This window comes from Gardnerella sp. c10Ua_31 (assembly GCF_055700915.1).
The window spans coordinates 346,030-461,372 of the sequence record NZ_JANUYG010000001.1 but is presented as its reverse complement, the minus strand read 5'-3'; the positions used below and the strand labels follow the sequence as shown (position 1 = coordinate 461,372).

Annotated in this window: 90 protein-coding genes, 6 tRNA genes, 2 pseudogenes and 1 riboswitch (2 of these 99 only partly in view); of the genes and pseudogenes, 74 read left to right on the top strand and 24 right to left on the bottom strand. The window is 41.3% G+C overall.

From position 1 onward, the window contains the following. From mraZ to tuf, 16 genes are all read left to right on the top strand, one after another. Positions 1–82: the final stretch of a division/cell wall cluster transcriptional repressor MraZ gene (mraZ, locus tag NYP55_RS01850; protein ID WP_102704948.1), read on the top strand. Its footprint begins 716 nt before the window's first position; 82 of the gene's 798 nt are visible here — the last part of the coding sequence; its start codon lies off the left edge, out of view; the stop codon is at positions 80–82. Further along, positions 79–1,149, top strand: coding sequence for a 16S rRNA (cytosine(1402)-N(4))-methyltransferase RsmH (gene rsmH, locus NYP55_RS01845; RefSeq protein WP_102704949.1), 1,071 nt, complete (start codon positions 79–81; stop codon positions 1,147–1,149). The genes mraZ and rsmH overlap by 4 nt, the downstream gene beginning before the upstream one ends. Next, on the top strand, positions 1,149–1,805 hold the full coding sequence (locus NYP55_RS01840) for a hypothetical protein (RefSeq protein ID WP_102704950.1): 657 nt from the start codon (positions 1,149–1,151) through the stop codon (positions 1,803–1,805). The genes rsmH and NYP55_RS01840 overlap by 1 nt, the downstream gene beginning before the upstream one ends. Further along, a complete protein-coding gene (locus tag NYP55_RS01835) occupies positions 1,805–3,859 on the top strand; it encodes a peptidoglycan D,D-transpeptidase FtsI family protein (protein WP_472781522.1) in 2,055 nt (684 codons plus the stop codon). The genes NYP55_RS01840 and NYP55_RS01835 overlap by 1 nt, the downstream gene beginning before the upstream one ends. Positions 3,860–3,887: 28 nt before the next feature. Beyond that, positions 3,888–5,069, top strand: coding sequence for a UDP-N-acetylmuramyl peptide synthase (locus NYP55_RS01830; RefSeq protein ID WP_102704952.1), 1,182 nt, complete (start codon positions 3,888–3,890; stop codon positions 5,067–5,069). Positions 5,070–5,131: 62 nt separating this feature from the next. Next, on the top strand, positions 5,132–6,907 hold the full coding sequence (locus NYP55_RS01825; RefSeq protein ID WP_415697582.1) for a UDP-N-acetylmuramoyl-tripeptide--D-alanyl-D-alanine ligase: 1,776 nt from the start codon (positions 5,132–5,134) through the stop codon (positions 6,905–6,907). Then, the gene (gene mraY / locus NYP55_RS01820; protein WP_004130121.1) at positions 6,904–8,007 is read left to right on the top strand and encodes a phospho-N-acetylmuramoyl-pentapeptide-transferase; all 1,104 of its coding nucleotides are present in this window, start codon (positions 6,904–6,906) and stop codon (positions 8,005–8,007) included. Before NYP55_RS01825 ends, mraY begins: the two co-directional genes overlap by 4 nt. 9 nt (positions 8,008–8,016) lie before the next feature. Next, positions 8,017–9,585, top strand: a complete 1,569-nt coding sequence (murD, locus tag NYP55_RS01815; protein WP_060785574.1) for a UDP-N-acetylmuramoyl-L-alanine--D-glutamate ligase — start codon at positions 8,017–8,019, stop codon at positions 9,583–9,585. Continuing rightward, entirely contained in the window at positions 9,578–10,975 is a 1,398-nt protein-coding gene (locus tag NYP55_RS01810) for an FtsW/RodA/SpoVE family cell cycle protein (protein ID WP_060785573.1), read from the top strand. The genes murD and NYP55_RS01810 overlap by 8 nt, the downstream gene beginning before the upstream one ends. A gap of 205 nt (positions 10,976–11,180) precedes the next feature. Then, complete coding sequence (locus NYP55_RS01805) at positions 11,181–12,389, top strand: UDP-N-acetylglucosamine--N-acetylmuramyl-(pentapeptide) pyrophosphoryl-undecaprenol N-acetylglucosamine transferase (RefSeq protein ID WP_415697583.1); 1,209 nt, start codon at positions 11,181–11,183, stop codon at positions 12,387–12,389. Positions 12,390–12,391: 2 nt separating this feature from the next. Further along, a complete protein-coding gene (gene murC / locus NYP55_RS01800; protein WP_415697522.1) occupies positions 12,392–13,900 on the top strand; it encodes a UDP-N-acetylmuramate--L-alanine ligase in 1,509 nt (502 codons plus the stop codon). A 128-nt stretch (positions 13,901–14,028) separates the two neighbouring features. After that, positions 14,029–15,213 (top strand): cell division protein FtsQ/DivIB, encoded by a 1,185-nt coding sequence (locus NYP55_RS01795; protein WP_415697584.1) that lies wholly within the window; start codon positions 14,029–14,031, stop codon positions 15,211–15,213. A 273-nt stretch (positions 15,214–15,486) separates the two neighbouring features. Next, positions 15,487–15,858 (top strand): 30S ribosomal protein S12, encoded by a 372-nt coding sequence (gene rpsL, locus NYP55_RS01790; protein WP_003813881.1) that lies wholly within the window; start codon positions 15,487–15,489, stop codon positions 15,856–15,858. 3 nt (positions 15,859–15,861) lie between these two features. Beyond that, a complete protein-coding gene (gene rpsG / locus NYP55_RS01785; RefSeq protein ID WP_004127577.1) occupies positions 15,862–16,332 on the top strand; it encodes a 30S ribosomal protein S7 in 471 nt (156 codons plus the stop codon). Positions 16,333–16,374: 42 nt separating this feature from the next. Continuing rightward, positions 16,375–18,504 (top strand): elongation factor G, encoded by a 2,130-nt coding sequence (gene fusA / locus NYP55_RS01780; RefSeq protein WP_004130136.1) that lies wholly within the window; start codon positions 16,375–16,377, stop codon positions 18,502–18,504. A 170-nt stretch (positions 18,505–18,674) separates the two neighbouring features. After that, positions 18,675–19,874, top strand: coding sequence for an elongation factor Tu (gene tuf / locus NYP55_RS01775; RefSeq protein ID WP_004130138.1), 1,200 nt, complete (start codon positions 18,675–18,677; stop codon positions 19,872–19,874). Between the two features lie 336 nt (positions 19,875–20,210). Here the strand turns inward: tuf and NYP55_RS01770 are convergent. Further along, positions 20,211–20,284: transfer RNA gene (locus NYP55_RS01770), tRNA-Lys, on the bottom strand. A 144-nt stretch (positions 20,285–20,428) separates the two neighbouring features. On the opposite strand from NYP55_RS01770, the gene xseA reads away from it, so the two are divergent. The 10 genes and pseudogenes from xseA (at position 20,429) to murI (ending at position 33,755) form a co-directional block, all read left to right on the top strand. Continuing rightward, positions 20,429–21,790 carry an exodeoxyribonuclease VII large subunit gene (gene xseA, locus NYP55_RS01765; protein WP_472781465.1) on the top strand — a complete coding sequence of 454 codons (1,362 nt, stop codon included), beginning with the start codon at positions 20,429–20,431 and terminating at the stop codon, positions 21,788–21,790. Between the two features lie 106 nt (positions 21,791–21,896). Continuing rightward, positions 21,897–22,205 (top strand): exodeoxyribonuclease VII small subunit, encoded by a 309-nt coding sequence (locus NYP55_RS01760; RefSeq protein WP_472781464.1) that lies wholly within the window; start codon positions 21,897–21,899, stop codon positions 22,203–22,205. Between the two features lie 49 nt (positions 22,206–22,254). Further along, a tRNA-Arg gene (locus NYP55_RS01755) sits at positions 22,255–22,327 on the top strand. 158 nt (positions 22,328–22,485) lie between these two features. Then, positions 22,486–23,592, top strand: a pseudogene (locus NYP55_RS01750) (Abi family protein). Between the two features lie 277 nt (positions 23,593–23,869). After that, on the top strand, positions 23,870–27,280 hold the full coding sequence (ileS, locus tag NYP55_RS01745) for a mupirocin-resistant isoleucine--tRNA ligase (RefSeq protein ID WP_415684906.1): 3,411 nt from the start codon (positions 23,870–23,872) through the stop codon (positions 27,278–27,280). Positions 27,281–27,498: 218 nt separating this feature from the next. Next, positions 27,499–28,386 carry an ABC transporter permease gene (locus tag NYP55_RS01740; RefSeq protein ID WP_004116869.1) on the top strand — a complete coding sequence of 296 codons (888 nt, stop codon included), beginning with the start codon at positions 27,499–27,501 and terminating at the stop codon, positions 28,384–28,386. Further along, positions 28,383–29,390 (top strand): ABC transporter permease, encoded by a 1,008-nt coding sequence (locus NYP55_RS01735; protein WP_472781463.1) that lies wholly within the window; start codon positions 28,383–28,385, stop codon positions 29,388–29,390. The genes NYP55_RS01740 and NYP55_RS01735 overlap by 4 nt, the downstream gene beginning before the upstream one ends. A 141-nt stretch (positions 29,391–29,531) precedes the next feature. Further along, positions 29,532–31,280, top strand: a complete 1,749-nt coding sequence (locus tag NYP55_RS01730; RefSeq protein ID WP_004132631.1) for an ABC transporter substrate-binding protein — start codon at positions 29,532–29,534, stop codon at positions 31,278–31,280. Positions 31,281–31,296: 16 nt separating this feature from the next. Next, positions 31,297–32,919 carry an ATP-binding cassette domain-containing protein gene (locus NYP55_RS01725; RefSeq protein WP_032819680.1) on the top strand — a complete coding sequence of 541 codons (1,623 nt, stop codon included), beginning with the start codon at positions 31,297–31,299 and terminating at the stop codon, positions 32,917–32,919. Between the two features lie 53 nt (positions 32,920–32,972). After that, the gene (gene murI, locus NYP55_RS01720; protein ID WP_020758203.1) at positions 32,973–33,755 is read left to right on the top strand and encodes a glutamate racemase; all 783 of its coding nucleotides are present in this window, start codon (positions 32,973–32,975) and stop codon (positions 33,753–33,755) included. Between the two features lie 44 nt (positions 33,756–33,799). Here murI and NYP55_RS01715 read toward each other — a convergent pair whose 3' ends face one another. Further along, entirely contained in the window at positions 33,800–34,426 is a 627-nt protein-coding gene (locus NYP55_RS01715; protein WP_346284091.1) for a vitamin K epoxide reductase family protein, read from the bottom strand. A 79-nt stretch (positions 34,427–34,505) separates the two neighbouring features. Between NYP55_RS01715 and NYP55_RS01710 the strand changes: the two genes are divergently transcribed. Beyond that, positions 34,506–35,393, top strand: coding sequence for a PHP domain-containing protein (locus NYP55_RS01710; protein WP_004130377.1), 888 nt, complete (start codon positions 34,506–34,508; stop codon positions 35,391–35,393). 67 nt (positions 35,394–35,460) lie between these two features. Here NYP55_RS01710 and NYP55_RS01705 read toward each other — a convergent pair whose 3' ends face one another. After that, positions 35,461–35,685: a DUF3107 domain-containing protein gene (locus tag NYP55_RS01705; protein ID WP_004130375.1), complete on the bottom strand. Its 225-nt coding sequence runs from the start codon at positions 35,683–35,685 to the stop codon at positions 35,461–35,463. A gap of 9 nt (positions 35,686–35,694) precedes the next feature. Beyond that, positions 35,695–37,323, bottom strand: coding sequence for a phosphotransferase (locus tag NYP55_RS01700; protein WP_472781462.1), 1,629 nt, complete (start codon positions 37,321–37,323; stop codon positions 35,695–35,697). 150 nt (positions 37,324–37,473) lie between these two features. Between NYP55_RS01700 and NYP55_RS01695 the strand changes: the two genes are divergently transcribed. Beyond that, a complete protein-coding gene (locus tag NYP55_RS01695; protein WP_115761782.1) occupies positions 37,474–39,114 on the top strand; it encodes an ATP-dependent helicase in 1,641 nt (546 codons plus the stop codon). 53 nt (positions 39,115–39,167) lie between these two features. On the opposite strand, the gene NYP55_RS01690 is transcribed toward NYP55_RS01695, so the two are convergent. Further along, positions 39,168–40,922 (bottom strand): zinc-dependent metalloprotease, encoded by a 1,755-nt coding sequence (locus NYP55_RS01690; RefSeq protein ID WP_115793812.1) that lies wholly within the window; start codon positions 40,920–40,922, stop codon positions 39,168–39,170. 248 nt (positions 40,923–41,170) lie between these two features. On the opposite strand from NYP55_RS01690, the gene NYP55_RS01685 reads away from it, so the two are divergent. Next, entirely contained in the window at positions 41,171–42,088 is a 918-nt protein-coding gene (locus tag NYP55_RS01685) for a YlbL family protein (protein ID WP_415697585.1), read from the top strand. On the opposite strand, the gene NYP55_RS01680 is transcribed toward NYP55_RS01685, so the two are convergent. Beyond that, a tRNA-Val gene (locus NYP55_RS01680) sits at positions 42,079–42,152 on the bottom strand. The genes NYP55_RS01685 and NYP55_RS01680 overlap by 10 nt on opposite strands. A 163-nt stretch (positions 42,153–42,315) precedes the next feature. Between NYP55_RS01680 and NYP55_RS01675 the strand changes: the two genes are divergently transcribed. The 6 genes from NYP55_RS01675 (at position 42,316) to NYP55_RS01650 (ending at position 48,656) form a co-directional block, all read left to right on the top strand. Then, a complete protein-coding gene (locus NYP55_RS01675; RefSeq protein WP_472781461.1) occupies positions 42,316–43,674 on the top strand; it encodes a DivIVA domain-containing protein in 1,359 nt (452 codons plus the stop codon). A 54-nt stretch (positions 43,675–43,728) separates the two neighbouring features. Beyond that, positions 43,729–44,481 carry a DNA repair protein RecO gene (recO, locus tag NYP55_RS01670; RefSeq protein ID WP_020973338.1) on the top strand — a complete coding sequence of 251 codons (753 nt, stop codon included), beginning with the start codon at positions 43,729–43,731 and terminating at the stop codon, positions 44,479–44,481. An 86-nt stretch (positions 44,482–44,567) separates the two neighbouring features. Beyond that, positions 44,568–44,669, top strand: a riboswitch (TPP riboswitch). Positions 44,670–44,705: 36 nt separating this feature from the next. Beyond that, complete coding sequence (locus NYP55_RS01665; RefSeq protein ID WP_004130359.1) at positions 44,706–45,326, top strand: ECF transporter S component; 621 nt, start codon at positions 44,706–44,708, stop codon at positions 45,324–45,326. Between the two features lie 176 nt (positions 45,327–45,502). Further along, positions 45,503–46,426 (top strand): ABC transporter substrate-binding protein, encoded by a 924-nt coding sequence (locus NYP55_RS01660; protein WP_020758210.1) that lies wholly within the window; start codon positions 45,503–45,505, stop codon positions 46,424–46,426. A gap of 108 nt (positions 46,427–46,534) precedes the next feature. Beyond that, the gene (locus tag NYP55_RS01655; protein ID WP_415697527.1) at positions 46,535–47,764 is read left to right on the top strand and encodes a phosphotransferase enzyme family protein; all 1,230 of its coding nucleotides are present in this window, start codon (positions 46,535–46,537) and stop codon (positions 47,762–47,764) included. A 97-nt stretch (positions 47,765–47,861) separates the two neighbouring features. After that, entirely contained in the window at positions 47,862–48,656 is a 795-nt protein-coding gene (locus tag NYP55_RS01650) for an isoprenyl transferase (RefSeq protein WP_016635710.1), read from the top strand. 26 nt (positions 48,657–48,682) lie between these two features. Here NYP55_RS01650 and NYP55_RS01645 read toward each other — a convergent pair whose 3' ends face one another. After that, positions 48,683–49,912, bottom strand: coding sequence for a M20 family metallopeptidase (locus NYP55_RS01645; protein WP_346284098.1), 1,230 nt, complete (start codon positions 49,910–49,912; stop codon positions 48,683–48,685). A 77-nt stretch (positions 49,913–49,989) separates the two neighbouring features. Further along, the gene (locus tag NYP55_RS01640; protein WP_346284099.1) at positions 49,990–50,385 is read right to left on the bottom strand and encodes an MTH1187 family thiamine-binding protein; all 396 of its coding nucleotides are present in this window, start codon (positions 50,383–50,385) and stop codon (positions 49,990–49,992) included. Positions 50,386–50,569: 184 nt separating this feature from the next. On the opposite strand from NYP55_RS01640, the gene NYP55_RS01635 reads away from it, so the two are divergent. The 13 genes from NYP55_RS01635 to NYP55_RS01575 all read left to right on the top strand — a co-directional run bounded on the left by NYP55_RS01635 (position 50,570) and on the right by NYP55_RS01575 (position 67,729). Beyond that, on the top strand, positions 50,570–52,090 hold the full coding sequence (locus tag NYP55_RS01635; protein WP_128813968.1) for a glycine--tRNA ligase: 1,521 nt from the start codon (positions 50,570–50,572) through the stop codon (positions 52,088–52,090). Positions 52,091–52,160: 70 nt separating this feature from the next. Beyond that, entirely contained in the window at positions 52,161–53,315 is a 1,155-nt protein-coding gene (gene dusB, locus NYP55_RS01630) for a tRNA dihydrouridine synthase DusB (RefSeq protein WP_346284100.1), read from the top strand. A 229-nt stretch (positions 53,316–53,544) separates the two neighbouring features. After that, positions 53,545–54,753, top strand: coding sequence for a cell division protein FtsZ (gene ftsZ, locus NYP55_RS01625; RefSeq protein ID WP_018616189.1), 1,209 nt, complete (start codon positions 53,545–53,547; stop codon positions 54,751–54,753). Between the two features lie 24 nt (positions 54,754–54,777). Next, positions 54,778–55,242, top strand: coding sequence for a cell division protein SepF (locus NYP55_RS01620; RefSeq protein ID WP_004130343.1), 465 nt, complete (start codon positions 54,778–54,780; stop codon positions 55,240–55,242). 212 nt (positions 55,243–55,454) lie between these two features. Next, positions 55,455–55,748, top strand: coding sequence for a YggT family protein (locus tag NYP55_RS01615; RefSeq protein ID WP_004130342.1), 294 nt, complete (start codon positions 55,455–55,457; stop codon positions 55,746–55,748). A gap of 264 nt (positions 55,749–56,012) precedes the next feature. Next, positions 56,013–57,326 (top strand): DivIVA domain-containing protein, encoded by a 1,314-nt coding sequence (locus NYP55_RS01610; RefSeq protein WP_004132601.1) that lies wholly within the window; start codon positions 56,013–56,015, stop codon positions 57,324–57,326. 71 nt (positions 57,327–57,397) lie between these two features. Continuing rightward, a complete protein-coding gene (locus tag NYP55_RS01605) occupies positions 57,398–57,892 on the top strand; it encodes a signal peptidase II (RefSeq protein ID WP_004132600.1) in 495 nt (164 codons plus the stop codon). After that, positions 57,885–58,841 carry an RluA family pseudouridine synthase gene (locus NYP55_RS01600; protein WP_004132599.1) on the top strand — a complete coding sequence of 319 codons (957 nt, stop codon included), beginning with the start codon at positions 57,885–57,887 and terminating at the stop codon, positions 58,839–58,841. The genes NYP55_RS01605 and NYP55_RS01600 overlap by 8 nt, the downstream gene beginning before the upstream one ends. Before the next feature lie 52 nt (positions 58,842–58,893). Further along, entirely contained in the window at positions 58,894–62,445 is a 3,552-nt protein-coding gene (gene dnaE / locus NYP55_RS01595) for a DNA polymerase III subunit alpha (protein ID WP_415696385.1), read from the top strand. A 154-nt stretch (positions 62,446–62,599) separates the two neighbouring features. Then, a complete protein-coding gene (locus tag NYP55_RS01590; protein WP_004130326.1) occupies positions 62,600–63,292 on the top strand; it encodes a hypothetical protein in 693 nt (230 codons plus the stop codon). 188 nt (positions 63,293–63,480) lie between these two features. Beyond that, positions 63,481–64,818, top strand: a complete 1,338-nt coding sequence (gene glnA / locus NYP55_RS01585; RefSeq protein WP_004130324.1) for a type I glutamate--ammonia ligase — start codon at positions 63,481–63,483, stop codon at positions 64,816–64,818. Between the two features lie 420 nt (positions 64,819–65,238). Next, positions 65,239–66,195, top strand: coding sequence for a nucleoside hydrolase (locus NYP55_RS01580; protein ID WP_472781521.1), 957 nt, complete (start codon positions 65,239–65,241; stop codon positions 66,193–66,195). Positions 66,196–66,325: 130 nt separating this feature from the next. Further along, positions 66,326–67,729: an MFS transporter gene (locus tag NYP55_RS01575; RefSeq protein WP_102704975.1), complete on the top strand. Its 1,404-nt coding sequence runs from the start codon at positions 66,326–66,328 to the stop codon at positions 67,727–67,729. A 188-nt stretch (positions 67,730–67,917) separates the two neighbouring features. Here the strand turns inward: NYP55_RS01575 and NYP55_RS01570 are convergent, their stop codons facing one another. Continuing rightward, positions 67,918–68,754, bottom strand: a complete 837-nt coding sequence (locus tag NYP55_RS01570) for a GIY-YIG nuclease family protein (protein ID WP_346284101.1) — start codon at positions 68,752–68,754, stop codon at positions 67,918–67,920. 44 nt (positions 68,755–68,798) lie between these two features. Then, positions 68,799–69,281, bottom strand: a complete 483-nt coding sequence (locus tag NYP55_RS01565; RefSeq protein ID WP_472781460.1) for a hypothetical protein — start codon at positions 69,279–69,281, stop codon at positions 68,799–68,801. 104 nt (positions 69,282–69,385) lie between these two features. Here NYP55_RS01565 and NYP55_RS01560 point away from each other — a divergent pair. After that, positions 69,386–69,541, top strand: a pseudogene (locus NYP55_RS01560) (nucleoside hydrolase); the annotation flags it as partial. Positions 69,542–69,568: 27 nt separating this feature from the next. Here NYP55_RS01560 and hrpA read toward each other — a convergent pair. Together hrpA and NYP55_RS01550 are read right to left on the bottom strand one after the other, a co-directional pair. Next, positions 69,569–73,648: an ATP-dependent RNA helicase HrpA gene (gene hrpA / locus NYP55_RS01555; protein WP_472781459.1), complete on the bottom strand. Its 4,080-nt coding sequence runs from the start codon at positions 73,646–73,648 to the stop codon at positions 69,569–69,571. 28 nt (positions 73,649–73,676) lie between these two features. Further along, positions 73,677–74,387, bottom strand: coding sequence for a class I SAM-dependent methyltransferase (locus tag NYP55_RS01550; RefSeq protein WP_115757252.1), 711 nt, complete (start codon positions 74,385–74,387; stop codon positions 73,677–73,679). Between the two features lie 168 nt (positions 74,388–74,555). Here NYP55_RS01550 and hflX point away from each other — a divergent pair, with 168 nt between their 5' ends. From hflX to NYP55_RS01520, 6 genes are all read left to right on the top strand, one after another. Beyond that, positions 74,556–76,025 carry a GTPase HflX gene (gene hflX, locus NYP55_RS01545; protein WP_472781520.1) on the top strand — a complete coding sequence of 490 codons (1,470 nt, stop codon included), beginning with the start codon at positions 74,556–74,558 and terminating at the stop codon, positions 76,023–76,025. A gap of 130 nt (positions 76,026–76,155) precedes the next feature. After that, positions 76,156–77,118 carry an L-lactate dehydrogenase gene (locus NYP55_RS01540; protein ID WP_004130300.1) on the top strand — a complete coding sequence of 321 codons (963 nt, stop codon included), beginning with the start codon at positions 76,156–76,158 and terminating at the stop codon, positions 77,116–77,118. Positions 77,119–77,275: 157 nt separating this feature from the next. Further along, the gene (locus NYP55_RS01535) at positions 77,276–78,622 is read left to right on the top strand and encodes a SufS family cysteine desulfurase (RefSeq protein ID WP_018616225.1); all 1,347 of its coding nucleotides are present in this window, start codon (positions 77,276–77,278) and stop codon (positions 78,620–78,622) included. Positions 78,623–78,650: 28 nt separating this feature from the next. Then, a complete protein-coding gene (gene sufU, locus NYP55_RS01530) occupies positions 78,651–79,328 on the top strand; it encodes a Fe-S cluster assembly sulfur transfer protein SufU (protein WP_018616228.1) in 678 nt (225 codons plus the stop codon). A 54-nt stretch (positions 79,329–79,382) separates the two neighbouring features. Beyond that, positions 79,383–79,835: a metal-sulfur cluster assembly factor gene (locus NYP55_RS01525; RefSeq protein WP_032839934.1), complete on the top strand. Its 453-nt coding sequence runs from the start codon at positions 79,383–79,385 to the stop codon at positions 79,833–79,835. A gap of 13 nt (positions 79,836–79,848) precedes the next feature. After that, on the top strand, positions 79,849–80,550 hold the full coding sequence (locus NYP55_RS01520) for an HAD family hydrolase (RefSeq protein WP_180963213.1): 702 nt from the start codon (positions 79,849–79,851) through the stop codon (positions 80,548–80,550). A gap of 5 nt (positions 80,551–80,555) precedes the next feature. On the opposite strand, the gene NYP55_RS01515 is transcribed toward NYP55_RS01520, so the two are convergent. The 3 genes from NYP55_RS01515 to NYP55_RS01505 all read right to left on the bottom strand — a co-directional run bounded on the left by NYP55_RS01515 (position 80,556) and on the right by NYP55_RS01505 (position 83,556). Further along, the gene (locus NYP55_RS01515) at positions 80,556–81,206 is read right to left on the bottom strand and encodes a DUF4125 family protein (RefSeq protein ID WP_018641192.1); all 651 of its coding nucleotides are present in this window, start codon (positions 81,204–81,206) and stop codon (positions 80,556–80,558) included. 109 nt (positions 81,207–81,315) lie between these two features. Further along, the gene (locus NYP55_RS01510) at positions 81,316–83,352 is read right to left on the bottom strand and encodes a DUF4037 domain-containing protein (protein ID WP_102704981.1); all 2,037 of its coding nucleotides are present in this window, start codon (positions 83,350–83,352) and stop codon (positions 81,316–81,318) included. 130 nt (positions 83,353–83,482) lie between these two features. Further along, a tRNA-Pro gene (locus NYP55_RS01505) sits at positions 83,483–83,556 on the bottom strand. A 445-nt stretch (positions 83,557–84,001) separates the two neighbouring features. Here NYP55_RS01505 and lysS point away from each other — a divergent pair. Together lysS and NYP55_RS01495 are read left to right on the top strand one after the other, a co-directional pair. Continuing rightward, positions 84,002–85,678: a lysine--tRNA ligase gene (gene lysS, locus NYP55_RS01500; RefSeq protein ID WP_018641198.1), complete on the top strand. Its 1,677-nt coding sequence runs from the start codon at positions 84,002–84,004 to the stop codon at positions 85,676–85,678. A 172-nt stretch (positions 85,679–85,850) separates the two neighbouring features. After that, positions 85,851–86,591: a phosphoglyceromutase gene (locus NYP55_RS01495; RefSeq protein ID WP_004132563.1), complete on the top strand. Its 741-nt coding sequence runs from the start codon at positions 85,851–85,853 to the stop codon at positions 86,589–86,591. A gap of 135 nt (positions 86,592–86,726) precedes the next feature. Here the strand turns inward: NYP55_RS01495 and phoU are convergent, their stop codons facing one another. Beyond that, the gene (gene phoU, locus NYP55_RS01490; RefSeq protein ID WP_032815742.1) at positions 86,727–87,407 is read right to left on the bottom strand and encodes a phosphate signaling complex protein PhoU; all 681 of its coding nucleotides are present in this window, start codon (positions 87,405–87,407) and stop codon (positions 86,727–86,729) included. A gap of 166 nt (positions 87,408–87,573) precedes the next feature. On the opposite strand from phoU, the gene NYP55_RS01485 reads away from it, so the two are divergent. Beyond that, a complete protein-coding gene (locus NYP55_RS01485) occupies positions 87,574–88,995 on the top strand; it encodes a sensor histidine kinase (protein WP_004130284.1) in 1,422 nt (473 codons plus the stop codon). Between the two features lie 71 nt (positions 88,996–89,066). On the opposite strand, the gene NYP55_RS01480 is transcribed toward NYP55_RS01485, so the two are convergent. After that, on the bottom strand, positions 89,067–89,321 hold the full coding sequence (locus NYP55_RS01480) for a hypothetical protein (protein WP_004132559.1): 255 nt from the start codon (positions 89,319–89,321) through the stop codon (positions 89,067–89,069). 145 nt (positions 89,322–89,466) lie between these two features. Between NYP55_RS01480 and NYP55_RS01475 the strand changes: the two genes are divergently transcribed. From NYP55_RS01475 to NYP55_RS01465, 3 genes are all read left to right on the top strand, one after another. Continuing rightward, positions 89,467–90,471, top strand: coding sequence for a CHAP domain-containing protein (locus NYP55_RS01475; RefSeq protein ID WP_472781458.1), 1,005 nt, complete (start codon positions 89,467–89,469; stop codon positions 90,469–90,471). Between the two features lie 99 nt (positions 90,472–90,570). Further along, the gene (locus tag NYP55_RS01470) at positions 90,571–91,338 is read left to right on the top strand and encodes a C40 family peptidase (RefSeq protein WP_115757237.1); all 768 of its coding nucleotides are present in this window, start codon (positions 90,571–90,573) and stop codon (positions 91,336–91,338) included. 198 nt (positions 91,339–91,536) lie between these two features. After that, positions 91,537–92,580: a universal stress protein gene (locus NYP55_RS01465; protein WP_004132552.1), complete on the top strand. Its 1,044-nt coding sequence runs from the start codon at positions 91,537–91,539 to the stop codon at positions 92,578–92,580. Between the two features lie 107 nt (positions 92,581–92,687). On the opposite strand, the gene NYP55_RS01460 is transcribed toward NYP55_RS01465, so the two are convergent. Together NYP55_RS01460 and NYP55_RS01455 are read right to left on the bottom strand one after the other, a co-directional pair. Further along, positions 92,688–93,926, bottom strand: coding sequence for a glycosyltransferase (locus NYP55_RS01460; protein WP_472781457.1), 1,239 nt, complete (start codon positions 93,924–93,926; stop codon positions 92,688–92,690). A gap of 151 nt (positions 93,927–94,077) precedes the next feature. Then, the gene (locus NYP55_RS01455; protein WP_472781456.1) at positions 94,078–94,497 is read right to left on the bottom strand and encodes an OsmC family protein; all 420 of its coding nucleotides are present in this window, start codon (positions 94,495–94,497) and stop codon (positions 94,078–94,080) included. A gap of 116 nt (positions 94,498–94,613) precedes the next feature. Between NYP55_RS01455 and NYP55_RS01450 the strand changes: the two genes are divergently transcribed. From NYP55_RS01450 to NYP55_RS01440, 3 genes are all read left to right on the top strand, one after another. Further along, the gene (locus tag NYP55_RS01450; protein WP_004132547.1) at positions 94,614–95,486 is read left to right on the top strand and encodes a thymidylate synthase; all 873 of its coding nucleotides are present in this window, start codon (positions 94,614–94,616) and stop codon (positions 95,484–95,486) included. 79 nt (positions 95,487–95,565) lie between these two features. After that, positions 95,566–96,189 carry a dihydrofolate reductase gene (locus NYP55_RS01445; RefSeq protein WP_472781519.1) on the top strand — a complete coding sequence of 208 codons (624 nt, stop codon included), beginning with the start codon at positions 95,566–95,568 and terminating at the stop codon, positions 96,187–96,189. A gap of 18 nt (positions 96,190–96,207) precedes the next feature. After that, the gene (locus tag NYP55_RS01440; protein ID WP_004130272.1) at positions 96,208–96,753 is read left to right on the top strand and encodes a low molecular weight protein-tyrosine-phosphatase; all 546 of its coding nucleotides are present in this window, start codon (positions 96,208–96,210) and stop codon (positions 96,751–96,753) included. A 101-nt stretch (positions 96,754–96,854) separates the two neighbouring features. Here the strand turns inward: NYP55_RS01440 and NYP55_RS01435 are convergent, their stop codons facing one another. Together NYP55_RS01435 and NYP55_RS01430 are read right to left on the bottom strand one after the other, a co-directional pair. After that, positions 96,855–97,640, bottom strand: a complete 786-nt coding sequence (locus tag NYP55_RS01435; RefSeq protein WP_004130271.1) for a DUF4191 domain-containing protein — start codon at positions 97,638–97,640, stop codon at positions 96,855–96,857. Positions 97,641–97,812: 172 nt separating this feature from the next. Continuing rightward, positions 97,813–98,469 carry a DUF3043 domain-containing protein gene (locus NYP55_RS01430; protein ID WP_472781455.1) on the bottom strand — a complete coding sequence of 219 codons (657 nt, stop codon included), beginning with the start codon at positions 98,467–98,469 and terminating at the stop codon, positions 97,813–97,815. Between the two features lie 116 nt (positions 98,470–98,585). Between NYP55_RS01430 and NYP55_RS01425 the strand changes: the two genes are divergently transcribed. After that, positions 98,586–99,953: a dipeptidase gene (locus NYP55_RS01425; RefSeq protein ID WP_353938609.1), complete on the top strand. Its 1,368-nt coding sequence runs from the start codon at positions 98,586–98,588 to the stop codon at positions 99,951–99,953. Positions 99,954–100,387: 434 nt separating this feature from the next. After that, positions 100,388–103,069 (top strand): ATP-binding cassette domain-containing protein, encoded by a 2,682-nt coding sequence (locus NYP55_RS01420; protein ID WP_472781454.1) that lies wholly within the window; start codon positions 100,388–100,390, stop codon positions 103,067–103,069. A 69-nt stretch (positions 103,070–103,138) separates the two neighbouring features. Here the strand turns inward: NYP55_RS01420 and NYP55_RS01415 are convergent. After that, positions 103,139–103,211 (bottom strand) — tRNA-Arg (locus NYP55_RS01415). Positions 103,212–103,806: 595 nt separating this feature from the next. Here NYP55_RS01415 and NYP55_RS01410 point away from each other — a divergent pair. The 8 genes from NYP55_RS01410 (at position 103,807) to NYP55_RS01375 (ending at position 114,142) form a co-directional block, all read left to right on the top strand. Continuing rightward, positions 103,807–104,436 carry a hypothetical protein gene (locus NYP55_RS01410; RefSeq protein WP_004130264.1) on the top strand — a complete coding sequence of 210 codons (630 nt, stop codon included), beginning with the start codon at positions 103,807–103,809 and terminating at the stop codon, positions 104,434–104,436. Between the two features lie 141 nt (positions 104,437–104,577). Beyond that, positions 104,578–105,159 (top strand): tryptophan transporter, encoded by a 582-nt coding sequence (locus NYP55_RS01405; protein ID WP_004132537.1) that lies wholly within the window; start codon positions 104,578–104,580, stop codon positions 105,157–105,159. A gap of 159 nt (positions 105,160–105,318) precedes the next feature. Continuing rightward, positions 105,319–107,175: an ABC transporter ATP-binding protein gene (locus NYP55_RS01400; RefSeq protein ID WP_004132535.1), complete on the top strand. Its 1,857-nt coding sequence runs from the start codon at positions 105,319–105,321 to the stop codon at positions 107,173–107,175. Between the two features lie 14 nt (positions 107,176–107,189). Beyond that, the gene (locus tag NYP55_RS01395) at positions 107,190–107,963 is read left to right on the top strand and encodes an energy-coupling factor transporter transmembrane component T family protein (RefSeq protein WP_004132533.1); all 774 of its coding nucleotides are present in this window, start codon (positions 107,190–107,192) and stop codon (positions 107,961–107,963) included. Positions 107,964–108,019: 56 nt separating this feature from the next. Continuing rightward, positions 108,020–109,120, top strand: coding sequence for a 1,4-dihydroxy-2-naphthoate octaprenyltransferase (menA, locus tag NYP55_RS01390; RefSeq protein ID WP_004130256.1), 1,101 nt, complete (start codon positions 108,020–108,022; stop codon positions 109,118–109,120). 214 nt (positions 109,121–109,334) lie between these two features. Beyond that, a complete protein-coding gene (locus NYP55_RS01385) occupies positions 109,335–110,123 on the top strand; it encodes an ANTAR domain-containing response regulator (RefSeq protein ID WP_472781453.1) in 789 nt (262 codons plus the stop codon). A gap of 95 nt (positions 110,124–110,218) precedes the next feature. Next, positions 110,219–113,230: a DNA polymerase I gene (polA, locus tag NYP55_RS01380; RefSeq protein ID WP_004132529.1), complete on the top strand. Its 3,012-nt coding sequence runs from the start codon at positions 110,219–110,221 to the stop codon at positions 113,228–113,230. Between the two features lie 57 nt (positions 113,231–113,287). Beyond that, positions 113,288–114,142: a Nif3-like dinuclear metal center hexameric protein gene (locus tag NYP55_RS01375; RefSeq protein WP_004132527.1), complete on the top strand. Its 855-nt coding sequence runs from the start codon at positions 113,288–113,290 to the stop codon at positions 114,140–114,142. Between the two features lie 116 nt (positions 114,143–114,258). Here NYP55_RS01375 and NYP55_RS01370 read toward each other — a convergent pair. Then, positions 114,259–114,345: transfer RNA gene (locus tag NYP55_RS01370), tRNA-Leu, on the bottom strand. Positions 114,346–114,411: 66 nt separating this feature from the next. Beyond that, positions 114,412–115,343, bottom strand: partial view of an FAD-binding protein gene (locus tag NYP55_RS01365; RefSeq protein WP_472781452.1) — the end only. The gene runs 1,030 nt beyond the window's last position; only the last 932 of its 1,962 coding nucleotides appear in the window; its start codon lies beyond the right edge, outside the window; the stop codon is at positions 114,412–114,414.

Sequence of the window (115,343 nt, the reverse complement as noted above, 5' to 3'; positions counted from 1 at the left end):
TGCTTGGAACAATTATCTTGCAGATAAAGAGCAAGATTATGCAGATATTGCAAATGATGTTCTTCCGGCGGTGGCACAATGAAAGATTTATCTACAATTCATGCGCCAGTGTTGTTGGAAGATTGCGTAGATCTTGTTTCTCCAGCACTAGACCATAAAGACTCTATTGTTGTTGATTGCACATTGGGTCTTGCGGGTCATGCAACGGCTTTTCTTAAAGCTGCTCCATTTGCAACGCTTGTAGGTATAGATAGAGATAGTGAAGCTCTTGAATTAGCTACACGAAGAATGCGCGAAGAAGGATTAGAAAATCGTTTTATTCCAGTTCATGCAGCTTTCGACGAAGTTGATAAAGTTCTTGAAGATTTAGAAATCGATAGGATTGACGCAGCTTTTATGGACTTAGGTCTTTCTAGTTTGCAAATAGACGAGGAAGATAGAGGATTTTCTTATTCTCATAACACAGTCTTAGATATGCGCATGGATACAACTCAAAGTGTTACTGCTGAAACCATTCTTGCTACCTACAGCGCATCCAGTCTTGCTCAAATATTCCGTGAGTATGGTCAAGAACGTTTTTCTGGTCCAATCGCAAGAAAAATAGTGCAAGTTAGACAAGAGAATCCAATAAAAACGTCTGGTCAACTTGTTGATTTAGTGGATCATGTTATTCCGCGTGCTCATCGTGCTCCAGGAAATCCTGCTAAACGAGTTTTTCAGGCTCTTAGAATCGAAGTTAATGGAGAACTAGATAAGCTTTATAGGACTTTGCCAAAGCTTGCTTTGCGCTTAAATAACGGTGGCAGAATTGTTGTTGAGTCTTATCATTCTTTGGAAGATATTACAGTTAAGCGTTTTATGAATAAAGGCTTAGAAGTAGATGTTCCAGCAAATATGCCAATTATTCCGCAAAGCGCACAGCCTTTCTTTAAGTCTTTAACGCGTGGAGCTATTAAAGCATCTGAAGAAGAAATTGCAAATAATACAAGGTCTTCTTCTGTTCGCTTACGCGCAGTGGAGCTTATTAGAGATATTCCAGATAGGTGGATTAAAGACTTTACAGCTATTGCTAAAGGAGAAGATTCATTTTCGCATCGTTCTTCTGCTAAATCGAATGGTGTAAATAACAGCAAAGGAGGCAGGTTCTAATGGATAAGCCAAGTAAAAACCGTGCTTCTAGGATTGCTACGTCTTATGCCAGTTCATCTGCTCCTGCTGGGCGAGTAGACGAGAAAGCGGCTGGTAATAATTCAAGGCAAAATCGCGTTTTAAAGTCGATTCCATTAGTGTTTAGCGCCTCTGACCGTAGGTCTTACACAGTAATGAATCACTTACATAGAGTTATAGAGTGGAGTAATACTCGTAAGGCTCCTCTTTTTAACTTGATTATTGTTGTTATTTTCCTTTTTGTTACGCCTACTACGTCTTTGTTGTTGCGCACAAAAATGGCGGAGATATCTTTTGAACAAGCTGCCACTCAATCAAGTATCTCTAGGCTTCGTCAAGATGTGGAAACAGCGCAAACAAAGTTAGACGCTTTAGAAGCGGATCTTCCAGCAAAAGCACAAGATATGGGAATGATTCCACAACAGGGAGCAATAACAGTTGATCTCAGTGCTTATGCCAATAAAAAGAAGGCAGAACAAGCTGCTATTGAAGCTCAAAAAGCTAAACAGGAGCAAGCTAAACAGCAGCAAGCTAAGCAAAAACTTAAACAACAGAAAACTGAACAACAAACTAAACAAGACCAAAATAAACAACAAACTAAACAACAGCCAGAACAAAAAAATAAGGAGAAACATTGATGAACCGCCTAATCAAGCAACGTTTCGCCAAATACTCAGGCAAAATGAAAACAGTATTGTATTATGCCAAACTAGCTGGTAAAAAGTTGCGCTCTATTAAAAACAGAGTAAGCAAAATTAGCCAAAGCAGATTCAATACGCGTAAGTTGTACAAATCATACAGCAGCAATGCCGTGCGTTCTGGTTCTGCTTTTGCTTCTTCTGGAGCTAATGCACGTTATGGCGCTCAAACTAGCGTTATACGAAATACGGTTTTTGCAAAAAAGTGTATTGCTGTTGCAATGATATTTGCATTTATTGCATCTATAGCAATAGTAAAACTTAGCTTTATACAGTTAATTAATGCACGTTCTACTGCTCAGGCGGCGCAGGCAGAACGTAGCAGAACTCGTTCAATACTCGCTCGTAGAGGTCGTATTTTAGATGCAAACGGTGCTGTTTTAGCTCAAAGCGTTGAAAGATACAACATAATCGCAGACCCTATGAACGCTCAGTCTTTTAAGCCAACTCCTTGTACAAAGCAAACTGCTGGGAATTGTCATGCAATTAACGGCAAAGATGTTGAAGGAACTGGAGCTGTTGCTGTAGCACGTCTTTTGGCTCCTATTTTGCATATGAGTTCTGTTGAAATAGGCGGCAAGATTGCATGCGTAGGACGTTACGCTGTTATTAAAAGAAATGTTAAGCCTTCTGTTAAGCGCGAAATAGACAAGCTTAATCTTTCTGGTTGTGTTTATGCAGAAAACAGTAGTGAACGCGTATACTCCAGTGGCCCTATTCTTGGTGCTTTAATCGGCTCTGTTAAAGACGCTGAAGAAAGCGCTCGCAAGGAAGCAAAGGGCAGAAGAGGAGAGATTGGCGAATCTGGACTAGAGCTTTCTCAAGATAAGGTTCTAACTGGTAAAGATGGTTATCAAAAATACCAGGGAAATAACGTTGGAAATGAGAAAATTCCTGGAACGGTAAGCGAATATAAAGATGCTGTAAACGGTAATGACATAAAGCTAACCATTGATAGTGATGTAGATTGGTACGTTAAGAAGGTTCTTCTAGACGGCATAAAAAAGTATAGAGCTGGATGGGGCGTTGCTGTTGTTCAAGATATTCGCACTGGAGAAATCGTTGCTCTAGAAGATAGCGATAGTATTAAAGCTGGTTCTGCCGAAGCCAGAGCGTCTGTTTCTAAAGCTGTTAGCCAAGTGTTTGAGCCAGGCTCCATTGGTAAAGTTTTCTCAGTTGCAGGCATGCTTCAGACGGGCGCGCGCTCGTTATCAGATAAGTTTGCTGTTCCAGGAAGCATTGAAAAGCAGGGTCAGCTTTTCCACGACGCTCATAATCATGGTGTTATGAGGCTCACTTTGGCAGGCATTTTGAAGGAATCTTCTAATGTTGGCATGATTATGGCTGGCGAAAAATATCCAAATAACAAGCGTTATGAGTTTTTGTCTAAGTTTGGAATTGGACAATATACTGGATTAGGCTTGCAAGGAGAATCCCAAGGTTTGCTTCCGAGTGTTCAATCGTGGGATGGTCGTAAGCAAAACACTGTTTTGTTCGGTCAGGGTTATGCAACAAACGCTTTGCAAATAACTAATGCTATATCAACAATCGCAAATAAAGGTGTAAGACTTAAGCAATCGATTATAAAGTCTGTAATTGACCCTCATGGTAGAGTTACGGAGCGCAAGAGGCCAGAAGGCACTAGGGTGTTGGATGAGCATGTTGCTGATCAAATGTTAAATGCTATGGAGTCCACTGCAGAATATTACGGTAGCTACATATCTGTTAATGGATATCGCATTGCTGCAAAGAGTGGTACTGCAGAAGTTGCTGGATTTGGCGGAGCTCTTAGCTCTATTGTTGCAGATTGCGCAGCAATATTGCCTGTAGATAATCCACGTTTTGCAATAACTGTAGCATTAAGCAATCCAGAAGGTACATTCGGTGTTTATACTGCGGCGCCTATTATAAAAACAATAGGCGAGTTCCTAATGCAAAAGTACAACGTTCCAGTATCGACTCCTCGCACCGATCCTATTGCTGTACAATGGTAATAGATAGCGAACGAGGGCGAGTGCGAGTATGAATGCTGTTGATGAATTTTCCAGAACAAGAGTAACTCTTGGTTTTGCTGCGCAACAATATGGTTTTGAAGTAATACCATCTTTTGCTTCTGGAATAACAATTACTTCTTTAGCGTGCGACGTTAGGAATGTTAAGCCTGGGTGTCTTTTTATTCCTGCAAATCGCGTAGATAAAAGACAATTGGAAGCTGCTAGAGATGCTGGAGCATACGCAGCAATGGTTACTCCAGAGTTTAGATCCGAAGCAATGAGCGTTGGTATTCCACTTTTAGTTTCTTCCAACAATCCAGTAACTTTGGGTAAACTTGCTTGCGATGTTAATAATGACCCATCTTCTTTTATAGCGACTTTTGCGGTTGCTGGCGATGATGATGACGAAGTCTACGCAAATGTTATACGTTTAGCAGATTTTCTTCATATGCTTGGCAACCCAATTGGTGTTATAAGCGCTGCAGGGTCTAATTCTCTTCAGCGAGAACTGGATTTAGAATATCCGCTTGGAATCGTGGATATTCAGCACAATTTGTCGGTATGCGTAGAAGATGGTGCTGCAGCTGTTGTTATAGCGTTAAATTCTGCAACTCTTAAAAAAGACGCTTTGCAATCTGTAAACATTGATGTTCTTGGAGTTGAAAGCAATAATGCGCTAGCAATGGCCGGAAGTCTTGATTTGTATAAGTCAGATTCCAGTTTGCAAGCTATTGAACACAGTAGTGGCGATTTGGCATATGGTTCAAGCTTGGCAAATTCAAAAGATAAGTCGCAAGCAAGCGGCGCATTAGAAGCCAAATCTAAAGTGAATGCTAATTCAGAAGATTCGCAAGATTCGTATGAGTCTAAGTCTAAAGAATCATCGGAATCACTTATATATAGTAATAGAAAAGATGATTCTAAGATTGATTCTAAGATTGATTCTAAGATTGACGAATCAAGCATAAAATCTGCGCGCCCCGTAATGAGTTTTTATAATTTGCAACAAAGGTATGGATTTATAAGTCACGAAAGATCTTATTGTGTAATGCGTTCTAGGGAATCCGATGAGTTAGCTGCATTAGCAGATCAAATCGGCGGCAAAAGTGTTAGTAAACATCTTTCTCTTTCAATCGCAATGGTTCTTGCTGCTGGTGTTAGAAGAGGTACAATTAAGAGCGCGTTGCGAGTATCTCACGAACTAAAATAGAAACCAATATATTTTAAGAGCAGAAAATGTTTTCAATAGAGCAAAATAGCAAGCAAAATAGCATGCAAAATAAAATTACAGACACTGTTTTTACGCAAGATAGTACTCATATGATGCCTATGAGCATTAAAGAGGTATCAGATGCTGTTAACGCAAGCGAGCTTTTATGTGGTTCGTCTGCATCTTGCGATTCTGTAAAAAGCATCGATATTGTTAATTTCGCTACAAGTGATTCGCGTAACGTTGCTTGCGGAGCGGTATTTATTGCTATAAAGGGCGAGCGAGTAGATGGACACGATTTTGTTCAAAAAGCGGCTCAGCTTGGAGCCAAAGCTGCGATTGTGGAACATGCTGTTTTGCTGGATGAAAGTGTGCAAAACAAGATTGCGCAAATAGTTGTTAAAAATTCGGTTGAAGCGCTTGGACTTTTAGCAAAACATAATTTAGTTCGCCGCCGCGCGTTAAATACGCCATTTAGCATTATTGGCATAACTGGTTCCGTTGGAAAAACTACCACAAAAGATATGCTTAATGCTTTGCTTTCAACGCTTGGCAATACAGTTGCGCCCGTTGGCTCTTTTAATAACGAGATTGGATTGCCGTTAACGTCTTTGCGTGTAAACGAGAATACGCGATTCCTTATTGCGGAGATGGGTGCAAATCATGTTGGAGAAATCGCAATGCTCACAACTATTGCGCCTCCAGACTTATCGGTTGTGCTAAAAGTTGGTGTTGCTCATTTGGGCGAATTTGGATCTGTAGAAAAAATTGCGCAAGCTAAGAGTGAGATTGTTAGGGGACTTTTGCCTCATGGTGTTGCGATTTTGAATGCAGATGATTTTCGCGTTGCGGCTATGAACAAGCTGGCTGACCAAGATAAAGTTCGCTGGTTTGGCTTAAATGTTGATAATAATGGCAATTTTGATGCGTCGAATAATGGCAATTATCAATTACGCGCGCAAAATATTTCTTTAGACGAAAGTGGTTGTGCAAAATTTACGATTATCGAGAGCGAAAAAATCGCGACTAGTGAAAATAGTGCGACTAGCGAAAATAGTGCAACACTACATCTTGCGCTTCCTGGCGTGCACAATGTTATGAATGCTCTTGCTGCATCAAATGTTGCACGATATTTTGGAATGAGTCTTAAAAACATTTCTCTAGTTTTGAATAAAGTTTCGCATATTAGCCCGCATCGTATGCAAATTTCTGTTATTTGCAAAGATGATAAAAAGTTTACACTTATTGACGATTCGTTTAATGCAAATCCAGACTCTATGAAAGCAGGAATTGACGGATTATGCTCTTATGAGTCCGATGATTCTTCTAATTCCGCTAACTCTTCTGACTCCGACGATTCTGCCAATTCTGCAGATTCTGCCAAGTCTTCATCCACTAAACTTTTTAGAATCGCTGTTTTAGGCTCAATGTTGGAACTTGGAAAAGACGAATATAACATGCATGAGTCTATAGGAAAATATGTTGCACAAAAGAATATTGACGCAATAATTTCCGTTGGATCTTCCACGAGTGAAAAATTAGATGAATTAGCTTCTTGCATAGCTAAAGGTGCTAGAGACAATTGGCAAAATAACAGAAATAACATTGTAAATAAGTATCAAAATAACAATGTTGATTCTAAAAACAACGTGTACTTTGTGCATGATTGTATTGAGGCGAATAATATTGTTTGGAGTCTTGTGGCTGATCATTCTAGTACTGTTGTGTTGTTAAAGGGGTCTCATGCTTCGGGGCTGAGCGTTTTGGCTGAAAGCTGGGCTAAACTTAGTAAGAGCCTTAACACTAGCCTTAACAAAAATACGGAGGTTAACCTGTGATTGCGCTTATTGTGGGAATAGTGGTTTCGCTAATAGTAACTATTGTTGGCACGCCGCTTTTAATCCGCTTAGTACACCGATTAAATTACGGACAATACATTCGCCAAGACGGCCCGCAATCCCATTTAGTTAAGCGTGGCACTCCTACAATGGGCGGTGTTGTTATTAATCTTGCTGTTGTAGTTGGCTGGGCTGCATCTGCTTTATACAGGTATTTTTCTGTTGGCAGAACGCCTTCTTGGTCTGCAGTTCTTGTTCTTTTTGCAATGCTTTCAATGGGCTTTTTAGGTTTTGTTGATGATTTTGCAAAGGTTAGAAAAAAGCAGAATCTTGGCCTTTCTGTGCGAGCAAAGTTATTCGGTCAGATTATTTTTGCAAGCATTTATGCGCTTTTGGCTCTTATGCTTCCAACTCAGTCGGGCATTGCAAGTGCGCAGCCTGGCATGAGTTTTATAGAAAAGCCATTCTTTGATTTTTCTATGTTTGGCAAAGCAATAGGAATTGTAATTTTTATTGTTTGGGTAAACTTTTTAATGGCTGCATGGTCTAATGCTGTAAATCTTACAGATGGGTTAGACGGTCTTGCTGCTGGATCTTCTATGATTGCTTTTGCAGGATATGCGCTTATAGCTTTTTGGGAAAGTTACCACGTTAAAGGCGGCGGTCATTTTGGATTCTCTTATGCTGTATCGGATCCGCTTGATTTAACAATTATTTCTGTTTGTGCTGCCGTTGCTTGCTTTGGATTCTTGTGGTACAACTCAAATCCTGCTCAAGTGTTTATGGGAGACACTGGTTCCTTGGCTTTAGGTGGTCTTTTTGCTGCGCTTTCCATTGCTACTCACACAGAGTTTTTGGCTGTTATTTTAGGCGGACTTTTTGTTGTAGAAACTTGCAGCGATGTGATTCAAGTTGGTTGCTTTAAGATGACGCATAAGCGTGTATTTAAAATGGCGCCAATCCACCATCATTTTGAGCTTGTTGGATGGGCAGAAGGCAAAGTTGTTGTTCGTTTTTGGATGATTGAGCTTATGTTTGTTCTGTCTGCATTGATGACGTTCTATGCGGATTGGGCAGGTCGTTCTGGACTGTTGATTTAAGGTGATTATATGAGCAATGTTGCAAATGATTTGTGCAAGGAGTTCTCTTTGCACAATGAATTCCCATTCCATAACGTTCTTGTAGCAGGATTAGGTGTTTCTGGCATAGGAGCCATGGAAGTGCTTAAAACTGTTGGCGCTAATGCGATTAGCGCAGACGAGCGTAAGGAAGAAGCGCAAATCCGCGATTTTTCTAAAATCGATTGGAACACGATTGATGCTGTTATAACATCGCCAGTTTTTAACCCTAGAACGCCTTTTATTCTAGAGGCTCAAAAGCGCAATATTCCAGTCATCAGCGAAGTGGAGCTTGCGTGGCTTGTGCGCGTAAAGTCGCTTAAAACTAATCTTCCAGCTGCATGGATTGGAATTACTGGAACAAATGGAAAAACATCTACAACAGAGATGACTTCCGATATGCTTACAGCTTGCGGTCTAGATGCTCCTGCAGTTGGAAACATTGGCAAGTCTGTTTCTTACGCTGCGCTAGAAAAAGAACACGACGCGTTATGTGTTGAATTAAGCTCTTTTCAACTTCATTTTACTAATTCCTTAGAGTTGGATTGCGCTGCGATTACTAATATTGCGGCTGACCATTTGGATTGGCACGGTGGCATTGAAGCTTACGCAAAAGATAAGTCGAAAGTTTTTAATGGCGTTAAAAAAGCGCTTGTGTATAATGCTCAAGATTCACGAGTTAGCGAATTAGCAAAAGTTGCACAAGTCAAAGATGGTTGTAAAAAAATCGGTTTTACGCTCAGCGCGCCAAAATGCGGAGAAATAGGCGTTGAAAATGGTTGGATTGTAGACAAAAGTGGCGTTGCTGGCGCAAAAATTAGCGAGCCAGTTAAAATAGTAGCGCTAAAAGAACTAAAACACTTATGCGAGCCAGATGGAAGCGTGTATCCTCATCTTCTTGCAGACGCACTAACTGCACTAGCTCTAACTCTTGGCTTAAAACAAGACGTTGAAAATGCAGTTAAAGCATTGTGCAACTTTGCTCCAGGAGGGCATAGGATTCAAACTGTTGCAACGTTAAATGCTAAAGATAATCTTCCAGAACACGCGATTCGTTTTGTTGATGATTCAAAAGCTACTAATGCTCATGCTGCTGCAGCCTCTATTTCTAGTTTCGGCAAAAAATCCGTAATTTTGATTGCTGGAGGTCTTGCAAAAGGTGGCCATTTTGAAGATTTAGTTAATCAAAATCGTAGTATTATTAAGGCTGTTGTTGTTATTGGGCTAGATCAAAAGCCGATTGTAGAAGCGCTTAATTCTAAAGGTCAAGGTATTCCTGTAACAATAGTTTCTGCGAATGGCGAAAGTTGCGAATCTTTTGATTCTGTAGATGATCGCGTTCTTAAAGAGGTTGAAAAGTCGCCAGTTCTTAGCGCGGATTCTACTTTGGGTCAAAAAGTTATTTCTACAGCTGTTCAAGCTGCTGGAGGGTACGCGCAGCCTGGAGATGTTGTTCTTCTGGCACCAGCATGCGCTTCTATGGATCAATTTGTTTCTTACGCAGATCGTGGCAATCGTTTTGCTAAAGAATCTGAGCGATGGGTTAAGAGCCATGAATGAGAACAATAAAAAAGCTAGCTCATCAAGTTCTAGAAATCCTAAAAAGCTTAAAAAGCGCGGTTTTGGCATTTTTGGCGGTTTTGGTGGCAGATCTTTTGGTAGTAGATCTTTTAGTAGTAAATCTTCTGGAACTAAGGCAGATTCATCTACTAATATTTCGGGTGTTCAAGAAACATTTAGTGATAATACAAAGGCTTTTAAGCAATACGTTGGTATTCGCAGTATTTTTAACCCATTGTGGTGTCTTTTTGGACTAAGAATATCTGTTGTAATATTAACCGTTTTTGGCTTATTCATGGTGTTTTCAAGCTCGTCGGTAACGAGGATTACTTACGGAGCTGGCCCTTGGGGTTCTGGAATGAGCCAGCTGTTTTATTGCATTATTGGTCTTGTTGGATATTTGATTTTTTCACATCTTCCTGTTGATTTTTATAAAAGCAGGATTATTACCATTTACGCAATATCGGTTTTTATGCAATTTTTGACTTTTGTTCCAGGTATTAGGCACGAGGTTAATGGTAATGCTAGCTGGATTAAAATAGGCCCGCTTACAATGCAACCAGCGGAAATCACCAAACTTGCTATATGTATTTGGCTACCAATGGCACTTATTCTTGCAAAAAAGGCTTATAAGCGTGTTGCTATGCGCGCATATATTCCAACAGTTGTAGCTTTGGGTGTTTCTGTTCTTTTAGTTGTTGCAGGCAAGGATCTTGGTACAGCTCTTATTATTTTGCTTATTGCTGTTGTGGCATTTTATGTGGGAGGATTCCCTACAAAATGGCTTGTTGTGGCCCTTCTAACGGCTTGTGCAGCGGTTTTATTGCTTGTTGTGACTAGCCAAAATCGTATGCGTCGTATTCTTGCTACGATTCATGGATGCGACGCAAAGTCGATTAGAGGCGTTTGTTTTCAGTCGATTCATGCGCAATACGCAATGGCGTCTGGTGGAATAATGGGAGTTGGTATAGGTAATTCTAGAGAAAAGTGGAATTATTTGCCGTATGCTCACAACGATTTTATTTTTGCAATCATTGGCGAAGAGATGGGCTTTATTGTTGCTTCTTGCGTAATCCTTCTTTACATTGTAATTGGATGGTGCTTGCTAACTTCTGCTTTGCAATCAACAAATAAGCTTGTTTCAATATCTCTTATTAGCATTGCTACTTGGATTGTTGGCCAAGGACTAATAAACATTTTGGTTGTTGTTCAGATTTTGCCAGTTATGGGCGTTCCTATGCCATTTGTTTCCGCAGGTGGATCTTCTCTTGTTATGTGTCTTCTTGCAATGGGTGTTGCGGATAGTTTTATTAAGAGCAATCCGAACATAAAATTTGGGAATAAATGGTCATTAAAGCGTGCAAAATCGCGGCAGCAAAGTGGTGATTAATCAGCTCAATAATAAACAAGTGTTAATCAAAAACAAGTGTCAATCAAAATTGGGAAAGTATTATAAAATTATAAAATCCGCTTTTCGTAAAAATTTTGTTTAATTTATATTTAATTGTTAAGTCATATATTAAAGTTTTAAGTAGATTAGTTCTGATTGGGATTTCTGATTGGGATTATTAAATAAGCAGATTGTAGGTGGCGAATTGGCGCAAGATCAATATAAAGATAGCAATTCTTTGCATGTTGTTCTAGCAGGCGGGGGCACTGCTGGTCACGTTAATCCTCTTCTTTCTGTAGCGCATGCATTAAAAGATTTAGATGAGTCGGTAGAAATCAGTGTTATTGGCACTAATGCTGGTTTAGAAAAAACGCTAGTTCCTAAAGCTGGGCTGCCATTAGACGTTATTGAAAAAGTTCCATTCCCTAGAAAACCTAATTTGTACATGCTTAAGTTTCCTTTTAAGTGGATTCGCGAAACGCGCAAGGTTGCTAAGATTCTTGAGCAAAGGCATGCGAATATTGTTGTTGGATTTGGCGGTTACGCGTCTGCTCCAGTTTATGCACAAGCGCATAGAATGCATTTGCCTATTGTGATTCATGAGCAAAATGCGCGCGCTGGAATGGCAAATAAGCTTGGCGCGCGTTGGGCAAGCATGATTGGGTGCGTTTACGATGGCACTGGTTTAGTCGCAAAGGCGGCGTCGAATAGCAAAGCTATAAGAGTTGGTCTTCCTCTTAGAAAATCCATATCGGATTTATGTGCAAAGATTACTCAAGACATTGATTTAGCTAGATTTGAAGGCGCTAAAAATCTTGGACTAGATCCTAGCAGGCCGATTATTCTTGTAACTGGCGGGTCTTTGGGTGCTAAAAGCATTAACGAAGCTGTATCTATTGCTGCTGGCGATTTACTCAAATGCGCGCAAATCATTCATCTTACGGGTAGCGGAAAATCTAAAGAAGTTAAAGATAATGTTGAGCGTTCGGCTGGTCTTAATCAAATAAACGACATTAAGCCAGAGCATGCAGGACTTGGTGATTACCATATTTGCGAATATTTAGAGCGAATTGATTGGGCTTTTGCTTGCGCTGACTTGGTGATTTGCAGATCGGGAGCAGGCACTGTTGCAGAAGTTTCGGCGATTGGCGTTCCTGCAATCTACGTGCCGCTTCCAATTGGAAACGGCGAACAGCGATTTAACGCGCAGCCTGTTGCAAACGCAGGAGGAGCGATTATTGTAAACGATTGCGATTTTAGCGATGATTGGATTCGCGCTAACGTGTTGAAATTGCTTAATAACCCAGACGAGCTTTGCCAAATGCGTGAAAAAGCTTGGAAATACGGCATTCGTAATGCTGCAAGAGTAATGGCAGAGCATATTCTTAAGATTGCAAAAGAAAGCAAAAAATAATCATGGAAATTAATATGAATCCTATTTGTGCTGCTTTTAGTAAAGATCAGACTGTAAATTCTTTAGGTTCTGTGCATTTTATTGGCATTGGTGGCGCTGGAATGAGCGTTTTAGCAGAGATGTTGCACGAAGAAGGCGTTAGCGTAAGCGGATGCGATAGTAAAGAAAGCGACCACACAAATCGCTTAGAAGAACTCGGAATAAGTGTACAGATTGGTCAAAGTGCAAGCCACGTAAAAAATGCGGATATTCTTGTGTACTCTAGTGCGATTAAGCCAAATAATCCAGAAGTAGTGGCGGCTGCGCAAAATGGCGTAAAACTTGTTCATAGAAGTGACATTTTATCTTTACTTTTAAGTTCTAAAAAAGGTGTGACTGTTGCGGGAGCGCATGGTAAGACTACAACAAGCTCTCTTTTGGCTCACATTTTGAAAGTTTGCGGTAAAGGCGATTTAGCAGACCCGAGTTATGCGATTGGCGGTTCGATTCAAGCGCAGGGCGGCGGAGAATTAGACGGAGGTCATGCTGGGCGCGGAAGCGTTATGGTTGCGGAGGCGGACGAATCCGACGGCAGCTTTGAAAAATACAATCCATATATTGCAATTGTTACAAACGTAGAAGCGGACCACCTAGACCATTATGGAAATGCGCAAAATTATCGCGCAGCGTTTGTTGAGCATTTAAGCCACGCTCTAGGATTTATTGTGATTTGTGCAGACGATGATGGCGCTCGCGCTGTTCTAGAGGATTTAAGCGATGATTCTCTTAAAAAAACAATCGCATACGCAAGTAGCAAGAATAGTGTTTCTTGCTTAAGTAATAGAGTAAAAAGCCTTGTAAAGTTTGCGTTTATTAATCACGAAAGCGAGCAGACTGGTAGTGGTAGTGAGTCGTTTGCTATTGACTTTGGCGGCGATTCTATAAGCGTTAATCTTATGATTCCAGGCTTGCACAATGCTAGAAACGCGTGTGCTGCGATTATTGCAGCAACACTTTTGGGCATGAATCCTAAAGATGCAGCAGATGGAGCTTCGAGCTTCCTTGGTGCTTCTAGAAGATTTGACATTCGCGGATGCGTTGGCGGAGTAACGGTTGTAGACGATTACGCGCATCATCCTACAGAAATCGACGCTCTTTTGCGCGCTGCAAGAAGAAGATACCCAGATTCTACGATTCGCGTGCTTTTCCAGCCACATCTGTTTTCTAGGACGCGCTCTTTTGCGCGCGAATTTGCTTCTGCTTTATCTCTTGCAGACGATGTAATCGTAACTGGCATTTTCCCAGCTCGAGAAAAGCAGGAAGATTTTCCAAATATTCACGCTTCGACTATTGTTAACGCAGCTAAAGAATGTGCGCTTAATTGCAATATTGAAGCTGTAGAAGATATGAGGGATGGCGCTTTAATGCTTGCTCGCCGAGCTAATAGTGGAGATGTACTTTTTACGGTTGGTGCTGGAAGCATTACCACTATGACGTCTGTTATGCTAGAAGAGTTGCGCTTAAAGCAATAAGCTAAATGGGCAATAATAGTCGGCAAACAAGCGATAATAAGCAATCTGTAAAGCCGCAAATAAAGTAGTAAATAAAGTAGTAAATAAAGTCGCGTGTAGATGCAAGTGGAAGTAGGTGAGTGATAGTTATGGGTCGAATGATTTTTGGCAAGTCTGCCAGCAATGATGAATCCAATGAGCCTAATAATCCTAATGAATCTGCTAGCTCTATTAAGCATACTAGGTCTATTACATCCACTTTTGCTACAAGCGATACCTTTGCTACGACTGATAATTTCCCTAAGTCTTCTAATTTTTCTAAGTCTTCTAATCTTGATGCGCATAAAAGGTCAATTCAATCCAATCTAAACTCACAAAATTCTACAAGATTAGCTAAAAATGATTTATCTAATAGCAAAAAAGCGACTACGAGTAGCTCGTTAGAAAATCAATCTTCTAAAAATGCTTTTGTAGATGCAAGAAGACTTTCCGTAGTTGATTTTGTAAAGCAAACGTTAAAGTCTAGTTCGGGTCCTCTTGGAATTACATCTAGACCTAAAGTAATAGATTTTAGCGCTCGCGAAAAAGAAAAGAATTTTGCTAAAATACGTACCATTTTGCTGCGATTTGCCTACGCTTTTCTTGCGTTTGCGTTAATCGCTTTGCTTTGTTGGATGCTGTTTTTATCTCCATTTTTCCGTCTTGATTCTAAAAATATACGCATTTTTGGCTCTAACGAATGGGTGAGTGAACAGAAAATCGCGTCAATTGCGTCTAATCAGGTAGATAAGTCACTGTTTTTAGTTTCTTCTCAACAAATAATTGAGCAATTAAATAACATACCTGGTGTAACAGAAACAAAGGTTGTAAAGCAATTTCCGCACGGTTTGCAAATAACTGTTCGTGCGCAAAAGCCTGCTGCAATGCTTAAAGCAAAAGATGGCGAAAAACTTACAGCTGTAGATGTTAAAGGTAGAGTCTTAAACGCTGTTCAAAACGTTTCTACAAGCGGAATACCAGTTATAGAAGTTAGCGACGTTAGTAAAAGTCTAAACAGTAGAGCTGTTAAGGAAGCGTTGAAAATTGTAAGCTCGCTTTCTCAAGATTTTAGGTCTCACGTTATTCGTGTTAGTGCAAAAACTCAGGATTCTGTTGAAACAGAGGTTTCTTACCCTGGCCCAAGCGGAGACGTTCATAGGATTGTTGTTTGGGGAGATTCTTCGGATTTGGAACTTAAAAAGGCGATTGTGGAAACGATTATTAGCGATCCAAGTAAAATCGGCAATCGTCAGCTTTTGGATGTTTCTGCTCCTGCAAGGCCGATTCTTAAGTAGTTTGCTTGAGTAGCTTGTTTAAGCGGTTTTTAATTGTCAAGCAAATGTGTATAATAATAGTTTGTGTGTGCCAACGGCGTGCCTTATGTTATAGGCGTGCTGGTTGGGATATCCCAAGTGCCAAAGATAGCGCGCAGTAATGCGTGGCTGGAGGCGCAAGGGCCATCGGGCCGGTGGACTGTGGCTTTTCTCTTTAACCGATTCAGGTTTAAGGTGTGCTGCAGTGCTGCGGTTTCACCAAATAGAAGACATTAATGAATCGGAGAACTTAAGTTGCCTACGATTGAACAACTCGTCCGTAAGGGACGTCAGGCCAAGCCTAAGAAGTCAAAGACTTTGGCCTTGAAAGGTAGCCCGTTGCGTCGTGGCGTGTGCACTCGTGTGTACACAACCACTCCTAAGAAGCCAAACTCTGCGCTTCGTAAGGTTGCTCGTGTGCGCCTCAGCTCGGGTATTGAAGTAACCGCCTATATTCCAGGCGAAGGTCACAACTTGCAGGAGCACTCCATTGTGCTTGTGCGCGGTGGCCGTGTGAAGGATCTCCCAGGTGTGCGTTACCACATCGTGCGTGGCGCTCTCGATACCCAGGGTGTTAAGGACCGCAAGCAGGGTCGTTCCCTGTATGGAGCAAAGAAGGCGAAGTAAAACATGTCACGTAAAGGACCTGCAAAAAAGCATCAGCTGCTTCCTGATCCAATCTACGGCTCGACCGTCGTGGCTCAGTTGATTAACAAAATTCTTCTCGATGGTAAGAAGTCCATCGCAGAAAACATCGTCTACACCGCTCTTGAGCAGGTGAAGGCAAAGACCGAGCAGGAGCCAGTTTCTGTTTTGAAGCGCGCTCTCGATAACATTCGTCCAAGCCTCGAGGTTCGTTCCCGCCGCGTTGGTGGCGCAACCTACCAGGTTCCAGTCGAAGTTAAGCCTGCTCGTGCAAACACCTTGTCGTTGCGCTGGCTTACCGACTTCTCTCGCGTTCGTCGTGAGAAGACTATGGCTGAGCGTTTAGCTAACGAAATTCTCGATGCCTCCAATGGCTTGGGTGCTTCTGTAAAGCGCCGCGAGGATACCCACAAGATGGCAGAAGCAAACAAGGCTTTTGCTCACTATCGCTGGTAATCCACAAGATAATCGGTATCTTAAAGAGCTAAGGATAATAATATGGCACAAGATGTGCTTAACGACCTTAATATGGTTCGTAACATCGGCATCATGGCGCACATCGATGCTGGTAAGACTACTACCACCGAGCGTATTCTTTACTACACTGGTAAGAATTACAAGATTGGTGAAACTCACGATGGCGCTTCTACCATGGACTTTATGGCGCAGGAGCAGGAACGCGGTATTACTATTCAGTCTGCTGCAACCACTTGCTTCTGGCAGCGTCAAACCCATGACACAGATGACCGCTATCAAATCAACATCATCGATACTCCAGGCCACGTTGACTTTACTGCAGAGGTAGAGCGTTCTTTGCGTGTTCTCGACGGTGCTGTTGCAGTGTTCGACGGTAAGGAAGGCGTGGAGCCTCAGTCCGAAACCGTTTGGCGTCAGGCAGATAAGTATAGCGTTCCACGTATTTGCTTCATCAACAAGATGGATAAGTTGGGCGCAGACTTCTACTATTCTGTTAAGACCATTAAGGAAAAGCTTGGCGCTAAGCCACTCGTTATTCAGCTTCCAATCGGCGCTGAAAACGACTTCCTTGGTGTTGTTGACTTGATTCGCATGAAGGCTTACGTTTGGAATGACGTTAAGGACGATATGGGTGCCCACTACGACACCGTTGACATTCCTGCCGACTTGCAAGAGCGTGCAGAAGAATATCGTGCCGAGCTTATGGATCAGGTTGCAGAAGCCGACGAAGAGTTGCTCGAGAAGTATCTTGAATCGGGAGAACTTTCCGAAGAAGAGATTCGCATGGGTATTCGCAAGCTTACTATTGCTCGCGAAGCCTTCCCAGTAACTTGCGGTTCTGCATTTAAGGATAAGGGTGTTCAGCCAATGCTGGATGCTGTTGTTGACTTCCTTCCAAGCCCAGAAGATGTTCCATCTATTAAGGGCTTTGATCCAAGCGACGAATCCGTTGAGATTGATCGTAAGCCAGTAAATACAGATCCATTTGCTGCATTGGTCTTTAAGATCTCCACTCATCCATTCTATGGAAAGCTTGTGTTCGTGCGCGTGTACTCTGGCGAAGTTAAGCCAGGCGATTCCGTGTACGATTCCACTAAGTCCAAGAAGGAACGCGTTGGTAAGATCTTCCAGATGCACGCAGATAAGGAAAATCCTGTAGATTCTGCAGAAGCTGGAAACATTTACACCTTCGTTGGTTTGAAGAACGTTAGCACGGGTGACACCTTGTGCGACGAGAAGAGCCCAATTTCCTTGGAATCCATGACATTCCCAGATCCTGTTATCGAGGTTGCTGTGGAGCCAAAGACGAAGGCAGATCAGGAAAAGATGAGCTTGGCCTTGGCTAAGCTTTCCGACGAAGATCCTACCTTCCAGGTTAAGACCGACGAAGAATCTGGTCAGACTTTGATTTCTGGTATGGGCGAGCTTCAGCTCGACATTATTGTGGATCGTATGCGCCGCGAGTTCAAGGTTGAAGCGAATGTTGGTAAGCCACAGGTTGCTTATCGCGAAACCATTCGCAAGGCTGTTATGAACCAGGAATACACCCACAAGAAGCAGACTGGTGGTTCTGGTCAGTTCGCAAAGGTTTTGATGAACTTCGAGCCAATCGATCCAGAATCTGGCGAAGTCTATCAGTTTGTTAACGAGGTCACTGGTGGCCACATTACTAAGGAATTCATTCCTTCCATCGACGCAGGTGTGCAGGAAGCTATGGAATCTGGCGTTTTGGCTGGCTTCCCAGTGGTTGGCGTTAAAGCAACCGTTACCGACGGTCAGACTCACGACGTTGATTCTTCGGAAATGGCCTTCAAGATTGCAGGTTCCATGTGCTTCAAGGAAGCTGCTCCTAAGGCTCACCCAGTAATCCTCGAGCCAATTATGGCCGTGGAAGTTCGTACTCCAGAAGAGTACATGGGCGACGTTATGGGCGATTTGAACTCCCGTCGTGGAAACATTCAGTCTATGACCGACGCTACTGGCGTTAAGGTTATTGACGCTAAGGTTCCACTGAGTGAGATGTTCGGCTACATTGGTGATCTTCGTTCCAAGACTCAGGGACGTGCAATGTTCACCATGCAAATGGACTCTTACGCGGAAGTTCCAAAGGCTGTTTCGGACGAGATTATTAAAGCCCAGCGCGGCGAGTAAAAGCGCACGCTACTTCGGTGTTTTGTGTCCCTAGTCAACGCTAAAATTTCGTACGTTGACTGGGTTCTGGCACCGAAGTGGCACCTAACCCAGAAACCCAGTAAATATGTAGCTAGAGGCTTCACATAAGAGTGTGAAGCGAACTACGAGACGTCCAGGAGGACAAACACATGGCAAAGGAAAAGTACGAGCGTACTAAGCCGCATGTTAACATTGGTACCATTGGTCACGTTGATCACGGTAAGACTACCTTGACCGCGGCTATTTCTAAGGTGCTTCATGGCGAATATCCAGATCTGAACCCTCAGTATGACTTCGATCAGATCGACGCCGCTCCAGAAGAGAAGGAGCGCGGCATTACCATTAACATCGCCCACATCGAGTATCAGACGGCTGCACGCCACTATGCTCACGTGGACGCTCCAGGCCACGCTGATTACGTTAAGAACATGATCACTGGTGCCGCTCAGATGGATGGTGCAATCCTCGTGGTTGCTGCTACCGACGGCCCAATGGCTCAGACCCGTGAACACGTCTTGCTTGCTAAGCAGGTCGGCGTTCCAAAAATTCTTGTTGCTTTGAACAAGTGCGATATGGTTGACGACGAAGAGCTTATCGACCTCGTTGAAGAAGAGGTTCGTGACCTCCTCGACGAAAACGGCTTCGATCGCGATTGCCCAGTCATCCGTACTTCCGCTTACGGCGCTTTGCATGATGACGCTCCAGATCACGACAAGTGGGTAGAGACCGTCAAGGAACTCATGAAGGCTGTTGACGAGTACATCCCAACCCCAACTCACGATCTTGACAAGCCATTCTTGATGCCAATCGAAGATGTGTTCACCATCTCCGGTCGTGGTACCGTTGTTACTGGCCGTGTTGAGCGTGGTAAGCTCCCAATCAACACCCCAGTTGAGATTGTTGGTTTGCGCGATACTCAGACCACCACCGTCACCTCTATCGAGACCTTCCACAAGCAGATGGATGAGGCCGAGGCTGGCGATAACACTGGTCTTCTTCTTCGTGGTATCAACCGTACCGACGTTGAGCGTGGTCAGGTTGTGGCTGCTCCAGGTTCTGTGACACCACACACCAAGTTCGAAGGCGAAGTTTACGTCTTGACCAAGGACGAAGGTGGCCGTCACTCGCCATTCTTCTCCAACTACCGCCCACAGTTCTACTTCCGTACCACCGATGTTACTGGCGTTATCACTTTGCCAGACGGCATCGAAATGGTTCAGCCAGGCGATCACGCAACCTTCACTGTTGAGTTGATCCAGGCTATTGCAATGGAAGAGGGCTTGACCTTCGCAGTTCGTGAAGGTGGCCGTACCGTTGGCTCTGGTCGTGTGACCAAGATTCTTGCCTAGTATTTTCTGATTTTCTAATCTGAAGATATTAGCTAAGGCTTAAAAAAGACCCCATGAGGAAACTCGTGGGGTCTTTTTGTATTCTGTTGAAGAATTGCACATATCTCGTTGTGTGTAGTTTTGTGTGTCGTTTTGTGTTCTTTGAATTTTTATCTTTTTATAATCATCGCAAAATGTTTACTTTTGTGTTTTAAGCGTTATTGTGCAAATGAAGAAAGCGCCTCTAATATTCAGATTTTTGTTGGAATACAGGAAGAAATCATATATGAATCATATTTGTGTAATTAAAAATATAAATACGAAAAAACCCAAGCCGCAAAGCTTGGGTTTTGTTTGTGCCCCCTCAGGGATTCGAACCCTGGACACGCTGATTAAGAGTCAGCTGCTCTAGCCAACTGAGCTAAAGGGGCGTTGGCGTTTTCTTGAGCCGAGTAATAACTATACTCAGAATCGCTTTATTTGCAAGTTACGGCGTGTCGTGTTTTGTGTGCTTTAGGTGCTTGTTGCGAATCTTTTAAACTCTTGTTGTCCATCTTCTAAAAGAAACTTGGTATATGCCTTTGCTAAATATGACGCTTTTTAACCACGATTCTGGCGATTCTAAAAATAACAACGTTAATCAAAATGAAGTTAGCCAGAATAATGCTAGTCAAAATGTTTACGACAGCCAAAGCAGTACTACACAGCGCACGCTACCTTTACGCGCAAGTGAAACAAGTGCTGAAAATCCTTGGCCAGTAAGTGTTATAAGCCAAAAGTTCCATGGTGCTGTAGAAAAGTGGCCTGCGGCTTGGGTAGAAGGTCAGATTGTTGAAATCAACATGCGAAGGTCTACATCTGGCTACATAACGCTTAGAGACAGCAATGAAGACGTTTCAATCTCCATAATGGGCTTTAGTAAGTTTGTTCAGCAAGCTAAAGATTTGCATCAAGGCGATAGGGTAGTTGTTCACGGCAAGGCAGATATTTGGGTAAAAGCAACACGATTGAGCTTTGTTGCCGACGAAATTAGGCGTGTTGGTGCTGGCGACTTAAAAGCGCAAATAGATGAGTTGCGCAAAAAGCTTAAAGGCGAAGGCTTGTTTGACGCGGAAAATAAAGTGCCGCTTCCTGAGTTTCCAAAGTGCATTGGACTGGTGTGTGCGCCTCAAGCTCGCGCAGAGGGCGATGTTATTACAAACGTGAATTTGCGCTGGCCTGTAACGCGTTTTAAGGTGGTTCACGCGCATGTTCAGGGTGTGCAATGCCCGTCAGACGTTATTGCGGCAATTAAGCAGCTAGACGCCGATCCAGAGGTTGATGTGATTATTGTTGCGCGCGGTGGCGGCAGCTTTGAGGATTTGATTGGATTTTCGGATGAAGGCGTGGTTCGCGCTACGGCTGCTTGCGTAACTCCGATTGTTTCTGCGATTGGTCACGAAGACGATTGGACGCTTATTGATTTGGCGGCAGATATGCGAGCTTCTACGCCTACAGATGCAGCAAAGCGCGTTGTTCCAGATGTTAACGAGCAATGGCAGTTGATTGATAACGCTTTGCAACATGCGCGCATGAGGATTTCTGCGCGAGTGAGCAACGAGATTCAGCTTATTGAGGGATATGCGAATAGGCCAAGTATTACTCAGCCAACCACTATGCTGGAGCCGCATGAGTTGTTTGTGCAGCAGTCGGTTGAGCGCATGAGGCATGGTTTGGTGCGGTTGCTGGACAATGCTAGTTTGACTGTTGAAAAGGCACATGCCAGTATTACGGCTCTTAGTCCGCAATCAACGCTTAATCGCGGTTACGCGGTTGTGCAGATTAGCGGTGGGAAAGTGCTTGACGATTCTAGTCGTGTAAAAACTGGCGATGATATAACAGTCACTCTTAAAAGTGGCTTGATTACGGCTAATGTTACTTCTGTAGAAAAGTCGTAAAATCGTAAAGTCGTAAAATCGTAAAGTCGTAAAACTGAAAGTCTTAAAACTAAAAACGCAAAATCTTAAATAAAAATCTTAAATAAAATATTAGAAAAGGATGATTATGAGTGACGAAATAAAAGACGCAAGTGCAAAAGCTGACGCGATTAGCACGCTTAGCAGCGAAGAGCGAGCTGCGATTAACGCAATGCCTTACGAAGAAGCGCGCGAAAAGCTTGTGCAAGCTGTTAAAGCTCTTGAGGCTGGCGGTTTGACTTTGGATCAGTCTATGCATCAATGGGAGCTTGGAGAAGCGCTAGCAAAGCGTGCGCAGGGCTTGCTTGCATCGGTTCACGCTAAGCTTGATGCGGCTCAGGCAGAGCAGTCGGCTACAGCTGCGACGGCTGGAACGCAATCAAATCTTGAATCTTGAACATGTTATAGCGTGTAAACCACGCTATAGTGTATAATTGCCATTTGTTGCCTCGGTAGCTCAGTGGATAGAGCACCACTCTCCTAAAGTGGGTGTCGTCAGTTCGATTCTGATTCGGGGCACTTTTTGTGTATAGCTATATTTGGTTGTGTGCTGTATATAGTTTGTTTATTTTTTGACAAATATTAGTTTCTTTTGTAGAATAGATACGTGGTGAAGCCAGGCTGTGTCTGGTTCGCGAAGAGCCAATCAAGTGATTGATTGGCTCTTCGTGCATCTAATGGCGGGGGATTTGGTGGGAATGATGGTGATTTATAAGCCTTTTACTACTATCAAGCAACAAATAAAATTGCTTAAGTCTAGAGGAGTAGTGTTTTCTGATGAGCTTAAAGCTATGGAAATACTTGAAAGAGAAGGTTACTATAGCGTTGTGAATGGGTATAAAAATCCATTTCTTGAATCAAAAAATTCGAATAAATATGTTCAAGGAACAAAGTTTGAACACATTTATTATCTTTTTAAATTTGATCGCGAACTTCGTGGTATTATTTTTGCGGCTACAACTAGAACAGAAGCATTGTTAAGGTCATCATGTTCATATTGTTTTAGCCAGATTCACGATAATGAAGTCAATGCTTACCTTAATTAAGCTAATTATGAAGATCCAAAGGAATCGCGCGGTTTAGTTAGAGCATTTAATCGAATTATAGAAAATAATACGTCAAATAATAAAAAATTAAATCTAGGGAAAGAATACATACGGCATTGTATCAATAATCACGATGGTCAGGTTCCATTATGGGTTTTATCTAATGACCTAACTTTCGGACAGATATTCTGGTTTTACAAAGTTCAAACTAGATGCACGAGAGGTTTGGTTGCTAGGGAATATACTGAACTTTATAATTCTTCACACTGTTCTCAAAAAGATATTACGTCAATAAAAATTGATTCTACTTATAGAAGAATTAAAGAGTTCAGAAATATTTGTGCGCATGATGAACGTTTGTATTGTGCTAGACCGCATAGTTTCAATGCAACAGTTTTTCAGCTTATTAAAGATTTCGACTTATTCTTAGATACTAACTATTATCTAGAGTTTTTAGAGAAGATTGAGAAATTACTAAGTGCGCTTTGCGTTGAAGTGCCAAGTTGTTCCAAAAATGTTATTGAATGCATTGGAATGTCTAGTATTAATGAATTTTATGATTGGAAAAATAAAATTAAAGAAAATATTACCTTGAATAGTAACTTGTCTGTTCCCAACGAAGCAACTCTTAAAGCTATGAATCACGCTAATCAAATTATAGATGGCAAAATTTCTGAAGACGGCATTGTTTTTAGCAATGCTAATGAAGCTAAAGCATTTTTGGATAATATGTCATGAAAATTATTCGCGAGTCGCGAAATTCTTCCCAATGTTAGGGGATAGTGTTAGATTGTTTCTAACTTAAGCGATGATCCGTTATCGGCGGGGAGTTTTCGGAAGAACGGCGAGGATTCGTAAGGTTCTCGCTTATTAGAACCGACGGGGTTGGCCCGTATAGCCAAACACGAGAGGCTGCAAACGTTGCATAAGCATTTTGCAGCAAGCGAGGTGGTACCGCGGCAATAACTGTCGTCCTCGCAGGGAAATATTCACCCTGTTGAGCGAGGAGAGCACAGTGAGCGAATCCACTAATCCAGCAGCAAACGCGTCCGAAAAGTCATGCGCAAATAACGTATACCCAAAGGTAAGTGTTTCAGCATCAACGCAAGAAAACGCCGCCGCGCAAGTTGCACCAAATCCTTCTTTCCCAAAGCTTGAAGAGTCCGTTCTTCAATACTGGGATGCAAATAACACTTTCCGCAAGTCAATCGAATACCGTCCGTCTGGCAAAGGTAGCCAAAACGAGTTCGTGTTCTTCGATGGCCCTCCATTTGCAAACGGTCTTCCTCACTACGGTCACTTGCTAACAGGCTACGCAAAAGACGTGGTTCCGCGCTATCAGACTATGCGCGGACGCAAAGTAAACCGCGTTTTTGGTTGGGATACTCACGGTCTTCCTGCAGAGTTGGAAGCGCAGAAGGAACTCGGCATCGAGTCTGTTGATCAAATCGAAAAAATGGGCATCGCAAAGTTCAACGATGCTTGCCGCGCCAGCGTTTTGAAGTACACAAACGAGTGGCAAAACTACGTGCATCGTCAGGCTCGCTGGGTTGATTTCGAGCGCGGCTACAAAACGCTGAATATTCCATACATGGAATCCGTAATGTGGGCGTTTAAGCAGCTTTACGATAAGGGCTTAGCTTATAAGGGTTACCGCGTGCTTCCGTACTGCCCAAAGGATCAGACTCCGCTTAGCGCTCACGAGCTTCGCATGGATGCGGATGTGTACCAAAATCGCCAGGATACAACTGTTTCCGTTGCTGTTAAGCTTCGCGACGAAGACGATGCTTACGCAGTATTCTGGACCACCACTCCTTGGACAGTTCCAACAAACTTTGCAATCGTAGTTGGCGCAGATATTGATTACGTGGAAGTTCGCCCAACTGAAGGCAAGTTCGCAGGTAAAAAGTTCTACATCGGTAAGCCTTTGCTCGGCTCCTACACTAAGGAACTTGGCGAAAATTACGAAGTTGTGCGCGAACTTAAGGGCGCGCAGATGGCTGGTTGGCGCTACTACCCAGTGTTCCCATACTTTGCAAGCGATTCTGCGCTCGCAGAGGGTGGCACTCCTGGTCCTAACGCTTTTACGATTTTCACAGCAGATTATGTTGATACCGCTGAAGGTACTGGTCTCGTTCACCAGGCTCCTTACGGCGAGGACGATATGAACACGCTTAACGCGCACGAAATTCGCAGCGTTGACGTGCTTGACGCAGGATGCAAGTTTACAAGCGACTGCCCAGATTACGAAGGCTTGTACGTTTTCGACGCGAATTTGCCAATTTTGCGCAACTTGCGTGCAGGAGACGGCCCGCTTGCTCAAATGCCAGAAGATCAGCGCGCGTTGCTGTTCCAAGAAAAAAGCTACGTGCACAGCTATCCTCATTGCTGGCGTTGCGCAACTCCGCTTATTTACAAGCCTGTTTCTAGCTGGTTTGTGTCTGTTACAAAGATTAAGAAGCGTTTACTTGAGCTTAATCAGCAGATTAATTGGATTCCTGGAAACGTTAAGGACGGCCAGTTTGGTAAGTGGCTTTCTAACGCTCGCGATTGGTCGATTAGCCGCAACCGCTTCTGGGGTTCGCCAATTCCAGTTTGGGTGAGTGACGATCCAAAGTATCCTCGCGTAGACGTTTACGGTTCGCTCGAAGAGCTTAAGGCTGATTTTGGCGATTATCCTCGCGACGACGACGGCAATGTGAATATGCACCGCCCGTATATCGATCGCCTTACTCGACCGAACCCAGACGATCCTACTGGAAAGTCGCAAATGCGCCGCATTACGGACGTTCTCGATTGTTGGTTTGAGTCTGGTTCTATGCCTTTTGCACAGTTCCATTATCCGTTTGAAAATAAGGACTTCTTCGAAGAACACTTCCCATGCGATTACATCGTTGAATATATTGGTCAGACTCGCGGCTGGTTTTACACGCTTCACATTATGGCTACAGCTCTATTCGACCGTCCAGCTTTTAAGAACGTGATTTGCCACGGCATTGTGCTTGGTTCCGACGGCCAGAAGATGAGTAAGCATTTGCGCAATTACCCAGATGTTAATGGCGTTTTCAACGAGTACGGTTCGGATGCTATGCGCTGGTTCCTTATGTCTTCGCCAATTTTGCGCGGTGGCAATTTGATTGTTACTGCCGACGGCATTAGGGATACTGTTCGCCAGGTTATGCTTCCAGTTTGGAGCTCTTACTACTTCTTCACTTTGTATGCGAATGCTGCAAACGGTGGCAAGGGCTACGATGCTCGCAGGCTTCGCGCGGACGAGGTTGCAGGCCTTTGCAACATGGATCGCTACTTGCTTGCTCGCACGCGTTTGCTTGTTGAGCGCGTAGAAAAGTGTTTGAACGAGTTTGCGATTAGCGATGCTTGCGCGGCAGTAAGTGATTTTATTGACGTGCTTACGAATTGGTATATTCGCGGCAGCCGCGACCGATTCTGGAATGAAGACGAGACTGCTTTTAACACGCTTTACACTGTTCTTGAAGTGTTCATGCGCACGATTTCTCCTCTTGCTCCTATGGAGGCAGAGGCTGTGTGGCGTGGTCTTACTGGCGGCGAATCCGTGCATTTGGTTGATTGGCCTTATTTGGTTGAACCGCAAATGCTTTCGGATGGAGAGAAAAACCCTAAGGCTGGCGAAGTGACTGAGCTTGGAGCGGTTCTTGCGCACGACGATGCTTTGGTTGCTGCTATGGATAAGGTTCGCGAGGTTGTTTCTTCTACGCTTTCTTTGCGTAAGGCGGAACAGTTGCGTGTGCGCCAGCCGTTGGCAAATTTGACGGTTGTTGCAGAGAATACTGATGCTGTAGAGCCTTACGAGCAGGTGCTTGAGCGCGAGCTTAATGTGAAGAATGTTACATTCTGCACTTTGGAAGATGCTAGCAGCCATGGTTTGAAGATTGTTCACGAGCTTAAGGTGAATGCGCGCGCAGCTGGTCCTCGTTTGGGTAAGCAAGTGCAGTTTGCTATTAAGTCTTCTAAGAGTGGCGATTGGCGAGTTGACGAGTCTGGTGCTCCTGTTGTTAACACTCCAAACGGCGAAGTTACGCTTGAACAAGGAGAATATGATCTTGTGAATCGCGTTGAGTCTTCGGATGCTCAAGCGGCTGTGAATACGGCTTCTGCTGCAATGCCAACTGGTGGCTTTGTTATGCTCGATACTGCTTTGACTAGCGATTTGCTTGCGGAAGGTTATGCTCGCGATGCTATTCGCGCTGTTCAAGATGCTCGTAAGGAGAATGGTTTGGATATTAGCGACCGAATCTCTTTGACTTTGAGCGTGCCTGCTTCGGATGTTTCTAAAGTTGAGCAGTTCCGTGATTTGATTGCGGAGGAGACTTTGGCTACAAGCTTTGAAGTTACAGAGGCTGATTCTAGCGCAACTGAGCTTAGCGTAAGTCTTAAGCGTGCGTAAAACACAGCTAACAGCTAATTAACTAAACAAAAAACGTGCCGTTGTATGATTCAATACGTCGGCACGTTTTGTTTGAGCAATGCGACACTCCGATTTTCTACACTTCCACACCTTCCTATAGATTCGTTATAACAACAGTACAAATTTACTCATGTTTGTATTTGTTAGTTTTATAGAAAAATTGCAATATGAAAGTGCAGGTAACGAAATGAGTGGCGATGAAAAGGGGCGGTGTATTTTATTCGCGTAGTAAGCGCGACTTATCAAGTGTTACCGCAATTGTTGGAATTGCAATAATATCACTGTTTGTTTTATTGGCGATTTTTGCCGACCTTTTTACTTTTATTACAGGTAATGATCCATATAGCGAAAATCCCGATGTTTTGTCGGATTCTTCATTGCCTACAGGCATAGGCGGAATAAGCTCAAAACATTGGTTTGGCGTAACACCATTGCGCGGAATTGACTTATTTGCAATCATCTCTCACGGCGCAAGAATCTCTCTTGGAATTGGCTTAGCTTCTACTGCAATCTCCGTTGTTTTAGGAGTTGTAATTGGCGTTATTGCTGGTTATTTTGGTGGTTTTGTTGATTTTGCAATTTCTCGCATTATGGACGTGTTCTTTGGGTTCCCATTCCTAATCTTTGCGATTGCGCTTTCTGCGATTGTTCCTCAAACTTTCCCGCGTCCGCTTCTTTTAACTCTTGTAATCGGCTTTTTTGGTTGGCCTAGTATGGCGCGATTGGTACGCGGCGAAACACTTAGCCTTAAAAATCGTCATTTTGCTGTGGCTTCCAGAGTTATGGGCGCTAGTGCTTTTCATGTTTTGCGCAATCAGATTTTGCCAAACATGCTTCCAATAATCATTGTTAATACAACACTTTCTATACCAGGCCGTATTGCGCTCGAAGCGGCACTTTCATTTCTTGGCGTTGGCATGAATCCGCCTTCGCCTTCGTGGGGACGCTCAATATCCGACGCAGTGCAGTGGGCATTGGTAGACCCGTGGTATTTAATATTCCCAGGTTTATCTTTGTCCCTGCTTGCGCTCGGGTTTAATATGCTGGGTGATTGGCTTTCTTCAAAAATGGAGATAGCAGCATGAGCGTTTTTCTTTACATTATTAGGCGTCTTGCAAGCGCTTTGGCTGTTATTGCTGTTATTGCAATGGCAATGTTTTTGATTTTCTTTATGACTCCAACAAATCCTGCGCAGCTTATGTGCGGCAAACCTTGCACGCCTGAACGTTTAGCCCAAGTCTCTGCGTTTATGGGAACTGATTTGCCTTGGTATAGTCAGCTTTTTAACTATTTGCAGGGTATTTTTGTTGGCCGTACTTTTGGCGATTCTGCATCTGCCAGCGCAATTGTTTGCGCGGCTCCTTGCCTAGGATGGTCTTTTGCTCTTAATGAGCCTGTTACTGGTCTGATTTTTAGTCGTTTTCCAGTTACTGCATCAATCGCGATCGGCGCTGCTGTTTTGTGGATGCTAATTGGCGTATTTGCAGGCGTTTTGCAAGCTGTTAAGCGTGATTCGTGGATTGACCGCATAATCGTAGCGTTATCTTCGATTGGTATTTCGTCTCCTACCTACTTAATTGGTTTGCTGGCGATTATTGCTTTTGCGGTTTACATTCCCGTTTTTCCTACGGGCGGATATGTTAGCTTCTTTGCTAATCCTTTTAACTGGGCTTGGCATCTGCTACTCGCTTGGATTGTTTTAGCGTTGATAAATGGCGCTTTTTATGCGCGCATTACTCGTTCTACAATGCTTAGGGAATTTGGTAAAGATTATGTGCGAACTGCAAGAGCAAAGGGCATGCCCGATTCACATGTTGTACTAAATCATGCTTTGCGAAATGCGATTTTACCAATATTTACAATGTTTGGTTTAGATCTTGGCGGTCTTCTTGGTGGAGCGGTTATAACTGAGCGCGTGTTCTCTATGCACGGGTTGGGTTCACTTCTTTTAGACGCTGTTAAGACTTTTGATTTGCAAGTTTTGGTTGGAGTTACGCTGTTTTCGGCCGCTCTTGTAATAATTGCAAATCTTATTGTTGACGTCTGTTATTGTTTGCTTGATCCTAGAGCGGCTAAAGTCGCCCTTTAAAGCGGTGATTAGTGAGCGTTAAAATCGCCAGAATAATTGCCATTAAGGTTGCAACTAAAGTCGCTACTAAAGTCTTCTTTAAATCACAATAATAAAAATTTTTAATAACTTTATAACTTTATAAAAAATTAAGGAAAAATCATGCAAAATGCACAAAATATGCAAAATTATTATCAAATCATCAAAAAAGTTAATCGTGGTTTTGCTCTAAATACATTAAGAGCAATTTCCGTAATTCTAGTGTTTTCGCTGGTTTATGCATTTTCTGCTTGCGGATCTGCTGTGCAAAGTGGTCAAAATCTACAAAAAAGACTCCCTAATGCTTCTGTGCTTAATAGCAATCCAAAAAAGGGCGGAACGCTTACGATTCTAAGCTCCGAATCAAAAATGGATTTTGATCCTGCAAGAAGTCAGGGTTTACCAATAACCTCTAATAGCCTAGTTTTCCGCGCTTTAACAACGTGGAAAGTAACGCCAAGTGGCAAAACGAGTGTTGTTGCCGATTTAGCAACAGATACAGGAACTGCTTTAGACGGCGGAAAAACTTGGAAGTACACTCTTAAAAAAGGGATTAAATACCAGGATGGAAGCCCAATAACGTCTAAAGATATTAAATATGGTCTTGAGCGTTCTTTTGCAAACTCGCTTACAGGCGGATTTGGTTACCACAAAGCGCTTTTACAAGGTGCTAAAGACTATGCCGGTCCGTTTAGTGGTAAATCTTTGGATTCGATTGAAACTCCAGACAATCAAACAATCATTTTTAAGCTAAATGCAGCTTTTGCTAATTGGCCTTGGGTTGCGTCTTTGGCTGCATTCGCTCCCGTTCCACTAAATTCTGGTAATGCGCAGGATTATGGCAAAAGCCCAGTTGCTTCTGGACCGTACAAAATTGTTGAAAACGAAGTTGGCAAGCAAATTGTTATGGTTAGAAACACTAATTGGGATTCCAGCGCGGATTCAATTCGAGCTAATTACCCAGACAAGATAATTTGGAAGCTTGGCGTTGATCCTTCTGTTGCTGCACAATCTATGATTCAAGGCAATTCTGGTGCAGACAATGCTATTCTTGCAGATTTTGTGCCTCCAGCTCAACGCGCGCAAGCTAAAGCAAGCTACAAGTCAAGCAATCTTTTAATTACAAGCGGTGACGGAGCGTTGGAATACTTGGCCATGAACAATCGACGTATTAAAGATGTTAAGATTCGCAAGGCAATTCAGTACGCTGTAGATAAGCAGTCGTATCAGCGAGCAAAGGGCGGTGCGGTTGCTGGCGGTTTTGCAACAACGCTTATTACTCCAGGCGTAAGCGAGCGCAAAGTCTATAATCTATATTCTGCAAATCCGCGTGGGGACGTAGAAAAGGCTAAACAATTATTAAAGGAATCGGGTAAATCTAAACTAAAGTTTAGTCTTATTGCTCGCCCAGATCAGGCGCAAGTGGCATCTTCTATTCAAGCAAGCTTAAAGCGCGTTGGAATTGATGTTTCTATACGAACTGTGGATTCGCAGATTTTTACAGATATGATTACTGGCGATTCTGGCGATTATGATTTAGCTTTGTCTAAATGGCAGCCTGATTTTCCTTCTGCGTATGCAAATATTGGTCCGCTTTTTGATTCTTCGCAAATAGGCGGTGGCAATTGGAATATATCTCGCTACTCGAATCCAAAAGTGGATTCCTTGATTCGCCAAGCTGTTGGCGTTATAGATAAGTCGCGTGCAGATTTGCTTTGGCAGCAGGTTGATAAAGAGATTATGCGCGATTCTCCAATTGTTCCGCTTATTTACTCTAAGAACACTTATATTCACGGAAGCAATGTGGAAAACTTCTTCGTTGGGTCTTTCCCGGCTTATCCAAACTATGCGCGAGTTTCGCTTAGAAACTAGAAAAGGATTTAATAAAATGTTGGAAAATCGCGAAAACCCAGTGCTTAGTGTTAACAACTTGTCTATTGCGATTGGCAAAAATCAGATTACGCATAACGTATATTTAAACTTATATGCGGGCAAAATTAGCGCGCTGGTTGGCGAATCTGGTTCGGGAAAGTCATTAACTTCGTTGGCGTTAATGGGTCTTCTTTCAGGCGATTTTAGTGTTTCTGGCAAAGCGGTTATTAATACAAGCGCTAATGACAGTTTGGATTTGCTAAGCAATAATGCTCCGTATTCTTATATTCGTTCGGGGCTTATTTCAATGGTGTTCCAAGAGCCATCTACTGCATTTAATCCCGTTATGCGTCTTGGCAAGCAAATTGAAGAGGCGTTAAAATATCATCCCGAAAAGTTTGGCAAGATGAGCGCTCGCGCTAGAAAATCGCGAGTCCTTGATTCCCTTAGCGAGGTTGGCCTAAAGGATGTAAATCGCGTTTATAGGTCTTATCCGCACGAACTTTCTGGCGGGCAGCTTCAGCGCGCAATGATTGCAATGGCAATTATTAATCGACCTTCTTTGCTTATTGCAGACGAGCCTACAACAGCTTTAGATGTTACAACTCAGCGTAAGATTTTGCAGCTTTTGCGCGATTTAGCTAAAAAGCATAATATTGCGGTTTTGATTATTACGCATAATATGAGCGTTGTTAAGGCTGTTGCAAACACAGTTTATGTTATGAACAGTGGCAGTATTGTTGAAAGTGGACTAGTTAAAGATGTGTTTTCTAATCCTAAAAACAGCTATACGCGCTCTCTTTTAGACTCTATTGTTGATTTTGATATTAATAATTTAGCTAGCGAATCAACTAGCTCGGATGCTGGCGATTTTTGCGTAAACATTCAAAATGTTTCTGCCAAATATGCTAAGTCTTCTAAAATTTTCAACTCTTCCAAATCCGCAATAAGTGATTTGAACCTTAATATTTTAAAGGGGAAGACGCATGCGCTGGTTGGCGAATCTGGTGCTGGAAAAACAACGATTGCAAAGCTTATTTCTGGCCAGCTTAAGCCAGAATCTGGCAGCATAAGCATAGAGGGCCTTAATTTATACTCCGATTGCAAAAAGCACGCGAATCGCAAGATTTTAAGCAATATTGGATTCATTTTCCAAGATTCTGGCTCGGCGTTAAATCCTTTAAAAACAGTAGGCTGGAGCATTGCCGAGCCTCTTCTTGCCAATAAAAGTCTTAGCGAAGAAGAGCGCAAAAAGCGCGTGGAGTTTGTTCTTAATCAAGTGCATTTGCCATTAAGCTTAATAAACAGGTTCCCGCACGAGCTTTCTGGCGGCCAAAAACAGCGAGTTGGCATTGCGCGAGCGTTAATAAATCGTCCTTCTTTGATTATTGCAGATGAGCCAACTTCGGCGTTAGATGCAAACCATTGCCTAAAAATCTTAAATCTTCTAAGTAGCTTGCAAAAGCAGTACAACTTTTCGTGCTTGTTTATAACGCATGATTTGGCTTTAGTAAGCCGTATTGCTAGCCAAGTTAGCGTTATAAAAGGCGGAAGAATTGTTGAGCAGGGAAGCGTTAAAGATGTATTGCGTTTCCCTAAGAATTCCTACACGCAAAGCCTTATTGATGCTGTTTTGTAACGCTTATGTTTGTGCTAAAAAGTAACATAATAAGAGTCTATTAGGAGGTTTTTATGACTTCATGCGCTCCAATTGGTGTGTTTGACTCAGGGCTTGGTGGCATTTCTGTAGTTCGTCAACTTAGCGCAGCTATGCCTAACGAGCGCATTGTTTATTTTGGCGACTCTGCAAACGCGCCTTATGGCATAAAAACTCCTCAAGAAGTTCGAGATCTTAGTTTTAAGATTGTTGAGCATTTTGCAAGTCTTAATGTTAAAGCTGTTGTAATTGCTTGCAATACTGCCACTTCTGCTGCTGTTAAAGATTTGCGCGCGCATTACAATATGCCGATTATTGGCATGGAGCCTGCTCTTAAGCTTGCTTGCGATTTGGGCGGCGGCAAGCCTCAGCGCGTAATCGTTGCAGCTACGCCTTTAACGCTTAGAGAGCGCAAGTTTGCAGAACTTATGAATCGTTTTACGCAAAATCACAAGATTTTTTCTAGGCCTTGCCCAGATTTGGTAGAAATTGTGGAAAATGGCGATTTAGGCAATAAAAATATTGTTATGAGCGCTTTGCACAAGTATTTTGATTCTTACGACTTAAATAGCATTGATTCAGTTGTTTTAGGATGCACTCATTTTGTGTTTTATAAAAGCTACTTCCGTGAGTTTTTGCCTGATTGCGTGAATATTGTAGACGGTAATGATGGCACTATTCACCATCTTAAAAGCGTTTTAGAGTCTAATGATTTGCTTGCGCCAATCGAAAATAGTGGAAGTGTTGTGCTTACTAACTCCGATTCAAGTAATCGTATTGCTAAGCTATCTCAATCGTTACTTAATGGTGATTTCTGATTGCAATTAAATTGCGTCTTATCTAATGCGATTTTACTTGCGACTTATGAAAATATAGCATTGCCGTATTTGCTTAAAATAAGCAATACAAGAGCAAAAATCCAAAGCAAATCCACGATTAAATCGTAATTTAGTCGGTAGTAAGCGCTTAAAATCTTATTTTTTAATCCAATCTCTTGCACACTAAATGTTGCGTGTGTAAGTGACATAAATTGCACAGTTGTACAAAACATTAAAACAATGCACCACGGGCAAAGAATTTGTATAACAAACATAGATTGCGTAAACAGCCAATAAGCGTACAAGAGTGCAGCTAATCCACCAATCCAGCTAAAAGTTGCCAGCCATTTTGGAAGTTTTACTTTTGCTATTCCAACTACAGCAAGCGTTACAAAAACGCTTTCTGCTGCAATCCCAAAGAAAGCGTTAGGGAAGCTTAGTTCTCCAAATCGTATGAATTCTGCTTGCCAAGATTGAGCCACTTTAGAGCATGAAACAACGGTGTTTACATCGCATCCAAGCGCTTTGTGTGGTGCGCGTGCAAGAGCTAAAGTCTCGGAAGAAAGTATTAGCGATGTTAAAAGTGCAATTGCGGATGAAATAAGCATAATCATGTAAACCCAAGCGGCAGAATGTCGCCAAGAATTCATGCGATTATTGTTGCTACCCATAAACACTCCTCAAAGCGCTAATGCATTTAGATATTGTTTAGACTTAAAACCGTTACATGCCACAGTTTACGATAATTATATGACTGTAATAGGTAGTAGTGCGAATAACGACTTTAGTTTGGATTCTAAATCGCAAGATTTAGGGTGGGATTTGCATTGTCATACTTTATATTCGGATGGCACTAAATCTCCAAAAGAATTAGTAGATGAAGCTAAAAATCTTGGACTTAGTGGAGTAGCTATTAGCGATCACGACACTACTGCTGGCTGGCATGATTTTGAAGAAGCTGCTAAAAACGCTGATTTTCCAGTTATTTTTGGATCGGAGATAACTGCTGTAGAAGGAAACATATCGGTTCACGTGCTTGCTTATAACTACAATCCAAACGACGAGTGCATTAATGAAATGTTTGCAACTACAAGAAAACGCAGATTGGAACGCACGCGCAAAATGGTTGATCTTATGTCTCATGATTTTCCGATTACTTGGCAAGATGTTCTTGCACAAGCAGGGCAAGGTGCGCTAACTACGATTGGCCGTCCGCATATTGCAGACGCTCTTGTTGCTGCAGGCGTTTTTGAAACAAGGTCACAAGCTTTTGCAGGCCCTGTTGCTCCACATGGCCCATACTACATTCCAACGCCATCTCCAAGCGTTGATGAGGTTATTAAAGTTATTAAACACGCTGGGGGAGTAAGCGTTATTGCGCATCCTGCGGATTATAGTAGGAATCTTGTTATTCTTTCGGATTCTCAAATAGAACACTATGCAAGCGTTGGCCTTAACGGTTTAGAAGTATATCATCGTGGCAACTCTTTAACGCAAAGACAAAGACTATTGGAGTTAGCAAAAGACTTGAATTTGCTTGTTACTGGTGGATCCGATTGGCATGGCAGTGGCAAGCCAAATAAAATCGGAGAAGAAACAACAAGTTGCAATGTTGTTTCTAAAATCCTAAATTACTAGATGAATTAAAATTGCGCTGTTAAAACGTTATAAACGTGTTAAGTGTTCTAGCAGTGTTCTAGCAGCGTTAAAACGCGTTAAAACCAACGGTGTGAGTTGGCGTATCTCCTATAATCGCATATGCAAAAGAGTCTGCCATAATAAAAATTTTTCGATTGTTTTTATCTGTAAGATTAATCGCCTTTTCGTCTTTAATAGCGCTTTCAATAATGTTTTGTATATCTTGCTCGCTTTGATCGCTTTCAAAGCTAATAGTGTCTTTTACGTGCTTAACGCCAATTGTTACCTTCATTTTTGTTCCTTAATTGTTTTCGCTATTTTCGGTATTGTTTTCTAGTTTGTTTTTTGCGTCTTTAATAGCAAGTTCTGCATCTTTTAGCATTGGAATAATAATTGTTGCTGGCTTATCTAAATCTTCATTTTTATTGCCATTACTATTATTGTCATTACCATCGTTGCTATTTATATCGACGCTTTCAACACTATTGGTACTGTCTGCACTTTCGCCGCTGTCTGCACTTTCTACACTATTATTTGCATTAGCTTTATCTACAAAATCATTATTGCTATCGTTAACTTCGTTCGTTGTATTGTTATTCACATCGTTAGTTTTGTTAACGCTGCTTATAACTTGTGTTTCTAAGCCGTCTGCAATAGTGGCGGTTTTAGTTGCAGTTTCAGTGGCGTTAGTGTTGTCGTTTATAGTTATAGTTTGTTCGTATGTATTATCTTTATAGTCTTTTTGATCTTCTTGCTTGAGTGTTACAACAGTTTTTTCGTTAGTAGCGTCCGAAGATATAGTATCGTCTTTAACAACATCATCTTTAATAGAATTATCTTTAACAATATCGTCTTTAACAATATCTCCTACAGTAAGAGAAGACGCTGGATTTGCGCTATTATTGTTTTGATTTGCGCTTGCTGCTCTGGAGTTATTTATGCGCGTAAGCTCGTGAGCAAGACGTTCCACTTGCGCTTTAAATCGCATGATTCCAGTTGTATCTGCGCGTTGCAAAGCTTGAATAAAGTCTCCAACTTGCTCCATTTGCAGCCAAAGATTTGCTCGAAGCATAATCATGCTATCTAATCTAGACCCAAGCATTCTTCCATAGGCACTTAGCAAAGCGTTTCTATGCTGCTCGTTAAGCTTTGCAAAAATCCACGCTAAATCGCGAGCAGGATCGTTGATTTGCATACTTTGCCAATTGGTTATAGCTGTAATAGTAGACCCAGAAAATAGAAAATCACCATCTTTGAATCCGCCGTGAACTGGGCAAGTGTCGAATGACCACAATCCATCAGTTTCTAAAACTCTAGACCAATTGTCTGTTATTTCTGTAGGAATATGGCCTGCTTGACGCAATCTTTTAATCCAAGACGTTAATTGCGTGCGAATTTGACCAGTAGTAAAGGAAGGATAATCGCTTTTAGTTAAAAATGACGGACTTAGTCTATGAATCGCGCCTATTGCCGTTCCAGCGTTTACGCAATCATCTGTTGTAAGAAGACTTAATTCTCTTGCATTTCCGTTTAGATGATTACAAATAAGCACTGTTGGATTGTTAAAATCGGCTTCTCCTATTGAGTCAAAATGTAATTCGTTTTGATTTTGACTATTGGTAGAATCTTGTTGATTTGCTTGGTTCTGCTGGTTAGTTTGATTTGCCTTATTTGAAAGCGACCCAGGAACAAACTTAAGCATTTCTTCGTGAGCAAATCCAAGAGCTGCAAGCCCCTTAGTTTTTTGCAATACCCATGCTGCTCGCGCTCTATCGTGCAAACGTTTTTGACCTTTAGCGTTAGAGCTAACAAAAATGTCGTAAAGTCTGCCCGAAACGTCTTGAATAACAGCGTGAGATATGCCAGCAGCGGCATCGGTGGCGTTTGCCTGCTCGCTTTGGCGCGTTCCGGCGAATTGTACTTCTGGCATGACCGATGAGGCCAGCGCTACCAACTTGAATCTGCTTATCTGTGTCACAGTTCAACATTAATACAAAGCAACGAGATATAGCTAAATGGCCTTTAACCACATTAGCGTTTTATGCTTTTATTTTTCTTTAATTGTTGTAACAATAGAATTATGATTTCTACTCAAGAGTCTTTAGAAAGCAAAAAGCGCGAATCTAACGAAAATCATGGTAAAGATTATGCGCAATCTTTGCTAGAAGGTTTAGATGATTCTCAACGCAAAGCAGCAATGGCGTTACAAGGGCCAGTGCGCATTACTGCATGCGCTGGAGCAGGTAAGACTCGCACTATTACACGAAGAATCGCGTATGCGTGTGCAAAAGGAGAGTGGGACGAAAATCGCGTTTTAGCTGTTACTTTTTCCGTAAAAGCTGCTAAAGAAATGCAAAATCGCCTTAAAAAATTAGGCGTAAATAATTCAACTGTTGCAACTTTTCATTCTGCAGCTTTACAGCATTTAAGACGAGTTTGGAATGACGTTTGCGAAGCTCCTTTTCCAAATATAATGGATGATCCAAAAAGCGTTACTGAGCAAGCGTTAATCCACTACACAGATTTTGCAGATATGACTTCTGCACAAATACGAGATATTATTGCAGAAATCAACTGGGCAAAGGTTAGTCTTATTGCTCCAGATGATTACGCGCGCGCATATTCTTGCGTTAGTCGAGATCTTCCTGCAGCTCTAGACGTTAATCAATTTGTTGAAGCATATAAAGCTTACGAGTTAGAAAAAAACACAAGGAATCTTATTGATTTTAACGATTTGCTACTTCTTGCATGCCATGTTTTGCGCACTTTTCCTAAAGCATGTGAGAAAATACGTAGTAAAATCGGCTGGGTTACTGTTGACGAGTATCAGGATGTTTCTCCTCTTCAACATGAGCTTCTTAAATGTTGGCTTGGCAATAATCGAAATATTTGCGTTGTTGGAGATCCTGCGCAAACGATTTATTCTTTTGCAGGAGCAAGCAGCTACGATTTACTTGAATTTCCTAACGAGTTTGCGCCGCTTTGTGCAGATATTAGTCTAAATACGGATTACAGATCTACGGAACGTATTGTAGGTCTTGCTAATCGGGTTCTTTCTAAGTCTGCTTTTAGATGTGATTATTTAAGACTCGTGTCAAAAAATAAGGGTGGCGCTCGCGTTACTAAAACTGTTTATAACACGGATTACGACGAAGCTGTTGATGTTGCTCAACGAATTTATAATGCTGTTAAATCAGGCAAAGCACTCCCTACAGATTTTGCTATTCTAACTCGCACTAATGCTCAACAGAATATATTTTGCAAAACTTTGGGTGATTTAGGAATACATTTTTCTGTTAGAAAAGATGCTGGTTTGCAGATTGATGTTTTAGAAAACAATTTTGAAGATTCAAACGCTAGCGATTTGAGTGATTTAGAAAAATACGTCGAAAGTGGCGATGCAAAAGACATTGACTTTGCAAAAGAAAGCGAAAGCGAGCGCGAAAAAGTAGATTTAATCAAAAAATCTTTACTTCCTGTAACGATTTCTACGATTCACGCATCTAAAGGTTTGGAATTTAAGCACGTGTTTTTAATCGGCTGCAGCGAAGGACTACTTCCATTTGGAAGCGTTAATAGAACTCAAGATACAGACGAAGAAGAGCGCAGACTTATGTATGTTGCAATAACGCGCGCGGAAGCAACCTTGCACATGTCTTATGCAATTTGCAAAGACTACGGCAATGGAATGCAAAGGTCTGTAAGCCACTTTTTAGAATAAATGCATTTATGCAATTGTTCTAACGTAAATCGCTTATAAATTAGTTTATGACTTTATTTGTCGCTTTTGTGCTGATTAGAGTCTTCGCCAGAGTCTGTACCAGAATCTTCGCCAGAGTTCGCATTGGAATCTTGGTTTGAGTCTTGCTCGTCGTTTTGGCTGTCACTATCGCTAGATGCCAATAATTTACTTAATTCGTCGTCCCAATTAACGTCTTTAAGTTTTTGCTCTAAATCGTCACTGTTCTTAAAATCTTCTAAATCAAGCATATTCTTGCTTAATTCTTCTAGATTTGCGTTTTCTAAATCATTGCTATCTGTTTGTTCAGATTCTTTTTTATTTGTATTATCGCTGTTTTGACTATTCGTATTGTTTTGACTATTAGTGTTGTTTTCGTTGTTTTTATTGTTTTCGTTATTTTTATTTACTTTATTAGTATCGTCTTTATTATCTTCTTTATCTTTATTATCCTTAGTATCTTCTTTATCTTCGCTAAAATCTGGTAATTCTGGCAAAAGATCTGGGTGATTCCACATGGCATCGCGTTCCTCAATGCCTTTTTCATTTGTAATCGCATCCCACATTGATGCAGCTTCGCGCATTGCTCTAGGACGCAACTTTAATCCAGTTAAAGCTTGGAAAGTCATTTCTGAAGGGCCACCTGCAGCGCGTTCTCGCCTAGTCATCTCTCTAAGCTGCTCAATGTGTGGAATGTGTGCCATTCCAGCACGCCAAATAACGCAATCAACCCAACCTTCACTAAGTGCAAGAAGTGTTTCTAATCCTTTTAATGCTTGTTTTTGACCTTCTGTATCGTTTCGAGCAATATTACATAAGTCAACAGCTCCCGAAATAGACTCTGGGTTCATTCCTTCAATATCTCTAAGCTGTTCTTCCATAGCGCTTAAGTCGATAGAAATTCCAGCTGCATACTTTATTATTAGTGCTTCAAAACGAGGCATAAGCCAAGGTGCAGACGCAAACAATCGTGCGTGAGCAAGCTCTCGCAATGCTAGATAATTCATAACTTCGTTAATGTCTAATCCCCACTTTTTTGCGTAATCTATGCAATTGTAAGGAACAAGACCGCCTGCAGGGTTTTTAAGAAGTGAAATACCTTGATCAAAGCTTCCGCGAATCTCGTGAGATAAATTTCCAGCAGCATATCCTAATTGCATTGCAAAAGACGTGTTAGCAAGAAGGCTCATCATTTGTTCTGGCTTTTTTACGCCATCTGGCATAGGTATTGGCATAACGCCGTCGTATAATCCTTCTACTTCTAAGTCTTGGTCTTCTCCAAATTTTTCGGCAATAACATCCGAAAAAGCGTTACTAACCGATTTGGCAACAGGATTTGCAAACTTAATCCACGAATCTATAGTTCCATTAACCCAGTCTTCTCTTGAAAGAACATCGGGGGTTCCAGATACTGGATTTAGATTGCAATTCGCGTCTAGCCATAAGTTTGCTTCACTTAGCGCTCTTCTTGTTGCATCTGCAACTTGTGCGTTTACTGTACCGCCGTCTCCAGTTGCTTTTTGGCAAGCAAGCAATTGAGCAAGTCTTTTATTGATTGGACCTTCTTTAAGTGTTTCCGTCATCTCAAAAGGCGTGTTTAAGCCGCCATTAGCAAAGGCACTCATTAACGAATGAACTTCTTCTGGAGATGGAAGGCCTCCGTTTGAACATCTTGTAAGAATGTCATCGCGAACTTCAAAAGGAAGATTTTCAAAGTTAGACCAAGCTCTTTCTCCTTCTTCGGGGCCAAAGCAGCTAACAAGCCATTGGTGAATTTCTTCTTCGCTCATATTCAATCCTTATGAAGTTTGTACCTAAGTTAAATATATTTGCGTATATTTTATGTTTGTTTACATAGTCTTTAACTATACGGTTTTAACTATGTATAAAAGATTCTACTCGATACATGGCGATTTTTGCTAATAAATTAATAATGTGTATAACTTTTTCAAATTTTTTCAAAAACCGCATCTTGTTAGGGTTTTTAGAGTGTAGGTTATGCACATTTACATATACTATTAATTTTATGCCTAATAAGATGCCTAATAAGATTACGTACATGTTTAATAAAATCAATAAAAATATATTCACTACTCTTAAAAATACTGTTGGGGATCTTGTTGAATATTTTTCCGCTAAGTCATTTAGGTATTTTGTTGGGTTATTTATTGTAGTTATGTCGATTATCGCGCTTTTTCTACCAAGTGCATATGTTGTGGAAGAACCTGGGCCAACTCAAGATGTTCTAGGAAAGTCTTTTGGAAAATATGTGATTAATGTTAAAAATGGCGCTGTTAAGAATACTGACTATAAATCTTCGTCAAAAAGTGGAAAGCTTCTTTTAGTAACAGTAAATACGTCTGGAATACCAGGATACGAGATTCCAAATATATATGCGATTGCATCTTGGTTCGATTCTAAAAAGCAAGTTTTACCTAGAGAAGTTCTTGTTCCAGTAAATCAAAACGCAAGCGATTATAAGAAAGAAACAAATAAGCAAATGACTTCTTCGCAATCTTCTGCGCAAGTGGCGGCTTTGGATTATGCGAAGAAACATCTTAATGTGAATGTAAAAAATGTAAAGATTAAGTTGCATATAGACGATATTGGTGGACCTTCTGCAGGCATGATGTACGCTTTGGGTATTTTGAACAAGCTTACAAACACAGATTTGACTGGTGGAAAAATAATCGCTGGAACGGGAACCATTGATAACTCTGGGAAAGTTGGTCCGATTGGCGGTATTCGATTAAAGATGATATCTGCAAAAAGAGACGGAGCTAAATGGTTCTTAGCGCCAAACAGCAATTGCAATGAAGTTGTTGGGAATATTCCGCAAGGCTTAAAAGTTGTAAGCGTAAAAACATTGGATGACGCATACAAAGCGTTAGCAAAAATTAAAGCTGGTAAAAATCTAGATTCTTTAAGAACTTGCAAAGCGGAAAGTGGGCGATGAGGGACTCGAACCCCCGACATCCACCGTGTAAAGGTGGCGCTCTAGCCAGCTGAGCTAATCGCCCGCTTGAAACAAGATACAGTATGGTGTGTACTAGAAACGTTAATTTGTGTTTTAGGCGTGTTTTGCGCATATATCATTTGCGTGTTTGCGTGTGTTTTGTTTATGCGTCTTAACAATCGCGTAAAGTGTAATGAATACGAATCTGTTCAGGAGGTCTATTGTTTATGGCGAGTAAACCTGATACCGCGCGTAATTCTTCGGGTATTGAGCGTGTAGGTAAGCGCAAGAAGGGTTACAGCGTAGAGCAAGTTAATGATTTTCTTGAGCGTGCTCATTCTTTGTATGAATCTAGCGACATTAGTCTTACTCAAAAAGATATTCAAGACGTATCTTTCGATCTGGAAGATGAAGGATATGCCATTCCTCAAGTAGATGCTGCTCTTTCTAGATTAGAGCGTGCAGTTGTAGATAAGACTACGCAGTACGAGATTTCTAATCGCGGCAAGGTTGTTTGGAAGGCACAAGCAGACGAAGAATATAGAGTTTTGCTTTCTCATTCCCAGCGTGATTATAAAATGCGCTTTGATTCTGCGCAATCGCGTAAGCCTTCTTACGATAAAAAACAAGTAGACAATGTTGTAAATAAGTCGCTAGATAAGATTGCTATTCTTCTTGGATATAATCCAGTTTGGGGAAGCAGCTTAAGTGATTTAGACAAAATTGACGCAATGTTTGTTTCTAATGTTCTGTTTACTCAACGTTCTGGAAAACGAGGATATGACGAGCGTCAGGTGGACTATTATCTAAATGCTTGCGTTCGCTTATTAAGCAGACTTGAGTCTTATGATCGAGTTGCTAAGTATACAGACTTCGATCCTAGTGATTCTGTTGATTCTGCTAATTTTGGCGTTTCTGCTAAGTCTAATAATGATTTACAAGAAAATGTTGTTTCTAAAACATCTTCTGCGCCTAGTGTTGTTGAACCTAGTGTTGTTGAACCTAGTGTTGTTGGACCTGCGGCAGCTCCAGCTCCATCTCCATTAATGCCTCCAGCAATTCCTCCATCTATTCCTGTTGAGCATCATGCGCAGAAGGCGATTTTTACTCCTCACTCTGCGAGTGTTGAAGCAAGTGACGATACAGACGACGAAATGTCGCAAGCGTCTACTGTTATGCCTCCAGCATTCCCTCCGTCTTATGCTCCTAATGCTGCTTCCAACAATTTTGCTACTAACAATAATGATTTTGGAAAAGTTAAAGATGCAGAAAAGAAGGAAGATAGCGCGAATGTTGTTAGTGCGAATGCTGATGGTGTAAATAATGCAAATGCTAACAATGCAAGTAATAACAATGCAAATGATTCTAAATCCATTGGAGATTTGAATCTTTCACTTCTTGCTTCGCCTAAGTTCGAGCCTTCGCAAAGTCTTAATTTAGATATTCCAGATCTTTCGTTCCCTGTTATGAACCATTTTGACACTTCGGTTGAAGATTCTTCTCGCGAAGCAAATAATGATTCAGATGATTTTGACGATACTGGCGAATCTAATTTTGGCGGATTTGTAAACCCAAATCATAATTAATAATCTATTTTTCACTTAGATTTAGGGATTATACAAGCTAAGAGTTATTGATTAATGCCGTTATATAACGATGAAGCTGTTGTTCTTAAGACTTTTCCTCTTGGGGAAGCTGATCGAGTTATTGTTATGCTCACTAAAAAGCATGGCAAGGTTCGAGCTGTTGCAAAAGGTGTAAGGCGGTTAAAATCTAGATTTGGTGGGCGCTTAGAGCCATTTATGCGTGTTAATGCACTTTTTGCAACTGGCAAAACTTTTGATGTTATTTCTCAAGCGGTTTTAGTTTCGCCTTATGCTGGTAGCATTTGTGCGGATTACAATCTGTATAGTTGTGCTAGCATGATTGCAGAGATTGCAGACGATTTGGTCTCGTCTTGCGCACAATATTCGGATTCTTGCTCACAATACAATCTTCTTATAGCTGCTTTGTCTGCTCTTTCTAAAAGTTTGCATAGTGCTGAATCAATCGCGCTTTCGTACGTTTTAAGAGCATTGCAATTAGCTGGATGGTCTCCTAGGTTAAATGAGTGCGTTATTTGTTCAACACGCAATGATTTAGACTATTTTTCGGCAGCTAGTGGTGGAGTTATGTGCTCTAAAGATCATGCTTTAGAGTCTATTAAGTGCAATGATTTAGCGCGTTTTCAAATGATTTCATTAATTAATGGCGATTGGCAAAATTTAGACGGAACAAGTATTGACGATTTAACGTCTAAATGCGTTGAACAATGGTGCGAATATTGGTTAGAAAAGCCTATTAGATCTATGCGTTTAAGCGAAAAAAATTCTAATTCGCTGTATTTTGATTAGAGTTTCTATTATCTTAATGAGCGATTTTGTTAATTTTATGTTTGAATTTTATAAAATTTGTCCTCGCTGTCTGATGCAATATGAATGATATCAGGCACGGGTGCTCTTTTAAGAGCTGAGAAGATTACTGTCTAACCGTTTAACGTGAATCGGGTAATGCCGACGTACGGAGTTTTCTGCAGGGTCGCCTTTGTTTGATTGGTTAAAGATGAAAGGAGACCCTAATGGGTACATCTGTTGAAGAAGAGACCGTGCGTCCATCCTTGCGTTGGAACGTAGCCGATGTTACGCTCACGGTTGTTATTGCTGTAGCTTCTGGTATTATCTTCTGGGGCATCGGCTTGATTAGTGAGCCTATTTCTGCTGCTCTTAAGCTTATTCCAGTTCCAGGCGTTAGCGCTTTGTACTACGGTTTGTTCTACTTCGCTGGTCCTTTAGCTGCTATTATGGTTCGCAAGCCAGGCGCTGCACTATTCGGTGAGTTTATTGCTGCAATGGTTGAGTTGACTGTTGGTAGCCACTGGGGCGGTATTGGTACCGTTCTTCCTGGTTTTGTTCAGGGCTTGTTCGCTGAGTTTGCATTCTTGTTTGTTATGTATCGCAAGTGGAACGTTGGTTTGACTGCACTTTCTGGCGCGTTAGCTGGTTTGGGTGGAATCGTTTCAACCTATCCGTTCTACTACGCAGGTGTTCCAATCTTTGGCGCATTCATGATGATTCACACACTTTGCAGCATGATTTCTGGTGCTGTAATTGGTGGTGTAGTTATGTGGTACTTGTACAAGGGTATTGCTGCTACTGGCGCATTGAGCCGTTTTGCTTCTGGCAAAGAAGTACGCGCTTAAGTCTTAACTTTTGCTAGTAAGATTTTATTTGTGGGCGGGGGATTAATAACCTCGCCCACTTTTGTAAAGTCGCAAGTTAAGTCGCAAGAAAAGTTGCAAGTTAAGTCGCAAGTTAAGTCGCAAATAAAAGTCGCAAATAATAAAATCACAAATCACTATAAAACAAAGGAGTTAGTATGCTAAGAGTACGTCTTGAATATGTGCATCCATGGACGAATCACGCAGGTATGTACCTTGCAAGAAAGCGCGGATTGTACGCACAATACGGATTAGATGTAGAGTTTACAAGCACAGATACGGAGCGTGGAGATGTTCCAGCATGCTTGGAGCGTGGAGAAGTAGATATAGCTCTTGTTCGCTTAAATCAGCTTTTGGCTCATCAAAATGGCGCAAACAAGCTAACGTCATTTGCTGTAATGAATCAATCGCAAATTGGCGGAATCATAACAAATAAAAACACGGGCATTACGCGATTCAAAGATCTAGAAGGAAAGCGCGTAGTAATCCCTATGGGCGTTAAGCGCTTATACACGGAGCTTCAGCAGGCTGTTGCTGCCGACGGAGGCGACTTTAGCAAGCTGATTACAATTGACCCAGGCCCATGGGAGCCAGACATTCGAGCAGTAGAGCGCGGAATGTGCGACGCTTTTATTAACGTTGCTTGGTGGGAGCCATACCAGGGTTCGCTTCCATTTGATCAAGTTGTTGTTCTTCCATTCGATTCTATTGGCGTAGCTCCGCATCATTCTTACTATGTTTGCGCTCGCCAAGAGATGATTGAGCGAAATCCGCAATTAATACGCAACTTTGCAAGCGCAACCGTTAAGGGCTATGAACTTGCAGGAAAAGACCCGCAGGCTGGCGTTGATGCTTTGCAAAATACGCTTTGCCACATTAGCCCAGAGGCTTTGCGCGCCTCGCTAGACGAAGTGATTCCGTCTTGGTACGACAAGAATGGTCGTTGGGGTACAGCAGACATGGCTTTGGTGGAAAACTACACTCGTTGGATGGGTGAAAATGGCCACTTAAGCGTGCCTCTTGATTGCGCGCTAAAGAGCCTAGAAAGCGGATGCGTAACAAACGAGTATTTGCCAGAATAGTCGGCCAGCATGTGCTTGAATCGCAAGCATAATAACGATTGCAAACGCAATTACAATCGAAAATAAATATCACAATTCAATGAACCTGTGGCAATAATTGGAGCAAATATGGAAAACGAAAGCAACGACCCTCAACTAGATATTGTTGCTCAAAGATGGGCAAATGTTGATTTAGATGAGGCAAATACTGTGTGCTCGCTTTTAGGGGAGCCGCTAGAAGCAGATTGCGTTTTAAGCCATAGTTTGCGCCCGATGGCTGCAGGTTCATTGATTCGCGCGCATTACAAAGATGATTCGCCAAGAAAATCGCAAAGTTTAGACGTTTATATTAAAAGATGCAGCACAAAAGTGAGGCAAGCAAGCACAATTAGGCCGTATCATCGTTTTGCGGAGCATCTTTTACAAAACAAAATAAGCACGCCAAAGTACTTGTATTTTAATAAAAATAGCGAGACTTTAGGTTTAGAAAAGAATATTTGTGGCGATACTTCTGGCGATATTTACGTAGACGGCACTCTTCTTGTAATAGGCGATTGTGCTTACGAAGTGACTTTAAAAGCTAGTGGGGAAGACCGGTACAAAGACGCGTACACTTGGGATCCGCCTAAAACGTGCGAAGAAGCCAAAAATCTTGGAGTAATGATGGCAAGAATCGCCTTAGCTTCGCAAAGTTTTGACGAGCCAAATCCTAAGGAAATCAACGCTTTTCAATCAAGATTTACTCTTTGTGCAAGCGAAGACGTGCAAAATGATGCCGAAGTTTGGTTAAAAAATAGACCCGATTTAGCAAAATTCTTAAAAGAGCAGAATCGTGATTTTGTAAAAGATTTAAGCGAATTTGCTCCAACATGCAAAAAAATTTACGATTTAGGGTACGTGAATCTAAAAAAGCAGTGGACTCATGGAGATCCGCATATATCTAATTTTATGTGGGAAGGTAGTGCTCCAAGCGCAGTATTTGACTTTGGAATGGCGTATAAAAACACAGCAATCTACGATTTAGCAATGACTTTAGAACGCAACACAATTCAATGGGTAGATATTGCGAATGGCAAAAAAGATTCATTTAGAACGGACTTAGTTAAGTCAATTTTGCAAGGATATTCTAGCGTTGAACCATTAACAGATGTTGAAAAAGAGTTGCTTCCGCTTGTTTTATCTGTAAGTCAAATCGAGCAATGCGTAGAATTTGTAGACTATTACTTAAAGTCAAATGGATCTTACGATTTTAAGATTTGGGGCTACGATACTGGATTCTTAGAGCATGCTAGATGGTACAAATCTTGCTTTGGAGAGCAATACTTAAACGCTTTAATAGAGATTTTGCGAGAAATATAGAGGATTTTAGTGGATTTTTTACTTGATTTTGCATGCTTTTATTTAGCTTTGCAAAACGCTTTAGCTATTCGTTCAATGGGGTTGTTAGATTTTAACTATGAGTTTTGAAAACGTTGATTACACTTCGTTAAATATTCCAGCGGCTCCATTTAGTGATCCTAGCCGTGTGCCAGATTTTCCTAAAGGCAAAGTTCCTCGACATGTAGGCGTGATTATGGACGGCAATGGGCGTTGGGCTAAAGAGCGCGGAATGATTCGCACCGAAGGGCATAAAGCGGCGGAACCAGTGGTTTTTGACACTATTGCAGGTGCTATAGAAGCAGGTGTTCGCTACTTGAGCTTGTACACGTTTTCTACGGAAAATTGGAAGAGATCTCCTCAAGAAGTGCATTTTTTGATGGGATTTTCTAGAGATATTATTCACCGCAGAGTTGCGCAAATGAACGAGTGGGGAGTGCGCGTGCGCTGGGCTGGAAGACGGCCTAAATTGTGGAAGTCTGTTATTGACGAGTTGGAAAAAGCTCAAGAAATCACAAAAAATAATACTACAATTGACGTTGTTTTTTGCTTAAACTATGGTGGTCGCGCGGAAATCGCAGACGCTTGCGCGGCAATTGCTAGGGAAGTTAAAAGCGGCAAAATTAAGGGCGATCGCATTAGCGAGAAGATGATTGCGGAGCACTTGTATAATCCAGATATTCCAGATTGCGATCTTGTGATTCGCACTTCGGGAGAGCAGCGCACAAGCAACTTTTTGCCTTGGCAAGCGTCTTATGCGGAGCTTGATTTTGTGCCAGAACTCTTCCCAGATTATGGTCGCGAAGCGCTGTGGAGGTCAATTGACCGTTATGCGCATCGCGACCGCAGGTTTGGTGGCGTAAAAACCGCTTAAACTTATTTGTTAGTAGAATTAATTTATTAGTCGCAAGCTAGCCATGCGCAAGCTGCAACAACGGCTGATTCAAGTCCACGATTTAGAGTTGGTTGCAAATCTGGAGCAAAAGCTGGATTGTGGTTTCCTGGAGCATTTTTCATGTCTTCAAATCCACCTAATCCCCAGTATGCGTAAGGTGTATTGAAAGCATTTGCAACAATAGAAAAATCTTCAGAAGCAGACTGTTTGCTGATTTGTACAGAATTTTCACCAAAATATTCGTCGAAAGCTTCGCGCACGCGATAAACTGATGCTTCGTCATTATTGGTTAATGGATAGCGGTCATAGTATGTAAATTCTGGTTCCTTTGGGCATCGTGCTAGATTGCACTCTCCGCGCACAATTCGCTCAATGGCAGAGTGAACAAATTTTTGAGTATCTTCGCTGTATGTTCTAGTATTAATCAAAAGTTCCGCATCGTCTGGAATAATGTTTGACTTACTTCCAGCGTTTATTGCGCCGACTGTAACTATTGCGTAATCTTTAGCAGCTACTTCACGAGATACAATCGTTTGCAATTTCAACACAATAGACGAAGCTAAAACCACAGGGTCAACGCTTAATTCTGGCATAGATCCATGAGATCCTTTACCAAAAATGTGTACGCGAATTGAAGATGCGGTAGTTAAAAATGCTCCTGATTTAATACCAACTGTTCCTGCAGGAATTGCTGCAAGTACATGCTGACCAAGATAAACATCTGGCTTTGGGATAATGCGTGTAATGCCATTTTCTACCAAGCTTTTTGCGCCTTGAGCTGTTTCTTCTCCTGGTTGAAACACTCCAATGTAGGTTCCATGCCATGCTTCTTTATGATTGTTAAAAGCTTGTAAAGCTCCAAGTAAACTTGCAATATGAAAATCGTGACCGCAAGCGTGTGAAACTCCAACTGTTTTACCATTTTCATCTTGTGTTGTAACTGTTGAAGCGTAGTCTTTTCCTGAATTTTCTGTAACAGGAAGAGCATCGATATCTGCTCGCATAGCAACAATGGGACCTTTGCCGTTTTTAATCTCTGCCACAACGCCTGTTTTGCCAACTCGCTTTGTTTCAATTCCATCTTTAGTAAGAATATCTATGATTTCTTGTGCTGTATGCGTTTCTTGCATAGATAATTCAGGATGCTGATGCAGGTATTTATACTTCTTTTCTCTATCTGCTTGAGTTTCTTTTATGTTGGACAATATTTGCTTAACTGATTTAATTTGCAGCATTAATTTCTGCTTTCTTATTGTGCTTATTACAATTTAGCTCTATTTTATGTTTTATTTATAAATTATTTATTAACAAATTACTTGTTTTCGCGTTCTTCAAGAATCTTGTCTACAAGAGCAGCTTTTGCGTCTATTTGGCCGCTAAAACCAGGGCGAATGTCTAGTTTTAATATAACGCCTGTGCGGTAGCCTTTTTCTACAAGAACCATAGTTGCGTCTTTTACAACGCGCATAACGTCGTCGAATTCGCCTTCGATGTTTGTAAACATTGCGTTTGTTTCGTTTTTTAATCCAGAATCACGAATCACTTTAACGCAATCTGCTACGTATTCGCTAAGTTCTTCGCCAACTCCGCTAGGAGCAATGCATAATGCTGCAACTGTATTAGTTTTGTGGGAATTTTTGTTATTGTAAGTATCGCAAGTATCGCGAGTCTTGTTATCATTAGTCTTTTCAACATTGTTTTCGCTCATTTTAAGTCCTTTCAAAATACAAATGCGTATGAAAAATTATGCTTATACATTATTGTATTCGTTTAGCTTATATATGTAGCTTTATATGTTTATGTAGCTTTATATGTTGCGTTAGCGTCACAGGGTTTTTCTATAATAAACACCGTTTCACCCGAATTTTCTAGATTTACGAAAAAGGTGTATTGTGGCTGTTTCAAAACTTGATGAAGTTGTGTCGCTGGCTAAGCGTCGTGGATTTGTGTTTCCAGCTGGAGAGATTTACGGCGGAACTCGCTCCGCGTGGGATTATGGCCCTTTGGGCGTTGCGTTAAAAGATAACATTAAGCGCGAATGGTGGCGTTATATGGTCACTACTCGTGGCGATGTTGTTGGCGTAGATACGTCTGTTATTTTGCCTTCTCAAGTTTGGGTTGCGTCTGGTCACGTTTCTGTGTTCAACGATCCTCTTATTGAGTGCTTGAATTGCCATAAGCGCCATCGTGCGGATAAGCTCGAAGAATCTTATGCCGAAAAGCATGGCGATAAAATGCCAGAAAATGGCTTAAAAGACATTGCTTGCCCAGATTGCGGAACTCGCGGAAATTGGACGGAGCCTCGCGATTTTAACATGATGCTTCGCACTCATTTGGGGCCAGTAGAAGACGAAAACAGCTTGCATTATTTGCGACCAGAAACAGCGCAAGGTATTTTTGTTGATTTTAAGAACGTTATGACTTCTACTCGTCAAAAGCCGCCATTTGGCATTGCGAATATTGGTAAGTCTTTCCGTAACGAGATTACTCCTGGAAACTTCATCTTCCGAACTCGCGAGTTTGAGCAAATGGAAATGGAGTTCTTTGTAGAGCCTGGAACAGACGAAGCTTGGCATCAGTATTGGATTGATACGCGCGTAAATTGGTATGTTGATTTGGGCGTAAAGCCAGAGAATTTGCGCATGTATGAACATCCTAAAGAGAAGCTAAGCCATTATTCCAAGCGCACTGTAGATATTGAATACAAATTCGGCTTCCAAGGATCTGACTGGGGAGAGCTTGAAGGCATTGCAAACCGTACCGACTACGATTTGTCTGCTCATGCTAAGCATTCTGGCGAGGATTTGAGCTACTTTAATCAGGCTACTGGCGAAAAGTATGTTCCTTACGTTATTGAGCCTGCTGCTGGTCTTACGCGCTCGCTTATGGCATTTTTGGTTGATGCTTATGATGTTGATGAGGCTCCAAACACTAAGGGTGGAGTGGATAAGCGTACAGTTCTTAGACTTGATCCTCGCTTGGCTCCTGTTAAAGCTGCTGTTTTGCCATTAAGCAAGAAGCCAGAATTGCAATCGGTTGCTCAAGATTTGGCTGCAGATTTGCGTCAGCACGATTGGGTTATTGATTACGATGAAGCTGGTGCTATTGGCCGCCGCTATCGCCGCGAAGACGAGATTGGTACTCCTTTGTGTGTAACAGTTGACTTCGATACTTTGGAAGATCACGCTGTTACAATTCGCGAGCGCGACACTATGCAGCAAGAGCGTGTTTCCTTAGATAAGGTTGCAGATTACGTAGCAAGCCGCATTAATGAAAAGCGCGTTAAGTATCCGCAAGGTCCTGTAGAGATTGTTGGCACGCGCGCTGCAGACGGCGGTGTGGATGTTGCTAAGGAAGGCGGCGTTGACGAGTCGCAGCCTTTAAAGATTGCTCAGGCTGGCGGATTGTACTAATACGCATCTAGTAAAAAATCGCGTAAAATCGCTAGCAAAAATATATTAAAGTGAACGGAGTTAAAGCAATATGGATTTTTCTATTAAACCAGTGGATTTAGGGAAAATTCATATTGCAACTCCTGTTGTTTTATCTCCAATGGCCGGTATTACTAACTGGCCTTTTCGCGTGATTTGCCGAGAATACGGGCCAGATGGCTTGTATGTTGCAGAAATGATTACTGCTCGCGCATTGGTGGCAAGAAATCCAAAAGCCTTGCGCTTATGCCGTTTTGCGCCTAGCGAAAAAGTGCGCTCCTTGCAACTTTACGGAGTGGATCCTTTAATTGTGGAGCAAGCTGCTCGAATTGTTGTTGACGAGAATATGGCAGATCACGTTGACTTAAACTTTGGCTGCCCAGTGCCAAAAGTTACAAGGCGCGGTGGCGGATCTGCTCTTCCTTGGAAAACGGATTTGCTCCAAGAGATTTTGCATCGCGTTGTAAGCGTGTGTAATCCAGCGGGAATCCCAGTTACAGCTAAATTCCGCGTTGGAATTGACGAAGACCACCAGACTTTTATGCAAGCTGGCCATATTGCGCAAGAAGAGGGTTGTGCGGCTGTTACTTTGCATGCGCGTACGACTGCAGAATATTATGGTGGCCATTCCGATTGGAGCCGTATTGGCGAGCTTGTAGAGGCTTTGGATATTCCTGTTTTTGGTAATGGAGATATTTGGGGAGCTAATGATGCTCTTGCAATGTTTAAAGAAACAGGATGTGCAGGCGTTGCGATTGGCCGCGGATGCCAGGGGCGTCCTTGGATTTTTGCTGATATTCGTTCTGCTTGCAATGGCAGCGATAATCGCGTTAATCCAAGTCTTGGCGAAGTTTGCAAAGTGATTTTAAGGCATTTGGAGCTTCTTGTTGACTTTTATGATGGCGACGAACGAATGGCAGTTCATGACTTGCGAAAGCATATTGCGTGGTATTTGAAAGGCTTCCCAGTTGGAGGAGGAACTCGCAAAAGCTTTATGGAATGCGAGTCTATTGAGGATGTTCAACGCAATATTGATGCATTGGATTTATCGCTTAAGCTTCCTGAGCAGGTTTTAGACACGCCGCGCGGCCGAGTTCGTTTTGCTAAAAAAGTTCATTTGCCATATGGCTGGTTGGATTCAAGAATTACCACTAGCGAGGAGCGCAAAGAGCTTTTTGGCAATGACCCGATGGATGCTAGCTACTAGCGTTTTTCTAGAGTTTTCTAGGGTTTAGCGGCTGTTAAAAATGGCGTCTAAGCTATTGCTTAATGTTCAAAACTTTTGTTGGTAAAACGCCTTAAATATTTGCGTATAGCACGGTGTATTATCGAATCGGTGACATTTTTTAAGTTTTTATTTGTAAAACGTCGCCATTATCGAGCGTTTTGCGCTAAAGTATTGCGTAAAACGTGCGTGTGAGTGACAGGAGACAACGGTGAGCGAGATTGCCCAGACTGACAATTTCAACGACAAAACCATAATCAAGGTAGTCGGCGTCGGTGGAGCCGGTGGTAACGCCGTCAACCGAATGATCACCGAGGGTTTACAGAACGTAGAATTCGTAGCAATCAACACTGATGCTAAGGATTTGTTGCGTTCCGACGCTGATGTAAAGATTTCATTATCTGATGCTTCAAGTCGTGGTCTCGGTGCTGGTGCTGATCCAGAAAAGGGTGCAAAAGCTGCACAAGATCATCAATCCGACATTGAAGAAGCATTAAAGGGCGCCGATATGGTGTTCGTAACTTGCGGCGAGGGCGGCGGAACTGGTACAGGTGCAAGCCCAATAGTTGCGCGAGCTGCACACCAGCAGGGTGCCTTAACAATCGCAGTAGTTACGCGTCCTTTCGGGTTTGAAGGACCTCAGCGTGCTGCATCGGCAAAACTTGGTATTGAAAATCTTCGTAAAGAAGTCGATGCTTTGATTGTTATTCCAAACGATCGTTTGTTGGAAATTTCAGATCGAACTATCGGAATTATTGAAGCTTTTAAGACGGCAGATACCGCATTGCTTGCAGGCGTGCAAGGTATTACCGATTTGATTACCATGAATTCTTATATTCATGTTGATTTTTCGGACGTTACCGCCGTTTTGCGTGGTGCTGGAACCGCGCTGTTTGGAATTGGCGCTGCAAAGGGAGAAGACAGAGCTACTCAAGCTGCTGAAATTGCTATTAGCTCCCCATTGCTCGAAGAGAGCATTGAAGGTGCTCACGGTGCTTTGATTAACATTGCAGGTCCAAGCGATTTGAAGTTGCAAGAAGCAAGTGCTGCAACAGAACTTGTTCGCAAGGCGATTCATCCAGAAGCCCAGATTATTTGGGGTCTTTCTTTGGACGATTCTTACGGAGACGAAGTCCGCGTTACGGTTATTGCCGCTGGTTTTGATTCCCACCCTAAGGTGGAAGACGATAAGGCTGGTGCTTTTGTAGATATGCAAGCAGGAGTTGATTCTGTTGCCCCAGCTCAGTCAACAACTCCAGTCGCGCCTCCCGCAAAGCCTGTTGTTGCTGAAGAATCTTCGCATCCTGTTTCTTCCATGTTTGATTCTGTTGCACCAAGCCAGAATTACCAAGCATCGGCTTCTAAAGATAAGCCTCAAGATGAACCAGACGAATTGGATATTCCTGATTTTCTACGTTAAGCATAGCGATAGGAGGGCAGCTTAATGGCTGGCTTTATGAAGAACATGATGTCTTACGTAGGCATGAGTGATGTTCAAGACGACGATGACTTCGTTGATTCTCAAGCGCAAGAAACTTCGTTTGACAACGATCACAACGTTGCTCCTATAAGTCTGCATAATTCAGAATCGCAGTTGGGTAATGGCACTTCTTCTCGTGCTGGAGCAGTCCGCATGAGTCGCATTACAACGATTCATCCAAAGTCTTATGACGATGCTCAATTAGTTGGGCGTGCGTTAAGAGATGGAACTCCAGTTGTTTTGAATCTTACTGGTGTTAGTGAATCTGTTGCGTATCGCATTGTTGACTTTTCTGCTGGAGTTGTGTTTGGTGTTCGTGGGTCTATTGAGCGAGTAACGCCAAGAGTGTTTCTTCTAAGTCCTTCGCAAGTAAACATAAAGGTAGAAGACGCTCCTAATGGCGGTTCTGCTAGAGAATTGTTCTCGTAAAGATACAAGCTTAGTAGCAAAGACCGCTCTATAGCATTTGCTTTATGCGTTATTTAGATTTAAGGCAGAGTCTCTTTGAGATTTCTGCCTTAAATTATCTAATATCAATTATCGAATAAAAATTATCTAATAACAAAAATCTTCTTAACTTTTATTGTGATGATTGTTTACTTGTGAAAGTTTTAAGAAAGTTTATTTACGGAAGTGAGTTTATGATTTTTAACAGCTTAATATTAATCATTAATCTTTTTCTAAGCGCATATTTAACAGTGCTATTTATTCGCGCAATTTTAGACTGGATTCCAATCGTATTTCATTCGTTTAGGCCAAATGCGATTGTTAGAAAATTTGCTCAAATTATATATTATTTAACGGAACCGCTTTTAAGATTTGCGCGTAGATTCATACCACCTGTAAGGCTTGGTAACATAAGTTTAGACGTAAGTTTTATGGTTGTTTACTTTTTGATAATTGTTTTACAAATGCTTTTATCTATGATTTATTAAGATTTTTTATTAAGACATTAAGAATGTTTACTATATGCGCGCAATCGCTACTATTCTTAAATGATATTCGTATTATTATCTATTAATCACATTATTTACTCAACATTATTTACTTAACATTCACTCAAAATAAGTCTTAATAATAAAATATTGGCAGATTTCGTAAAAAATAATTGCTTTTTACACAATTTTTTCTATGGACGTGATAGCATCGAAGAGATATATCAAAAGGGCTGCGCGCCCAAAAGTGAGGTGTAATGCATTATGGCTCTGTTAACGCCTAAAGACATTCGCGAGCATACCTTCCAGATCGTTAGATTCAAGGGAGGCTATGACGTTGACGAAGTTGATGACTTTTTAGATCAGGTTACAGAAACAATCGAAGCGCTTGGTCAGCAGGCCGTGCAAGGACTTGGGGCTTCTACGCAGTCTCTTGGCGCTGATGTTGCTAGCTTAAACAATAAGATTGCAGACTTAACAAATCAGGTTGAATCTTTAACTAAAGAAAATAATGATTTGCGAGAAGCATCCAGCAATGCAAGCAAGAGTGATAACGATCTTGCAGCAAAGCTTAAGGAAGCGGAAGAAAACAACCGTGCATTGAGCGAGCAAAATCAGCAGCTTAAGGAGCAACTGGATGGATTGGGTGCTCAAGTAGATCAGCTTACAGCTCAAGCTGCAAATGCAGATAATGCTAAGGCAGATGCTGATAAGAAGATTCAAGAAGAGCTTGAAAACGTTACGCGCGAGCGCGATGACTTCCGTGCAAGCAGCGAAAACTTGGGTCGTGAGTTAGAAGAGGTTCGCCAGCAGCTTGTTGTAACTCAGCAAGAAAATGCTAAGGTTCAAGATCTTAACAAGCAGCTCGAAGAATCGCATAAGAGAGAAGAACAGCTTCGCGAGCAGGTTTCTAAGATGGAACCAAGCACGGAGACTGGTAGCTTGCAAAAGATTGCAGGCGCGGGTGCGGAAGCTCAAGGTTCGGAGCCAGAGCGTGCTACTGCAATGTTGACTCTTGCAATGCAATTGCATGATCAATACGTAGACAAGGGCAAGGCAAAGGCTCAGCAGATTGTAGAAGAAAGCCAAGCGCGCTACAACGATATAGTTGCTAAAGCAGACGAATACTCTGGTCGTACGCGCACCGAGGCGGATGAATACAATAAGCAGACTCGCGGGGATGCGGATGATTACTCGGTGCGTACTCGCGGAGACGCCGATGCTTATGCGGCTCGCGCTCACAACGAGGCAGACGCTTACTCTGGCAAGGTTCGTCAAGCTGCAGATGACTACTCCAAGCAAACTCACGATCAAGCTGATCAATACGAAGCAGAAGTTCAGCATAGAGCTGCGGATTACGATTCCACTACTCGTACTTCTGCAGACGCATATGCTCGCCAAGTACGTGAGAATCTCGAGAAGCAAACTAAGGTTATTGAAGGAAACATTCAAAGCCTTAAGCAGTTTGAAACTGAGTATCGTACTCGCTTGACCGACTTCTTGGGTCAGCTTGTTGCTCAAGTTTCCGACGAAAACACGTATACATCTATGGAAAATCAAGATAAGCAGGATAAGTAGTATTTACTAAAATTTGCTAGTAGTATTTACTAAATCCCTTTAGATTGGAAAATACATTGACGCATAGTTATGTGCGTGTAGAACGGCTGCGTAATCGCGCAGCCGTTTTTGCACTGATTGCTTTTATTGGCGTGGTTCTAGACCGCATAACCAAAGTTTGGGCATTAGCAGCGCTTAGTGGCGGAAAAAACATTGATATTTTTCCACACTTGCTCTCTTTTACTCTTGTTAGGAATCCTGGAGCATCTTTTGGCTTAGGATCTTCTTTTACTTGGGTTATTAGCGTGTTAGCGTGCGCTGCGTGCGCTGCTATGATTGCGGTTATTAAGCACACAAAATCCTTATATTGGACTATTGCGCTTGCTTTAGCTTTTGCTGGAGCTTTTGGAAATCTTATTGATAGAGCGCAATATGCTCAGGGCTTTTTGAACGGAAAAGTCGTAGATTTTATAAACTACGGATGGTCTGTTGGAAATGTTGCAGATATTGAGCTTATGTTTGCAGGAATCGCAGTTATATGCCTTATTTTGATTGGGATTCCTCTTATAGAGCGCGCTGATGAGTGATATTCGTTTTACGGTTACGAGTCAATTTGCAGGATGCAGGTTCGACGTATGTTTGTCGAAGCTTATGGGAGTATCGCGTGCAAACGCAATATCGCTAATCGAAAGTAGCAAAGCAAAAATCCTAAATAGAAAGTCGCAAAAATCGTCTATTTTGCAAGAATCAGATGTGATTGTTGTAAATAAAGAAGACGATTGTGCTTGCGATTGTGCTAGTGCTCGCGATTCTTCCAGTAATGCTCAAAGTAAGCCTTCTATATGCGATTTAGAAATCGTATACAACGATGACGATGTTGTAGTAATAAACAAGCCTGTTGCAATGGCGTCTCACGCAGCAAAAGGGTGGAATGGGCCTACTGTTCCAGAAAGCCTAGAAGCTGCTGGGATTAGAATAAACACAACGCTTTGCGACGAATCACGCAAAGGAATCGTAAGCAGGTTAGACGTTGGAACAAGCGGCCTTATGCTCGTTTGCAAAACGGATTTTGCTTACGAAAAGATGAAGCAGCAATTTGCTAGTCATAGTGTTTCAAAAACTTATACGGCATTAGTGCAAGGAAATTTGGAGCAAAACAAAGCAACTATTGAAGCTCCGATTGGAAGGTCGAAAGTATCTGACTTTAGATTTACTGTAACCAAAAATGGCAAACCAGCTGTAACACATTGGGATGTTTTGGAGCGCTTTGGAATTGCAACTTTAGTTAGCGTAAATTTAGAGACGGGTAGAACTCACCAAATACGCGTGCATTTTTCTTCGATTGGCCATCCGTTAGTGGCGGATAAAATGTATGGAGCAAACCCAAAACTCGCGGAAAAACTAGAGTTACAACGCCAATGGCTTCACTCAACTAAGCTAGAATTTAAGCATCCTAGAACAGGAAAATTAGTTAAGCTTGAATCGGAGTATCCGCTAGATTTGCAACACGCTTTACAAGCCGTGCGGCAACTATAAAAGCGAGCATATTTAGCAAAGCAGGTCATATTGCATCTATAAAATAGCAAGCATGACTAGGCCAGAAACAAACTTCGTACATTTGCATAATCACACGCATTATTCGCTTTTGGATGGTGCTTCAAAGATACCAGACCTAGTTGCGAGTGCAAAAGAATTGGGTATGCCAGCTATTGCGATTACAGACCACGGCAATATGCATGGAGCATACGAGATGTGGAGCACGGCTGTAAAAGCTGGGATTAAGCCGATTATTGGAATCGAAGCTTATGTGACTCCAGAAACAGCCAGACAAGACAAAAGCCGAGTTCATTGGGGAACGGAAGCGCAAAGAAGCGACGATGTTTCTGGCGGTGGTTTGATTACTCACATGACAATGTGGGCCGAAGATGATGAAGGCTTAACAAATTTACTTAAAGCATCGTCTATAGCCAATTTGGAAGGTCGCGTTATGCGATATCCTCGAATGGATAAAGATGTGCTTTCAACGTATTCTAAAGGCGTTATAGCGTCTTCTGGATGCCCATCTGGAATTATTCAAACGCGTCTTCGTTTGGGTCAATTTGATGAGGCTTTACGCGCTGCAGGTGAGTTCCAAGATATTTTTGGTCGAGATAATTTCTTTATTGAGCTTATGAATCACGGGCTTTCTATTGAAACACGCGTTACAAAAGATTTGCTCGAGATTGCTAAAAAGTTGAATGCTCCACTTCTTGCTACAAACGATTTGCACTATGTGCACGAAGAAGATCGCGAAGCGCAAGATGCAATGCTTTGTATTAATTCTGGATCTCGCTTAGATGATCCAGATCGTTTTAAGTTTGACGGTTCTGGCTATTATTTGAAGTCTGCTGAGCAAATGCGTGAGCTTTTTAAGGAGTTCCCAGAAGCTTGCGATAATACTCTTGAGATTGCTCGCCGATGCAATGTTATGTTTGATGACGGCGAAGATGGCGCTTTTATGCCGCAATTTGACTGCCCTAAAGGTTGGGATGAGACTTCGCTATTTCTTAAAAAAGTCGAAGAAGGATTAGAGCGCAGATATAACAAAAACGTTCCTATTGAAGTCTTAAAACAAGCAGACTACGAGTGTGGCGTTATATGCCAAATGCAATTTTGTGGCTACTTTTTAGTTGTTGCAGACTATATTAATTGGGCAAAAGAGCATGGGGTTATGGTTGGCCCTGGCCGAGGAAGTGCAGCAGGCGCAATGGTTGCGTATGCAATGGGCATTACCGAACTAGATCCAATGAAGCATGGCTTGATTTTTGAACGATTCTTAAACCCAGAGCGCGTGTCTTTGCCAGATATTGACGTTGACTTTGACCCAGAAGGTAGAGCCAAAGTTTTGGAATATGTTGGCGAAAAATATGGAAAAGATAAAGTAGCGCAATGCGTGATTTATGGCACAATTAAAACAAAACAAGCACTTAAAGATTCTGCTCGAATAATGGGCTATGAGTTTTCTGTTGGAGAAAAAATTACAAAGATTTTGCCGCCTCCAAAAAACGGCAAAGATATGAGTTTCCACGATATTTTTGACGAAAAGTCAAAGCGTTATGCGGAAGCTCGCGAGTTTCGCGAGATGTATGATAGCGACCCAGATACAAAGCGGATTACAGAAGAAGCAAAGGGTATTGAGGGTCTGATTCGCCAAACGGGTGTACATGCTTGTGCAACGATTATGGGTTCGGAGCCTATTACAGATACATCTCCTCTGTTGGAGCGCACTGATGGCACGATTACAACTACCTTTGAGTATCACACTTGCGAAACGCTTGGCTTAGTTAAGATGGATTTTTTGGGTCTTTCTAACTTAACAGTTATTAGAGATACTCTTAAAAACGTTGAAAATAATGGAAAAGAGCCTATTGACTATACTAAAATTCCGCTTGACGATAAAGAAACATATCAGCTTCTTGCAAGAGGAGATACTTTAGGCGTTTTCCAGCTTGATTCCGACGGTATGCGTGCGCTTCTTCGCACTCTAAAACCAGATAACTTTAACGATATTTCTGCTTTGATTGCGCTTTACAGACCAGGTCCTATGGATATGGATTCGCACACCAATTATGCTAAGCGTAAGAACGGTTTGCAAGATATTACGCCTATTCATCCAGAGGTTGCGGAGCCACTAAAAGATGTTCTTGGCGAAACTTATGGTTTGATTGTGTACCAAGAGCAGGTGCAGTCGGCTGCTCGTATTTTAGCTGGATACAGCCTTGGCAAGGCAGATGTTTTGCGTAGAGCTATGGGTAAAAAGAAGCCAGAAGTGCTAGCTAAAGAGAAAATACCGTTCTTTAAAGGCATGAAGGAACATGGTTATTCAGAAGAAGCTGCCCAAGCTGTTTGGGATGTTCTGGTTCCATTCTCGGGTTACGCGTTTAATAAGGCTCACTCGGCTGCATACGGTTTGATTTCTTATTGGACTGCTTACTTAAAAACGCATTATCCTGTGGAATTTATGGCTGCATTGCTTCAAAACGAGCGCACTAATAAAGATAAGACAGCACTTTACTTGGGTGAAGCACGACGCATGGGTATTCGCGTTTTGCAACCAGATATTAATGAGTCGGTTCTTGAATATTCTGCAGTTGGAGATGTTGTGCGCTTTGGCCTTGGAGCTGTACGAAACGTTGGAGATAAAGCAGTTAACGATATTATTAGCGAGAGGGAAAGCGAGCGCGGAAAATTCGTTGATTTTAAGGATTTTGTAAATCGCGTATCGTTTGAATCTCTGAATCGCAGACTTGTTGAATCGCTTATTAAATCTGGTGCTTTTGACTCAATTAGCACTTGTAGGCGAGCACTTTTTGAAGTTTATAATCCACTAATTGACTCAGTTATTTCTATTAAGCGAAAGCAGGCAGGTGGCCAATTTGACCTTTTTGCCGATTTGGATGATTCAAGTAACGAGCTTGGAGACGCACAAATCAATATTCCAGATGTTGAAGAGTGGGATAAAAAAACGAAGCTAAACTTTGAGCGAGAAATGCTTGGACTTTATGTTTCGGATCACCCTTTGAGTGGACTTTCTGCTGTTTTGGCTGGTCTTAGAGAAATGTCGATTGCGCAGCTTCTAAACCGTGCTAGAACTATGAGCGAAAATCAACAAGTAACTCTTGCAGGACTTGTTACTAGCGTAGATAGGCGAGTGTCTAAAAAAGGTAATGCTTGGGCGATTGTAACTATTGAAGACATGGAAAGCTCAATACAATGCATGTTCTTTGGCAAAGTTTACGAGTCTTCTGCTGCAGAACTTGCGATTGATCAAGTTGTGCGAATTAGGGGCCAGGTAGAAGTTCGAGACGAAACTGTTTCTTTAAGAGCTACGGATTTTGAAGTTCCAAGCTTAGAGGCAGAAGACGCTCAACCTGTAACTATTGTTTTGCCTTTGCAAGCGCTAGAAAAGTCTCGTATAAAAGAGCTTGAAAACATTGTTACAAGGCATCCCGGTTGTTGCGAAGTAAATCTTGCTTTGATTGACTCTAAGGGGTGCGCAAAAGTCTTATCTTTTGGAGATAGATTTAGAGTCAAGCGAGATACGTCACTTTTTGCAGAGCTAAAAATATTGTTTGGCCCAGCTTGCTTGCCAAGTGCTTAAAATAAGCGCCTAAAATAAGCTAATCGCGTAGAATATTCTTAGAGTGATTTAGAGTGATTTTAAGCGTTTTAAGAAGTGATAGTTATAAGTAAAGATAAGTGAAGATAAGTAAAAACAAGTAAAGCAAGGCTTTTTAATTTAGAAGGTAAAAGATATGTGTAAAGATAACGACGATTTGAGTAAAAACAATAACGTTAGCGATAATAATAATGGCGTTAATGGCAATAATGGCGTTGGTTCTAATGATTCTAACGATGTTCGTACTTCTTTTACCGATAAAGAGCTGGAAGACGCGTTGCTTGGTTTTGAAAAAGAGTTTAGCGAAGAGCAAAATCGTGATTCAATCGATGATGCTGTAAAAAAGATTGAGCAAGCGGATTTTGAAGAAGATTTGCAAGGTTTGCTTGGAAAAAAGGCAAAGTGCGCGCTGTTCTTAACAGCTATAGAGCCAGGAGAGCTTCTTGCATCTTTTTGCAAAATGGCTGGAGTTAATGCGGATTGTTTTAACGACGAAAATGGTGGAGTCGCAGTTTTACGTGATTTAGACGAAGACAATCCAGAAAAATCAGTTAAAAAATTTACCGACTATTTTCGTGGAATGCCTGCTGTTCTAATGGTAAATCGCGCTAATAAGATTGATGCAAAAGTTTATGAATACAATCGAGGCGTTTTAGACGTTGTTCCTCCTATGATTCTTGCAATGGCTGCTAGATGTGTTGAAGATCTTATGATTTGTTACTCAAGTGTTAAAGATCTTAAAGAATCTGGGATTGAAGTTACAAGTACAGATGATTTAAGCGATGATCAAGCCAAAGAGATTTTTTATAAATATGGCAAAAAGATGTAGTCTATGTTAAATAGATTGCTACTAGATTGCTATTAGATTGTTACATTAAAAATAAGTAAATTCATGCTCATAAAGCTAAATAAAAGCGAAAAGTAAGAGATAATATAATAATTAGTCTCTTAAATATTAGTTAAAGAGTATGAGAGAAAAACACATAGTTACACACTTAAATTGATTGGACTGTAGATATGGATAGACAGCAAGAATTCGCTTTGCGTACAGTTGAAGAGCGTGACGTTCGTTTTATTCGACTATGGTTCACGGATGTTCTTGGAACGCTTAAATCGGTTGCTATTGCTCCAGCAGAGCTTGAAGCTGCGTTTGAAGAGGGTATTGGCTTTGACGGTTCTGCGATTGAAGGCATGACTCGCGTTTTAGAAGACGATATGATTGTTAAGCCAGATCCTTCGACTTTCCAACTTTTGCCATGGCATGGCGGTCCAGAAGGCACGGCGCGCATGTTTTGCGACGTTTTAACGCCAGATGGGGAGCCGTCTCTTGGAGATCCGCGTCACGTTCTTAAAACTGCGCTCGCAAAAGCTAAAGAAAAAGGCTTTACTTTTTACGTTCATCCAGAAATTGAGTTTTACTTATTTGAAGCGCAAGATGATTGGTCTAAGGCGCCTGTTCCTATTGATGAAGGTGGGTATTTTGACCACGTTCCAAGAAGTTCGGCAATGGACTTTCGTCGTAGTGCTGTGAGCATGCTTGAACAGATGGGTATTTCTGTTGAGTATTCTCACCACGAAGGCGGTCCTGGTCAAAACGAGATTGACTTAAGATATGCAGACGCTCTTACTACTGCAGATAACATTATGACTTTCCGCACTGTTGTTAAGGAGATTTCTCTTGAGCGCGGAATGTATGCCAGCTTTATGCCTAAGCCGCTTACAGATCAGCCTGGTTCTGGTATGCACACGCATTTAAGCCTGTTTGAAGGAGATTCAAACGCTTTCTATGAGGCTGGTCAAGAGTTTAATATGTCTCTTATTGCGCGCCAATTTGCGGCTGGTATTTTGCATCATGCTGCAGAAATTTGCGCTGTTACAGATCAATACGTTAATTCTTACAAGCGCTTGTGGGGTGGAGCGGAAGCTCCTAGCTATGTTTGCTGGGGTCATAGCAACCGTTCTGCGCTTTTGCGTGTGCCTCAATATAAGCCAGGCAAAGGCAATTCTTGCCGTATGGAGTTTCGCGCGCTCGACCCTGTGGCGAATCCATATCTTGCATACTCTGTTTTGTTGGCTGCTGGTTTAGATGGCATTGAAAAGCAAATGACTTTGTGTGATCCTACTAGCGACGACGTTTGGGAGCTTACAGATGCTGAGCGTCAAGCTATGGGCATTCAGCCTCTTCCTGAGTCTTTGGATGAAGCTTTGAAGATTATGGAGAAGTCTGATTTTGTAGCTAGCGTTTTAGGTGAGCATGCGTTTGAATACTTCTTGCGCAACAAGCATAAAGAGTGGGAAGAGTATCGTCGCCAAGTAACTCCTTACGAACTCGAGAAATATTTGCCTAGACTTTAGGTTTTTGCGTTTAGTTTGTGTTGACTATTAAAATCGCGCGATGTGCTGTGGTGGCGTGTCGCGCGTTTTATTTTTAGGTTTTTCTTTGATTGTTTTTTAACATTTTTCGCAAAATTTTTTCATATTGTTATATCTGAATGTTTGTGTTTGAATGTTAGTTTTTAAGTATAATCTAAACCTTTGTTTATTTAATTTAACTTTTGCTTGCGATTGGAACATTTTATAACAAAAATCGCAAACTATTGCACAATAAAGAAACAATGATATATCTAAAATTATCCAATTGTAATGTTGATTTTCAAAATTATGGGGATAGAATTTTTGCTTGGTTGCATTTGAATAATTTTGAAAATATTCGCGCAATCCATGATTTACAACGACTGTAAAATCATGCCAAATACACAAAGGGAGGTAACTCAAGTGAAGAAGCTGATTCTTGATCTTGATACTGGTGTTGACGATACTCTCGCTATATCTTATGCTCTTGGAAGCCCAGAAATGGAGCTTATTGGCATAACTGGCACGTATGGCAACGTTTTAATGGAGCAAGGTGTTCGTAACGCGCTTGCAATCACAGACTTACTTGGGCATCCCGAAGTAAAAGTTTATAAGGGACTTTCGCACGCAAGCAAAAAAGATTCTTTTGAAGTTCTTCCAATTTCTGCATTTATTCATGGAGATAACGGAATTGGCGATGTTGAGATTCCAGATTCTGCGCGCAAAGCAGAGGATGAATCAGCTGTTGATTTTATTATCGATTCTGTAAAGAAATATGGCAAGGACTTGGTGTATGTTCCAACAGGACCAATGACAAATATTGCTGCTGCATTGAAGAAAGCTCCAGAAATCAAGGACGAAATCGGAAAGATTGTTCTTATGGGCGGAGCGCTTACCATTCATGGAAACGTAAACGCTTGGACCGAAGCGAATATATCTCAAGACCCAGATGCTGCAGATGTACTATTCCGCTCTGGTGCTCCAGTAACAATGATTGGTTTGGATGTTACTTTACAGACTTTGCTTACCTACAAGGAGACAAAGCAGTGGCGTGACCTTGGTGCAAAGGCTGGCAAGTTCCTTGCAGATATGACTGACTTTTACATTAAGGCATATGAGACAACGGCTCCGCACCTTGGCGGATGCGGTTTGCATGATCCTTTGGCAGTGGCTGTAGCTGTGGATCCAACGCTTGTTACAACGCTTCCAATCAATATGCAAGTTGATGTTGAAGGCCCAACTCGTGGACGCACAATTGGTGATGTTACGCGCTTGAATGACCCTGTTAAGACAATGCAAGTTGCTGTTGGTGTTGATGTTCCACGATTCTTGAACGAGTTTATGACGCGTATTTCTGGCTTGGCAAAAATCGCTGGCTGAGTGTGGATTTTACGAGTTTTAACTCCGCTTTTTGTTGTTCGACACGCCGCAAATCGCAACATTTTCCGCAATATACGACGTGCCTTATTTTCCAATGTAGAAACTAAAAATATTAATTGATTGGATTATTATGACTGAGATTGCAAAATCTAGCGCGGTAGACCCATATGAGGATCCAAAAACCCGCGACAAAGTGGCGATTTACTCGCTAATTTTACTTCTTATAACCTTTATTCTTGGAACATTGTGTTTGCAAGGATTTAATCTGGTATTCGATCAGATTGGTAAAGCTGTTGGCGCTCCTGATCAAGCTTCTCTTATTACGAGTTTGCCAATTATTGTTTTAGGCATTGTGTGCTTTATTTACGGCTCTTTGGGTGACTTTGTGTCGCTTCGTAGACTCATAACAATCGGACTTGTAACATTGTTTGTTGGATCGTTGTTTGGTTTTATTGCAAACTTCTTCTTCACTCCAAACTTGTGGACTGTTATTATTGCGCGTATTTTACAAACCGCTGGCGAGCAAGTAGCAGGTTCTTCCTTCCTTGTTATCGCAACTAAGTATTTGCGCAACGATCTTAAGGTAATTTTCTTTGGACTCTTTACTGCTGCTTATCAGCTTTCTGCTTCTATTGGCGTTTTTGCTGCTGGTGCTCTTAGCTCTATTGCTTGGCAGTATTTGTTCTTGATTCCTGCAATTACCATTCTGTTCTTGCCAGTTCTTGTTAAGTGCTTGCCTACAAAGAACGGTATTGGTGGAAAGATAGATAAGCTTGGCTTTACAGTGTTTGGTATTGCTGTTGCATTGCTGACTTTGTTCTTCTCGTACAAGGCATGGGGATTGCTACTTGGATCCATCGTGCTGTTTGTTGTGTTTGCTGGATACATTATGAAGGCAAAGAACCCGTTTGTAACTCCTGCATTCTTTAAGAATAAGCGTTGGCTTTCGGGCATTGTCTTAATATTCATCTTCTACTTTACTAACTATTGCATGCCTCCAATTTACAATGTTATTGGTGGAGCTTTGTATCATATGAGCACTGAGGCAGTTTCTTCCTACCTTGTATGGGCATTTGTTGTAGCAGCAGTGTTTGGAACATGCTCTGGAACAATTATCGGTTTCATTGGACGTAAAGCTGGCATTATTATAGCTGCTGTTCTTATGATTCTTGGATGGGTTGGAGCTGCTGTATTCATCAATTGCGGATTCCTTGTTCTAACTTTGTGTGCATGCGTCTACTACGCTGGTTGTGGACTTATGTATTCGCCAATCGTTTCAACGGTTCTTAGCGCATTGCCTGTTGAAGAATCGGGTCGTGGATGCGGTATGAACGATTTAGTTATGAATGTTACAGCATCAATCGGTATTTCCATTTTCAGCGGATTCTTTGGCGGAAACTTGCTAAAAGGATTCTCTTTTGCTGGAATCCAAGGCTTAGGTGCAGGTTATTCTAACTTGCTTATGATGGGCGCTATTGTAGCCTTTATTGGCTTAGTAGTTTACATTGCTCGCAGCCTTATGGTTAAAGAGTAATTATTATTTACTCAATATGTTAGTGGTCACTATCTTGCAGTCATCTTTGGCTGCGTGGATAGTGACCACTTTTTTGTAGTCTTATGCCGCGCATTTTTAAACTAACATAGTTTTTACGCTAACATAGTTTTTTCATACGCTGAATACTAATCTTTTGACATTGTATTGGTGAAGCTTATTTCTAATGATTATTTATTAGCGTTATAGCCAAAATCCTTACTTTTTAGTACTTCTTTCCACCATGATTCTCTGCCTAAAACAAAATCATCATCAACGTTCGCATTATAGTTTTCAAGAATTGAATATTGGAAATGGTCTTCAATATATTTGATTCCCTCAGTTTCAACTAGTTTTATAAGCTTTTCATTTCCGCCATGACCAGTTTCTAAATAGTCCTTCCATCGTTTTAGTAGCATTCCATTGTTTGAAGTTGCAGAGCCAACGTATAATTTACCAGTCTTCGTATCGGTTATTAGATATACTGCCTTTTGACTGCTTAGGGCTGCAATCCAATCATTATAACTGTTTTTAACAATACGTTTTAGATCTGAATATGAAAGTTTAACATTGTCGTATCCAGGAAAACTATCGTCTCTGAACGTGTCTGGTAAAATTTGAGAAACCTCTAAGTCGCTTTTAAGATTGTTAAGCCATCTAACTAATTGTTCATGTTTATTGTGGAATTTTACAATTACTCTTCCAAAATATTTTTCATATTCCTTTATTGGAGTTCCTTCATAGCCTATTCCTTTTTTGTCTACATTTAAATCTTTGCTGACGGTGTCGATTGTTGTTAATAGCCATTGATCTTTGTTTTTGGGCATACGTACTAAACATATTGCGATTTGTCCAACTTGGAATAGGGACTTATTACCCTTACAGTAAAGCCATTCTTTATTGATTTTCTCACGATCATCTTGATAAAGCTCAATGGGATCATAATCGCCATTATTCATATTAAAACGTATTTTTGTATTTGCTGCCTGTTCTTCTGTGAGATTTAGCAAATCGTTTAATTTAATCATTTGATTCCTAGCTTCTAAATTATCTGCATAAATCTTCGTTGGTTTTATGCATGTTTTAGTGCAATCATTGCGCTAGTTCTAAGTGTACTGCCACTATTATGTACACATGAACAGATTGAAGAATCTTTATCTAATTTTTTATAGACTGCGTCAATTATGTTATTTGTATCTTTTGTGGAAAGATTTATGCCATTCTCTATGTATATTAAGGCGCCACCTTTTATTAAATTGCTGTCTATGTTATCAATTTGCTCACTAATTTCATCAACGGCATTATTGAGGTCTTTTTGTTCTGATTGAACTAATTTTAGAACAGAGTCTTTTGCAACCAACAAAATATCTTCATTGCTTAAACCCATTTGATTGTTTGGGCTTGTTATGTTTTTTATAAATTCCATAGATTTATTTAATGTTGTGTTAGCATCTTCTGTATCAACTGGTGCAAAAATTAAATCTGTAGTAAGTGAGTCTTTGTTGTTTTTGTTAAATATAGAAGCAGTTAATTTGTAATCTTTATTGTTTTGCATCTTATTATATTCCTTTATTTATGTTGTTAGCTTTTGTGGAATATGACAATTATAAAATGTAAATACAATAGTTAAAACTACTTATGAAAATATTTATATTAATTGATGTTTATGGCTCAACTCGTGGACGCACAATTGGTGATGTTGCGCGCTTGAATGACTATGTTAATGCCACGCAAGTTGCTGTTGGCGTAAATGTTCCACGATTCTTGAACGAGTTTATGACGCGCATTTCTGGCTTGGCTAAAATCGCTGGATGAGTATGTGGATTTTTAACTTTTGTGCTATCAAATCTTTTTCATGCGCTGAATACTAATTGGGTATGCCGTTCCAAGCTCTTGCGCCCAAAGAGAAACGTAGAATTCTTCGCACATCCACTTTAGTTTTTGAGCTTTTTCTTGAGCTTCATCTCTATTAGGCCCAGCAGGCAAGCTTTCTGCTCTCTTTTGAGCTTCTAGTACAAGCTTATGAGCTTCATCTGCCTGCCAAGCCCATTGAACATCTCGATTTTTGTCTAACTTAGCTTTGTTAAGTCGAATCAAATCCGCATGTAAGTAGCGCTCTATTGAACTAAGTGCGCTAGAATCTGCTTTTGCAATGAATCCAGGAAAAACAAGCGAAGATGCGTGTTCTTTAATCGATTGAAGAACACTAAGCATTGGCAAGTCGGCTTTGCCGCTGACAGCAGACTCGACTTTAGCAAATCGCTCCAAAATAGCAATAACACTGTGTGCAACGCTATAAACCGTGTCTTCGTAAACTTCGGCAATATTTCCAACGGCTTCTTTAAGTTCAACATCGTTAGTAATTTTTTGCGTATTTGGTATAAGGCGCTTAATAGCAGCCATTTGCAAATCTTGAGCCAAATCTTTAGAAGACTTATAAGGTGCAGAAGCAAGTAGCAAAGCCTCGCTGCCGAGCCATCTAGATGTAATGCGCTTATCGTCTAAAATAAGCATGTTAAGCGCGCCTTGCCAAACCATTTGAGATCTAGAAAGATTAGTTGCTCCAGACTTGTGTAACAAATCTGCTCTCTCAACAACATTTCCAGCTTGTGCAGCTTTAATCGCTTTGCTATTAACAACATTTAATGCACACTCTTGAGCTGATTTTGCAAATCGATGCTGAAGGCTTATTAGCGACTTATCTGTTCCTAAAACAGTAGGCTTAATGCGCTTGTTGCTTTGATTATGCGAATTGTTTTGATTAGGTTTGTTTTTATTAGTTTTCTTTTGCTCAACGCTAAAAGTTACGCGCAAATAAGGAGATAGTCGTTGTAGCTGATCTTCGCTTAAAACTTCTGGGTGGATTTGTGCTCCAACAACACTAATCGCAGCTTTAGTAAAGACTTCGCTAAAGTCTTGCCAAATAAAATCTTCTTGCGGATTCTCATTTATTCCTGGAAGATAATCGTAGTTTTCGTCAATCCACTCGCGGATCTTACGCGCAGTATCTGGAGCTGGCACGAATTGCACGCGCAAAGTCTTAGGAAGAGACTTAATCATGCCAATAATAAGCTCGTCTAATAAGCCTGGCACATTCCAAGTAAACTCTTGAGGCTTAAGTCGCAAAAGCGCATGAAGTGGAACGTGTACGGTTACGCCATCTAGAGGATTATGCGGATCGTAAATGTAGCTTAAGCGCAAATTAATTCTCTGGCCGTCTGTTCCAATCGTATGCCAAGTATCGGGGTAGTCTGCTAAATCAGTGTCATTTGCGTATTGCAAGCGTTCAACACAATCTGGGTTAAAATCAAGAAAATGTGGGTCTTGAATCCTATAATTTTTCCACCATTTAGCCAAATCTGCAATGGTCGTAGCTTCTTGAGGAAGTTTATTATCGTAAAAAGTAAACAAATCCTCGTCGTTTACAGTTTCGCTTGCTTGCCTAGTGCGATTTGTTTGATTATCGGCATCGTTCAAAACGTTAATATTTGATGAGATAAAATCGTTGAATGGAAAACGCTGTTGAACGTTTCCTTCGACTAGGCCTTGACGAATCATCAATATTCTAGATTCGTAAGGATTGATTTTAGACCATTGAACAGTGCGGTTTTGCACAATAGGCAAGCCGTATAAAAGCACTTTCGATTGAGCAATTGCAGCACCTTTGCTTGCGCTCCAATGAGCATCTAAATATGTTACGCGAGTAAGGTTCTTAGCTAAAGACTCCGCCCAAGCAGGGTCTATTTGCGCGCAATACCTTGCCCAAAGTCTAGAAGTTTCAACTAATTCCGTACACATAATCCAAGAAGGAGTTGTTTTAGAAACAGATGAAGATGGGAAGATTGCAAACCTTGTGCTTCTAGCGCCTTGATAATCGTTTTTTGCCATTTTTTGAGCGCGCTTAATGGCACGAATTTTGGCTGTTCCGCGAAGTCCTGCAAAATCCGAAGCCTTAGGCTCGCGAATAACTTGCATGCCAATCATAGAAAGCAAGCCAGAAAGCATAGAAGCGTGGATTCCTTGATAATCCCAAGTGCAACAAAGACTGTGAGCTGCTTGTTGATTATTTGGCAATTGGCGTATTTGCAAAGACGCGCGTTTAATCGGCAGCGCTTCGCCAACATTATAATGAAGCTCCTTGCATAAATCTTTAAGCTGATTAACTAAATCTTTCCACTGTTTTAGGCGTAAAAAGTGGAAAAATTCCTCTTTGCAAAGTCGCCTTAGCGCGTTGTTGCTGATTTCGCCATCCGCCTGGAATATGCGATCCCAAATATTCAATGCTGTTAAAAAGTCACTTAACTCGTCTGCATAACGATTGTGTAATCTATCGGCTTCCTCGCGCTTGTCTTCTGGGCGCTCGCGCGGATCTTGCAAACTCAAAAACGCAACAATAACAAGAATCGCAGCTAAAGTATTAGGCGTAGTGTTTCGCGCAGCTTCAATAATCATGCGTCCAAGGCGAATGTCAATTGGAATATGACTAAGCTCGCGGCCGATGCGAGTCAAACTTATAACACCAGATTTTCTACTTATTGCGCCAAGCTCACTAAGCTCGTTAAAACCGTCGCTTACAGCCTTAATATCTGGAGGATCAATAAATCCAAAATTCGTTATATCTTCGCCAGTTTTAGCAACACCGACAGAGAGCATGTGCAAAACAACAGCGCCGAGTGAAGTGCGCAAAATCTCGGGATCGGTAAAGCGCGGGCGAGTATCGTAATCTTCCCTAGAATACAAGCGAATAGCAATGCCATCTGCAATTCGCCCACAACGACCAGAGCGCTGATCCGCGCTTGCTTGAGAAATAGGTTCTATAGGAAGACGCTGAACTTTAGCAGACTTAGAATAGCGCGAAATTCTAGCAAAACCAGGGTCTACAACGTAGCGAATATCAGGCACTGTAAGAGAAGTTTCTGCAACATTAGTGGCGATTACAATACGCTGATGAGTGTGATGCTCAAAAACGCGATGCTGGTCTTTAGAAGAAAGACGTGCAAAAAGTGGAACAATCTCAATGGCGTCACTGCGATTCATGTCGCTTGTGCGCGCACCGAAATAAGAACGCAACGATGCTTCAAACTCGCGAATATCGCGCTCGCCAGAAGCAAAAACCATAATATCTCGCGCGCCTTGAGTGTGTGTTGAATGAATAACAAGTTGAGCACATGCGCGAGTTACAGCAGAAGCAATGTCTTCATCGCAAATATCTCCGCTTTGCGAAAAACTAGAAAGACTTTGGCTTTGCGCAACGCTTTCATCATCCATAGCAATATCTGCAAAACCTGGAACATGCTTCATAAGCGAAGGCGCGCTTCCAAGCGACTCGTAAAGTACGCGCACGGGGTATGTTCGCCCAGAAACCTCTATAACAGGAACTTTAATGTGCAAAGCTTGCTCAAAATGGTCTTTGAACTTTGCAGAATCGATTGTTGCAGAAGTAATAATAAGCTTTAAGTCTTTGCGCTTTGGCAAAAGAGTTGTTAAATATCCAAGCAAAAAATCAATGTTTAGGCTGCGCTCGTGAGCTTCGTCAATAATAATCGTGTCGTAGCGCGTAAGAAGTGGATCGCGCTGAATTTGAGCAAGTAGAATACCGTCTGTAACTATGCGAAGCTTTGTTTTAGATGAGCTTTCGTCGTTAAAACGCACTTGGTAGCCGATTTCTTCGCCAAGCTTAACACCCATTTCGCTTGCGATTCTCTCGGCAACTGTGCGTGCAGCAAGTCGTCGAGGTTGTGTGTGAACAATTTGCTTTCCGCGACCGCCTCTGCCAAGCTCTAAAGCCATTTTTGGTATTTGAGTGGTTTTTCCAGAACCTGTTTGACCAGATACGATTACAACTTGCGACTCTTTAATAGCTTCAATAATCTGGTTGCGTGCGGAACAAATCGGCAGTTCACTAGGATAGTCAAAATTCATATTAAATCCTATTAAATCCTGCTAAATACTATTTTCTTAAGACTTCTATAATCCTGTATCCCTTAGAGCTTGCGTATTTTTCAACGCTAAAATCTTCCCCAAGATTTTTAGAAAGCCAAGGGATTAAGGAGTCGGAACCAAGATTTTTTTGAACAACCAAATAAGCAGCTCCACCAACTTTTAGGCGAGGAAGCCACGTGAGCAAAATATTGTGCAAAACGTCTTTTCCAACGCGGATTGGAGGATTAGACCAAATAAGATCAATGTCTTTTAGCTCATCTTCTTTTAGTTCTTTTAGCGCATCTTCTACAAGATAAGTGTGAATGTTATTTAATCCAGCATTTTTGGCATTAATATTAGTAAGTTCTAGAGCGCGCTCGTTAACGTCTACAGCGTAAATTTGCGCATTAGGAGATTCAAAACCTAAAGCCAAACTAATAGCGCCCCAGCCGCAACCGATATCGAAAAATCGCCCATTTTCTGGGGGTTGTGGAGCGTGTTTAAGAAGAACTGCAGTTCCTAAATCAAGCTTAGAAGAGCTAAAAACTCCGTTAGAAACTTGCACGCTAACTTCTCTGCCTCGCAAATCAACTTGTAAAGTTCGTCTTAAGTCTAAAGAATTTGGATTAGCGGAAAAATACTGTTCGCCGCTAGTCTTAGATTCTTTAGCATTTTTGTTTGTTTTAGTAGCATTAATGCTGCTCGTCTTTTTAGTTTTGTTAAAAGTGTTAATAGTCATTTTAGTGTTGGTTAAAAATTATGTCTTCTAGATTCACAATAATAAAACAAACGTTGTAAATCGCGTATTAACAGGGGATTTAGCGTTAGTAGTTAAAGCAAAATAGCAAAGGGCATAGTTTTGGTAGATACTTTAGCAAATAGTGATTTGGCAAGTGGTGATAATAATATGCCCGAGCATAAAAATGAGCATAAAGACTTTCTTTCAGGCCATAGTGAAGTTCTGCTAGACGATGCAAACGCTGGATCAAGCATAGAAAGTAACGACGAAGCTTGGCAAGAGCGTGAATCAAGAAACGCGTTAAAACGAGTTGCTGGTCTTGGAGAATTACAAGACGTAACCGAAGTAGAGTACAGAAAACTAAGGCTGGAACGCGTTGTTTTAGTAGGTGTGTGGTCTAGCGCTCGCGGAACTTTAAGCCAAGCAGAAGAGTCTCTTAGAGAGTTGGCGGCTCTTGCTAAAACAGCTGGAGCAGTAGTGTGTGACGGCATGTTGCAGCAAAGATACAGGCCAGATGCAGCAACGTATGTTGGTTCTGGAAAAGCTCGTGAACTTGCAGCAGTTGTGGCGCAAAATGATGCGGATACGATTGTTGTAGACGACGATCTTCCACCAAGCCAGAGAAGAGCTTTGGAAGACGCCACTAAAGTCAAAGTTGTAGACAGAACGGCTGTTATTCTAGACATTTTCGCTCAACATGCAACAAGCAGGGAAGGAAAGGCGCAAGTCGAGCTTGCTCAGCTTCAATACATGCTTCCGCGACTTAGAGGTTGGGGTGCTGCTCTTTCTAGGCAGGCTGGCGGTCGCGCTGCTGGAGACGCTGGAATAGGTTCTAGAGGCCCTGGTGAAACAAAAATCGAGATGGATAGGCGCGCAATTAGGAATCGAATTTCAAAATTGCGTCACGACATTGCGCTAATGGCGCCAACTCGCGAGACAAAGCGCGGATCTAGGCGTCGTCAAGATATTCCAACTGTTGCAGTAGTAGGGTATACAAATGCTGGAAAATCTTCGATTATAAATAGGCTTACTGGCTCTAAGGAGCTTGTAGAAAATGCGCTTTTTGCCACTTTGGATACTGCTGTTCGAAAGTCTTTAACTAAAGATGGTCGCGCTTATACGCTTGTAGACACGGTTGGTTTTGTGCGAAGGCTGCCAACTCAGCTAGTAGAAGCGTTTAAGTCCACTTTGGAAGAGGTTGGCCAAGCAGACGTTATTTTGCACGTTGTTGACGGTTCTCACCCAGACCCTGTTTCTCAAATTGAGGCAGTTAACGAGGTTTTGGCTCAAATTGATGGAGTGGAAGACATTGCGCAAATTATTGCGTTTAACAAGTCGGATGTTATGCAAGAGTCGATGCGTTTGCGTTTGCAATCATTGTACCCTGATTCTTTAATTGTGTCTGCTGCAAGTGGAACAAATATTGACCGTTTAAGAACGCGCATAGAAAATTTGTTACCTTCGCCACATGTTCACGTTAAAGTTAGGCTTCCTTATAGTGATTATTCTGGATCTTTGCTATCTAAAGTTAGGGAAAATGGCATTGTAAAATCAGTGGAATATAAGGATTCTGGCATAGAATTAGATGCTTTTGTTGGAGATTCTTTGGCCGCAAAACTTATGCAAATTGCGTTTTAAGCAAAACTCCTTAGGTGTGATTAAAGTAAAAACTGTTCATGCATATATCTCTATTATTAGAGCAGCCCTTATATTTTGAGTTATTTATTAGCTAGAGGGCTGATTCGGTTTGTGGAAAAGGGGTTTTCTAATGGTGAATTCTCAGGTTAAGCCAACAAAGCTTGCGATTATTGGTGCTGGCGCAGTAGGTTCTACGCTTGCGTTTGCTGCTGCTCAGCGCGGTGTTGCTCGTGAAATTGTGCTTGAGGATATCGCTAAGGAACGTGTTGAAGCAGAAGTGCTCGATATGCAGCACGGTTCTAGCTTCTACCCAGCTGTTTCGATTGCTGGCTCCGACGATGTTGAAATTTGCCGCGATGCCGATATGGTTGTTATTACTGCTGGCGCTCGTCAAAAGCCTGGCCAGACTCGCTTGGAGCTTGCAGGCGCAACCATCAATATTATGAAGTCGATTATTCCTAATGTTGTTAAGGTTGCTCCAAACGCAATTTACATGCTTATTACAAATCCTGTTGATGTTGTTACGCATGTTTCTATGAAGCTTTCTGGTCTTCCTGCTAATCAAATGTTCGGATCTGGTACAAACCTTGATTCTGCACGTTTGCGCTTCCTTATTGCTCAGCACACTGGTGTGAACGTTAAGAACGTTCACGCTTATATTGCTGGCGAGCATGGCGATTCCGAAGTCCCTCTTTGGGCTTCTGCAACTATTGGTGGTGTTCCAATGTGCGAGTGGAATGCTCTTCCAGGTCATGAGCCATTGGATGAAGCTAAGCGCGAAGAGATTCATCAGGAAGTTAAGAACGCAGCTTACAAGATTATTAACGGTAAAGGCGCTACAAACTACGCTATTGCAATGTCTGGCGTAGATATTGTTGAGGCTGTTCTTCGCGACACCAACCGCATTTTGCCAGTTTCCTCTTTGCTTGAAGACTTCCACGGAATCTCGGACGTTTGCATGTCTGTTCCAACTTTGTTGAACCGCAACGGCGTAAATTCTCGCTTGAATACTCCAGTTTCGGATCGCGAGCTTGCTGCTTTGAAGCGTTCTGCAGAGACTCTTCGTCAAGCTGCGGCACAATTTGGATTCTAATTAGCTTTCTGCTTTATGATTTAAGCGTTTATGCGTTTATGCTTAGCTGTTCGTAAAGCGCTAATTACTAAGATTTAAGTCTTGAAAGTCGCTCCTTCAATCATTGTTTTGGGGGAGCGGCTTTTAAGTTATAAATTTGATTAAAAGGTGATTTTGAATGTTTAATCATAAAAATCTTGATACAGACTTTGCGCTAATGCGTGATTTTGAAGATTTACGGTCTCAATTTCCGATTTTAAGTCGCAAAGTGCATTCAAAACCCTTGATTTACTTGGATTCTGCAGCAACTTCTCAAAAGCCGCAAGTTGTAATTAATGCCGAAAGCGAGTTTTATAAAACGATTAATGCTGGCGTGCATAGAGGAGCGCACGAGTTGGCAGCGCTTAGCACAGTTGCGTTTGAAGAAGCGCGCGCAAAGGTTGCAAAACTCGTTGGTGCTTGTAGCAAAGAAGGCAGCGAAGAGATTGTTGTTACGCCTGGCGCTACAGGCGCGTTGAATCTTCTTGCAACTTCTATTGGAAATGCCACTATTAACGCTAAGCTAAATCGCTCTGGTTTTGCGGAAGATAACTTAATTTTGCGCCAGCATTTTGTGATTAATGAGGGAGATAATATTGTTGTTTCTCGCGCAGAGCATCATTCCGTTTTATTGCCATTCCAAGAGCTTGCGATTCGATCGGGTGCGGAGCTTCGCTGGATTGATGTAACTGAAGATGGCCGAGTGCGAGCGGACGCGGATTATTTGAGCACTGTTATTGATGAGCGCACGAAAATCGTTGCAGTTACGCATATTAGCAATGTTACGGGCGCAATCACGGATGTTTCGCCGATTTGCAAGCGTGCGCATGATGTTGGTGCGATTTTTGTTCTTGACGCGTGCCAGTCTGTGCCGCATATTCCAGTTGATTTTCACGCGTTAGACGTTGATTTTGCAGCGTTTAGTGCTCATAAAATGTATGGTCCTACGGGCGTTGGGTTCTTGTATGGTCGACGCAATCTTTTGAATGCTCTTCCGCCAGCCAATTTTGGGGGGTCTATGGTGGAGCTCGCGTGGCTTAACAAGCCAGCGCAATATATGCAAGCGCCTTACCGTTTTGAGGCAGGAACTCAGCCAGTTGCGCAAATGGTTGCTGCAGGAGTGGCTGCGGATTGGCTTTGCTCGTTGGGCATGAATCGAGTTGCAAAGCATGAGCAGGAACTTGCTGAAGAATTGCTTAAATTACAAGATGTTCCAGGAGTTCGCGTGCTTGGACCACTTGATTTAAGCAACCGTATTGGCACGGTTTCTTTTGAAGTTGAAGGAGTGCATCCGCATGACGTTGGCCAGTTTTTGGATGCGCAAGGAATTGCGATTCGCGTTGGGCATCATTGCGCTCAGCCGATTCATCGCCATTTTGGCGTGTACGCTTCGAATCGCGCATCTGTTGGAGTTTATAACACAATCGAAGAAGCTCGCGCGCTTGTGGAAGCTGTTTCCCATGTTCGCGCATATTTTGGCGCATAGTCGTAATATTTTAATGTAAGGAGAGAGTATGTTTGATATGGGTTTTGATGACGCTAACGGTGCAAGTAGCGGATTAGAAAGCATGTATCAAGAAGTGATTTTAGATGCTGCTAGGAATCCGCACGGAAAAACACATTTTTTAAGCACGGAGAGCCTTTCTAAAGCAGAAGAGCGTGAAGAGCGTGAAGAAAAAGTTGCGGAGGCTGCGGATATTGCGGAAAAGTCGCAAGCAACCGATGAGCTAAAAAACGATTCTAATATAACAATTACAAATCATCACGAAAATTGTGCTGTAGAAGCTAGTAAAGACTATGCATTTGGGGAATCTCATCAATTTAACCCAACTTGTGGAGATGAGGTTACAATGCACGTGGAACTTGCTAAAAATGCTGACAATTCAAGCAATGCGCTTATTAAAAGTATTAAGTGGGATGGCCACGGTTGCTCAATCTCGCAAGCGAGTCTTTCGATTATGGTTGATTTGGTTGAGGGGAAAACCGTTGCGGATGCCTTGCGATTGGCCGCTCTTTTCCACAAACTTATGGAATCTAGGGGAGTTGGATTAAAAAGCGAGCAAGACGAGGATGAGTTGGAAGATGCAATGGTTTTTCAAGGCGTTTCTAAATATCCAATGCGAATCAAATGCGCGTTGCTTGCGTGGGAAGGCTTAAAAGACGGTATTGCAAAGGCTATTGAGGATTTATAAAATCGTATGTAGCTTTATAAAATCGCGTTGTAACACTTAAAAATGAGGAACAAGATGGCAGAAAATCAAGCAGAATCAACTCTTAGCGCAAACAATATTGGGCGCGTGAGCGAGGAAGATATTCAAGAGGCTTTGCACAATGTTGTGGACCCAGAGCTTGGTATTGATGTTGTTGACTTGGGCTTAGTCTACGGGATTGAGATTGATGAGCTTGGTCGCGCGATTCTTACGATGACGCTTACAACGCCTGCTTGCCCGCTTACGGATTTGATTGAAGACGAGTGCGCGAGTGCGCTTGTTGGACTTGTAGACGAATTTAGGATTGATTGGACTTGGAAGCCGCGTTGGAGCGTTGAAAATATTACGGAAGATGGTCGCGCGCAGCTTGAGGCGCTTGGTTATAATTTGAACAATTTGCCTGTTAGCTTTGGTACTTCTGGTGCTCCTGGTGCTTCTGTCGCTTCTGGAATGTCGTCCTACATTGGCGGAATTTCGCCAACCGAATAATTTAGGATTTTTAATGGTTTGCACAGAAGATTTTTCGCCTAATTGCAATGATTTTAAGAATAGTGACGATTGCAAGAATGGCGATAATTTTATTAAGAATAGCGACGATTATTGCGATTTGTGCGCGCAAAAAATTGTTGAAAACGGCATAACAGATGTTGTTTTTGACTTGCATCTTCTTGTTGATTGGGATTCGCGCCGCACATTGGAGTCAGATTACCCAGATTATATTGGCGAAGTTCTGTTTAGCTACGAACCAGAATGGGGTTTTGAGTTTCACGAAGCTTTGCGAGAGGCGGCATGGAGTAGCCAGCGCGCGCTTGAATCGTTTAGCGAGCATCACGGACCTGCCGTAGCATGGCTTTATCGCTTGTATTTTAAGAATTTTTCACGCGGATTTTTAGGGGAGCGAGCGCGTTTTGCCTCTTTTGCTCGCGATTTGATTTCAAAAGGTGTGCGCGTTTGGGCGCTGGGAAATGCTTCGCAAGAGTGGATTGATTGCGCGCGCGAAACTTGCCCAATACTTGGCGAGATAAATGGCGTTAGTGCATCTTACGAGTCTCATTTGCGCAAACCGAATATTATGATTTATCGGGATTTTTTGAGCAAAAATTGTTTGTGTGCATCTTCTACTGTTTTTGTTGAATCTGATTTGCGTAGCTTAAAAACTGCGCAAAGAATTGAGTGTGCATCTACAAAATTATTCATGCTGTAGTTGCCTCAACATTTGTCGGCCGCTTCGAGTGAATCGTAACCATACATGTGCACAGTATTCGTAATAATCATTTGCGTAAGATTTAGATTTTTTGCAAGCAAATCTTCTATAAAATCCTTATATTTAGCAAAAGTATCGTTAGAATACGTGCTTAATTCTCCTCGCAAATACGTTTCAAAAGATGTATTTTCTTCTGTATCTTCGCTTGTTTTTAGAACGCGCATTGCAAGACCTAAATGAGGGTAGCGATTGCGAAAATCGTCAGCCCATTTAACTTGCGTTAAAATAATCTGCTCTTGCTCGCTTTTTCTACGCTCTAAAATCGGCTTAATATAAGGCTTAATCGTGCGTTCAAAAATCTCTGGCGCAGTAGACTCCATCATTCTTGCATATTTCTCTGTTATCAAATTTCTGCCATCGCTATTTGCGCGCTCAAGATCTTGCTTATAAGACTCTTGCAAATCAAGCTGCCAAGTTAAAAATTGGCTCATTCGCATAATGTGGAATGTTTGCCAATCTTCCTGACAATTCGCGCGTCCGCCTTCGTTTTGCGTAAGCTGGAATTGCTGCCATTCTAGTCTTGTAATTTCTTCTGCAATTGTGTGATTTTTGCTGTCTATTTGCGTTATTTGCGCGTTGTCTTCTTTGCTAATCATTTTTAATCCTATCGATTTTAGTTCTAGTAATCTTTTATACTATCTCCGATTAGGGTTTGCTGTGTTAATCTAGCTTTTCGAATTTCACGAGTTTTAATTTTCACGAGTTTTACAAGCTATGCAAGCATGCATATTTTTGCTTAATATGTGCTTCAACATACGGGCGCTGCCATTCTAAAAACGTTTCGCCGCAATCGCTTAAGCCTTGATATTTCAGCTCTTCCACTACTTCGTTGCACACGTTTTGAATAATCTCGTTTATTCTAGATTCAGCTTCGCTGCTGCCTTTTGTGCCTTCGCCAAATCCGATTCCGCCAAAGCACGCCGCGCTACTTAGTCGCATAAGCGATTCAAGTTGATTTGCTACGCCAGAAAGTCTAGACGCCATTCGCACGCTGAGCTTGCGTAAAGCTGCAAATTGCCATTTGTAATATGGCAAATATCCTGCACTTATTGGGTTATTTAGCAAGAACACGATTGAAGCGGTTGCGCGCACAAACTCGTTTATAGAAAGCCACGCTGCAGCTCCGTCTTTTCGCGCTAGCATTCGTGGAACATTGTATTGGCCTGCTTGAGCCATCATGCCAAGCCTTCTAGAGATTAGCGAGATTCGCACATCGTCTGGCATAAGCTTAAAACTTTGACGCGTTTTGCTAAATTCTCCAAGTGGGTCTGCAAAAATTTGGCCGTTCGTAGCTGCAGCAAGTGTTGACTCGTTTAGCGAAAGCCATAAATACGGCTCGTTTTGGCTTGGAGCGGCGGAAAATCCTGTTATGTTTTCAAAAAATTCAGATGTGCTAAATACTCCGACTCGCTTGCTTCTTTCACATGATTTAGCGCGTGGAGTTTCTTCGCGAGAGCCAAATCCAGCGAATTCTTGCGGCAAATCGTTGTAAGCTGCTTGCAAATCCTCGCCAATTTTCGCATAGTCTTCATCTGTAAGCCATAAGCAGAATCCTGGTCCAAAATCGTGGTCTCTAGAAATCTCGTCGTCAAATCCGTAGCATTCCGATCCGTGACCTACTAATCCTGCAGCTATGCGGCTTTTGTAGTCTCTAAATTTTGGTAATTCCAGTAGTTGCTTTCCGTAAGTTTGCCAATATTCTTTTGCAAGTTGCATGCCGTTTTTTATTTTGGGATTATCTTCTGCTTTTTTAGTTTTATTTGACTCTGGCTGCAGATCATCGGTTGCTGGCGATTTTTCCGCAGCACACTGAATCGCGTCCGCCACGCCACTCGCCGTAAATTTTTCTGCTGCCTTCTGCGCTTGCTGCAAATTTTCCAACGTAATCGCGTACGACTCGCTATCTTTTCCGTAGCATTGTGCTATCAAATCAAGTGCTTTACTGTATGCGTCTACAGCGTCGGAATACTCTTTTCGCGCGTATTGAACTTGAGCATATCCAGCTAAAGCAGAAGCGTAGTGCGGTTGATTTTGGTTATTTCCTGAAATGTACATGCGAACGCTGGTTGAAGCGTGTTCAAAAGCAGCGTTAAGACTATCAGATTTGCTATTCGTGCTTTCGTTAGGCTGCGAGCACTCTTGCAAAATCGCAAGCGCAAGATTCGTGTGAGTTGCTGCTATGTCTATGTCTGTTGAAGGATCGATACTCGATTTTTGCAATATTTCAAGCGCAATATTAAGTTCATTAATTGCTTCGGTCGTGTTGCCTGTTTCGCTGTAAAGCATTGAAAGATTGTTGTGAAGGGCAGCGAGTTTTCTATCGTTTGGTTTTAGCGTTTTCGATGATTCTTTAATAGCTTGAGAATATATTTCTGTTGCGCGCTCATAGCTGCCTGCCGCGCGAAGGCTTGTGGCGGCGTTAATCAGCGTTGTTGTTCCAGCTTCGCTGCCTACTAAATCCATCTTCTTTGCCAAATCTAGCGCATTGTCAATGATTGGCTTGTTTTTTGCGTGTTCTCCTCTAGACCTATAAAATCCCATCAACTCGTTTAACACAGATAGTTGCAATGCTTGAGCGTTCGCTTCTTCTTGGCTTGATTCTGCTTGGTTTGATGCTGCTTGGTTTGCTTTTGCTTGCGATTGGTTTAGAGCGTTTAGCAAATATTTTTCGATTTCTTGCACGCTTGCGTGGCTTGCAAACATATTGTCAAGCTCTTTATATAATTCTGCTGAGTTTTCCATTAAAGCCACCTTGCTTCTTGCGATTTAATTCCGTTTTGCTCACTACTCAATCATACAAAATTATGCGTTTATACAGAATTATAAGTTTATAAGAGTGTTGCAATACGCGCGATTGTGCAAAAAACAAAAGTCGGGCTGGTGGGATTTGAACCCGCGGCCTCTTCGTCCCGAACGAAGCGCGCTACCAAACTGCGCTACAGCCCGATGTTATTGTGTGAATTCATCTTACAAATACATGATGCAACTACATATTGAATTGTGCAAGCAACACTACAATAACTTGGTTATAATAGCGTGAACTTGCTACAAAATATTATTGTGTGTCGCTGTGTGTGTTGCTGTGTGTGTCGCTAGTAAATAAATTTTTTGAGATTTTATTAAAAATTTACTTTCACTTTTTTATAGCTTGCATGCAATCTGCAATATTTGCAAAATCATGTCTCTTTTCGTAAATAATTTTGTATATCTTAATAAAATAATAAAAATTTTTACTGTAAATCTATTTTTCTTCCGAAAACAGAAAAATATAAATATTTCTATAAAAATGTGTATTTGATGTAAAAATGATTCGCACAATCAACTAAATAACGCAATAAAACGTATTTGTTGTGCACTTATCTGTATTACCTAGTAGCTACAATTAGCGACTATGAGTGACACGAATACTACAATGCTCGCTGCGCAAAACGATGCAGCAGAAAATGAATCAACAGACAACGTCAACGAAATTGACACCGTTGAGCATGCCGAAATGCTGCTTGCTCAAGATGAGGCTATTGCAAAGCGTGTAAACGAGGGTGCAAGCCTGGATGAAGCAATTGATCCAAGCAATAAAGAGTTTGGTCCTCTTGCTCACCCAGAGCAGGTGCAAATGCGCGTTGCAAAGCGTGCGATGATGCTTAAGGAAGGCGTGCAACCATACCCTGTGCATCTTAATGTTACAGATACTATCGAAAAAGTGCGTGCCGATTTTGATGGCAAGCTTCAAGCTGGCGAAGAAACCGATACCGAGGTTGGTATTGCTGGTCGCGTTCTCTTCTTGCGTAACGCTGGCGGCTTGTGCTTCGTTAAGCTTGCGGCAGGAGATGGCACTACGATTCAGGCAATGGTTTCCAAGAAGGAAATTGGCGAAGAATCCATTAAGAGCTTCAAGCAGATGGTTGATTTGGGAGACCATTTGTATGTGCGCGGTCGCGTGATTTCTTCTAAGACGGGCGAGCTTTCTGTATTTGCAACAGAGTGGGCTATTGCTGCTAAAGCACTGCAGCCACTTCCAGCTTTGCATAAGGAATTAAGCGACGATACTCGTACTCGCAAGCCATATATTGGCATGATTGCAGACGAGAAGATTCGTGATATGGTTCGTAGGCGTTCGCATGCTGTTGCTTCTCTTCGCCGCACTTTCGACAGCAACGACTTCCTTGAGGTTGAGACACCAATGTTGCAAACGGTTCACGGCGGTGCTGCTGCTCGTCCGTTTACAACTCATATGAACGCTTTCGACATTGATCTCTACTTGCGTATTGCTCCAGAGCTTTTCTTGAAGCGCTGCTTGGTTGGCGGCATTGACCGCGTGTTTGAAATCAACCGTGATTTTAGAAACGAAGGCGTGGATGCAACTCACGCTCCAGAGTTTACAATGCTCGAGGCGTACCAGGCTTACGGCACTTACGATACGATTGGCGCTCTTACTAAAGAGCTGATTCAAAAGGCTGCACTAGACGCTTTTGGTTCCACTAAGGTGACTTTGCTTAACGGCGAAGAGTATGATTTTGGCGGCGAATGGAAGCAGATTACTATGTATGGCTCGCTTAGCGAGGCTTTGGGTGAGGAGATTACGCCAGAGACTTCTGTTGAGCATTTGGGCGCAATCGCAGACAAGCTTGGCGTTGAGCGCGACGAAGTGGAGAATCACGGCAAGTTGGTTGAGCACTTGTGGGAGCACTTCTACGAGGACAAGCTTTATGAGCCAACGTTTGTGCGCGACTTCCCAGTGGAGACAAGCCCACTTGTTAAGGGTCACCGCACAAAGCCTGGAATGGTTGAAAAGTGGGATTTGTACGTGCGCGGCTTTGAGCTTGCAACTGGCTACTCCGAGCTTAACGATCCTGTTGTGCAGCGCGAGCGCTTTGTTGCTCAAGCTAAAGATGCTTTGGCTGGAGACGTTGAGGCAATGGATATTGACGAGGACTTTATTGAGGCTCTCGGCGTTGGTATGCCTCCTGCTGGCGGCATGGGAATGGGAATTGACCGCTTGCTAATCGCACTTACGGGCGCAACCATTCGCGAGACGATTACGTTCCCACTCGTAAAGCCACTTCGCTAGTTGTGATTATCGCTAGTTGTGATTATCGCTAGTTGTATCAGTTATAATCAGCTGAATTAATCTTAAAAGTCGTTGAATGCTGTTTTTAGTGTTCGGCGACTTTTTTGATTAAATTTTTCGTGTTTGTTTACTTTTTGTAAGTAGTCGCACGAAACGAATAGACTAGGTAACTATGACATATAAATTAGTATTGCTCCGACATGGTCAGAGCGCATGGAATAAGACCAATCAGTTCACTGGTTGGGTTGATGTACCGCTCACTGAGCAGGGTGTTGAGGAAGCTAAGCATGGTGGCGAGCTTCTTAAAGAGAAGAACGTTCTTCCAGACATCGTGTTCACTTCTTTGCTTCGTCGTGCTATCAACACCGCGAATTACGCGCTTGATGCAGCAGACCGCTTGTGGATTCCAGTTCGTCGTAGCTGGCGTTTGAACGAGCGTCATTACGGTGCTTTGCAAGGCAAGAACAAGTCTGAGATTCGTCAGGAATATGGCGATGAGAAGTTTATGATTTGGCGTCGTTCTTACGCAACTCCACCTCCACAGATTGATCCAAACGATGAGTATTCTCAGGCGAATGATCCTCGTTATGCAGGCGACCCAGTTCCAGAAACTGAAGCTTTGGCAAACGTTGTGACTCGCGTAACTCCTTATTGGGAGTCGGATATTATTCCAGAGCTTAAGTCTGGTAAGACTGTAATGATTGCAGCTCACGGCAACAGCTTGCGCGCAATCGTTAAGATGCTCGACAACTTGAGCGAGGAAGAGATTTCCAAGGTGAATATTCCAACGGCTATTCCTCTTCTTTACGAGTTGGATGAGAACTTTAAGCCAATCAAGCCTCGCGGTGAGTATTTGGATCCAGAAGCTGCTGCTGCTGGCGCTGCTGCCGTGGCTGCTCAAGGTCAAAAGTGAGTTTGATTAGCTTAATTATCTTAAATTAACTTAAATAAAAAGTAGGTTTGCAAAATTAATTGCAAGCCTACTTTTGTTTTACAAGCTACTTTTTTAGGTTTCTATTTAAAAATTATGTTCTACGCCACTTGTGTTTTATGCTACAACTGTGTCTTTATCTGGTTCTGGTTTCTTAGTTGGGTCAAATCCCGAAACAATAAATACAACTTGCCTTGCTGCAGCAACTGAATGATCGCCTATGCGTTCCATGAATCTGCTTAGAAGCACCAAGTCAATCAACTGTTTTCTAGTGCCGTTCCAATCTTCGCCTTCTACAAGAGCAAAAATATCTTCGTGCAACTTATCCATTACGTCGTCGCCGTGAATAATTGCATCTGCTACATTAACGTCTCTATTTGAAAGCATGTCTGTTAATTGACCTGCAAGAACATGCAAAAAGTCAACCATTTTTTCAACAGTTTCTTTTGCTTGACTTGGTATTGCGCAATCAGGCCATGTGCGTCTTGCGATTTGTGCAACGTGACTTGTTAAATCGCCCATGCGCTCAAAAGTTGCAGCAAGCCTCATAGTTGCAACTACTTCTCGCAAATCTGTTGCAACTGGATTTTGACGTGCAAGCAATATTAAGCACTGATCTATAACGTTTGCTTCTAGTGCGTCTAGCTTTGCGTCGTTATCTATAACCGTTTGCGCAGCTTCTAAGTCTGCGTTTACTAGAGCGCTTCCAGCATCGTTCATGGCTTTTGCAACAAGCTCTGCCATGCGTTCAATGTTTAATGCAACTGCCTTCATCTCTTCGTTGAAAATCACTCGCATGGTGTGTCCTTTCTTGCGTTCAATCGCGCTAAATTGCATTGGAGCATATTCGCGTTTGTTTAGATTGCCCTAATCAAGTATAGACTACTGTGCGCACGTGCGTTAAACGTATTAGTCGCTGTATTAGTCGCTTAAATGTGAGCGCGTTAGAGTATTCTTTAAGAGTATGCTTCAAGATTCGCCATATTCGCCTTTAATGGTGTTTGTTGTTTTTGCTTTGATTGCACTTTGCGTTGCAATTGTTGTGGTTATGTTTGCTTTTGACTTTGTTCTATCGGCATTTCGTAATGTTTTTGTTCCGTTTTTTGATTCTACTTTTAGTCGTATTTTTATGACTTTTAGACGTGGTTCTAAGCGCATTTTTCGCATCATTTTTCATAAGAAAATGCAAAAAGTTTTAGGCGATTCCGACTTTGATTCCGATTCCGACTTTGATATAGACGATAGTTCCGAAGACATTAGCTCCGACGCTTGCGCTGTTTTAGCTATGCTTCCAGGAGCTACGATTGTTGTTGATAAAAATAACGACGTTTTGCGCGCAAGTTCACAAAGTTACACTCTTGGAGTTGTTTTAGACGATTCGATTGTTCAGCCGCGCGTTTTGCAAGCTGTAAATAACGTGCGTTTCTCTGGAGGCTATGAAAGCTTTGATTTAGTGACATTTACCCCCAAACAGTATGTAACAATTAGTGAAGATAATGATTTTTATGTAGATAATGTAGATAAAACTTCGTATTTGCAATCTTCGGCTGCTTTCGATTCTTCATCAACACAATCTAGCGATTCAGCGCCTAATCCTTCTACAATTTCTAGACCTAATTGGCTTAATATTACAGTTGGAAGTGTTGGAGAAGGCAAAGTTGTTGTTATTATAAATGATTCCAGTGCGGAGCATCTTTTTGAGCAAACGCGTAACGATTTTATAAGCAATGTCTCCAATCAACTTATTAGCTCAACACGCATGATTTCCAGCCTTACTAATGTTTTGCAATGCAAAGATGTTAATGCAAGTCGCATTAAAGATATTGCTGCGTCTGCTCAAAAATCGTCTAAACACTTGGAACATATGTTAGAAGATTTGCTTCTTCTTATGCGAGCGCAAAGTCCTATTGATGCTTCAAAAGCTAGTGTTGTAAACGTTTTGAAAGTGTTGGAAGATGTTAAAAATCTTGTTTCTGCTCTTTCGTCTAGTCAAAATGTTCGCGTAATTATTAAAGCAGATTCTTCACTTAACATTTTAGCGGATTCTAATCAAATAAGCAGTGCGATTAGAAAACTTGTTGAAAACGCTATTATCTATTCTCATAAAAATAGTGTTGTTGCGCTTTGCGCTTTAAAGTCAGAAGATAATAGATTTGCTGTTATTCGCGTTGTTGATTCAGGAATTGGAATCCCGCTAAAAGATCAGCCGCGTATTTTTGAACGTTTTTATAGATCGAGTAATCAAAATGACTTTAGTAAAGACGGTGTTGGATTAGGTCTTGCTATTGCTAAGCACGTGGCTCTTACGCATCACGGCAGCATAACATTGTGGAGTAGGCCTGGGCAGGGAACTACTGTTAATTTTGCTATTCCGCTTGCAAAGTAGTGAGCAAAGTAAGCCGCAAAGTAGGGCGCAAAGTCTTATGCAAAGTCTTGTTGCAAAGCTTGATTAGTAACTTATTTTCCTAATCTTCTATAATCCCAGCGATCAAAGTGTTCCCAGATTAAAAGCAAAATTCCAATTGCAAATCCGCTAAGGCAAATTACAGCAAAGAACCACAATAAAAAGTGTAAAATAGCAAGAACAACTGTGATTAATGATGCTATGAGCCAAATAATCGTTCCAGCCATAAATGCTTTGCACAAGTCTACTCGCAATGGCTTAGGCGCTTCTTTGCGCGCATCTGGATTAATAATCGGTGCTAGCTTCATATGATTAACCATACATCTTTGCGTGTTCAATATCAATTTTAAGAATTACATTGCGTATTGCGTTGCGTATCCGTACCACATTGTATCCTTTAGATTTGTAAGTGTGAATTTGTGAATACATTTAGAAGATTTTAGGAGCGATTTTATGAAGCATGCTGAGCATGGCGCTAAAGCGAAGGGGCGGTTTAATTCGCCTTTTATGCTTTTTACCTCTGTGCGCGGTTCTCATGCATCTTCTAATAATCGTGCTGCAGCCGTTTTAGCAAATAATGGTGCTGTTGTAAGTCTAGAAAACGTAGATTTAGAGAACGTAAATCAAGAATTTGCTGTTTCGTTATCTCGTCGCCAGCTTCGTTTAGCATGTGTTGCTAAAGAACGTAAGAATCGCATGATTGTTTCTGCTTCTTTGTTTGCGTTAGTCGGAGCTGCTTTAACTTCTATGACGTTGAACAAGCCTAATAGCATTGATTCTTTGGCTTCTAAATCTTATTCTTCTAAGTTGAGTTTTGTAGACGATTCTTCTGCTCAAGCAGCATCTCGTTCGAGTATGCGAGAAAGCATTAATCGCGCTAATAAATATTTGAACTTTAGCAGTGCAGTTGCTGGCCTTGAATCTGATTTAAGCGCATTTTCTACTAAGTCTTCTCATAAGTCTAAGTGGGATTTGGGTTCTAATTCCGATTTTAAGGTGTCGGAAATGTCTAAGTCTGCAGCAAATAATCCGAATGTTGCTGTTTTCTTGGATTCAGACGCAAAGATTGTTCCATCTGGTTTTAATCCAAATCACGATTCTGGCGATTCAGGAAATGCTTACGAATTTAGCCAATGCACTTGGTGGGTTTATGTTCGCAGGCATCAGCTTGGCCTTCCAGTTGGCTCCAATATGGGAGACGGATGGATGTGGGGCTGGACTGCTCGCAAGCTTGGCTACTGGGTAGATAACACACCTCGTCATGTTGGAGACATAATGGTGTTTGGCCGTGGTCAGGCTGGAGTTAACCGCGCTTATGGCCACGTTGCAATCGTAGAAAAGATTAATCAAGATGGTTCTATAGAAACATCTGAATCTAGCGCCGAATATCATGGTAGAACTTATTCAAGAGCTGTTAGTGCTAAAGATGCTTCCGCTTTTGAGTTTATTCACTACTAATCTTTTAAGAGTTACTTGCATAATATTAGATTTATCAACTTTTGTTGGTTTATTATGCGTTTTTAGGTGCTTTGTATTGTTAACGTGTTAACATCGCTAATGATGGTTAAGCAAAAGTTTGAACAAAAGATTAAACAAAATAAGATTTTTTCTTCTATAGTTGCGGGAGCTGTATGCACAGCACTTCTTGCTACTATGGTTCCTTTTGCTTGTGCTTATGCAGAAGAGTCTGCAGTTACTTCTACGCGTTCCTTCCCGAAAGTCACATCTGTTAAGCGTGATTTATTAACAGAATCTACTTCTACAAGCGTTGATTCTAATTCGCATTGGGGTGGGATTGAGTCTTTAAATGTTCCTCAAACTAAAAGTGCTGCAGAGTTGGCTGCTCAGGCTGCTGCTCAAGCGGCAGAGGAAAATGCGCGTAATGCTGCTCGCAATAATGATGGCGATTACGATTCCGCTGCAAGCCGTTCTGGTGCTAGAGGAACATCGCAAAGCTATTTTGTTGCTCCTCCAGATGGTTCTTCTACGTCGGCAATGCTTAATTTTGCTGCTCAATTCTTAAACAAAGTGCCGTATCGTTCTGGTGGAACAACTCCTGCTGGTTGGGATTGCTCTGGCTTTGTACAATACGTTTTTGCAAATATGGGTGTTTCTTTGCCTAGAACTTCTGGTGCGCAAGCAACAGTTGGCACAGCTGTTCCAAGTCTTGCTCAAGCAGCTCCAGGAGATATTATTGCAAATGGCACTCACGCCGCGATTTACGTAGGCAATGGAATGGTTATTAATTCGCAATATGGCGGAACAAAGTATAGTCCTATTCCTTACGTTTTTACATCTGCTTATTCCATTCGCCGAGTTTTCTAGCATAAGTTTTTGGCGTAAGTCGCAAGTTTTCTAGCGTTAGTTTTCTAGCGTTAGTCGCAAGTTGTTTTAGCAGAAATCGGCAATTGGCAAGTCACAAATAGCAAATCTTCTGTGTCGCGATAGACTCAAAACAATTAAACGGCTATTGTAGTATTTAAGCAAAGATTGCAAAATTCGCGCAATACTAGGAGGATCTAGATGACACAGAATGTTATTACACAAGAAAAAGCTGTTCTTGTAGGCGTTGATGGTTCTCATGCAAGCTATAAGGCTGTTTGGTGGGCGTCAAACTACGCTAAGCATGCTGGATTGCAACTTCAAATTGTTTGTGCATACTCTTTGCCAAGTTATGCTGCTGTGTCTTTTGACGCAACTTATACTGCCATCGGAGACGATAATGTTGCTCATCAAGACGCTCAGGAGATTCTTTCTAAAGCCAAAGCTGTAGCTTTAGAGCAGGGTGTGGATGCAACAACTTTGATTGTTACTGGCGACCCATCTTCTGTGTTTGTGGAGCTTTCTAGAAACTATCAACTTATTGTTATTGGAAACCGTGGCAAAGGCGGATTAGCAGAGCGTTTACTTGGCACAACAAGTTCTTCGCTTCCTGCATACGCTTATTGCCCAATTGTTGTTGTTCCATATACGGATGATGATGGTCAACGAATCCACTTGAACAATAAGATTTCTAAGATTGCTGTTGGCTCCGACGAGTCTAAGTGGGGATTAAAGGCACTTGAGATTGCTGCAGATTTGGCAGATAGTTGGAATGCTCAATTAGATGTGATTTCTGCTGTTCCTAGCGTTCAAGGAGCCGAGGGAGATACTGCAGTTATGGGATCTTATATGGAAGATCTTGACGAGCGTGTAAAGCCAATTTTGCAACGCTTGCCAAACTTAAAGATTCATCGTTCTGTAGTTCCTGGCTCTGCTGTAAACGCTTTGACTCAAGCTAGCTTAAACAACGATTTGGTTGTTGTTGGATCTAGGGGCAGGGGTGGATTTACTGGTTTGCTTCTTGGCTCGATTAGTCAAGGTTTGCTTCAGCATTCGTCTAGACCAGTGTATGTTGTTCCTCGCAAGTATGTGGAGCTGAGCGCTGCACAAGTGGCTCAGCAGGCTAAGGTAAGTAACGATACTAGTGCTATTGATTCTATAAGTGGTGTTCATAAAGTTGATGTTCCAAAGGCTGGTGTTGAAGAAGCTAAGCAAATTGAGCAAACAATCGATCCGCTTCACTAAAGTAGTAACGCTAAGTAGTAACGCTAGGCGCTAAAACATAAATCGCGTATAAGGCACTAATTGTGTTTTATACGCGATTTTTCAAACATACATATGCTAATATGCTTTTAGTTTTTCTTAAGCAAGAAACGCGCTCGTCTTGCCTCTCGAGCAGCGCGCTTTTTAGCAAGTTCTTGATTGTTAATGCTGATTGCGCGCTCATAAATCTTAATTAACTCTTGAGCTTGCTTTTTAAAGTCATTGTTTTTTGAATATTCAAGAACATTTGCTTTTAGCTGCTCTTGCTCTTCTTTGCTCATATTAAGAACGCGGCTAAACACTTGCTTAAAGTCTTCTTTAGAATCCCATTGGTATCCATTTTTGCCACTAATAATTTGATTTTCATTAGGAGCGTCGTGCTTAACAAGCGCAAATAAGCCAGAGGCCATTGCTTCCAGCATAGAAAGCGAGTGCATCTCTGATAGTGAAGCGGTAGTGTAGTAGTCCATTGCGTGCAAATATTTAGGAATTTGCGTGTGTTCAATAGGTCCTAGAAGGTAGATTCTATCTTCAAATCCTTTGCTTGCTACCTTATTGCGCAAGTCTTCTAGATCAGGGCCTCCGCCAATAACAACAAGTCGAGCTAAATCGCGCGGAAAATCGCAATACATAAAGTTGTCAATCAACTCGCTAATGTTCTTTTCGGCTCCGATTCTTCCAACAAAAACAAACAGCTTTGTAGAATCTGCAATGCCGTATTTTTTACGGAATTCTTCTCTAAAAGCAATTCGTTCTGGTGTTGGCAAGAACTTTTTGTATTCAACAGCATTGCTAAGAACAACAACCTTTTTATTAACTTTTTGGCGGTCAATATAAGCTTGAGCCTTAGCAGACATGCTCGTAATAATTGTTGCGTTTTTAGAAAATCGCGTAAAATATTTTGCCGATATATTCCTAGAAAACTCAGTAAAATGCTTTAGACCAATGTAAAACAGGAATTTATCGTATTCGGTGTGTAGCGTGTAAACAACAGGAACATGCTCTTTTTTGGCCACTTCTAGGCCTATTTCTCCAATGCCAAATTCGTTTTGAATGTGAATAACATCTGGCTTAAAGTTAATCGGGAATTTTTTGCGCATGTTTCCAATTGGAATTGCAACTCTATACTTATAAAGCTTTTTCAAAAGAATGCCTGGAACGTACACAACGCCGTCTACAAGCTTGGTTTTACGCTGTTTTTCGGAGCCAACTGTAACAACAAGAACTTCGTGCCCAAGCTCTTCGTACATTTTTTTAAGCATGTAGGATTGTGTTGCTACGCCGTTTATGTATGGTGGATACGTTTCTGTAAAAATCGCGATTTTCAAAGTTTCCTCCGATTACATAAATAGCTTACATAAATAGCTCTAACAACGTTAAAAGTTTAGCATTGTGTTTAGCATTGCGCCACAAATTGTGATTTTTTGCGTTTTTAGCGTTTTATATTTGGTGTTTTTAATGTTTTAGTGTTTTAGTGTTTTAGTGTCTTATATTTACTGTTACACGCACTTGTGCGCCACGTTCAAGAGTGTGCTTAACTGTGCAACCCTTGCTAATATGCTTTTTCATACGCTCTTTTAGTGCTTGTGCATCTTCGTTAGTTAGTGCAGGCTTTGCGCTTGTAGCGTCTACTGTTAAGTCTTCTTGGAATCTTAAGTAAGTTCCTTCTTCTGGGTCGTAAGTGCCATTTACAACTATGCGCGCGCCTTTTCCTTCTCCAATCGTGTGTTCAACAGCGTATTGGCTGCTTAAAGCTGTGCAACCAGCTAGAGCTATTTGCATTAGTTCTACGGGAGAAAATTGCCCTTCGCCTTTGCCAAATTTTAGTGTTGCTCCGTCTTCGCTTTTTGCAATCCAAGAGCCGTCTTCTAAACGCTCAACCCATATTCTTCTAGCCATTTTTGCTCCTTTGCATTTGTTGTGCTTAGCTAAAACAATTATATAGAGATGTATAGTATAAGTATATTTGCACATGCATTGGTAGTGTTGAATTTAGCTAATGATAGAATAAACGTATGGCTTTAACTCAACAAGAACTTGCAGATTTGCGCGCGCGCGTGCCGCAAAAACCAGTGTCAAATATTCCTACTCCTTACGAGGATTTGGTTAGAAAAATCTTTATGGAAGGCACATTAAAATCAGATCGCACTGGCACGGGAACAATATCTCTTTTTGGTCAGCAAATTCGCTTTGACTTAAGCAAGAGTTTCCCGCTTATAACAACAAAAACTGTGTTCTTTAAGGGGCTTGCGTACGAGCTTCTTTGGTTCCTTAAAGGCTCTAGCAATGTGCGTTGGTTGCAAGAAAACGGTGTGCATATTTGGGATGAGTGGGCAGACGAAAATGGCGATTTAGGGCCTGTTTACGGCGTTCAGTGGCGTAGTTGGCCAGCTCCAACCGCGCAAAATCCAAATCGCACAATCGACCAGATTGCAAACGTTATGGATCTTATTAAGAATCATCCAGATTCTCGTCGAATGATTGTTAGCGCATGGAATCCTGCAGAAGTAGAGAATATGGCTTTGCCGCCTTGTCACTCGCTTTTCCAGTTCTATGTTGCCGATGGCAAGCTTTCTTGCCAGCTTTACCAGCGTTCTTGCGATATGTTCCTTGGCGTGCCATTCAACATTGCTTCTTACTCGCTTTTAACAATGATGATGGCTCAACAAGCAGGATTAGAACCAGGAGAGTTCGTTTGGACTGGTGGCGATTGCCATATTTACGACAATCACGTAGAGCAAGTGCTTGAGCAGCTTTCGCGCGAGCCGTACCCGTATCCGCAGCTTGAGATTCGCAAAGCTGATTCTATTTTTAGCTACGACTATAGCGATTTTAAGGTTGTTGATTATAAGCATCATCCTACGATTAAAGCTCCTGTAGCTGTGTGAGCTTTTGGTTGTTTGCTTGTTTGCTTTGTTTAGTGATTGATTAGTAGGCTTACGTAGGAGTTTTATGACTAACAATATTATGACTAACAATATTCCCGTTCGTTTAATTTGGGGGCAAGCATACGATTTTGAAGGCCGTACAGGCGCTATGGGTGTAAATGGCGGTATGCCTTGGCGACTTTCCCCAGATTTGCGCTATTTTAAGGCAATGACAATCTCTTGTCCAGTAATAATGGGTAGAGGAACTTGGGATTCTATGCCAGAAAAATTTAGGCCTCTTCCTGGTCGCGAAAATATTGTTGTTTCTAGGAATCCAGACTTTAATCCAAATGGAGCAAAAAGTTTTACAAAGATCGAAGACGCAATATGCTACGCAAAAAAGTGGATTGAAGATAATCCTATTGAGCATGTAGATTCTTTTGATTTGCCAAAAGATGGCAGAGCAATTTGGATTATTGGTGGCGGCGCAATCTTTAGAGAAGTGATTGAGTCACAAATTGTTGACGCATCTTATGTAACTCAAATTGACGCTAGAGTAGAAGCAGACACGTTTGCTCCAAACATTCAAAAACTTGTAGATGATGGATTGTGGAAAGTTGCGCGCGATGGCGATTGGCAGGAATCGCCTATAAAAGTTGGCGAAAAACAATTCAATACAAAATATAAGTTTATGGTTTATGAGCCAGTTAAATCTAAAAAATAAGCTAGATTAAGGATATGTATGGAATCTTTAAGCAAAATTCACGTAGATGCTAAGCATCCGTATGTTGTTATGACAGTTTGCACGGGGAATATTTGCAGATCTCCAATGGCAGAAATTGTTTTGCGCAATGAGTTTAAGCTTAGAGGATTAAGCGATGTTGTTGCTGTAAAATCGTGTGGTGTAAGCGACGAAGAATACGGAAATCCGATTGATAGGCGTGCGCAAAAAGAGCTTAAAAGTAGGGGATATTCTTTGCCATTAAGCCATTTTGCGCATAGGATTGAGCGAGACGAAATAGAAGAGACGAATCTTTTTCTTCCAATGACGGCTTCGCATATGCAATCTTTGCTTAGGATTATTCCGCCGCAAAAGCGTAGTCTTGTACACATGTATAGGTCTTTTGATCCGTCTTTAGAAAAGCCACAAGCTGGTCGCGAAGCTGTTTTAGATTTGGCAGACCCTTGGTATGGTGGTCCTAAAGAGTTTGAGATTGCAATGGATCAAGTGGAGGAGTGCGCTCCGTACATTGTTGATTGGGTTCAGTCGCGTATAACGCGTGAATAGTATTTGCATATAAATCGCAAGTAAAATCGCGTATAAATATATTAAAACCAGACGAACCGCTTGGAACGTCTGGTTTATTTTATACGAAAAAACTTAAGAATTTATTTTCCTCTTAAAGCTCTGCGGCTCACGCGTGGAGTATGAGTTGGGTCAATTCCCTTTGGAATTCCAAACCCTTGCTTTCCTTGCAAAGTGCGTAAACGGTCGTTTAGAATCGCAAGCTCTGTTTTAGTAAGGAAGAATCTGCGATTTGGATGAATTGCAGCAAGAGGAGCAAACTTGTGATTTGTAGGAATCAAAGTTTTAGACTTTAGAACTTTACTCCTTAAATCCTTAAGCTTAATTTGATTTTGGCCATTTCCAACGCAAATGCGGTAAACAGGAATATTGGATCCAGCTGTAACACTTTTAATAGCATGCTCTTGGCGTTCCATAGCATGAGTCAAGCGTTCGTAATTGCCTTCTCCAACAAGAAATATTCCGTTAAAACCAGTTCCACGCCAAATTGCATCTTTGGTGCGAGGATCAACCCATACTGGCTGTTGTGGGAAAGTAAAACCACCTTTATTGATTGCGCTTAAAATTCCAGCTGCAGCTCCAGGTTTACCTTCTAGTTTTGCGTATCCAACTTTATCTGCGCGCTTTGTTAAAACAACAGTAAAAAGCAAAAGACCAAGCATAAGCGCTGTTACAACCATCATAATCCACGTAAAAATGGACCAGCGTAAAATAGCGCCAACTATAACGCATAGCACTACAGGGGCTACGAAAGCCAGGCCAAGCCAAAGCGGAAGCTGCTTATCGTCTGTATGCGTGTACTTGTAAATGCGCACAATTTGTGAAATCATGCCCGATTTCTTAGTGTTCTTTGACTTCTCGTTTGCCATTTTGCGTTTATCCCCTATACGATATTCGCGTTAATTTTGTTTTGTGCTTATTGCAAGGTTTTCTACAACGGGTTTACTACCACATTTGTGCAACTATTACTTAAGTAGCCTTAAGTAGCATGCTACAAACACACATTTCTATAAATCATATCTTTGTTGGTATACTAGCGTTTTACTTTGGCCAATTACCGCGCTTTGGCGTGCTCGGCTTTGGTAGCCTCCATCTGCGCATTTGTATTGCGCGACTGCAAGCATACATTGCAGACCTAGAGCTTTTAGCAACAGCAGCTTGGCCGTACCTTTTAACAAGTTCTTTTCTAAGTTTTCGCCACATTATTAAAACGTCAATAATCGCAGCAAAAAGATATGCGTAAAGAATAATAGCAAGCGCAAAATAAAGAGCAATATACTTAGTAGACAAGAAGTTTTGTGTAAAGAAGATGCAAATCATAATTACGATTGCAAATGGAACAAAAAACTCGCCAATATTAAAGCGCGCGTCTACGTAATCGCGAATATACACTCTCCAAGGAAGCTGCTCCGACTTTGGCATATGCGCTAAATCGCCGCTTTTCATAGCTTCGTATTGTGCGTTTTCTCTTTCGCGCAATCGTGCTCGCGCAGCCTTTGCGCTAGCTTTTCTATCGGTTGGAACTAGCGGTCTAAGATTTTGCGCTGCAGCTTCGGTTTGCTTTGGCGTTGGAGCGTTTTTTGTGCGAGTTTTTGGCTTATTTTCTACTTTATTCTCGCTATTTTTATTGGCTGATGGTTGATTGCCATTTTGTGCGTTATTATCAGCGTCTCTTTTTACGAATGGATTCCATGTCATGTTTGCAGATTACCCAACAGACTAGACGCGTTATTAGCAATTTCGTTGGTTATGAATAGTCTGATAATAGTAATTCAAATATTGTTTTTACTAATCTAGTGTTTTTTGGAGGACTTATGGCTGTTCTAGAGGTTGACGATGTGCGCTCACGTGTGCAAAACGCTTGGGAAGACGTTATTGGCGTATTAAATAAGAAGATTTCTTTAGGAGCTGTTTCTGCTAAAGGCATTACTGGGGATCATATGCGTGCTTCTGCTGAATACGTTGCTAGTGTATTGCGCGAAGTTGGTGTTGATGCTCGTGTTGAGCAGTCGCAAAATCCAGATGGCACTCCAGGTGCATTCGAGGTTGTTGGATCTAGGATTGTAAACCCAAGTGCTCCAACTGTTTTGCTTTACGCTCATCACGATGTTCAGCCTGTTCCAGATGCAAGCGAGTGGAATACGGATCCTTTTAAAGGAACCGAGATAGATGGGCGCTTGTATGGTCGCGGTAGCGCGGACGATGGTGGTGGAATTGCTATTCACTATGGTACTTTGCGCGCTTTAAGTGAAGATTTAGGCGTAAACATTAAAGTGTTCATTGAAGGCGAAGAGGAGATGGGCTCTCCAAGCTTTATTCCTTTTATTGAGTCTCACAAAGATGAGTTTGAATCCGATGTGATTATTGTTGCAGATTCTGGAAATTGGTCTGCCGAAGTTCCAAGTCTTACGACTAGCTTGCGCGGAAACACTACTGTAGACGTTAAGGTTAAGGTTCTTGATCATCAAGTTCACTCTGGTCAATTTGGTGGTCCTATTTTAGACGCATACACGCTTGCTTCAATGCTTGTTGCTTCTCTTTACAACAAAGACGGTGATTTGAATGTTCCTGGAATTGAATCGCAAGAGCCTGTTGGTGGCTTGCAACGCGATTTAGACGAATCGCAAGTTAGAGCCGATTCTTCGGTTGTTGATTCATACAAGCTTGCAGGAACGGGGTCGCTTGCTGCTCGTATGTGGACTAAGCCAAGCTTGACTGTTATTGGAATGGACGCTCATCCAGTAGAAGAAAGCTTTAACGTTATTGCTCACGAGACACGCTTGCGACTTTCGCTTAGAACTGCGCCTTGCCAGCGTCCGGAGGAAGCACAAAAAGCATTGAGTGACTTTTTGGTTAAAAATGCACCGTTTGGCGCGCAAGTGACTGTAGAGCCTTTAGATAATGGCATGGGTTGGGCTATGAATCCAAATGCTGTTGCAACTAAAGATGCGCTCGCATCTATGAAAGACGCTTTTGGTGTGGATCCTATTAATAAGGGCGAAGGTGGTTCGATTCCATTTATTCCAGAATTGCAAAGAATCTTCCCTAAAGCTCAAGTTTTGGTTACAGGTCCAGAAGATCCAAAGTCTAATGCTCATAGCCCAAACGAGTCGATTTCTCTTTCTGGCTTGAAGTCAAATATTGTAACGGAAGCTTTGCTTCTTAGCCGTTTAGCGAAGTAATAAAGCAGTGAAGTAATATTGTAAGTTCTAACTCGCGCATAAAGTACCTAGGTATATGAATTTTGATGGATTTTGTGCGCGAGTCTACACAATGCCGTAAAATTTTCACTCGACACGGGTGCTTTGCGTTAATTCGTAAAGCTGAGAGAAACCGCTTGAACGTGAATCCAGGTAATACTGGCGCACGGAGATCTGTTTTTCCCGTGCCTAAAAGTAAAAAGGCACAATCATGTCAACAAGCGTCTTCTATGCATATAGCAATTAAATGCTGTATGCTGTTTAGATTTTTCTAAGCAAGTAGGCGTTTTGGGATTGTAGGATTTGCTAAGATTCTAAGATTTGTTAAGATTCTAAAAATCTATAGTAAAGTCTAATAATCCTAAAAATAATTTAATAAATAATTAAATAAAAATCATTGCCATAAAGGATTTGCTATGCCCGATGAATCTAAAACGCAGGTTTTGAACAATACTAACCAGTACAAAGCTGAAACTTTCCTTCCATCGGCTTTTAGTGCTGCTCAGTTGCGTTTTGAGAATTGGGGTTATCGTCATGCCTCTCGCAAAGCGTTTGCTGTTCGTGGTTTGAACCTGACTATTGAAGCAGGGCAGAGAGTATTGCTATTAGGAGCATCGGGCATAGGCAAGTCCACTATTCTTGAAGGTGCTGCTGGATTAATCGGCAGCGATATTATTCTTAAAAGTGATTCAAACGATAAAAATAGTAACTCTTCTTCGCATAATGTTTTAGTTGAAGACGAAGATGGCGGAGTGAGTGAAGGCGCAGTATTTGTAGACGATGTGCCAGTTCATAAGGCTCGCGGACGCGTTGGTTTAGTTTTACAAGACCCAGAATCTCAAGCGATTTTTCAACGTTTAGGAGATAACGTTGCGTTTGGTCCAGAAAACATGAATGTTCCGCGCAAAGAGATTTGGAATATTGTTGACGAAAGTCTTAAAGAGGTTGGCTTAGATGGCTTGCAACTTCATCGATCTACTGCACATTTAAGTGGTGGTCAAATGCAGCGACTGGCTCTTGCTGGCGCGCTGGCAATGAAGCCTAGTGTTCTTCTTTTAGACGAGCCTACAGCAAATCTGGATCCAGACGGCGTTGAGCAAATTGTTTCAGCAGTTGGAAAAGTGCTCGACGATACTCGCTCAACAATGGTTCTTGTGGAACATCATGCTCAACCGTGGATTGATTTAATTGACCGAGTAATTGTTTTGGGGCTTGAAAATAGCGGTAATAGCGGTAATAGCGAAGATAGCAAAAACTTTGTTCACGATGACGATATTGCAAGAGACGAGAGTGCTAAAACAGTAATCGTAGCTGACGGAACTCCAGACGAGGTGTTTAATCGCAAGGATCTTGACTTTGAAAATCTTGGAATATGGCTCCCAGATAAGTATAAGGATTCAAAAGATAGCAATATAGGTAGGATTCATGTTGAAGGAGAGCCTGATTGCGATCCTTCTGTAGGAGATGGGAAAGTAGTTTTATCTACAAAAAACCTTGCGATTAGTCATACGGATACTCCAATAGCTAAAAACATTAATCTTGAGTTCAATTCTGGCCAAATAACGGCTTTGGTTGGTGCAAATGGTGCTGGAAAGTCAACTTTGTCTTTAACTTTGGCAGGATTAATTCCGTCAATAGAAGGGGAAGTTGTAGCAAGCGAGAATCTTTGTGAAGGCTTAGATTCAAGCAACCCTATAAAGTGGAAGTCAACTGAACTCGCTAAAAGAATATCGTATGTTTTCCAAAATCCAGAACACCAATTTGCTTGCGGAACTGTTCTCGAAGAAGTTATGCTAGGTCCTATTAGAACAGGCATGAGCGAGGAGGATGCTCGAGCAAAAGCTAAAGAATTGCTAGAGCGATTCCGATTAGGCAGATATGCCAACGCCAATCCGTACACGCTTTCTGGAGGAGAAAAGCGCAGGCTTACAGTTGCTGCATCTTTGGCTGCAGCTCCAAGGGTTTTGATTTTAGATGAGCCAACTTTTGGCCAAGATCGAAAAACGTGGATGCAAATTATAAAGCTGATTGCAAGCCTTAGAGCAGACGGCGTTAGCGTTATTGTTGTTACTCACGATAAAGAGCTAGTAGACGCTCTTGGCGCGCGTTTAGTTGAACTTTTGCCTATTAGTGAGCAGACAAGCGAGCCGACTAGTGAGCATACTAGTGAGCATAAAAATAGTGATTCTGACGATTTAACACGCGCTGGCGAGTCGCAAGCAAAAGAAGATTTAGAATCATCGCAAAGCTTGTCTTCTACAACTAATGCAACGAATATTTCTCGAATAAAAGTTAGCGCTGTAAATAAGCGTGATGAGAAAGAAAGAGCTGCAAGTTGCTCCCCATTTTTGGCATCACTAAATCCTGTTTACCGCATGCTTGGAGCTTTTATGCTTTCCATTCCTTTGCTGTTTACTCTTGATTGGCTTTCTTCGACTATTGCGCTTGTTTTAGAGTTTATAATTTTATGGATTGTTGGAATGAATCCTTGGCGTGTTGTTAAGCTTTCTTGGCCTGTTTGGGTTGGTGCGCCTGGATCTGCTCTAGCAGTGTGGTTGTATGGTAAATCTGGCGGAGCAACATTGTTTGATTGGGGAATTATTCACGTAAGCGAGCACTCAACAACTCTTGCAATTGCAACGTTTATTCGTATTTTAGCGATTGGTGTTCCTGCAATTGTTACTGTTATTGGTATTGATGCTACAGATTTAGCAGATGCTTTTAGTCAAGTTATGCACTTGCCAGATAAGTTTGTTTATGGCGGATTAGCAGGAATGAGGCTTTTTAGCGTTTTACAAGACGATTGGGCAGCTCTTACTGCTTCTAGAAGATCTCGCGGTCTTGGAGACGATAGTAAAATTCGCGCATTTATGCCTCAAGCTTTTGCGCTTCTTGTTCTTTCGATTCGTAGGTCTAGTACTTTGGCAACAGCAATGCAAGCGCGCGGTTTTGGTGGAGAAAATCCAAGATCTCATGCACGCATAAGTTACGTAAATAAGCGCGATTATGTGTTTATGGTTGTATTCTTAATTATTCCTGCAATTGCATTAATCGCAGCTGTTTACTACGGTACGTTTGCGCTTCTTGGTGGAAATTAATTTTGGTGTGTCCGTCCATATAAGACACATGTTGAAAACGTTGAAATAAAGCCATTTTGGGATATTTTGTGGGCTTGATGGGATTCGAACCCACGGCCTTCTGCTCCGGAGGCAGACGCTCTATCCACTGAGCTACAAGCCCGCAACTTGTGAAAGTATACACGTTGCTAGGGATTGAGGTTGTTTTATATAAGATTAGACATGGCTTTGTGTACTTACGGCGTTTTGCTTGGAATTTTGCGGATTTAAGCGGTTATATTTTACGTGTTTTGCGTGATTTTTTGCTAATTTTATATTTTTGTTTGCATTTGTACTTTTATAGTGTTAGCATCGAACACAACACAAACGCATATCGTAAATTTTACGGTGTTAGGTTTGTGATTGACCACGTAAGCATTTAGCTTTTGCAGCTAAAGTATTTAAGGAGGCGGCTATCATGCGTAACATGAATGCTCAAGCTCGCGATACTTTTGATGCTGCTCGTATGTGGTGGTGGCAGACTTCTCTTTGGCGTAGTTTACTCTAAAGTTTTAGAAGCTGCTTGTTTAGGCTTATAAAAGACCTCTAGGGTAAACCTAGGGGTCTTTTTTATATCCTAAAACGCAAAATCCATTTGGTTTTAATCCAAATCTAAAACAATCTAAACAATCTAAACCAATAACAATCAAAAACCAATAACAATTTTCAAACCAAAATTGTTGAAAAACAACGTAAAAATTTACGTAAAGGAGAAAATCATGAATCAAGAGTCAACTAACGTAGAAGCTACTAACACAGAGCAAACATCTGCACAGTCCGAAATTAATCAAGCAGCTACTTTGCTAAAAGGCGTAAATGTTAAAAAGCACGCTTTAGATATTACGTCTTTAGTGTTGGTTGCTGTTCTTTTTGCAGCTGGATGCATTCTTGATTTTACAGTTGCAAAGTCGCTTTCGATTGGAAACATTCAGCCAGAGTTTGTTATTGCATCGTTCTGCTTGTCTATTTTGCTTGTTCGTCCAAATGTTATTCAAGGTGCGATTATTGGCGCTTTGGCTGCTACTTTGATTCAATTTAACACTTCGATTCCTGGTCTTGAATACGCTTGCGATATTCCAGCAGCAATCATTATGACGTTAGCGCTTATGGGATATCTAAAAGCTTTCCCTAAGGATGCTGCTAGAAAGTTCAGTGTGTTCCCGTTTATATCTACGTTTGTTGCAACTGTTATTTCTGGAATGATTTTTGCAACAATCGCATCCTTCTTTATTCTTCACTCTCCAAACACTGTTCTTGTTATGCTTCCAATCATTTTGGGAACTGCTGTGTTTAATGCTGTTGTTGTGGAAGTTCTTTACACTCCAATTCGACTCGTTTTGCATAAGTAATCACAAATAAATCGCCATTGAAAATGAGAAATAAATTAACTTGAATCAACGTAAACAAATATAAATAAACGTAAATAAACGTAAATAAACATCAAAAGTCGATAATTAAAACTTGATTATCGCAACATAAAGGAGAAGATTATGAATCAGGGAATTAACGAACATGCAGGTAGCATGATCAATGCTGTAAGTGTTAAAAAGCACGCTTTAGATGTTACGTCTTTAGTGTTGGTTGCTGTTCTTTTTGCAGCAGGATGTATTCTTGACTTTACAGTTGCAAAAGCACTTTCAATTGGAAACATTAAACCAAACTTCTTAATCGCATCGTTCTGTCTTGCGATTTTGCTGGTTCGTCCAAATGTTATTCAGGGTGCGATTATTGGTGCTTTGGCTGCAACTTTAATGCAATTTAACGCATCTATTCCTGGTCTCAATTATGTTTGCGATATTCCAGCAGCAATTGTTATGACTTTGATGATTATGGCTTATGTTCACGTTTTCCCTAAGGATGCTGCTAGAAAGTTTAGTATTTTCCCACTCATAGCAACTTTTATAACTACAGTTGTTTCTGGTTTAATATTTGCTTCTACTGCATCTTTCTTTGTTCTTTATTCTCCTAAGACGATTCTTGTTATGCTTCCAATCATTTTTGGAACTGCTGTGTTTAATGCTGTTGTTGTGGAAGTTCTTTACACTCCAATTCGACTTGTTTTGCACAAGTAAGTGTTTGAATTTGTTCTAGATGATTTGTTCTAGATGATTTGTGTTGGATAATATTTAGCAAGTCATATAATTATCAAAGAATGAATCGTAGAATAAGCATAATCATAGAATAATCATTAGTAATAGTAATTGTTAGGTTTTTAAGAGTTAGGAATTATTGTGCCTTTGCTTGAGTTAAAAGATGTGTCTTTTAAGTATGTGAATCGGAATAAAGATGATTCTTTAGACTCTTCAAAGGCACACGATTCCACTCTTGCGCTAAAAGATGTAAGTCTTAGCATAGAATCTGGCGAATTCGTTGGTATTATTGGCCCTTCTGGGTCTGGAAAAACAACGCTTGCTTCGCTTTTTTCTGGCGCGATTCCGCATCATTATTCTGGAGAACTTTCTGGAAGTGTTAAGATTGCTGGTCAAGACACTAAAAATCTTGCTTTAACTAATATTGCTTGCTTAATTGGATCTGTTATTCAAGACATTGATGCGCAAATGGTTGCTGCAAATGTAGAAGATGAGATTCTTTTTGGCTTAGAAAACTTTGGCGTTGCGCATAGCGAAATACCAAGTCGAATAGATGAAGCTTTGCAAATTGTTGGCATTAGTGATTTGCGCAACCGCGATTTAGATACTCTTTCTGGAGGCCAAAAGCAGAAAGTTGCGATTGCTGCTATTCTTGCGCTAAAGCCTAAAGTTATGGTTTTAGATGAGCCTACATGCGCTTTAGACCCTGTTTCTTCTAAAATGATTTTTTCGATTCTTAAAGATTTGAATAAGAATTTTGGAATAACGGTTGTTGTAATTGAGCAAAAAGTGGCGCTTTTAAGCGAGTATTGCAAGCGCTTAGTTGTGCTTTCTAATGGCACTTTGTCGCTTGATTTGCCTGTTAGTCAAGCGTTGAAAAACATGGATTTGCTTTATTCTATTGGAATAAATTATCCGCGCACTACGCATTTGGTTAATGATTTACAGAGCAAGAATGTTTGCTCTAAAAGCGATTTGCCTGTGTCTGTAGAAGATACAGTAAATACTATTGTTAATACGATTAATAGTGGAAAATCTTTGACTTCACATGTTGATTCGCATAGTGAATTTGATAATAGTGAATGCGATTCAAACACATCGGCGGTTGCTGGCGACTTTTCCAATGAGTCGCAAGTCTCCAAACAATCTTCAACACATCAGCCGGAGCAAAATACTTCTCCATGTCTTTCGCTTAAAAACGTTAGTTTTTCCTACCCAAGTGGCATTAGTGCGCTAAAAAACGTGTCTTTTGAAGCTTACGCTGGGGAGCTTGTAACTCTTGTTGGAAGAAATGGCGCTGGAAAAACAACTGTTACTAAGCTAATCAACGGTTTGCTTAAGGCGAGCAGTGGCAACATTTTTATTGATGGTAAAGACACTAGCAACATGAAGATTAGCCAAATTGCTCACTATGTTTCTACGCTTTTCCAAAATCCAGATCGTCAGCTTTGCAAAGATACTGTTTTAGAAGAAGTAGCGTTTAGTTGCATTCTTTTAGGAGAGTCTGTTAAAGATGCTAATGATCATGCAATGCAAGTGATTGAAAAGCTAAATCTAGATCCTAAAGCAAGCCCATTTATGCTTTCTAGAGGCCAGCGTCAAATGGTTGCTTTGGCTGCAACTGTTGTAACTAAACCTAAGATTCTTGTTTTAGACGAGCCAACGTGTGGCTTAGACTACATGGAATGCTTGCGCATTATGCAAGTTGTAGAAGACCTTAGAGATCACGGTTGTTGCATAATAATGGTTTGCCACGATATGGAAGTGGTTCTTGACTTTGCAACGCGCTTAATCGTAGTAAACGATGGAAAAATTCTAGAAGACGGAAGCATAAGTTGCGTTTTTGAAAACAATGCGATTTGCAAAGAAGCTGCATTATGCGCTCCACTTTTATGCGCTGTATCTCAAGGCTTAGTCAAAAATGGTTTTGACGATTGTAAGGGCTTGTATAAAAGGGATATGTTGGTTAATGCTCTTAAAAAGAGTTGCAATTTGTAAAGCAAGGTGTAATTATGCAAACTAAAATCTTAACGTATAACGAAGGCTCAACTTTGCTTCACAAAGCAAATCCTATTGCAAAACTCATATTAGCTGTAAGCGTTGTTGTATCTGCTTTTATAGCTCAACAATTCACTGTTCTTATTGTTATTGCAGCTCTTATTCTTGCTGGCATGGCTATGGCTGGGATTCTTAAAGCGCTGTTTCCTCTTGTGCGCGCAATGCTTATTCTTGGCGTTGTAATGTTCTTTTTGCAAACAGTTATTGCTCAAGGCGGAAACTACATGTTCTTATGGTTTAGCACAAAGGGAATTTCTGTTGCATTGCGAGCATCTTTAAGACTTTTTTGCTTTGCATTGCCTCTTGTAAGCGTGCTTAGCATTACAAAGCTAAACGATTTAGCTAACGCTGTTGTTCAATACTTACACATTCCATATTGCTATGCTTTTACAATCACTACAGCTGTGCGATTTGTTCCTATTTTTGCGTACGAGATGTCTCAAATTACAGAAGCTCAAATGGCAAGGGGAGTGGAGTTCGATACTAAGAATCCTTTTAAAAAGATTAAGCTTATGATGCCTTTGATTGTGCCTCTTTTAGTTTTGTCTGTTCGTAAAGCAGATAGCTGTGCGCTGGCAGCAGAAGAGCGCGGATTCTATTTGCGCACACGTAAGTCTTCTTTTAGAAAGTATCCTTTTGGTTGTCGTGGATTTGTTCTTATTATTGTGTCTGCATTAATGATTGCTTTGCCAATACTTGTGTCTATATTTGCTCCACAAATAATCTAAAATAGTCTAAACTAATCTAGAATCAATTAAAAAATTCTAGAATTTAGGCGATTTTAATGACTAATATTAAGTTTTGGCTTAAAGGTGCAAGACTTTATACTCTTCCAATTGGAATCGTGCCAGTTGTTATGGCAATTTCGATTTTTGCAAGGTATTTATTTAGCGGTCAAATACTTGTAAAGACTTACAATGTTGAAAATTTTGCTTTGCAAGCGTTTTTGTGTTTGTGTGTTGCTGTTTTTATGCAAATTTCAGTAAACTATGCAAACGATTATTGCGATGGTTTGCGCGGACTAGATAATCAAAGGTCTAAGCGAGCTGTAAGCGCAGAAAACAAAGCGCTATGTGACGTGTCTTGGAGGCTTGCAAATGCTGGTATTAAGCCAAAATCAGTGTTGTATGCTGCTTGCATATCTGCTCTAATATCGTGCGTTTTTGGACTAGTTATTACGATTAGAAGCGGAATTTGGATGTTTATTCCTCTTGGATTAATTTGCGTTATAGCAGCTTGGTTTTATGCAGGAGGATCACACCCATACGGATATAGGGGTTGGGGAGAGCTTAGCGCATTTTTGTTCTTTGGACCAGTAGCGTTTTTAGGAACATTGTGTGCTCTTTTTTATGCAAGTGGTTTTTCTAAAGACTCAATAACTGCAGCAAGCATTGAGCAAATTGTTTTTTGCGTATTATTATCTTTTATTCCAGGCGGATTTTCTGCTTGCCTTATGATGATTAATAATTTAAGAGATATAGAAAGCGATACGCAACATAAAAAGATTACTGCAATGGCTTTGCTTGGCAGACGCAAGGGTGGTGTTGTATTTACTTGTGTTGCTGTTTTAGTGGCGATTTTACAATCATCTTATGTGCTGTTATATGTGTTCGATTCTCGATTTATAGGCGTATTTTTAAGTATTAATAACCCACATAAAACTGTTTTTGCATTAAGCAATATCTTATTTAATAAAGGTGTGTTTATTGTTTCTTGCATTCTGTTACTATTGGTTACTTGCATGTTTATTAAAAAAGCGTGCTCGCTAATATACGCAGTTATTAATGGGAATTATGCTAGTGCTTTTCCGTTGTGCGTACAGTTAGCAATGCTCGGTGCTTTGACTTTTGTATTGTCGTTATTTGCATGTGCTTTGCCGCATTAAAAAGCGGTTTAGAGCGTATTTTTATACATGCATGCGAGTAAAATCGTTGGCAACGCGCACAGTGTGCTTTTAGTGTTTGTGCATAAAACTTGCATGATGCTAGCCTAAAAAATAAACGCAAAGATGGCGAGTATGAGTATTAAGTGTGCGAATGTATGTGTTAGTTAATGCATAGCGCTGTTGCCTTGTGTTTTGGTAAGGAAATGAGGTTAGAATGTCGGCTGAAAACAGCGATGAAGAGATGGGGAATGCGCCTGTTGTGCTTACAGATGATGAATTGCGTAATGCATATGAATCGTCGAATGGCGTAGAAAGCAATAATAAAAATAGCGAGCAAAAAGAAAACAGCGTTAAAACTGTTGTTGTTGCAGAAGATGAAGCAGTAAACCGTATGGATCTTGTAGCAATGCTAGAAGATAACGGATATAAGGTTGTTGGTCAAGCTGCAAATGGGCAGGAGGCTATTGATCTTACTCGTGAAAATCGTCCAGACGTTGTTTGCATGGACGTTAAAATGCCTGGTGTGGATGGAATTCAAGCGGCTGCTACGATTTGCGACGAAAATATTGCACCTGTTGTTATGCTAACTGCTTTTTCGCAATCGGACTTAGTTAAGCGCGCTACTGGCGCTGGAGCAATGGCGTATGTTACAAAGCCTTACGAAGAGTCAAAGCTTTTGCCAGCTCTAGAAGTTGCAATGGGCAGATTTAGCGAGATTAACGATTTGCTCGATAGTGTTGAACGTACAGAAAACAAGCTTCAAGATGCTCAAGATCAGCTTTGTAAAGCAGAAGAAAAGCTTAAGAAAGCAGAAGATACTCTCGAAGAGCGCAAGCTTGTAGATAGAGCAAAAGGCTTACTTATGGATAAAGCTGGGTTCTCGGAGCAGGGTGCTTTCCGTTGGATCCAAAAAACTTCTATGGATCAGCGTATTCCAAAGAAGCGTCTTGCGTTGGCTATTATCGCTAAGTATGGCGAAGAAAAGCCATCTGACGAAGCGTAGTAAGTCAAAATAATTTTGATAATCGCGGTTTCTTGCGCGAGCTATGCATAAATAATTTCAAAAGTTTATTTTACAAAAACGCAGGTGGGTGTTAAGTGGATACCAGCATCGTTGCAAACGAGGATTCTTTGAATAATGAGGATTATAAGGGAACGTTGTTGGTGGTAGATGGCCACTCACTTGCGTTTCGTGCTTTTTACGCAATATCGGCAGATAATTTTTCCACAAAATCTGGTTTTGCTACTAATGCAATATGGGGCTTTTCTACTATGCTTTCGCAAGTCATAGAAAAAGAGAAGCCCGATAAGCTTGCGGTTGCTTTCGACGTTAAAGGTGGAACTTTTAGAAACAAGCTTTTGCCGCAATATAAGGGTACTCGTGAAGCTGCTCCAGAAGAACTTATATCTCAGTTGCCCGTTATTCAAAAAATGCTTAGTGCGTTAGGTGTTAAGTACATTACAAAGCAGGGCTACGAAGGCGACGATATTATTGCTACTTTGGCAACTATGGGTGCTAATGCTGGTTATAAAACGCTTGTGCTTTCTGGAGATCGCGATGCTTTTCAGCTAATTAATAACACTATTAACGTGCTGTACCCAGGCAGGCATTTTAAGGATCTAAAGCAAATGGATCCTAATGCGATTGTTGAAAAATACAATGTTACGCCTAGTCAGTATTCAGATTTAGCAGCATTGCGCGGGGAAACGTCTGATAATATTCCAGGAGTTCCAGGAGTTGGAGATGGTTATGCTGCTAAGTGGATTAATCAATTTGGCAGTCTAGAAGGCATTATTGAAAACGCAAGTCAAATCAGTGGTAAAAAAGGCGAGTCTTTACGAGAAAGCATTGATCAGATTCGATTAAATAAAAAAGTTAATACTCTTGTTAAAGATTTAGACCTTGGAGTTAGTGTTAACGATCTTGATTTTGGCAATGTAAACGCTGCGTCTGTTGGAGAGCTGTTCGAAAATCTTGAATTTGGTACACGTACTAGAAGAAAGATTCTAAAAGAGTTTACGCGCGGGAGCAAAGAGCTTTTAGATGAGAATATTAAAACAATGATTTCTGCTGGAAGTGCGCATGCAGAAAATAGTGGTTCTACGGAATCAAATGATTCAGATGATATAGAAGACGTTAAAGCTCTGTTAGATAAAATAAACGTGCATAATATTAATTCCGAGTCTGATGCAGATAATTGGATTAGTATTGCAAAATCTTGTGTTGCGGATTCTTGCGACTTTTCCGACTCGTATATAAATAGTGCAAATCTTATAAGAAACGACTTAGAATGCGCAAAAACAATAAAAGAGCATAAAGAATTAGTAGTATTTGCTGTAGAAGAAAAAAACAACACTAATCAGTTTGGTATTTTTGCAAAAGCATTAATAATCCTAGCTGGTAACGACGCTGCAATTGTGTATGCAAATGTTCTTAATGAAAATAGCGGAATCGCTTCTAAACTAAGAGATTTTATAAAAAAGCATGAGTCTTCAGTTGTTTTGCATGATTATAAAAAGCATATTGCTCTTTTAGCGTCTCTAAGAGTCGTAGAAGATAATTATTCTTTTAGCCCACTAGTCGACACTCGTTTAGCATCTTACTTAATTGAGCCAGATTTTAAGAACGAAAATCTTTGCGATATGGCTGAGCATGTTTTGAATATTCATATAGGCTCTTCGCAATTAAACGATGAACCGACGCAAGGCAAACTTGATTTTGATATTGATAGCAGCCAAGATTCTAAAGAGCAATATTCGCAAAGTCAAGATAACAAAGAATTAGAAGAAAGCATGCTAGAAACAGCTTTGACTATACGTTTGCTTTCTAAACAATATGCGAAAAAGTTGGATGAGCGCAAGCAAACTGGCTTAATGATAGACGTTGAAATGCCTGTTTCTAGAGTTTTAAGGAAGATGGAAGATACGGGCGCTGCTGTAGATATGCTACGACTTGCGTCTATGAAAGATAATTTTGCAAGTGAAGCGAATTTTGCTCAAAAAATGGCGCTAGACGTTGCAGCTAAGCCAATAAATTTGCAAAGTCCTAAGCAAATTCAGCAATTGCTGTTCGAAGACATGGGTCTAAAGCCTACTCGTAGAACAAAAAGTGGCTCATATACTACTAATGCAGAAGCTTTACAAGCGTTGTATGCAAAAATTGATCCAGATGAAAAGTCAAGTCAATTTTTAGGCGCTTTGCTTAAGTATCGAGAAACTAATAAATTAAAGCAAATTGTTCAAAGCCTTATTGATGCTGCAAGATATAAAGACGGTAGGATTCACACAACTTTTGAGCAAACTATTGCTGCTACTGGTCGATTAAGTTCTTCGGACCCAAATTTGCAAAATATACCAAACAAGAATGTTGATGGTAGGGAGATTAGAGCGGCTTTTGTTCCAGGAAGAGACTATGAGCAGCTTATGAGCTGCGATTATTCGCAAGTGGAACTTAGAATTATGGCTCATGCTTCTGAAGATAAAACGCTTATTGATGCTTTCCAGTCTGGTGTTGATTTTCATAAGTTTGTAGCGAGCTTAGTTTATAGGATTCCAATAGAGCAAGTTAGTGCAGATCAGCGTAGCCACGTTAAAGCAATGAGCTACGGGTTAGCGTATGGACTCAGTACGTATGGTCTTGCAAAGCAACTAGGAATTAGTCCTGCTGCTGCAGAAGTTCTTAAAGAAAAGTATTTTAATACTTTTGGTGCAGTACACGACTATTTGGAGTCTTTAGTAGATAAAGCTAGAAAGCTTGGATACACTCAAACAATGTTTGGTAGAAGAAGATATTTCCCAAAGTTAAATTCTACGAACAGGGCATCTAGAGAAGCTGCAGAACGAGCTGCTCTAAACGCTCCTATTCAGGGAAGTGCTGCAGACATTATGAAGCTTGCAATGATTAGAGTAGACGATGATTTGCGAAAAGCTAATGTTAAGAGTCGCGTGATTTTGCAAATCCACGACGAACTTGTTCTTGAGATTGCTCATGGCGAGGCGGATGTTGTAGAAGATATTGTTAAAAATGCTATGGAACATACTGTTGAGCTTTCTGTTCCGCTTAGTGTTTCTACTGGAGTTGGTGCTGATTGGCAGCTTGCTGCGCATTGATTTTGTTTGTGAGAATTATTGTAAAGACCACTGTAGGATTATTGTAAAGGTGTGAATATGGCAACTTTAGGTGAGATTGTTAATGTTTTAGAAGACTTGTATCCTCTGTGTCTCGCTGAGCCTTGGGATAATCCAGGATTAATCGTTGGAAATCCTTCGCATAAAGTTAATAAAATTGTTTGCTTATCGGATCCAACTTTAGAAGCTGTTGAAGAATCATGCAAAATGGGTGCTGATTTGATTGTTTCGCACCATCCTTTGTTTTTTAAGTCGGTTCACGAAGTTTCTGGTTTTTCTGTTCGCGGAAAAATAGTTCAAACTCTTATTGAAAATCGTTGCGGATTGTGGGTTGGTCACACTAATGCGGATGCAGCTTTTAGGGGAGTAGCAGATGCTGCGTCTAATGCTTTTGGCCTTAAGGATTTGCACCCTCTTGTTCCAGCAAATAATAACCCTTCTATTGGGCTTGGCAGAGTTGGAGTGCTTGAGCAAAAAATCACACTTAAAGAGTTTGCTATGCGCGTTTTCAACGCTTTACCTGCTACTAAGCTAGGTGTTCAAGTGTGCGGAGATGTTGATGCAATGGTTAGTAAAATAGCTGTTCTTCCAGGATCTGGTGATTCCTTATTCGATGAAGTTCGCGCTTGTGGCGCGGACGTGTATGTAACAAGTGATTTAAGACATCATCCTGCAACGGACGCGTACGAGCAAGCTATTTATGAATCGCAACTAGCAAACTCTAATATTATTAAGCCTATGCTTATAAACACTCCTCATAGCGCTATTGAATCTTTGTGGTTTAAGTATGCTGTTAAAGATATTCACGATTCTATATATAAGAATTTTGGTGAATCATTAGATGTTTCTTGGATTGGTAGAGCTTTTGACCCTTGGAATTACGTGATTAACTAGCGTGATTAGCTACGTGATTAACTAGCGTGATTAACTAGCGTGATTAGCTACGCGATTAGTGTTTGCGAATACGAAACAAAAAAGTCTTGCTGATTTCTCAGCAAGACTTTATTTTGTGTCCGGAGCGGGACTTGAACCCGCACGCCTGTACAAATAGGCACTAGCACCTCAAGCTAGCGCGTCTACCATTCCGCCACCCGGACGGGTGTTTTAGACAACAGATAGAACTATAACATCTTTTTTAACTCTTTGCTTCGGCGTGTTGCAAATTAATTGATTTTTGTAATAATTTCTTTAATTTCGCTAGCATTTTGAGCGTTAATTGGACGATTTGGGTCAAAATCCACTACTACAACTGGAATATTTTGCACTTTTCCACTTAAATCCACTATAGAATGTTGCGGATTTTGGCTGTTGTTATGCTGTGGATAATCCAATCTTGTAAAAGATCCTCTAGATTCATGCCTTGCAAGTGATGCTTGCAAAACTGCTTTTGCAAATGTAATCAAGTTTTTCAATTCCAAAATAGCTGTTAGTTCTTGATTAAAAACAAGATTTTTAGAATGCAAAATAAGCATTTTAGCTTTTGGAATAATAAGCGTATCTATTTTTTGCAAAGCTTCTTTAATGCTCTGTTCGTTGCATCTTACTGCAACAGCTGTTTCCATAATCTCTTCTAGAGCATCTAAAAGCATGTATGGATTTTGCTCATCTTTTGAATCGTTCTCGCTTTGCATAAGAGCGCGTATTTTTTGGATTCGCTTTTTAGCTAACTCGTCTATTTTTTGGATTTTGTTTTGCAAATTATTTTGATTTTGAGTTTCTTCTTGATTTTGAGTTTCTTCTTGATTTTGCAAGTTTTTTGCAATAGATTTTCCTGCGATTTTTCCAAATAAGCAAGCGTCAAGAAGCGAGTTTCCGCCAAGGCGATTAGCGCCATGTACTCCCGAGCAAGCGCATTCTCCAGCAGCGTATAATCCCTTTATACTTTGTTTTTTCCCTCTATCTAACTTATAGACTTGGCTGTTAAGAGTGATTGGTATTCCGCCCATTGTGTAGTGTGCAGTAGGCTTAATAGGTACAAGATCTTTTGAAGGATCTAAATGCGCATATTTTTCAATCGTCTCAACAACTTGCGGAAGAGTCTCCAACATATGCTCTTTTTCTATATGAGTCATGTCTAGCCAAACGCAATCTTTTT

What these genes read in the sequence shown, in the direction of transcription:
- NYP55_RS01395 (WP_004132533.1), top strand. Translation starts at nt 107,190, where the DNA reads ATGCAAACTAAAATCTTAACGTATAACGAAGGCTCAACTTTGCTTCAC.
- rsmH (WP_102704949.1), top strand. Translation starts at nt 79, where the DNA reads ATGAAAGATTTATCTACAATTCATGCGCCAGTGTTGTTGGAAGATTGC.
- NYP55_RS01450 (WP_004132547.1), top strand. Translation starts at nt 94,614, where the DNA reads ATGGCTTTAACTCAACAAGAACTTGCAGATTTGCGCGCGCGCGTGCCG.
- NYP55_RS01710 (WP_004130377.1), top strand. Translation starts at nt 34,506, where the DNA reads ATGACTGTAATAGGTAGTAGTGCGAATAACGACTTTAGTTTGGATTCT.
- NYP55_RS01810 (WP_060785573.1), top strand. Translation starts at nt 9,578, where the DNA reads ATGAATGAGAACAATAAAAAAGCTAGCTCATCAAGTTCTAGAAATCCT.
- NYP55_RS01600 (WP_004132599.1), top strand. Translation starts at nt 57,885, where the DNA reads ATGAGTGATATTCGTTTTACGGTTACGAGTCAATTTGCAGGATGCAGG.
- NYP55_RS01660 (WP_020758210.1), top strand. Translation starts at nt 45,503, where the DNA reads ATGCTAAGAGTACGTCTTGAATATGTGCATCCATGGACGAATCACGCA.
- NYP55_RS01465 (WP_004132552.1), top strand. Translation starts at nt 91,537, where the DNA reads ATGACACAGAATGTTATTACACAAGAAAAAGCTGTTCTTGTAGGCGTT.
- murI (WP_020758203.1), top strand. Translation starts at nt 32,973, where the DNA reads ATGACTTCATGCGCTCCAATTGGTGTGTTTGACTCAGGGCTTGGTGGC.
- NYP55_RS01485 (WP_004130284.1), top strand. Translation starts at nt 87,574, where the DNA reads ATGCTTCAAGATTCGCCATATTCGCCTTTAATGGTGTTTGTTGTTTTT.
- hflX (WP_472781520.1), top strand. Translation starts at nt 74,556, where the DNA reads ATGCCCGAGCATAAAAATGAGCATAAAGACTTTCTTTCAGGCCATAGT.
- NYP55_RS01740 (WP_004116869.1), top strand. Translation starts at nt 27,499, where the DNA reads ATGAAAAGGGGCGGTGTATTTTATTCGCGTAGTAAGCGCGACTTATCA.
- NYP55_RS01575 (WP_102704975.1), top strand. Translation starts at nt 66,326, where the DNA reads ATGACTGAGATTGCAAAATCTAGCGCGGTAGACCCATATGAGGATCCA.
- NYP55_RS01835 (WP_472781522.1), top strand. Translation starts at nt 1,805, where the DNA reads ATGAACCGCCTAATCAAGCAACGTTTCGCCAAATACTCAGGCAAAATG.
- NYP55_RS01525 (WP_032839934.1), top strand. Translation starts at nt 79,383, where the DNA reads ATGGCAGAAAATCAAGCAGAATCAACTCTTAGCGCAAACAATATTGGG.
- NYP55_RS01540 (WP_004130300.1), top strand. Translation starts at nt 76,156, where the DNA reads ATGGTGAATTCTCAGGTTAAGCCAACAAAGCTTGCGATTATTGGTGCT.
- NYP55_RS01420 (WP_472781454.1), top strand. Translation starts at nt 100,388, where the DNA reads ATGCCCGATGAATCTAAAACGCAGGTTTTGAACAATACTAACCAGTAC.
- sufU (WP_018616228.1), top strand. Translation starts at nt 78,651, where the DNA reads ATGTTTGATATGGGTTTTGATGACGCTAACGGTGCAAGTAGCGGATTA.
- NYP55_RS01615 (WP_004130342.1), top strand. Translation starts at nt 55,455, where the DNA reads ATGATTTTTAACAGCTTAATATTAATCATTAATCTTTTTCTAAGCGCA.
- NYP55_RS01535 (WP_018616225.1), top strand. Translation starts at nt 77,276, where the DNA reads ATGTTTAATCATAAAAATCTTGATACAGACTTTGCGCTAATGCGTGAT.
- NYP55_RS01410 (WP_004130264.1), top strand. Translation starts at nt 103,807, where the DNA reads ATGAATCAAGAGTCAACTAACGTAGAAGCTACTAACACAGAGCAAACA.
- NYP55_RS01685 (WP_415697585.1), top strand. Translation starts at nt 41,171, where the DNA reads ATGCCTAATAAGATTACGTACATGTTTAATAAAATCAATAAAAATATA.
- NYP55_RS01645 (WP_346284098.1), bottom strand. Translation starts at nt 49,912, where the DNA reads ATGCTGCAAATTAAATCAGTTAAGCAAATATTGTCCAACATAAAAGAA.
- NYP55_RS01695 (WP_115761782.1), top strand. Translation starts at nt 37,474, where the DNA reads ATGATTTCTACTCAAGAGTCTTTAGAAAGCAAAAAGCGCGAATCTAAC.
- glnA (WP_004130324.1), top strand. Translation starts at nt 63,481, where the DNA reads ATGGATAGACAGCAAGAATTCGCTTTGCGTACAGTTGAAGAGCGTGAC.
- NYP55_RS01715 (WP_346284091.1), bottom strand. Translation starts at nt 34,426, where the DNA reads ATGGGTAGCAACAATAATCGCATGAATTCTTGGCGACATTCTGCCGCT.
- NYP55_RS01655 (WP_415697527.1), top strand. Translation starts at nt 46,535, where the DNA reads ATGGAAAACGAAAGCAACGACCCTCAACTAGATATTGTTGCTCAAAGA.
- NYP55_RS01650 (WP_016635710.1), top strand. Translation starts at nt 47,862, where the DNA reads ATGAGTTTTGAAAACGTTGATTACACTTCGTTAAATATTCCAGCGGCT.
- NYP55_RS01675 (WP_472781461.1), top strand. Translation starts at nt 42,316, where the DNA reads ATGGCGAGTAAACCTGATACCGCGCGTAATTCTTCGGGTATTGAGCGT.
- NYP55_RS01840 (WP_102704950.1), top strand. Translation starts at nt 1,149, where the DNA reads ATGGATAAGCCAAGTAAAAACCGTGCTTCTAGGATTGCTACGTCTTAT.
- fusA (WP_004130136.1), top strand. Translation starts at nt 16,375, where the DNA reads ATGGCACAAGATGTGCTTAACGACCTTAATATGGTTCGTAACATCGGC.
- NYP55_RS01405 (WP_004132537.1), top strand. Translation starts at nt 104,578, where the DNA reads ATGAATCAGGGAATTAACGAACATGCAGGTAGCATGATCAATGCTGTA.
- lysS (WP_018641198.1), top strand. Translation starts at nt 84,002, where the DNA reads ATGAGTGACACGAATACTACAATGCTCGCTGCGCAAAACGATGCAGCA.
- NYP55_RS01760 (WP_472781464.1), top strand. Translation starts at nt 21,897, where the DNA reads ATGAGTGACGAAATAAAAGACGCAAGTGCAAAAGCTGACGCGATTAGC.
- NYP55_RS01590 (WP_004130326.1), top strand. Translation starts at nt 62,600, where the DNA reads ATGTGTAAAGATAACGACGATTTGAGTAAAAACAATAACGTTAGCGAT.
- NYP55_RS01665 (WP_004130359.1), top strand. Translation starts at nt 44,706, where the DNA reads ATGGGTACATCTGTTGAAGAAGAGACCGTGCGTCCATCCTTGCGTTGG.
- NYP55_RS01425 (WP_353938609.1), top strand. Translation starts at nt 98,586, where the DNA reads ATGGCTGTTCTAGAGGTTGACGATGTGCGCTCACGTGTGCAAAACGCT.
- NYP55_RS01475 (WP_472781458.1), top strand. Translation starts at nt 89,467, where the DNA reads ATGAAGCATGCTGAGCATGGCGCTAAAGCGAAGGGGCGGTTTAATTCG.
- NYP55_RS01480 (WP_004132559.1), bottom strand. Translation starts at nt 89,321, where the DNA reads ATGAAGCTAGCACCGATTATTAATCCAGATGCGCGCAAAGAAGCGCCT.
- xseA (WP_472781465.1), top strand. Translation starts at nt 20,429, where the DNA reads ATGCCTTTGCTAAATATGACGCTTTTTAACCACGATTCTGGCGATTCT.
- dusB (WP_346284100.1), top strand. Translation starts at nt 52,161, where the DNA reads ATGGATTTTTCTATTAAACCAGTGGATTTAGGGAAAATTCATATTGCA.
- NYP55_RS01735 (WP_472781463.1), top strand. Translation starts at nt 28,383, where the DNA reads ATGAGCGTTTTTCTTTACATTATTAGGCGTCTTGCAAGCGCTTTGGCT.
- NYP55_RS01690 (WP_115793812.1), bottom strand. Translation starts at nt 40,922, where the DNA reads ATGAGCGAAGAAGAAATTCACCAATGGCTTGTTAGCTGCTTTGGCCCC.
- NYP55_RS01610 (WP_004132601.1), top strand. Translation starts at nt 56,013, where the DNA reads ATGGCTCTGTTAACGCCTAAAGACATTCGCGAGCATACCTTCCAGATC.
- phoU (WP_032815742.1), bottom strand. Translation starts at nt 87,407, where the DNA reads ATGCGAGTGATTTTCAACGAAGAGATGAAGGCAGTTGCATTAAACATT.
- NYP55_RS01470 (WP_115757237.1), top strand. Translation starts at nt 90,571, where the DNA reads ATGATGGTTAAGCAAAAGTTTGAACAAAAGATTAAACAAAATAAGATT.
- NYP55_RS01520 (WP_180963213.1), top strand. Translation starts at nt 79,849, where the DNA reads ATGGTTTGCACAGAAGATTTTTCGCCTAATTGCAATGATTTTAAGAAT.
- NYP55_RS01730 (WP_004132631.1), top strand. Translation starts at nt 29,532, where the DNA reads ATGCAAAATGCACAAAATATGCAAAATTATTATCAAATCATCAAAAAA.
- NYP55_RS01565 (WP_472781460.1), bottom strand. Translation starts at nt 69,281, where the DNA reads ATGCAAAACAATAAAGATTACAAATTAACTGCTTCTATATTTAACAAA.
- NYP55_RS01515 (WP_018641192.1), bottom strand. Translation starts at nt 81,206, where the DNA reads ATGATTAGCAAAGAAGACAACGCGCAAATAACGCAAATAGACAGCAAA.
- NYP55_RS01620 (WP_004130343.1), top strand. Translation starts at nt 54,778, where the DNA reads ATGGCTGGCTTTATGAAGAACATGATGTCTTACGTAGGCATGAGTGAT.
- dnaE (WP_415696385.1), top strand. Translation starts at nt 58,894, where the DNA reads ATGACTAGGCCAGAAACAAACTTCGTACATTTGCATAATCACACGCAT.
- NYP55_RS01700 (WP_472781462.1), bottom strand. Translation starts at nt 37,323, where the DNA reads ATGCCAGAAGTACAATTCGCCGGAACGCGCCAAAGCGAGCAGGCAAAC.
- NYP55_RS01495 (WP_004132563.1), top strand. Translation starts at nt 85,851, where the DNA reads ATGACATATAAATTAGTATTGCTCCGACATGGTCAGAGCGCATGGAAT.
- NYP55_RS01375 (WP_004132527.1), top strand. Translation starts at nt 113,288, where the DNA reads ATGGCAACTTTAGGTGAGATTGTTAATGTTTTAGAAGACTTGTATCCT.
- recO (WP_020973338.1), top strand. Translation starts at nt 43,729, where the DNA reads ATGCCGTTATATAACGATGAAGCTGTTGTTCTTAAGACTTTTCCTCTT.
- NYP55_RS01795 (WP_415697584.1), top strand. Translation starts at nt 14,029, where the DNA reads ATGGGTCGAATGATTTTTGGCAAGTCTGCCAGCAATGATGAATCCAAT.
- NYP55_RS01385 (WP_472781453.1), top strand. Translation starts at nt 109,335, where the DNA reads ATGTCGGCTGAAAACAGCGATGAAGAGATGGGGAATGCGCCTGTTGTG.
- NYP55_RS01550 (WP_115757252.1), bottom strand. Translation starts at nt 74,387, where the DNA reads ATGACTATTAACACTTTTAACAAAACTAAAAAGACGAGCAGCATTAAT.
- rpsG (WP_004127577.1), top strand. Translation starts at nt 15,862, where the DNA reads ATGTCACGTAAAGGACCTGCAAAAAAGCATCAGCTGCTTCCTGATCCA.
- NYP55_RS01725 (WP_032819680.1), top strand. Translation starts at nt 31,297, where the DNA reads ATGTTGGAAAATCGCGAAAACCCAGTGCTTAGTGTTAACAACTTGTCT.
- NYP55_RS01430 (WP_472781455.1), bottom strand. Translation starts at nt 98,469, where the DNA reads ATGACATGGAATCCATTCGTAAAAAGAGACGCTGATAATAACGCACAA.
- menA (WP_004130256.1), top strand. Translation starts at nt 108,020, where the DNA reads ATGACTAATATTAAGTTTTGGCTTAAAGGTGCAAGACTTTATACTCTT.
- NYP55_RS01830 (WP_102704952.1), top strand. Translation starts at nt 3,888, where the DNA reads ATGAATGCTGTTGATGAATTTTCCAGAACAAGAGTAACTCTTGGTTTT.
- NYP55_RS01570 (WP_346284101.1), bottom strand. Translation starts at nt 68,754, where the DNA reads ATGATTAAATTAAACGATTTGCTAAATCTCACAGAAGAACAGGCAGCA.
- murC (WP_415697522.1), top strand. Translation starts at nt 12,392, where the DNA reads ATGGAAATTAATATGAATCCTATTTGTGCTGCTTTTAGTAAAGATCAG.
- NYP55_RS01705 (WP_004130375.1), bottom strand. Translation starts at nt 35,685, where the DNA reads ATGAAGGTAACAATTGGCGTTAAGCACGTAAAAGACACTATTAGCTTT.
- NYP55_RS01510 (WP_102704981.1), bottom strand. Translation starts at nt 83,352, where the DNA reads ATGGAAAACTCAGCAGAATTATATAAAGAGCTTGACAATATGTTTGCA.
- NYP55_RS01435 (WP_004130271.1), bottom strand. Translation starts at nt 97,640, where the DNA reads ATGGCAAACGAGAAGTCAAAGAACACTAAGAAATCGGGCATGATTTCA.
- NYP55_RS01825 (WP_415697582.1), top strand. Translation starts at nt 5,132, where the DNA reads ATGCAAAATAAAATTACAGACACTGTTTTTACGCAAGATAGTACTCAT.
- NYP55_RS01445 (WP_472781519.1), top strand. Translation starts at nt 95,566, where the DNA reads ATGACTAACAATATTCCCGTTCGTTTAATTTGGGGGCAAGCATACGAT.
- NYP55_RS01440 (WP_004130272.1), top strand. Translation starts at nt 96,208, where the DNA reads ATGGAATCTTTAAGCAAAATTCACGTAGATGCTAAGCATCCGTATGTT.
- NYP55_RS01640 (WP_346284099.1), bottom strand. Translation starts at nt 50,385, where the DNA reads ATGAGCGAAAACAATGTTGAAAAGACTAATGATAACAAGACTCGCGAT.
- tuf (WP_004130138.1), top strand. Translation starts at nt 18,675, where the DNA reads ATGGCAAAGGAAAAGTACGAGCGTACTAAGCCGCATGTTAACATTGGT.
- murD (WP_060785574.1), top strand. Translation starts at nt 8,017, where the DNA reads ATGAGCAATGTTGCAAATGATTTGTGCAAGGAGTTCTCTTTGCACAAT.
- NYP55_RS01455 (WP_472781456.1), bottom strand. Translation starts at nt 94,497, where the DNA reads ATGGCTAGAAGAATATGGGTTGAGCGTTTAGAAGACGGCTCTTGGATT.
- hrpA (WP_472781459.1), bottom strand. Translation starts at nt 73,648, where the DNA reads ATGAATTTTGACTATCCTAGTGAACTGCCGATTTGTTCCGCACGCAAC.